The sequence below is a fragment of the Hamadaea flava genome, from assembly GCF_024172085.1.
Classification (GTDB): domain Bacteria; phylum Actinomycetota; class Actinomycetes; order Mycobacteriales; family Micromonosporaceae; genus Hamadaea; species Hamadaea flava.
Map to the genome: position 1 here is coordinate 3,370,228 of NZ_JAMZDZ010000001.1, position 113,669 is coordinate 3,483,896.

At 70.1% G+C, this 113,669-nt stretch carries 107 protein-coding genes (1 of these 107 running past the window's edge); 46 read left to right on the forward strand and 61 right to left on the reverse strand.

Annotated elements, in window-relative coordinates; translation table 11 throughout:
• The 3 genes in view from HDA40_RS15720 to HDA40_RS15730 are tightly spaced (at most 17 nt apart) and all read left to right on the forward strand, a layout consistent with a single transcriptional unit that may run on beyond the window.
• Positions 1-1,522, forward strand: the 3' portion of a protein-coding gene (locus HDA40_RS15720) for an AAA family ATPase (protein ID WP_253756417.1). It extends 977 nt beyond the left edge of the window; only the last 1,522 of its 2,499 coding nucleotides appear in the window; its start codon lies off the left edge, out of view; its stop codon occupies positions 1,520-1,522.
• 10 nt (positions 1,523-1,532) lie between these two features.
• Positions 1,533-2,477, forward strand: a complete 945-nt coding sequence (locus tag HDA40_RS15725) for a hypothetical protein (protein WP_253756419.1) — start codon at positions 1,533-1,535, stop codon at positions 2,475-2,477.
• A 17-nt stretch (positions 2,478-2,494) separates the two neighbouring features.
• Entirely contained in the window at positions 2,495-3,379 is an 885-nt protein-coding gene (locus tag HDA40_RS15730) for a DNA-3-methyladenine glycosylase family protein (RefSeq protein WP_253756421.1), read from the forward strand.
• Positions 3,380-3,640: 261 nt separating this feature from the next.
• On the opposite strand, the gene HDA40_RS15735 is transcribed toward HDA40_RS15730, so the two are convergent.
• Together HDA40_RS15735 and HDA40_RS15740 are read right to left on the reverse strand one after the other, a co-directional pair.
• Positions 3,641-4,840, reverse strand: a complete 1,200-nt coding sequence (locus HDA40_RS15735) for an MFS transporter (RefSeq protein WP_253756423.1) — start codon at positions 4,838-4,840, stop codon at positions 3,641-3,643.
• Positions 4,840-6,096, reverse strand: coding sequence for an ATP-grasp domain-containing protein (locus HDA40_RS15740; RefSeq protein ID WP_253756425.1), 1,257 nt, complete (start codon positions 6,094-6,096; stop codon positions 4,840-4,842). Before HDA40_RS15740 ends, HDA40_RS15735 begins: the two co-directional genes overlap by 1 nt.
• 136 nt (positions 6,097-6,232) lie before the next feature.
• Between HDA40_RS15740 and HDA40_RS15745 the strand changes: the two genes are divergently transcribed.
• Entirely contained in the window at positions 6,233-6,670 is a 438-nt protein-coding gene (locus tag HDA40_RS15745) for a hypothetical protein (RefSeq protein WP_253756427.1), read from the forward strand.
• A gap of 25 nt (positions 6,671-6,695) precedes the next feature.
• Here HDA40_RS15745 and HDA40_RS15750 read toward each other — a convergent pair whose 3' ends face one another.
• Entirely contained in the window at positions 6,696-7,226 is a 531-nt protein-coding gene (locus tag HDA40_RS15750; protein ID WP_253756429.1) for a hypothetical protein, read from the reverse strand.
• A 136-nt stretch (positions 7,227-7,362) separates the two neighbouring features.
• Between HDA40_RS15750 and HDA40_RS15755 the strand changes: the two genes are divergently transcribed.
• Positions 7,363-8,430 (forward strand): ATP-dependent DNA ligase, encoded by a 1,068-nt coding sequence (locus HDA40_RS15755; RefSeq protein ID WP_253756431.1) that lies wholly within the window; start codon positions 7,363-7,365, stop codon positions 8,428-8,430.
• Between the two features lie 39 nt (positions 8,431-8,469).
• A complete protein-coding gene (locus HDA40_RS15760; protein ID WP_253756433.1) occupies positions 8,470-9,972 on the forward strand; it encodes an alpha/beta hydrolase in 1,503 nt (500 codons plus the stop codon).
• A gap of 101 nt (positions 9,973-10,073) precedes the next feature.
• Here the strand turns inward: HDA40_RS15760 and HDA40_RS15765 are convergent, their stop codons facing one another.
• Positions 10,074-11,042 (reverse strand): sulfotransferase family protein, encoded by a 969-nt coding sequence (locus tag HDA40_RS15765; protein ID WP_253756435.1) that lies wholly within the window; start codon positions 11,040-11,042, stop codon positions 10,074-10,076.
• Between the two features lie 77 nt (positions 11,043-11,119).
• The gene (ligD, locus tag HDA40_RS15770; RefSeq protein WP_253756437.1) at positions 11,120-12,127 is read right to left on the reverse strand and encodes a non-homologous end-joining DNA ligase; all 1,008 of its coding nucleotides are present in this window, start codon (positions 12,125-12,127) and stop codon (positions 11,120-11,122) included.
• Positions 12,128-12,156: 29 nt separating this feature from the next.
• Between ligD and msrB the strand changes: the two genes are divergently transcribed.
• Entirely contained in the window at positions 12,157-12,555 is a 399-nt protein-coding gene (gene msrB, locus HDA40_RS15775) for a peptide-methionine (R)-S-oxide reductase MsrB (RefSeq protein WP_253756439.1), read from the forward strand.
• A gap of 21 nt (positions 12,556-12,576) precedes the next feature.
• Here msrB and HDA40_RS15780 read toward each other — a convergent pair whose 3' ends face one another.
• The 5 genes from HDA40_RS15780 to HDA40_RS15800 are packed head-to-tail and all read right to left on the reverse strand — an operon-like array spanning position 12,577 to position 16,848.
• Positions 12,577-13,122: a hypothetical protein gene (locus HDA40_RS15780; protein WP_253756441.1), complete on the reverse strand. Its 546-nt coding sequence runs from the start codon at positions 13,120-13,122 to the stop codon at positions 12,577-12,579.
• A gap of 58 nt (positions 13,123-13,180) precedes the next feature.
• The gene (locus HDA40_RS15785) at positions 13,181-14,185 is read right to left on the reverse strand and encodes an ABC transporter permease (protein ID WP_253756443.1); all 1,005 of its coding nucleotides are present in this window, start codon (positions 14,183-14,185) and stop codon (positions 13,181-13,183) included.
• Between the two features lie 8 nt (positions 14,186-14,193).
• The gene (locus HDA40_RS15790) at positions 14,194-15,105 is read right to left on the reverse strand and encodes an aminoglycoside phosphotransferase family protein (protein WP_253756445.1); all 912 of its coding nucleotides are present in this window, start codon (positions 15,103-15,105) and stop codon (positions 14,194-14,196) included.
• A gap of 52 nt (positions 15,106-15,157) precedes the next feature.
• A complete protein-coding gene (locus HDA40_RS15795) occupies positions 15,158-15,610 on the reverse strand; it encodes an Hsp20/alpha crystallin family protein (RefSeq protein WP_253756447.1) in 453 nt (150 codons plus the stop codon).
• 53 nt (positions 15,611-15,663) lie between these two features.
• A complete protein-coding gene (locus HDA40_RS15800; RefSeq protein WP_253756449.1) occupies positions 15,664-16,848 on the reverse strand; it encodes an FAD-dependent monooxygenase in 1,185 nt (394 codons plus the stop codon).
• A gap of 88 nt (positions 16,849-16,936) precedes the next feature.
• On the opposite strand from HDA40_RS15800, the gene HDA40_RS15805 reads away from it, so the two are divergent.
• Positions 16,937-17,623 carry a TetR/AcrR family transcriptional regulator gene (locus HDA40_RS15805; RefSeq protein WP_253756451.1) on the forward strand — a complete coding sequence of 229 codons (687 nt, stop codon included), beginning with the start codon at positions 16,937-16,939 and terminating at the stop codon, positions 17,621-17,623.
• 81 nt (positions 17,624-17,704) lie between these two features.
• Here the strand turns inward: HDA40_RS15805 and HDA40_RS15810 are convergent, their stop codons facing one another.
• A complete protein-coding gene (locus tag HDA40_RS15810) occupies positions 17,705-18,163 on the reverse strand; it encodes a YiiD C-terminal domain-containing protein (protein WP_253756454.1) in 459 nt (152 codons plus the stop codon).
• Positions 18,164-18,217: 54 nt separating this feature from the next.
• A complete protein-coding gene (locus HDA40_RS15815) occupies positions 18,218-19,318 on the reverse strand; it encodes a winged helix DNA-binding domain-containing protein (protein ID WP_253756456.1) in 1,101 nt (366 codons plus the stop codon).
• 52 nt (positions 19,319-19,370) lie between these two features.
• On the opposite strand from HDA40_RS15815, the gene HDA40_RS15820 reads away from it, so the two are divergent.
• The 3 genes from HDA40_RS15820 (at position 19,371) to HDA40_RS15830 (ending at position 21,561) form a co-directional block, all read left to right on the forward strand.
• Complete coding sequence (locus HDA40_RS15820) at positions 19,371-19,805, forward strand: hypothetical protein (protein ID WP_253756457.1); 435 nt, start codon at positions 19,371-19,373, stop codon at positions 19,803-19,805.
• Positions 19,806-19,827: 22 nt separating this feature from the next.
• A complete protein-coding gene (gene mscL, locus HDA40_RS15825) occupies positions 19,828-20,301 on the forward strand; it encodes a large conductance mechanosensitive channel protein MscL (protein WP_253756460.1) in 474 nt (157 codons plus the stop codon).
• A 201-nt stretch (positions 20,302-20,502) separates the two neighbouring features.
• Complete coding sequence (locus HDA40_RS15830; protein ID WP_253756462.1) at positions 20,503-21,561, forward strand: 3-deoxy-7-phosphoheptulonate synthase; 1,059 nt, start codon at positions 20,503-20,505, stop codon at positions 21,559-21,561.
• A gap of 3 nt (positions 21,562-21,564) precedes the next feature.
• Here HDA40_RS15830 and HDA40_RS15835 read toward each other — a convergent pair whose 3' ends face one another.
• Positions 21,565-21,753 carry a hypothetical protein gene (locus tag HDA40_RS15835; RefSeq protein WP_253756464.1) on the reverse strand — a complete coding sequence of 63 codons (189 nt, stop codon included), beginning with the start codon at positions 21,751-21,753 and terminating at the stop codon, positions 21,565-21,567.
• Positions 21,754-21,985: 232 nt separating this feature from the next.
• Here HDA40_RS15835 and HDA40_RS15840 point away from each other — a divergent pair, with 232 nt between their 5' ends.
• From HDA40_RS15840 to HDA40_RS15850, 3 genes are all read left to right on the forward strand, one after another.
• Positions 21,986-23,458 carry an outer membrane protein assembly factor BamB family protein gene (locus HDA40_RS15840; protein ID WP_253756466.1) on the forward strand — a complete coding sequence of 491 codons (1,473 nt, stop codon included), beginning with the start codon at positions 21,986-21,988 and terminating at the stop codon, positions 23,456-23,458.
• Positions 23,459-23,662: 204 nt separating this feature from the next.
• On the forward strand, positions 23,663-24,208 hold the full coding sequence (locus HDA40_RS15845; protein WP_253756468.1) for an EF-hand domain-containing protein: 546 nt from the start codon (positions 23,663-23,665) through the stop codon (positions 24,206-24,208).
• An 8-nt stretch (positions 24,209-24,216) separates the two neighbouring features.
• Positions 24,217-25,215 (forward strand): terpene synthase family protein, encoded by a 999-nt coding sequence (locus HDA40_RS15850; protein WP_253756470.1) that lies wholly within the window; start codon positions 24,217-24,219, stop codon positions 25,213-25,215.
• 15 nt (positions 25,216-25,230) lie between these two features.
• On the opposite strand, the gene HDA40_RS15855 is transcribed toward HDA40_RS15850, so the two are convergent.
• Positions 25,231-26,346 carry an RNA polymerase sigma factor gene (locus HDA40_RS15855; protein ID WP_253756472.1) on the reverse strand — a complete coding sequence of 372 codons (1,116 nt, stop codon included), beginning with the start codon at positions 26,344-26,346 and terminating at the stop codon, positions 25,231-25,233.
• A 77-nt stretch (positions 26,347-26,423) separates the two neighbouring features.
• Between HDA40_RS15855 and HDA40_RS15860 the strand changes: the two genes are divergently transcribed.
• The 4 genes from HDA40_RS15860 to HDA40_RS15875 all read left to right on the forward strand — a co-directional run bounded on the left by HDA40_RS15860 (position 26,424) and on the right by HDA40_RS15875 (position 30,071).
• A complete protein-coding gene (locus HDA40_RS15860; protein ID WP_253756474.1) occupies positions 26,424-27,632 on the forward strand; it encodes a YncE family protein in 1,209 nt (402 codons plus the stop codon).
• A gap of 45 nt (positions 27,633-27,677) precedes the next feature.
• On the forward strand, positions 27,678-28,106 hold the full coding sequence (locus HDA40_RS15865; RefSeq protein WP_253756477.1) for an OsmC family protein: 429 nt from the start codon (positions 27,678-27,680) through the stop codon (positions 28,104-28,106).
• A gap of 223 nt (positions 28,107-28,329) precedes the next feature.
• Positions 28,330-28,995: a TetR/AcrR family transcriptional regulator gene (locus HDA40_RS15870; protein ID WP_253756479.1), complete on the forward strand. Its 666-nt coding sequence runs from the start codon at positions 28,330-28,332 to the stop codon at positions 28,993-28,995.
• A gap of 86 nt (positions 28,996-29,081) precedes the next feature.
• On the forward strand, positions 29,082-30,071 hold the full coding sequence (locus tag HDA40_RS15875; protein ID WP_253756481.1) for an NAD(P)-dependent alcohol dehydrogenase: 990 nt from the start codon (positions 29,082-29,084) through the stop codon (positions 30,069-30,071).
• 25 nt (positions 30,072-30,096) lie between these two features.
• Here HDA40_RS15875 and HDA40_RS15880 read toward each other — a convergent pair whose 3' ends face one another.
• Complete coding sequence (locus HDA40_RS15880) at positions 30,097-30,555, reverse strand: MarR family winged helix-turn-helix transcriptional regulator (RefSeq protein WP_253756483.1); 459 nt, start codon at positions 30,553-30,555, stop codon at positions 30,097-30,099.
• Between the two features lie 106 nt (positions 30,556-30,661).
• Here HDA40_RS15880 and HDA40_RS15885 point away from each other — a divergent pair, with 106 nt between their 5' ends.
• Complete coding sequence (locus HDA40_RS15885) at positions 30,662-32,113, forward strand: MFS transporter (protein WP_253756485.1); 1,452 nt, start codon at positions 30,662-30,664, stop codon at positions 32,111-32,113.
• On the forward strand, positions 32,110-33,738 hold the full coding sequence (locus HDA40_RS15890; RefSeq protein WP_253756487.1) for an FAD-dependent oxidoreductase: 1,629 nt from the start codon (positions 32,110-32,112) through the stop codon (positions 33,736-33,738). Before HDA40_RS15885 ends, HDA40_RS15890 begins: the two co-directional genes overlap by 4 nt.
• A gap of 136 nt (positions 33,739-33,874) precedes the next feature.
• On the opposite strand, the gene HDA40_RS15895 is transcribed toward HDA40_RS15890, so the two are convergent.
• Entirely contained in the window at positions 33,875-34,084 is a 210-nt protein-coding gene (locus HDA40_RS15895) for a hypothetical protein (RefSeq protein ID WP_253756489.1), read from the reverse strand.
• A 52-nt stretch (positions 34,085-34,136) separates the two neighbouring features.
• Here HDA40_RS15895 and HDA40_RS15900 point away from each other — a divergent pair, with 52 nt between their 5' ends.
• On the forward strand, positions 34,137-34,592 hold the full coding sequence (locus HDA40_RS15900) for a GNAT family N-acetyltransferase (protein ID WP_253756491.1): 456 nt from the start codon (positions 34,137-34,139) through the stop codon (positions 34,590-34,592).
• Positions 34,593-34,685: 93 nt separating this feature from the next.
• Here the strand turns inward: HDA40_RS15900 and HDA40_RS15905 are convergent, their stop codons facing one another.
• On the reverse strand, positions 34,686-36,737 hold the full coding sequence (locus tag HDA40_RS15905) for an alpha/beta fold hydrolase (protein ID WP_253756493.1): 2,052 nt from the start codon (positions 36,735-36,737) through the stop codon (positions 34,686-34,688).
• 139 nt (positions 36,738-36,876) lie between these two features.
• Between HDA40_RS15905 and HDA40_RS15910 the strand changes: the two genes are divergently transcribed.
• Both HDA40_RS15910 and HDA40_RS15915 read left to right on the forward strand, forming a co-directional pair.
• A complete protein-coding gene (locus HDA40_RS15910; protein WP_253756495.1) occupies positions 36,877-37,215 on the forward strand; it encodes a MerR family transcriptional regulator in 339 nt (112 codons plus the stop codon).
• A 35-nt stretch (positions 37,216-37,250) separates the two neighbouring features.
• Positions 37,251-38,180 carry an alcohol dehydrogenase catalytic domain-containing protein gene (locus HDA40_RS15915; RefSeq protein WP_253756497.1) on the forward strand — a complete coding sequence of 310 codons (930 nt, stop codon included), beginning with the start codon at positions 37,251-37,253 and terminating at the stop codon, positions 38,178-38,180.
• On the opposite strand, the gene HDA40_RS15920 is transcribed toward HDA40_RS15915, so the two are convergent.
• The 6 genes from HDA40_RS15920 to HDA40_RS15945 form a co-directional block, all read right to left on the reverse strand.
• The gene (locus HDA40_RS15920; RefSeq protein ID WP_253756500.1) at positions 38,177-38,986 is read right to left on the reverse strand and encodes an RNA ligase family protein; all 810 of its coding nucleotides are present in this window, start codon (positions 38,984-38,986) and stop codon (positions 38,177-38,179) included. The two genes, HDA40_RS15915 and HDA40_RS15920, sit on opposite strands and share 4 nt — an antisense overlap.
• A 149-nt stretch (positions 38,987-39,135) precedes the next feature.
• The gene (locus HDA40_RS15925) at positions 39,136-41,637 is read right to left on the reverse strand and encodes a polynucleotide kinase-phosphatase (protein ID WP_253756502.1); all 2,502 of its coding nucleotides are present in this window, start codon (positions 41,635-41,637) and stop codon (positions 39,136-39,138) included.
• Positions 41,638-43,029 (reverse strand): 3' terminal RNA ribose 2'-O-methyltransferase Hen1, encoded by a 1,392-nt coding sequence (locus HDA40_RS15930; RefSeq protein ID WP_253763640.1) that lies wholly within the window; start codon positions 43,027-43,029, stop codon positions 41,638-41,640.
• Positions 43,030-43,248: 219 nt separating this feature from the next.
• The gene (locus HDA40_RS15935; protein ID WP_253756504.1) at positions 43,249-43,866 is read right to left on the reverse strand and encodes a TetR/AcrR family transcriptional regulator; all 618 of its coding nucleotides are present in this window, start codon (positions 43,864-43,866) and stop codon (positions 43,249-43,251) included.
• A 99-nt stretch (positions 43,867-43,965) separates the two neighbouring features.
• Positions 43,966-46,143 carry a YhgE/Pip family protein gene (locus HDA40_RS15940; protein WP_253756506.1) on the reverse strand — a complete coding sequence of 726 codons (2,178 nt, stop codon included), beginning with the start codon at positions 46,141-46,143 and terminating at the stop codon, positions 43,966-43,968.
• Positions 46,140-46,859 (reverse strand): ATP-binding cassette domain-containing protein, encoded by a 720-nt coding sequence (locus HDA40_RS15945; protein WP_253756508.1) that lies wholly within the window; start codon positions 46,857-46,859, stop codon positions 46,140-46,142. The genes HDA40_RS15940 and HDA40_RS15945 overlap by 4 nt, the downstream gene beginning before the upstream one ends.
• Positions 46,860-47,021: 162 nt before the next feature.
• Here HDA40_RS15945 and HDA40_RS15950 point away from each other — a divergent pair, with 162 nt between their 5' ends.
• From HDA40_RS15950 to HDA40_RS15965, 4 genes are all read left to right on the forward strand, one after another.
• Positions 47,022-48,773 (forward strand): VWA domain-containing protein, encoded by a 1,752-nt coding sequence (locus tag HDA40_RS15950; RefSeq protein ID WP_372502871.1) that lies wholly within the window; start codon positions 47,022-47,024, stop codon positions 48,771-48,773.
• A gap of 77 nt (positions 48,774-48,850) precedes the next feature.
• Positions 48,851-49,486: a nucleotidyl transferase AbiEii/AbiGii toxin family protein gene (locus tag HDA40_RS15955; RefSeq protein ID WP_253756512.1), complete on the forward strand. Its 636-nt coding sequence runs from the start codon at positions 48,851-48,853 to the stop codon at positions 49,484-49,486.
• Between the two features lie 9 nt (positions 49,487-49,495).
• Positions 49,496-49,945 carry a GNAT family N-acetyltransferase gene (locus tag HDA40_RS15960; protein WP_253756514.1) on the forward strand — a complete coding sequence of 150 codons (450 nt, stop codon included), beginning with the start codon at positions 49,496-49,498 and terminating at the stop codon, positions 49,943-49,945.
• Positions 49,946-50,053: 108 nt separating this feature from the next.
• Positions 50,054-52,867: a putative bifunctional diguanylate cyclase/phosphodiesterase gene (locus HDA40_RS15965; RefSeq protein WP_253756516.1), complete on the forward strand. Its 2,814-nt coding sequence runs from the start codon at positions 50,054-50,056 to the stop codon at positions 52,865-52,867.
• Here the strand turns inward: HDA40_RS15965 and hemQ are convergent.
• The 3 genes from hemQ to hemE all read right to left on the reverse strand — a co-directional run bounded on the left by hemQ (position 52,851) and on the right by hemE (position 55,983).
• On the reverse strand, positions 52,851-53,525 hold the full coding sequence (hemQ, locus tag HDA40_RS15970) for a hydrogen peroxide-dependent heme synthase (protein ID WP_253763641.1): 675 nt from the start codon (positions 53,523-53,525) through the stop codon (positions 52,851-52,853). The genes HDA40_RS15965 and hemQ overlap by 17 nt on opposite strands.
• Before the next feature lie 62 nt (positions 53,526-53,587).
• Complete coding sequence (gene hemG, locus HDA40_RS15975) at positions 53,588-54,895, reverse strand: protoporphyrinogen oxidase (protein ID WP_253756518.1); 1,308 nt, start codon at positions 54,893-54,895, stop codon at positions 53,588-53,590.
• Positions 54,892-55,983: a uroporphyrinogen decarboxylase gene (gene hemE / locus HDA40_RS15980; protein ID WP_253756519.1), complete on the reverse strand. Its 1,092-nt coding sequence runs from the start codon at positions 55,981-55,983 to the stop codon at positions 54,892-54,894. Before hemE ends, hemG begins: the two co-directional genes overlap by 4 nt.
• Positions 55,984-56,121: 138 nt before the next feature.
• On the opposite strand from hemE, the gene HDA40_RS15985 reads away from it, so the two are divergent.
• Positions 56,122-56,733 carry a DUF3000 domain-containing protein gene (locus HDA40_RS15985; RefSeq protein WP_253756521.1) on the forward strand — a complete coding sequence of 204 codons (612 nt, stop codon included), beginning with the start codon at positions 56,122-56,124 and terminating at the stop codon, positions 56,731-56,733.
• A 53-nt stretch (positions 56,734-56,786) separates the two neighbouring features.
• On the opposite strand, the gene HDA40_RS15990 is transcribed toward HDA40_RS15985, so the two are convergent.
• Together HDA40_RS15990 and HDA40_RS15995 are read right to left on the reverse strand one after the other, a co-directional pair.
• Positions 56,787-57,629, reverse strand: coding sequence for a hypothetical protein (locus tag HDA40_RS15990; RefSeq protein WP_253756523.1), 843 nt, complete (start codon positions 57,627-57,629; stop codon positions 56,787-56,789).
• Between the two features lie 71 nt (positions 57,630-57,700).
• On the reverse strand, positions 57,701-58,597 hold the full coding sequence (locus HDA40_RS15995; RefSeq protein WP_253756525.1) for a S1C family serine protease: 897 nt from the start codon (positions 58,595-58,597) through the stop codon (positions 57,701-57,703).
• Between the two features lie 520 nt (positions 58,598-59,117).
• Here HDA40_RS15995 and HDA40_RS16000 point away from each other — a divergent pair.
• The 4 genes from HDA40_RS16000 (at position 59,118) to HDA40_RS16015 (ending at position 64,632) form a co-directional block, all read left to right on the forward strand.
• Positions 59,118-60,377, forward strand: coding sequence for an HRDC domain-containing protein (locus tag HDA40_RS16000; protein WP_253763642.1), 1,260 nt, complete (start codon positions 59,118-59,120; stop codon positions 60,375-60,377).
• A gap of 68 nt (positions 60,378-60,445) precedes the next feature.
• Entirely contained in the window at positions 60,446-61,642 is a 1,197-nt protein-coding gene (locus HDA40_RS16005; RefSeq protein ID WP_253756528.1) for a thiolase family protein, read from the forward strand.
• Positions 61,639-63,702, forward strand: coding sequence for a 3-hydroxyacyl-CoA dehydrogenase NAD-binding domain-containing protein (locus HDA40_RS16010; RefSeq protein ID WP_253756530.1), 2,064 nt, complete (start codon positions 61,639-61,641; stop codon positions 63,700-63,702). The genes HDA40_RS16005 and HDA40_RS16010 overlap by 4 nt, the downstream gene beginning before the upstream one ends.
• Before the next feature lie 156 nt (positions 63,703-63,858).
• On the forward strand, positions 63,859-64,632 hold the full coding sequence (locus HDA40_RS16015; RefSeq protein WP_253756532.1) for a PhzF family phenazine biosynthesis protein: 774 nt from the start codon (positions 63,859-63,861) through the stop codon (positions 64,630-64,632).
• Here the strand turns inward: HDA40_RS16015 and HDA40_RS16020 are convergent.
• From HDA40_RS16020 to HDA40_RS16040, 5 genes are all read right to left on the reverse strand, one after another.
• Positions 64,625-65,062, reverse strand: coding sequence for a MarR family winged helix-turn-helix transcriptional regulator (locus HDA40_RS16020; protein ID WP_253756533.1), 438 nt, complete (start codon positions 65,060-65,062; stop codon positions 64,625-64,627). The genes HDA40_RS16015 and HDA40_RS16020 overlap by 8 nt on opposite strands.
• Positions 65,059-65,547, reverse strand: a complete 489-nt coding sequence (locus HDA40_RS16025) for an anthrone oxygenase family protein (protein ID WP_253756535.1) — start codon at positions 65,545-65,547, stop codon at positions 65,059-65,061. Before HDA40_RS16025 ends, HDA40_RS16020 begins: the two co-directional genes overlap by 4 nt.
• 2 nt (positions 65,548-65,549) lie before the next feature.
• A complete protein-coding gene (locus HDA40_RS16030; protein ID WP_253756537.1) occupies positions 65,550-65,906 on the reverse strand; it encodes a hypothetical protein in 357 nt (118 codons plus the stop codon).
• 206 nt (positions 65,907-66,112) lie between these two features.
• Positions 66,113-66,490 (reverse strand): hypothetical protein, encoded by a 378-nt coding sequence (locus tag HDA40_RS16035; protein ID WP_253756539.1) that lies wholly within the window; start codon positions 66,488-66,490, stop codon positions 66,113-66,115.
• Between the two features lie 225 nt (positions 66,491-66,715).
• On the reverse strand, positions 66,716-68,653 hold the full coding sequence (locus HDA40_RS16040) for a glycosyltransferase (RefSeq protein WP_253756541.1): 1,938 nt from the start codon (positions 68,651-68,653) through the stop codon (positions 66,716-66,718).
• A 306-nt stretch (positions 68,654-68,959) separates the two neighbouring features.
• Between HDA40_RS16040 and HDA40_RS16045 the strand changes: the two genes are divergently transcribed.
• From HDA40_RS16045 to HDA40_RS16055, 3 genes are read left to right on the forward strand one after another with little or no spacing between them, the layout of a single operon-like run.
• On the forward strand, positions 68,960-71,293 hold the full coding sequence (locus tag HDA40_RS16045; RefSeq protein WP_253756543.1) for an arylsulfatase: 2,334 nt from the start codon (positions 68,960-68,962) through the stop codon (positions 71,291-71,293).
• Between the two features lie 10 nt (positions 71,294-71,303).
• Complete coding sequence (locus HDA40_RS16050; protein ID WP_253756545.1) at positions 71,304-72,275, forward strand: formylglycine-generating enzyme family protein; 972 nt, start codon at positions 71,304-71,306, stop codon at positions 72,273-72,275.
• Positions 72,272-73,852, forward strand: coding sequence for a SulP family inorganic anion transporter (locus tag HDA40_RS16055; RefSeq protein ID WP_253756547.1), 1,581 nt, complete (start codon positions 72,272-72,274; stop codon positions 73,850-73,852). Before HDA40_RS16050 ends, HDA40_RS16055 begins: the two co-directional genes overlap by 4 nt.
• Here HDA40_RS16055 and HDA40_RS16060 read toward each other — a convergent pair.
• The 7 genes from HDA40_RS16060 to HDA40_RS16090 all read right to left on the reverse strand — a co-directional run bounded on the left by HDA40_RS16060 (position 73,833) and on the right by HDA40_RS16090 (position 80,087).
• Positions 73,833-75,605, reverse strand: coding sequence for an FtsX-like permease family protein (locus HDA40_RS16060; protein WP_253756550.1), 1,773 nt, complete (start codon positions 75,603-75,605; stop codon positions 73,833-73,835). The two genes, HDA40_RS16055 and HDA40_RS16060, sit on opposite strands and share 20 nt — an antisense overlap.
• Positions 75,606-75,609: 4 nt before the next feature.
• Positions 75,610-76,368, reverse strand: a complete 759-nt coding sequence (locus HDA40_RS16065) for an ABC transporter ATP-binding protein (RefSeq protein WP_253756552.1) — start codon at positions 76,366-76,368, stop codon at positions 75,610-75,612.
• A complete protein-coding gene (locus HDA40_RS16070; protein WP_253756554.1) occupies positions 76,368-76,895 on the reverse strand; it encodes a PadR family transcriptional regulator in 528 nt (175 codons plus the stop codon). Before HDA40_RS16070 ends, HDA40_RS16065 begins: the two co-directional genes overlap by 1 nt.
• Positions 76,896-77,058: 163 nt before the next feature.
• Entirely contained in the window at positions 77,059-77,811 is a 753-nt protein-coding gene (locus tag HDA40_RS16075; protein WP_253756556.1) for an ABC transporter permease, read from the reverse strand.
• The gene (locus HDA40_RS16080) at positions 77,811-78,572 is read right to left on the reverse strand and encodes an ABC transporter ATP-binding protein (protein WP_253756558.1); all 762 of its coding nucleotides are present in this window, start codon (positions 78,570-78,572) and stop codon (positions 77,811-77,813) included. Before HDA40_RS16080 ends, HDA40_RS16075 begins: the two co-directional genes overlap by 1 nt.
• Before the next feature lie 41 nt (positions 78,573-78,613).
• On the reverse strand, positions 78,614-79,456 hold the full coding sequence (locus HDA40_RS16085; RefSeq protein ID WP_253756560.1) for a DUF4097 family beta strand repeat-containing protein: 843 nt from the start codon (positions 79,454-79,456) through the stop codon (positions 78,614-78,616).
• Positions 79,457-79,553: 97 nt separating this feature from the next.
• Positions 79,554-80,087 (reverse strand): YlcI/YnfO family protein, encoded by a 534-nt coding sequence (locus HDA40_RS16090; protein WP_253756562.1) that lies wholly within the window; start codon positions 80,085-80,087, stop codon positions 79,554-79,556.
• A 120-nt stretch (positions 80,088-80,207) separates the two neighbouring features.
• Between HDA40_RS16090 and HDA40_RS16095 the strand changes: the two genes are divergently transcribed.
• Positions 80,208-80,783: a hypothetical protein gene (locus tag HDA40_RS16095; RefSeq protein ID WP_253756564.1), complete on the forward strand. Its 576-nt coding sequence runs from the start codon at positions 80,208-80,210 to the stop codon at positions 80,781-80,783.
• 10 nt (positions 80,784-80,793) lie between these two features.
• Here HDA40_RS16095 and HDA40_RS16100 read toward each other — a convergent pair whose 3' ends face one another.
• Positions 80,794-81,576, reverse strand: coding sequence for an alpha/beta fold hydrolase (locus HDA40_RS16100; RefSeq protein ID WP_253756566.1), 783 nt, complete (start codon positions 81,574-81,576; stop codon positions 80,794-80,796).
• 57 nt (positions 81,577-81,633) lie between these two features.
• Here HDA40_RS16100 and HDA40_RS16105 point away from each other — a divergent pair, with 57 nt between their 5' ends.
• Both HDA40_RS16105 and HDA40_RS16110 read left to right on the forward strand, forming a co-directional pair.
• Entirely contained in the window at positions 81,634-82,278 is a 645-nt protein-coding gene (locus HDA40_RS16105; protein WP_253756568.1) for a TetR/AcrR family transcriptional regulator C-terminal domain-containing protein, read from the forward strand.
• Positions 82,279-82,463: 185 nt separating this feature from the next.
• Positions 82,464-84,956 carry a right-handed parallel beta-helix repeat-containing protein gene (locus HDA40_RS16110; RefSeq protein WP_253756570.1) on the forward strand — a complete coding sequence of 831 codons (2,493 nt, stop codon included), beginning with the start codon at positions 82,464-82,466 and terminating at the stop codon, positions 84,954-84,956.
• 60 nt (positions 84,957-85,016) lie between these two features.
• On the opposite strand, the gene HDA40_RS16115 is transcribed toward HDA40_RS16110, so the two are convergent.
• From HDA40_RS16115 to HDA40_RS16125, 3 genes are read right to left on the reverse strand one after another with little or no spacing between them, the layout of a single operon-like run.
• Positions 85,017-85,409: a VOC family protein gene (locus HDA40_RS16115; RefSeq protein ID WP_253756572.1), complete on the reverse strand. Its 393-nt coding sequence runs from the start codon at positions 85,407-85,409 to the stop codon at positions 85,017-85,019.
• Entirely contained in the window at positions 85,406-86,575 is a 1,170-nt protein-coding gene (locus HDA40_RS16120) for a sensor histidine kinase (RefSeq protein ID WP_253756574.1), read from the reverse strand. The genes HDA40_RS16115 and HDA40_RS16120 overlap by 4 nt, the downstream gene beginning before the upstream one ends.
• Positions 86,572-87,249 carry a response regulator transcription factor gene (locus tag HDA40_RS16125; protein ID WP_253756576.1) on the reverse strand — a complete coding sequence of 226 codons (678 nt, stop codon included), beginning with the start codon at positions 87,247-87,249 and terminating at the stop codon, positions 86,572-86,574. Before HDA40_RS16125 ends, HDA40_RS16120 begins: the two co-directional genes overlap by 4 nt.
• Positions 87,250-87,426: 177 nt before the next feature.
• Between HDA40_RS16125 and HDA40_RS16130 the strand changes: the two genes are divergently transcribed.
• The gene (locus tag HDA40_RS16130; protein WP_253756578.1) at positions 87,427-88,716 is read left to right on the forward strand and encodes a C39 family peptidase; all 1,290 of its coding nucleotides are present in this window, start codon (positions 87,427-87,429) and stop codon (positions 88,714-88,716) included.
• A 104-nt stretch (positions 88,717-88,820) separates the two neighbouring features.
• Here the strand turns inward: HDA40_RS16130 and HDA40_RS16135 are convergent, their stop codons facing one another.
• From HDA40_RS16135 to HDA40_RS16160, 6 genes are all read right to left on the reverse strand, one after another.
• The gene (locus HDA40_RS16135; RefSeq protein WP_253756580.1) at positions 88,821-89,909 is read right to left on the reverse strand and encodes a hypothetical protein; all 1,089 of its coding nucleotides are present in this window, start codon (positions 89,907-89,909) and stop codon (positions 88,821-88,823) included.
• Complete coding sequence (locus tag HDA40_RS16140; RefSeq protein WP_253756582.1) at positions 89,906-91,168, reverse strand: outer membrane protein assembly factor BamB family protein; 1,263 nt, start codon at positions 91,166-91,168, stop codon at positions 89,906-89,908. Before HDA40_RS16140 ends, HDA40_RS16135 begins: the two co-directional genes overlap by 4 nt.
• Before the next feature lie 125 nt (positions 91,169-91,293).
• The gene (dxs, locus tag HDA40_RS16145) at positions 91,294-93,177 is read right to left on the reverse strand and encodes a 1-deoxy-D-xylulose-5-phosphate synthase (RefSeq protein ID WP_253756584.1); all 1,884 of its coding nucleotides are present in this window, start codon (positions 93,175-93,177) and stop codon (positions 91,294-91,296) included.
• 81 nt (positions 93,178-93,258) lie between these two features.
• Positions 93,259-94,140: a carbohydrate ABC transporter permease gene (locus HDA40_RS16150; protein WP_253756586.1), complete on the reverse strand. Its 882-nt coding sequence runs from the start codon at positions 94,138-94,140 to the stop codon at positions 93,259-93,261.
• Entirely contained in the window at positions 94,137-95,039 is a 903-nt protein-coding gene (locus HDA40_RS16155) for a carbohydrate ABC transporter permease (RefSeq protein ID WP_253756589.1), read from the reverse strand. The genes HDA40_RS16150 and HDA40_RS16155 overlap by 4 nt, the downstream gene beginning before the upstream one ends.
• A 62-nt stretch (positions 95,040-95,101) precedes the next feature.
• On the reverse strand, positions 95,102-96,376 hold the full coding sequence (locus tag HDA40_RS16160) for an ABC transporter substrate-binding protein (RefSeq protein WP_253756591.1): 1,275 nt from the start codon (positions 96,374-96,376) through the stop codon (positions 95,102-95,104).
• Positions 96,377-96,630: 254 nt separating this feature from the next.
• On the opposite strand from HDA40_RS16160, the gene HDA40_RS16165 reads away from it, so the two are divergent.
• The gene (locus tag HDA40_RS16165; RefSeq protein WP_253756593.1) at positions 96,631-97,791 is read left to right on the forward strand and encodes an ROK family transcriptional regulator; all 1,161 of its coding nucleotides are present in this window, start codon (positions 96,631-96,633) and stop codon (positions 97,789-97,791) included.
• A gap of 90 nt (positions 97,792-97,881) precedes the next feature.
• Here HDA40_RS16165 and HDA40_RS16170 read toward each other — a convergent pair whose 3' ends face one another.
• The 4 genes from HDA40_RS16170 to HDA40_RS16185 all read right to left on the reverse strand — a co-directional run bounded on the left by HDA40_RS16170 (position 97,882) and on the right by HDA40_RS16185 (position 103,223).
• Complete coding sequence (locus HDA40_RS16170; RefSeq protein ID WP_253756595.1) at positions 97,882-98,922, reverse strand: IS110 family RNA-guided transposase; 1,041 nt, start codon at positions 98,920-98,922, stop codon at positions 97,882-97,884.
• A 297-nt stretch (positions 98,923-99,219) separates the two neighbouring features.
• Positions 99,220-99,762: a septal ring lytic transglycosylase RlpA family protein gene (locus HDA40_RS16175; RefSeq protein ID WP_253756597.1), complete on the reverse strand. Its 543-nt coding sequence runs from the start codon at positions 99,760-99,762 to the stop codon at positions 99,220-99,222.
• A gap of 213 nt (positions 99,763-99,975) precedes the next feature.
• A complete protein-coding gene (locus HDA40_RS16180; RefSeq protein ID WP_253756599.1) occupies positions 99,976-101,187 on the reverse strand; it encodes a class I SAM-dependent RNA methyltransferase in 1,212 nt (403 codons plus the stop codon).
• Positions 101,184-103,223: an APC family permease gene (locus tag HDA40_RS16185; RefSeq protein ID WP_253756601.1), complete on the reverse strand. Its 2,040-nt coding sequence runs from the start codon at positions 103,221-103,223 to the stop codon at positions 101,184-101,186. Before HDA40_RS16185 ends, HDA40_RS16180 begins: the two co-directional genes overlap by 4 nt.
• A 126-nt stretch (positions 103,224-103,349) precedes the next feature.
• Here HDA40_RS16185 and HDA40_RS16190 point away from each other — a divergent pair, with 126 nt between their 5' ends.
• Complete coding sequence (locus HDA40_RS16190; protein ID WP_253756603.1) at positions 103,350-104,012, forward strand: potassium channel family protein; 663 nt, start codon at positions 103,350-103,352, stop codon at positions 104,010-104,012.
• A 9-nt stretch (positions 104,013-104,021) separates the two neighbouring features.
• A complete protein-coding gene (locus HDA40_RS16195) occupies positions 104,022-104,681 on the forward strand; it encodes a potassium channel family protein (RefSeq protein ID WP_253756605.1) in 660 nt (219 codons plus the stop codon).
• A 150-nt stretch (positions 104,682-104,831) separates the two neighbouring features.
• On the opposite strand, the gene HDA40_RS16200 is transcribed toward HDA40_RS16195, so the two are convergent.
• From HDA40_RS16200 to dut, 4 genes are read right to left on the reverse strand one after another with little or no spacing between them, the layout of a single operon-like run.
• On the reverse strand, positions 104,832-105,539 hold the full coding sequence (locus HDA40_RS16200) for a DUF3159 domain-containing protein (protein ID WP_253756608.1): 708 nt from the start codon (positions 105,537-105,539) through the stop codon (positions 104,832-104,834).
• A gap of 7 nt (positions 105,540-105,546) precedes the next feature.
• The gene (locus HDA40_RS16205) at positions 105,547-105,945 is read right to left on the reverse strand and encodes an OB-fold nucleic acid binding domain-containing protein (RefSeq protein WP_253756611.1); all 399 of its coding nucleotides are present in this window, start codon (positions 105,943-105,945) and stop codon (positions 105,547-105,549) included.
• A 56-nt stretch (positions 105,946-106,001) separates the two neighbouring features.
• Positions 106,002-106,745, reverse strand: a complete 744-nt coding sequence (locus HDA40_RS16210) for a DUF3710 domain-containing protein (protein WP_253756614.1) — start codon at positions 106,743-106,745, stop codon at positions 106,002-106,004.
• On the reverse strand, positions 106,745-107,245 hold the full coding sequence (dut, locus tag HDA40_RS16215) for a dUTP diphosphatase (RefSeq protein WP_253756618.1): 501 nt from the start codon (positions 107,243-107,245) through the stop codon (positions 106,745-106,747). Before dut ends, HDA40_RS16210 begins: the two co-directional genes overlap by 1 nt.
• Positions 107,246-107,368: 123 nt before the next feature.
• On the opposite strand from dut, the gene HDA40_RS16220 reads away from it, so the two are divergent.
• A complete protein-coding gene (locus HDA40_RS16220) occupies positions 107,369-107,884 on the forward strand; it encodes a DUF3093 domain-containing protein (protein ID WP_253756621.1) in 516 nt (171 codons plus the stop codon).
• Positions 107,885-107,897: 13 nt separating this feature from the next.
• Here HDA40_RS16220 and HDA40_RS16225 read toward each other — a convergent pair whose 3' ends face one another.
• Positions 107,898-108,773, reverse strand: coding sequence for a hypothetical protein (locus tag HDA40_RS16225; protein ID WP_253756623.1), 876 nt, complete (start codon positions 108,771-108,773; stop codon positions 107,898-107,900).
• 78 nt (positions 108,774-108,851) lie between these two features.
• Complete coding sequence (locus HDA40_RS16230) at positions 108,852-109,148, reverse strand: DUF4193 domain-containing protein (RefSeq protein WP_253756626.1); 297 nt, start codon at positions 109,146-109,148, stop codon at positions 108,852-108,854.
• A 397-nt stretch (positions 109,149-109,545) separates the two neighbouring features.
• On the opposite strand from HDA40_RS16230, the gene HDA40_RS16235 reads away from it, so the two are divergent.
• Positions 109,546-110,091, forward strand: a complete 546-nt coding sequence (locus tag HDA40_RS16235) for a LytR C-terminal domain-containing protein (protein ID WP_253756629.1) — start codon at positions 109,546-109,548, stop codon at positions 110,089-110,091.
• Positions 110,092-110,125: 34 nt separating this feature from the next.
• On the opposite strand, the gene HDA40_RS16240 is transcribed toward HDA40_RS16235, so the two are convergent.
• Positions 110,126-110,935 (reverse strand): inositol monophosphatase family protein, encoded by an 810-nt coding sequence (locus HDA40_RS16240; RefSeq protein WP_372502874.1) that lies wholly within the window; start codon positions 110,933-110,935, stop codon positions 110,126-110,128.
• A gap of 221 nt (positions 110,936-111,156) precedes the next feature.
• On the opposite strand from HDA40_RS16240, the gene HDA40_RS16245 reads away from it, so the two are divergent.
• Together HDA40_RS16245 and HDA40_RS16250 are read left to right on the forward strand one after the other, a co-directional pair.
• A complete protein-coding gene (locus HDA40_RS16245; RefSeq protein WP_253756632.1) occupies positions 111,157-112,845 on the forward strand; it encodes an RNA polymerase sigma factor in 1,689 nt (562 codons plus the stop codon).
• A 504-nt stretch (positions 112,846-113,349) separates the two neighbouring features.
• Positions 113,350-113,586 (forward strand): DUF7455 domain-containing protein, encoded by a 237-nt coding sequence (locus tag HDA40_RS16250; RefSeq protein ID WP_253756636.1) that lies wholly within the window; start codon positions 113,350-113,352, stop codon positions 113,584-113,586.
• Positions 113,587-113,669: the final 83 nt, after the last annotated feature.

Here is a 113,669-nt window from a genome sequence, read left to right on the forward strand (position 1 = left end):
AAAGCGCACGCTGGACGGGCTCGCCCGGCTCGCCGCGCTGCGCGCCCGGCAGGGCGACGGGGCGACCGCCTTGACGCAGGCCGACAAGGCGCACACGGCCTCGATGCGTACGGTGGAGCAGGCGACGAAGCTGGCGAAGGGCAAGGCCGACGAGGTCGTCCACGCCCAGCACGCACTGGAGGAGGCGCGCAACACCGACCGGGTGGCGGTGCTGCGGCCGTTGCTCCAGGTCGGGCACGCCTGCCCGGTCTGCGAGCAGTCGGTAGCCACGTTGCCCGCACAGCGCGAGGTCGGGGCGACCGTCGCCGCCCAGGATCGGCTGAAGCGCGTACGCGCCGAGGCGGAGAAGGCCGACCGTGATCGGCAGACCGCGGACGACGCCGCGCGGGAGACCGATCGCCGGCTGGCCTCCATCCGCGCCCGCAAGGAACAGCTCGACCAGGAGATCGCTCAGCTGGCCGAGGTGCTCGCCGGGGCTCCCGAGGAGGCGGAGCTGCACGCCCAACTCGCCGCGCACGCGCAGGCGAAGCAGGCGCTGGACCGGGCCGGGGCGGCGCGGCGCCGTGCGATGGAACAGCAGCGCGCCGCCTTGGCCGAGGTGCAGCGGGTCGACGACCGGCTGCGGGCCGCCTGGCGGATCTTCGACACCGCCCGCGACTCGGTCGCCTCCGTGGTGCCGGGCGGACCGGTCGTCGCCCCGCCGCCGGTCGACCGTGAGGACCTGCAGGCGGCCTGGGCCGGGCTCGCCGAGTGGGCGAAACAGGCCGGTCAACAGCTCACCGCGCTGCGGACGGAGGCCGATCAGGCCGCCCGGGAGGCCACCGCCAGCGAGGAGACGGTGCTCGACCGGATCCGGGACTGGTTCGACGAGGCCGAGGTCGCGATGCCGCGCGAGATCGCCGGGCTCGACCGCGCGGTCACCGTCGCCGTCGAGCGCGCCGCCGCCGCCCGCGACAAGATCCTGGACGCTCGCAAGCGGGCCGACGATCTGCGGAAGCAGCGCAAGCAGATCGAGACCGAGCGAGCCGTCGCGGCGACGCTGGCCCAGCACCTGAAGGCCAACAACTTCGAGGCGTGGCTGCTCGAAGAGGCACTGGACGCCCTGGTCGCGGGCGCCTCGGAGATCCTCCGGGAGCTGTCGGCCGGGCAGTACGACCTGATGCACCGCAATCGTGAGTTCTTCGTGGTCGATCATCACGACGCCGGGCTCACCCGCCCGGTGCGTACGCTGTCCGGCGGGGAGACCTTCCAGGCTTCGCTGGCCCTGGCGCTCAGTCTGGCCGATCAACTGGCCGGGATGGCGCACGCGGCCAGCCTGGATTCCATCCTGCTGGACGAGGGGTTCGGCACGCTCGACTCGTCCACACTGGACGTAGTCGCGGCGACGCTGGAGAATCTCGCCGCCCGGGGCGATCGGATGGTGGGTGTGGTGACGCATGTGGCCGCGCTCGCCGAACGCATTCCGGTCCGTTTCGAGGTACGCAAAGACGCCCGCACCGCCCGAGTGGACAGGATAGGGTAGAAATCTGGCTATGAGCTTCCACGTCGATGCATGGGACCCGTCCTACGGCGCCAGCCTCGACGCGTCCGCCCCTGGTCCGGCCGACGGACTCGACGTCGAGGTCGAGCTGCCCGCTGAGCAGTGGCGACCGCTCGACGCCCCGGCCGGGCTGAAGCCGCCGGCGACCGTGCTGATGGTCGACGGCGTACGCCGGATCGACGCCCGGATCTGGACGGCCGGGATCGGCGGCACCCCGCCGTCCCCCGGGCTGGCCTGTTCGTACGCCGCCGGGGTCGTCCGCTGCGCCACCGGGACCGCGACCGTCGCCGCCGCCACCGTCGAACGCTCGATCTTCACCTCCGCCGCCGATCAATCCGATGTAGACGCCGGGACCACGGTGCGCTACAAGACCGTCCGCATCGAGGGCGCGCAGGACGCCGACCTGATGGCGGCGATGCAGACCGCCTTGATGCAGCTGGAGCAGCGGACGACCACGGACGTGCTCGCCACCCTCAGCGGGGGCGACGAACTGGTCGTGGTCGACGGCCCACTACGTGGACCGGGCGCGCCGCCTCGCGTCATCGGGTACGCCAAGACCCAGCAGAAGCAGTACCTGCCCGACCATCTGCTCCCGGTAGTCGGAGCGCTGTCTCCCGGGCAGCGCACGCCGGTCTTCCGCATCGGCGGGCGCTGGAGCCGATACACCTGGTACCTGCGTCAGCCGGGCGGCATCCCGATCCCGTGGTCGGGCGTCGTCCGCCTGGAATGCTCGGCCGAACTGGCCCCGGCGCAGGCGATCGAGCTGGCCGAGTTGTCCTGCGTCACCCTCCCCCGGTACGCCTCCAGTGCCGTCAAGGATCCGCGCGCACCCCAGCAGCTCGTCCCGATCGGAGGGCTCGAACAGCGGCTGCGCCGGATGCTCGGCGACACCAAGCTCCTCCAGCGGGCCCTGGCGGCTGCGTCCGCGCGGACGTGACCAGGCACAATACAAAGGTGCTAGAGAGACGGCTGGACCTGCCCGCGAGGTACGACTTCGCGGGCACCCTGGGTCAGCTGTCCATGGGCACCCATGATCCGTGCCGCCGGTTCATCGACGGCGTGTTCTGGCACGCCGCGCGTACGCCGGACGGCCCGGGTTCACTGGGGCTGCATCGGGACGGCCGGGCCGAGGCGTACGGGCCGGGCGCGGAGTGGCTGCTCGACCGGGCTGACGCCGTCTTCGGCCTACGGGACGATCTGGGCGAGTTCCGGGCACTGGCTCAAACCCATCCGGTCGTCGCCGACTTGGCGCACCGGCATGGGGGTCTCCGGCTGCCGGCGACCGGGCAGGTCTTCCCCCACCTCCTCCGCGCGGTATGCGAACAGAAGGTCACCGGCAAGGAGGCGTACCAGGCGTACTCCGCGATCGTGCGGCGCTTCCGGGAGCCCGCGCCAGGCCCGCATCCGACCTTGCTGCTGCCGCCGTCGGCGGAGCAGGTCGGCTCACTGCGCTACTACGACCTCCACCCGCTCGGGCTGGAGCAACGGCGGGCGGACACGTTGCTGCGCGCCGCGCGTACGCCGTGGCCCGACCGCGAGCCGGAGGCGACCGCTCGCCGGATGCTGGCCCTGGTGGGGATCGGGCCGTGGACGGTCGCGGAGGTCATGCGCAACGCGCACGGAGATCCGGACGCCGTCAGCGTCGGCGACTACCACATCAAGAACCAGGTGGCCTGGGCGCTGGCCGGGGAACCCCGCGCGACCGACGAACGGATGCTGGAGCTGCTCGAACCGTTCCGCGGCCATCGCGGGCGCGTCTGCCAGCTGCTGACCCGGGCCGGGATCGGCGCGCCGAGGTACGGTCCCCGCGCGCCGATCCGCTCCTTCCGCAGCTACTGACCGCCTCGCTCGCTGTTCGCCAGCTCGCTCTCCAGACGGTGATCGTCGGCAGCCGACGATCACCGCCCTAATGCCGCGATGAACGGCGGCAGCCGACGATCAACGCGGCGCGCACCTTCAACAACGGCGGCAGCCGACGATCAACGCGCCATTGGCCCCACGATCGTCGGCCGCCGACGATCACGAGCGCACGGATCCCCAAGATCGTCGGCAGCCGACGATCACCGCCCTAGAACCGCGAAGAACGGCGGCAGCCGACGATCATGACCGAATAGCCGCCCGTACGGGAACCGCCGCCAGGTCGGTCCGGCGACGCAGCAGCCACCCCCGCAACCCCAGGCAGGCGACGCCCGCGATCACCCCGAAGACGGCGCCGCCGAGCCAGATGAGCAGCGACCCGGCGAGGAGCGAAGCGACGAGCGGGGCCGCGACGGCGGCCAAGCCCTGCGTACCGCCCCACACTCCGAAGTAGACACCGCGGAGGTGTTCCGGCGCGATCATCGCGACCACCCCGGGGGCGGCGGTGAGGAAGGCGACCTCGCCGGCGACCCACAGCGGGATCGTGAGCGCGGCCTCGCCGAGCGAGCCGGACAGGCCGGTCAGGGCCAGCCCGATGCCGACCATCCCCGCGCCGAGCGCACACACCACCAACGCCGGCGTACGCAGCAGCCACTGCTGGAACAGCAGCTGGACGACGACCACCACGAGCGGGTCGAGCGCCAGGAGCAGGCCGTAGTCCAGGGGTGTCGCGCCGACCGAGCTGAACACGATCGGCAGGCTCACCATGCTCTGCATGTGGACCGAGTAGAACACCGCCGTGATCGCCGTGAAGCCGATCAGCGCGGGGTCTCGCAGCGCCGCCCCGAAGCCGACGTTGCGTGCGGACGTGCTGGACGACGCGGGCAGCCGGAGGGCCAGAAGTCCGAAGAGGACGTTGACGGCCGCGTTCACCAGGAACAGCACGAAGAAAGCACGTGAGGCGAGCAGCCCGCCCAGGACGCAGGCGACCATGCGACTGACGTTCATCACGAGGTAGAGCAGGCCGAGCGCCCGTTTCCGGTGGTCGCCCGGGACCACGTCGGTCAGGAACGCCTGTACCGCCGGGCGGTAGAGGTCGAAGGTGAGCCCGGTCGCGAAGGCCAGCCCGGCTGTCCACAGCAGACCCTGTGCCCCACCGATCGCCACGTACGCCGCCGCCGCCCCGAAAGCGCTGGAGACGATCACGAGGCGGCGGCCGAGCCGGTCGGCGAGCCAGCCGCCGAGCGGCATCGACAGCGTCCAGCCCAACCCGAACGCGGTCATCACGACGGCCGCCTGAGCCGCGGTGAAGTGCCGGTCGGCGACCAGCCAGAAGGTCAGGAACGGCACGGCGAAGAAGCCGAGCCGGGCCAGCCCGACGCCGCTCATCAAGCCCCAGAACGCGCGCGGAAGGCCGCCGAACCGGCGCTGCCACCATCCCATCAGACCTCGACCTCGATCTCGTACCGCTCGGTGACGAGGTCCATCAGCGCCAGCACTTCCTGCGGCGTGTCGCCGTGCAGCCAGGCGTACCCGGCCAGGCCGCCCCACTGTCCCGAGCCGGTCAGCCCGCCCTCGCCGCCGACCTGCGTCACGACGCTCGCGTCGACCACGCCCGGCTGCCGCAGCACCTCGTCCCGGCTCGCGATGTGCACGACCCGGCCCGGCGGGACATACGGCCCGGCCCAGCCCCAGACTCCGGGTTCCGGGCGAGGCTCGACCCGCACCGGCTCACCGGCCCCGAACTGTCCGAGCATCTCCGGCACGTTCACGTGGTACGCGTGGAGCAGCGCGTGTTGAATGCCGCCCCCGCCCGGCCGCGCGGCGATCTCCCCGAGCAGCCAGCGGCCTTCGGTGTCGAGGTAGATCTCGGCGTGTGTGAAGCCGTCGTGGATGCCGAGCGCGCGAGCGGCCTGTTCGGCCAGTTCGGCGACCGCCATGCCCTCCGGCGACGTCGGGTCGAGCAGGACCGAGCCGAGCGTGCCGCCCATGCCGCGAAGGGGCGGGACGTTGTAGCGGCCCGGGATCTGGTAGACGGAGTCGCCACCGGCCCAGAACGCGTCGCAGTGGTACTCGTTGCGGATTCGCACGAACTGTTCCACGACGAAGCCACCCTGGTCGTCGAGCGGCCGGAAGGCCGGCTCGGCCCGGAAGAACGCCGAGGCGTCCAGCCGCCGGGTGAAGATCTCCGCCCGCATCCGCTCCAGATCGCGACGGTCGCGGATGACGTGGGTGTTGGTCGAGCCGAAACCGGTGAGCGGCTTGACGACGACCGGAAAGCCGCCGAGTTCAGCGGCTGCCGCCGGGATCTCCGCGGCCTCGTGGACGACGCGGTGCGCCGCGACGGGTACGCCTGCCGCGTGCAGGACGGACTTCATGACGGCCTTGTCGGTGAACCGGACCGCCTCGGCGGTCGGCTGACCGGGCAGGCTCATCAGGTCGCGAAGGAAGCCGGCGGCGACCATCGCCCCCTCCCACAGCGTGGCGACGGCGTCGACCCGGCCGCGCAGGTCCCGGGCCAGCCCTGCCAGCTCGGTGAAGTCGGTCCAGTGGGTCACCGACCGGATCGGATAAGGCGGGTTCTGCGCGGCGCGCAGCGCGACGTTCGGCTTGGACAGGCAGACGATCACCTCGTGACCGGCGGCCAGCAGAGCCTGCTCCATCACCGCGGTGTGGTTGGACAGGACGAGCACCCTCATCGGTTCTCCCTCGCAGTTGGCACGTTCAGGGCAACCGCTAAAACATAATATGTTTTTGAGGATGAATGCCTCCCCCGTTCGTACACATGTTCGGGTAAGCTGAACGCTTCCGTTGCGGGACTTGGGGGGATACGCCTTGCTCTATGTGACGAGCGCCGTCCGGACACATGTCGTGCCGAAGGGAGCGATGCGGCGGCTGGCGTTGCGGTTCCCCGGAACGCTCACCGCGACCTGGTGGCCGGAGTCGGAGCGGCCGCTGCTGGTCGCCGAGGTCGAGGACCCGATCCTGGCCCGGCTGCGCCCGTGGTTCGCCCGGCAGCTCGACGACCACCTGGAGATCCCCCGCCACCCCGACGCCCACGTACGCTCGGGGCTGCGGCAGGCGTACCTCCATATCGGACACACGAGGGTCGGCCGGGCGGTGCTGGCCGAACGCCGCTGGCTGGCCGAGCCGTCGTGCACGGTGGGACTGCTGTCCAGCGGACTGACCAGCGACCGCTGGACGGTCGGGGCGCAGTTCGCGGTGCTGCTCGACCTCGGGCACGCGCTCGCCGCCGACGTGCCGATCTGCTGACCGGGCTGCCGGCTACGCAGCCGGCTCAGTCGGCGGCTTGGCGGTTCTTGAGGTCGTCCATCATCTCGACGTACTCCCGGCGTACCTCGTCGGGGTCGAGCGGGGCCTCGCGGTCCAGCCGCCACAACATCATCTCGATGAGAGCGTTGAGGTTGCGTCCCTCAAGCTCGGCCCGGGCCACCAACCGGGCCATGAGCCGGGGCGGCAGGCTGATCGAGGTGACTTCCTTCGCCTTGTCGCGGGCGGGCAGTTCGCCGGGCAGGTGGCGGGCCAACGCCTCGTCCAATGTGGGCGGCAGGCCGCGCTGTTCCAGCGCCTGCGGCGCGGATTCCGCGTACATGCGGGCCAGCTGTGCGCCCTTGCGACGGCGGAGGACGCCGAGCGCCTCGTCGTCGGTCACCGGGCCCCGCCCCGACTCGTACGCCAGCGCGCCGGTCTCGCCGGGCAGCGCCGACCCGTCCGGCACGGCCACGATGTACCGGGGATCGAGCGAGGTCGGATCGCCCGGCTTCAGCTGAACCTTGCGATACCCCTTGGCACGTTCCCCGTCCGCCATGCGGTCCATCCTATTCCCGTGATCATTGCGCCAGCCATGCTGCTTCACTCAGCGAGATGTCCGCCGAAACAGCATGGCTGGCGCAATGATCAGGCATTCCCGCGCTCTGTCGGACCTGGGTGGTTGACTGGGGCCTATGAGACTGCCGCTCACGCCGCCGCTGGAGCCCATGCTCGCCACCGCCGTCCCGGACATCCCGCTGGCCGAGGGGATGAGCTACGAACCCAAGTGGGACGGCTTCCGTTGCATCGTGTTCCGCGACGGCGACGAAGTCGCCCTGGCGAGCCGGGGCGGCAAGGATTTCACGCGCTACTTCCCCGAGGTCATCGAGCAGGTCAAGGCTCAGCTGCCGGAACGCGTAGTGATCGACTGCGAGCTGGTCGTCATCCGGCGCGAGGAGGGCAGGCTCCCCCGGCTGGACTTCGAGCTGCTCGCCCAGCGCATCCACCCCGCCGCCAGCCGCGTCCGCAAGCTCGCCGAACAGACGCCGGCCGAGATGGTCGCCTTCGACCTGCTCGCCATCGACGACGAAGACCTCACCCAGACGCCCTTCCCGCAGCGCCGGGCCCGGCTGGCAGCCGCGCTTTCGGGCGTACGCCCACCGGTGCACGTCACGCCGCTGACGACCGACGCCGAGACGGCCCGCCGCTGGTTCGTCGACTTCGAGGGAGCCGGGCTCGACGGCCTGATCGCCAAGTCGGCCGATCTGCTCTACGTGCCGAACAAGCGGCTCATGCGCAAGATCAAGCACGCCCGGACGCTGGACGCGGTCGTCGCCGGGTTCCGCTGGCACAAGTCCGGCCCGATCGTGGGATCGCTGCTGCTCGGGCTCTACGACGACGACGGCCTGCTGCATTCGATCGGGGTGACCTCGGCGTTCTCCGCCGCACGCCGCAAGGAGTTGCTCGACGAGATCGCCGAGCTGCGCGACCCGGCCGAGCACCCGTGGCTCGACCCGAAGGAGGGTCAGCGTCTGCCGTCCGCGCCGAACCGGTGGAACTCGACCAAGGACACCTCGTGGGAACCGCTCGCCCCCACCTGGGTGGTCGAGGTCGGCTTCGACGCGATGGAGGGCGACCGGTTGCGGCACACCGGGCAGTTCGTGCGCTGGCGGCCCGAGCGTGACCCGCGTTCCTGCACCTACGAGCAGCTCGACCGGCCGATCAGGCTGGACGTCGAAGAGGTGCTCGCGGGCGGCAAGTAGGCTCACGGGGTCGACGTCGATCACGCGGGAGGACTTCACGTGCGCCGGATCGTGCTGTTGGTGGTGGCCGCGCTGTTCTCAGCCGCCTGCTTCCTGCCTGGCGGGCTGGGCGGCTCTGACGAGGGCGCCGCGCCGTCGCCGACGAAGGACGGCATCTGGACGCCGTGCACCGACGAGGCGCGCAAGATCTATCCGCAGGCCTCGCGGAGCTTCCAATACCACTGCGCCAAGGTCGACGTCCCGAAGGACTGGGCGAAGCCGGACGGCCCGAAGATCCAGATCTCGCTGATCCGGGCCCGCATCGGCAGCCAGTCCGACCGCATCGGGTCGCTGCTGGTCAACCCGGGCGGCCCGGGTGGGTCCGGAGTGGACACTGCGGTCTACCTGACCAACGCGCTGCCGGTGTCGGTGCTGCGACGGTTCGACCTGGTCGGCTTCGACCCGCGCGGGGTCGGCCGTTCCGCCCCGGTCAAGTGCATGTCCGACGAGGACCTCGACGCGTCGTTCGGCTCCGAGCCCGACCCCGTCGAGCAGGCGCAGTTCGACCAGATCGTGACGCTGACCAAACAGATGGACGCCGGCTGCAAGGCGAAGTACGGCGACGATCTGAAGCTCTACGGCACGGTGCAGGCGGCCAAGGACATCGACGCCATTCGGCAGGCCGTCGGCGACGACAAGCTGACCTACCTGGGCTACTCCTACGGCACCCTGCTCGGCGCGACGTACGCCCAGCTCTTCCCGAAGAACATCCGGGCGATGGTGCTCGACGGCGCGGTCGATCCGACGATGAGTTCGGTCGAGGCGAGCGAGTCCCAGGCCAAGGGGTTCGAGCGCGCTTTCAGCAACTTCGACGCGTGGTGCAAGGACCACACCTCCCGCTGCCCGATCGCACCGGACGCACGGGGCGCCATCACCAAGGCGCTGGACCAGGCGCGGGCCAACCCCGTGACCTACGAGGGCCGCAAGGCGACCTCGGGCTGGGTGTTCTACGCCGTCATCTCGGCCCTCTACACCCAGGACCGCTGGACCGATCTGGCCGACGCCATCGACTCGCTGCACGACGGGGACGCCGAAGCGGTGTTCGAGCTGGCCGACGCGTACGCCGAGCGCACACCCGGCGGCAGCTACAGCAACCTCTTCGACGCCAACGCGGCGGTGAACTGCACCGACGACGACTCGCCGCCGAGCGTGAGCCAGATCCGGACCCTCCAGTCGCAGTGGCGCGAGAAGTACCCGCTGTTCGGGGCGCCGCTGGCGATCGGCTCGCTGACCTGCTCGGTGTGGTCGGGCGGGCGTGACCCGGTCCCGACCGGCAAGGCGAACGGCGCGCCGCCCATCGTCGTGGTGGGCACGAAGGGCGACCCGGCCACCCCCTACGAGCAGACTCCGGCGCTGGCGAACATGCTGGGTGTCGGGCACGTGCTGACCTGGGAGGGCGAGGGGCACACGGCGTACCCGGAGACCTCGTGCATCTCGTCGGCGGTCAACGCGTACCTGATCGACCTGACCGTCCCCGCCGAAGGCAAAACCTGCCCCGCCTGACCCGCCCCTCCCCTGTCCGTTCTGGTTGATCATGAACTTACGGTCGTGCTCGACGGCGTGTCGGCGAACCTAGGCCCGTGATCAACTCCCCAAGTCAATGATCAACGAGGCGTGAGCCGGCTCGTCAGGTCCCGTACGCGTTGACGGGCCAGTCGCGCCCGTCGTTCGGAGTCGACGACGGCGTAGCGCAGACGCTGGCCCACGCGCGGCGAAGGGCACTCGGACGGTTCGTAGCCCAGGGCGGTCAACCGGCTCCGGAGGACCGCCTCGCACAGGGCGATCTCGTCGGCCGTGAGCCGGGTCCGCCAGGACCCGGCGCGGGCCTGGCCCACCGGCTGGTGCGTACGCGAATGCCACGGTTTCTCCGCAGGCACGGCGTCGGCGGCGATCTCCGACGGCCGGGTCATCGCGGGGTCGAACTCCTCCCCGAGGAAGGCGCACAGGTCTCGCAGCGCTCGGTCGGGGTCGGCGACGAGGTCTTCGTACCGCAGCTCGTAATACGCGTCAGCTGGCAGGGTTCGGGCCGCCCGCTGGGCACAGTCGACGGCGTACGCCCACTGGGCGGCCAGCGAGGCGATGTCCTTGCGGGTCTGCCACGGCATCTCCTTGAGCGAGGCGCAGCAGTCCCGGCCGTCGCGGACGATCGTGATCAGCTGCGCCGTCGGGAAGAGCCGCCGGATCATGTCCACGTTGTTCAGGTACGCCGGCCGCTTGTCGCCCCAACGCGGCTTGCCGAACCGTTCCGCGTACGCCCGCAGCACGATCGCGAAGAGGCCGCCGAGGTCGCCGGGACCGTCGGCGAGCCGAGCGCGGATGTCGTCGGCGTCGAGTCCCAGGTCCCCGAACTTGGACTGCGGCCGGTCGACGATCCAGCCGGCGAGCTTCTCCCGGGACGAGCGCAGGCGAAGGTCGCCGAACGTACGCCGGGCCAGGTAGCCGGGCAGCACGAAGCGGTTCTCCGGCGGGATCGCGATCCGGGGATGCCGGTGCAGCATGAGCTGCACCATCGTGGTGCCCGAACGAGGACAGCCCATGACGAAAATCGGACGTTCCGCATCTTTGTCGGCCATTGCCCACGAATTGTGGGCGATGGCCGTCAGCAGTCACTGGAAGCGCGCCCGATCCTCGTTCACAAAATGTTCAAGACTCACTCGGACGGGGTGCGCGCACGACTAGGTTGCACGCGCATCGGCTCCCCCGGCATCTTCGGGTAATCCGGCGGATACGGCTGTTCGACCGGGTCGGCCGCCCACCACTCCATGAGGGTCTCCAGCCCGAAAACCTCACCCTCGCGGTCGGCCCACGGATCGCCCGTCGCCGCCAGCCGCTTCGGCACGGTACGCAGATCGAAGTCGTTCGGGTCGACGTCGCGCAGCTCGTCCCAGCCGACCGGGGCGCTCGCGGTCGCCCTTTCGTTGGCCCGCAACGAGTACGCAGCCGCGATGGTCCGGTCGCGGGACATCTGGTTGAAGTCGATGAAGATGCGTTCGCCGCGCTCTTCCTTCCACCACGCCATCGTCACGCGCTCGGGATGCCGCCGCTCCAGCTCCCGGCCGAAGGCGATGGCGGCGTGCCGGGCCTCGATGAAGTCCCACTCCGGGCGTACGCGGACGAACAGGTGGATGCCCCGCCCGCCGGAAGTCTTCGGGTACGCCGTCAACCCCGCCTCGGCGAACAGCTCGCGAGCCAGGAAGGCCACCTCGACGGCGTCGGAGAAGTCCGTCCCCGGCTGGGGATCGAGGTCGATCCGCAGCTCGTCCGGATGGTCCGGGCGCTGTCCGCGTACCGGCCAGGGGTGGAACACGATCGTGCCCATCTGCGCCGCCCACGCCAGGTGCGCCGGCTCGGTCGGGCACAGCTCGATGGCCTTGCGCCCGCTCGGGAAGGTGATCTGGGCGGTCGTCAGCCAGTCGGGCACACCCCGCTCGGGTACGCGCTTCTGATAGAACGCCTCACCGGTGATCCCGTCGGGGAACCGCTGCAACGTCGTCGGCCGGTCGCCGACCGCGCGCAGCATCGCCTCCCCGACGGCCAGGTAATACTCGAAGACGTCCCGCTTGGTGTAGCCCCGCGAGGGAAAGATGATCTTGTCGGGACTGCTGAGTCTTACGGATCGCTTACCGACCTCATACGTCTGCGCCTCGGCCTTGGGCATACGGCGACGCTACCCCGTACCGTGAAGGCATGGAGAAGATCTCGGAGGACGAGTGGCGTGTCCGGCTGAGCCCGGCGGAGTATCGCGTGCTCCGTGAGGCCGGCACCGAACCCGCCTTCACCGGCGAATACGTCGACACCAAGACCAAGGGCGTCTACCGCTGCCGCGCCTGCGGAGCGGAACTGTTCAGCAGCGACACGAAGTTCGACAGCCACTGTGGCTGGCCGTCCTTCTACGACCCGAAGGACGCCGCGGTCACCCTGCTGGAGGACCGCTCGCTCGGCATGGTGCGGATCGAGGTGCGCTGCGCGAACTGCGACTCCCACCTCGGGCACGTCTTCGAGGGCGAGGGCTACCCGACGCCGACCGACCAGCGGTACTGCATCAACTCGATCAGCCTGACGCTGGAACCGGAACAGCGGGCCTAGCGCGTCTCGTCGCCGATCCGCTCATCCGGCGACCGCCCACGCCCGGTCGCGGGCCGAGGTGATCAGCGCCAGGATCTCGTCGACCGGCCCGACATAGCGCAGCACGATCATCGAAGTCACGGGGCGGCGGCCGACCGCGGCGGCGACGGTGTCCCACGGTCGCGGAAACTCGCCGAACGCGACCGAGCCGACGTCGTCACCGTGGCGCCGGACCACCGGCGGCAGCAGCAGGTCGAAGGTCATCGCACACACCTGGGGGCGACGCCCGCCGATCGCGACGATCACCTGGCGCTCCGTGATCGTGTACCTGGTGCTGAGTAGGGACACACCACGGACAAGCGGGTGGCCCAGTGTCACCCCGATGCCGATGACCAGGGACACGACCCGCCACTCGAAGCGCACCGCGGAGAGGAAGGTCCGCTCGTTGAGGTAGTCCACGATGAACCAGACGTTCACCGCGATCCACACCACCCCGATCAGCGCGATCAGCCAGTCGGACCGTTCGATGAAGAAGTACCGGTCGGGCTCTCCCCGCCACAGCACGCGATCCCCGTTCTGTTCCGTCACAGGCGAAGTATGGTGCACCTCCGCCGATCGCGCTGTACGCGCCGACGCCGCGGCGTGATCACGCCATCCAAGGGGACAGCGGCGGCGGTGGAGCCGGCGGAGCGACGGGAGCGGGCGGAGCCGAAGGCCGTCCGACGCGGTCCAGGACAGCGCCGACGACGACGCCGATCAGGATCGCGATCGAAGCGACCAGGTAGTACGACACCCACGACTTGACGCCTTCGAGGGCCAGCGCGGTGTTGCCGAACACGACGACCAAGGTCGCGAGCACGGTGCCGAGGACGCCGCCGCGCCCAGTGGCAGCGCTGATCCCGGCGAGCAGGACGACCGCGGCCGCGCTGAGGAGGCGGCCACCGTCACCGGCGGGCGAGGCGAACCCGACGTAGCTGATGAACATCACGCCGGCGAGGCCGGCGACCAGGCTCGACAGGGCGAAGCTGCCGATCGCCCGCAGGACCCGCGAGCCGAACGTGGCGGAGTCGCGGGGCAGCCCGGTGGCGAGGAAGACGACGGCGCCGATCACCGAGCCGAGGACGAAGACGGCGGCCCAGATCGCGACCACCCACACCTCGGCCCGCCCCGTGCCGGGAACGACCAACCCTTGGGCGTCGGACAGCCCAAAGGACACCGCTTCGGCGATCCCGAGCCCGCCGATCGAGACGGCCCACCCGGGTGCGCCGGTGACACCGGTGATCGCGCCGAGGATCAGGCCCAGGATCAGCACCGCGACGACGGCAGCCGCCCCCGCGGCCAGGTCCGGCCAGTCCTCCTGGACGAGCTTGGCGTAGATGATCCCGGCCAGCATCGCCTGGGCGGCGACCGCCAGGTTCACCGAACGAAGGCGTACCGAGACGGCCAGGGCGCTCGCCAGCAGGCCGGTCGCGGCGAAGTTCAGCCACACGTTCCGGCCGATGACGTCGATGCCCTCTTGCACCACGAGATAGGCGAAGCCCACGATGGCGAGCAGGACCAGAATCCCTTCCCAGCCAAGGTGTGCGACCAGGCTCGCACCACGGCGGGGACGAAGCGGTTCCGGGGTGATCGGAGGGGCGAGGACCGTCATGCGGTCCACTATAGAGGTCGATGCACAATCGCCTCGGCCACGAGAATCTGCGTCGCTTCCAGGGCGTTCTCGCCGTCCTCGATCGTCCATAGTGAATTCTGAAGCGTCCGGCCCAGGGTCCAGAGCACGGCGCGCTGCCGATCCAGTCCCATGACCTCCACCATCGCGTCGAACCGACGGCGTACCGCCCGGTGCGGATCGTAGGCGGCGAGCACCTCGTGCCAGCGGTTGTGCAACGCCGGCAACAGCTCGAAGGCAGGATCGCCGGACAACGGCTTGGGGTCGATCGCGAGCCATTCCTCGCGCTCCGCGGCCAGCACGTTCTCGAAATGCAGATCCCAGTGCAACAGCTGATCGCCGCACTCACCCGCCACCTCGCGAACGGCCGCCGCCCACTCCAGGACCAGCTTGCGGTCATCGGGATTGGCCAGCCGCTGGGCAGCCGCAGGCGCGGACTCCAGCATGCCCGCGGCTATCTCACGCAAGCTGCGGACACCTTCCGGCGACTTGTACGCGTTGAGGCGTACAAGTAGTTGAGCGACGATCTGCGCGGCCTGGACGTCGTCGCGGACGCTGAGCAGATCGCGCCGGGAGTCGAGGCGCTCCAGCAGCATCGTGCCCGCGACCGGATCCTCGCGGAGCAGGCGCACCGCCCCGTTGCCGTCCCAGGTACGCAGAGCCGCCGCCTCGCCGGGGTGTTCCGGGTCGTCGATCTGCAGCTTGAGCACGGCCGGCCCGTCGGCGGTCCGCACCGGGACGACCAGGGCGACCACCCCGTTCATCACCGGGCCGTCCACGGTGAGCCCCCACTTGTCCAGGTGCTCGGCGGCCAGGCGGGGCGCGTCGGCGACCCAGGCCCGGCCGCGATCCCCGTAGTACTTGGGCAGATTGGCGACGAGCTGCTCCGGAACGGTGATCATGCAGCAAATGTAAATGGGCTCCCGCCGAAGCGGGAGCCCATTGGGAGCCGGATCAGGCTTCGAGCGCCGGGGTGTCGGGGGTCGAAGCGATCTCGATGCGCTTCGCGGCGGCGCCCGCGTACGCGCCCGCTACCTTGATGGTCAGAATGCCGGCGTCGTACTCGGCGGTGATCGCCTCCGACGTGACGTGCGCGGGAAGTGCGAACGACCGGCGGAAGCCGCCGTAGCGGACCTCGCGCAGGGTACGGCCGTCCTTCGCCTCGGCCCGCTCGTCGCGACGCTCGCCGCGGACGATCAGGTGAGCGCGCTCGATCTCGACGACGACGTCCTTGGCGACGTCGAGACCGGGCAGCTCCAGGCGGACGACCGCGTCGTCACCGTCGCGGTCGATCTCGGCGGCGGGGGTGAACCCACTGGTCCGCACGGTCGGGCCGAAGGCACGGCGGACGATCTGGTCGAACTCGGCGAACGGGTCCCGGCGGGTCCACGGCGAAAGCGTGCTCATCGTTGTCTCCTCAAGTCTCTGTGGCTATCCGGCACAACTTGAGTCGCCTCGACTCAATTCCGCGCTGTGACCGGGGCCACATAGGTCGGCAGCTCGATCTTGCTGCTGACCTCCTGGCCCATCTTCAGCATCGCGTTGAGCAGGAACTTCCGGCTGAGCAGGCCGTCCCGAGCCATCCGCCCGAAGGTGGTCGCCGGGGCGAGGAACTTGCCGGTGCGGTCGCCGCCCACCTGGGTGCCTTGAGCGTACGGGCGGACCAGTTTCTCGTAGCGCTCGAAGGCGGCCCGGTAATCGCCGCCGGCCCGGGCCAACTCCCCCGCCAGCACGTACGCCGCCACTGTCCCGGTGCCGGTGCCCATCCCGCCGATCGTGGCGCCGCAGGCGGCGTCCCCGACCAACGCGACGCGTCCGGTCGACCAGGGTTCGATGTCGACTCGGCTGATCGAGTCGAAGTACAGCTCCTTGGCCTCGGCCAGGGAGGCCAACAGCCGGGGCGTCTCCCAGCCGAGATCGCCGAACGCCCGGCGGACGATGTCCTTCTGCTGCTCGACGTCGTGCCGGTCGTACGCGATCGGGTCCGACTTGAACATCACGAACGCGCCCGCCCGCGTCTCGTCCCGGTACGCCCGCCCGATCGAGACGAGGCGCCCCGGCACGTTGTAGTTGAGCGAACCCGGCGGCAGCTCGAGGTAGTTCTGCAGTTCCCACGTCGCGACGTAGTAGCCGAGATGGGTCTCGTACTTGCCGGCCGGGAACGCCAGCCGCCGCACGTTGGAGTGAACGCCGTCGGCCCCGACGACCAGGTCGTACTCCTCCGTCCGGCCGGAGGCGAAGGTGACCTCCACCTTGTCGCTCCGCTGGCTCAGCCTGGTGATCGAGTCGCCGAAGACATACCGGGCGCCCGCCCGGACGCCGTGCTCGTAGTAGACCTGGGCGATGTCCTCACGTAGGACTTCCAGCTCTCCGGCGGCGAAGTCGCTCGGCAGGTACAGCCGTTGCCGGCCGCGCTCGTCGACGAAGGTCATCGGGCTGCCGTGCGTACGCCGATCGCGGAGATCGTCGAGCACGCCCATCCGCTCCAGCACGGTGAAGTGCGCCTCCCCCCGGAAGTCGACCGCCTGACCCCCGCCGCGCAGGCTCGGGGCGATCTCGACGACGGTCGGCTCGAACCCGTACTTCGCCAGCCACAACGCGAGCGCCGGACCGGCGATGCTCGCACCCGAGATCAAGATCCTCATGATTCCTCCAAAACAGTGTCTGCTGGAAACAGTTATTAGTGTGTACGCTAGACACAGTTTTCGCAAGCCTGATCTTCGAGAGGTGTCCGTGGACGGTCTTGAACTGCTCTGGAGCGCTCGGCCCCAGCCGAAGCGAGGTCCCAAGCCGGCGCTGTCGACAGAGCAGATCGCGCGCAAGGGCATCGAGATCGCCGACGCGGAGGGCCTGGCCGCGGTGTCGATGCAGCGCGTGGCGGCCGACCTCGGCTACACGAAGATGTCGCTCTACCGGTACGTGCCAGGCAAGGCCGAACTCGTCGCCCTCATGGCCGACCTGGCGATCGGCAGCCCGCCACCGTTGACCGGCGACGGCTGGCGCGACCGGCTCAACGCGTGGGCACAGGCTTTACTGCCAGGCTTCGCGGAGCATCCGTGGACGATCGAGGCGACGACCGGCCCGAGGATTCTCGGCCCGAACGAGGTGGCCTGGATGGAGGCCGCACTGTCCGCATTGGACGAAACCGGCCTGAAGGGCTGGGAGCGCATGGACGCCGTCGTGGTCCTCGCCGGCCACGTACGCACCATCGCCACCCAGCTGTCCGCCACCCCCACCGGCGACCCCGAACGCCAGCTCGGCACGGTGCTGTTCGAGATCATGCGCGACCACGGCGACCGCTTCCCGGCTGTCAACGCGGCGTTGACGTCGACGCTGACCGAAGGTGGTCAGGATCATGCGCTGGACTTCGGGCTCGCCCGCATCCTCGACGGGATCGGCGTCCTCATCGCCTCCCGCTGACCCCGCACGCATGCAGATCACGGTTGTGCATGCCTCTGCGGCCTGCGGAGGCATGCACAACCGTGATCTGCACCTTTAAGGTCAGCGGTTGGGGCGCAGGGTCCAGGTCACCGTCATCTCGGCCGCCACCGCGCCGTCGCCGCGCGTGATCTCGATGGCCACGTCGAACTCCGGGCGGGTGCCGGCGGCCAGTTCGGCTACGACGTCGGCGACCGGGCGGGCCAGCCGGGCCGTCGCGCGTACGTCGCCGACGGCGAGCTTGCGGTAGGCGATCCGGGCGTTGACCGCCAGCGGTACCGCGTCGGCGAGCTGTGCGCCGAAGGCGGCCAGGACGACGCCTCCCGAGGCGGTCTCCCCCAACGAGAACATCGCTCCGGCGTGCGGGCCGCCGACGTGGTTGTGCAGGTCCGGCCGGTCCGGCAGGTCGGCGACGACCTCGGTGCCGTCCGGCGACACGGAGGCGAACGTGATGCCGAGCGTCTTCACGAGCGGCACCGACTGGGTCATGCCGTCGGCGAGGGCGGCCACGTCAAGGGTCATGCCGCCAAGTTACTCGCCGGTAACAGGTGTGCGCTACCCGGTCGGCGGCCGAGATCAGTCGGCTGTCGTGAACCGGACGTCGTGCTCGGCCCCTGGCACGAGGAACTCCAGCAACCGCAAGCCTTCCGCCTCGATCGCCGACCGCTGCCGGGCCGGGAAGGGCTGGAACGAGGTGACGGTCACGTGCGCCTTTCCCTTGCTCTTCTCAGGCCGCCAGCTCGCCCGCACGAACCCGTCGAGCAGGACGCTGCCCAGCGCCATGTTGCTCAACGGCCACAACAACTTCCGGTACGCCGGATCGAGCACGCGGGTGCGGTCGGCGTACGACAGCAGGATGTTGTCGAAGTCGTAGAGGAACCGGACGGGCACGGCCACCTCCGCCTCCGGCCGGGGCGCCTCCGGCACGTCGAACAGCTCCCGGCCCTGCTCATCCGCGTACGCGTGGAGCCGCGGCCGGAGCCGCTCGAACACCTCGCCGAGCCGCGTGAGCCCGGACCACGTCTGGGCGTCCTGGACGGAGGCCGGGCCGAACGCGGTCAGATAGCGCACGATGAGCTCGTCGATCGACGGGTCGGTGGCCAGCGGCCGCCCGAGGTAATGCTGCGCGGGGACGTGCACGGCCAGGCCGCTACGCCCCCACAGCCCGCGCGGCGGCGGCTGGACGAGCGCCGCGTAGGTGCGGACCGCCTGCGCCATCGACTGTCCGTCGCGGTCGGGCCACTTCTCCGCCAGGCGTTTGCCGAGATCGTTGAAGGTCAGCGGCTTCTCCTCCAGCAGGCTCACCCCCGCCGCGACGACCTCGGCCAGGTCGACGCCCGGCAGCTGCTTGCCCCAGTTGGAGGCGAAACTGCGCTCGCCGACCGTCTGCACCAGCGGCCGCAGCGCCAGGGCGTCATCGGCGGTCACGAGATGGATAGTGGAGCGCTGCAAGGCGATCCGGACCAGCGAACGATCCTCCATCATGGTGACGACCTGCTGCGGATCGAAGTCCGCCAAGCGGCCCCAGAGCCCGGCGTACCAGCTGTGCGTGGTCTGGGCCTGCAGGCCGCACAGATGCCGGACGGCCTCGGCCACCGGCAGAGGCGAGCGTCGCAGCAGGAGTTGGCGGTCAAGGGTCGCGCGGTTGAGATCGCGCAGGGAAAGCACAGCAGGCACAGACCAGATCTACCAGCACCCTCCGACATTCGGCGAGCTATCGTTGCGTGCCATGACGGCGCGGGAGGACGACGACTGGCGGCGCCGGCGCGATGACGCCGTGGCCAAGCACGCCGCCGCGGTGGCGCGCGCCCGGGAGATCGAGACGACGCAGGCGCGCAAGCTCGTCACCGAGTTCGTCGAGGAGGCCCGCCGCAAGATGATCCCGCCGGAGCGGCTCGTGGCCTTCGCCTTCAACGGGCGGTCGCACTATCGGACCGGGCTGCACGGCTGGTACATCCATCCGAATCACTCCCTCGCCGTCGGCGTCGACGGCGAGTTCTATGTCCTCGGCGTGCCGGCCTCGCTGCGCTCGCGGCTGTTCGGCGCGCGACCGGCACCGAGCGATCCCATGCTGGTCATCGGCCGCGGCGCTAAGGACGGCGAATCGATCTCCTTGCGTGAGCTGCTGCACAGAAGGCTCGCGCCGAAGACGGGCGACGCCTAGTCCGACCCGTTAGGGTGGCGGAATGCTCAAGGGCTTCCGAGACTTCATCATGCGCGGCAACGTCGTCGACCTCGCGGTCGGCGTGGTCATCGGGGCGGCGTTCGCCACGCTCGTCACCTCGTTCACCGACACGTTCCTCACCCCATTGATCAACATGGTCGGCGCGGGTGACGACTCCAAGCTGAGCGGCATGATCCCGCTGCCGGGCAACGACCCGAAGACGGGCCTGGACAACGGCATCCCGGTCGGGAGCTTCGTGAGCGCGATCGTCGCCTTCCTGCTGACCGCGGCGGTCGTCTACTTCCTCGTCGTCCTGCCGATGAACAAGTTCGCGGACCGCTTCAAGAAGAACGGCAAGGAAGCCGCCCCGGCGCTGCCGTCCGAGGAGATCCAGCTGCTGCGCGACATCCGGGACGCCCTGGTCGCCGCGAACCGTACGCCGTCGCCCCGTCGCCCCGACACGGTGACGGAGACCACCGCGGCAACTGATCGATAGGTCGGGTATGCTTCCGGACGTGGCACGTCGGTATTGGCGCTTTACGCTGGCTCTGGGTGGAGCCGGCGGTCTTATGCGCTGACCGACGACCACCCAGAGCCAGTAAGGCGGAGACCTCCCGGTCTTCGCCTTTCGTCATTCCAGGACGGGCTCTGGCACCGGTAGACCGGGTCCCGTCCCCATCAGACGGGAGTCTTCGAGATGACCATCACCAACGACCTGCACGTCGCCGCGTTCGAGCCGCTGGAGCCGCCGTCGGCGCTGCTCGCCGAGTTCCCGCTGGGGGGCGTACGCGCGAACGTCGTCGAACGCACTAGACAAGCCGTCCGCGACGTCCTGACCGGCGAGGACGATCGGCTCGTGGTCGTCGTCGGCCCGTGTTCCGTGCACGACACCAAGGCCGCGCTGGACTACGCCCGCCGGTTGGCCGCCGCCGCCGAGAAGCACGCGCGCGACCTGGTCATCGTGATGCGGGTCTACTTCGAGAAGCCGCGGACGACGCTCGGCTGGAAGGGCCTCATCAACGACCCCGGCCTGGACGGCACCTACGACGTACGCCGTGGTCTGCGGATGGCCCGGGAGCTGCTGCTGGACATCCTCGATCTCGGGGTGCCCGTCGGCTGCGAGTTCCTCGACCCGATCAGTCCGCAGTACATCGCCGACGCGGTCACCTGGGGCGCCATCGGCGCGCGTACGACCGAGAGCCAGGTTCATCGGCAGCTCGCCTCGGGCCTGTCGATGCCGGTCGGTTTCAAGAACGCCACCGACGGCAGCGTCTCGGTCTCGATCGACGCCTGCCATGTCGGGCGGAGCAGCCACGTGTTCTTCGGTGTGGACGCCGACGGCCGGGCCAGCGTGGTGACCACGACCGGCAACGAGGACTGCCACGTCATCCTGCGCGGGGGCAAGGGCGGCCCGAACCACCTGCCGGGCCCGGTGGCGGCGACGCTGATCGCGCTGGAGAAGGCGGGCCTGAAGCACCGTCTGGTGATCGACGCCAGCCACGGCAACAGCGGCAAGGACCACGTACGCCAGTCGGGCGTGGCAGCCGAGATCGCCGACCAGATCGCCGCCGGGCAGAACGGCATCGGCGGCGTGATGCTGGAGAGCTTCCTGGTCGGCGGCCGTCAGGATCTGGAGTCCGGGCGGCCGCTGACCTACGGCCAGAGCGTCACCGACGCCTGCATGAGCTGGGCCGCGACCGAGGAGGCGCTGGCCTCGCTGGCCCGCGCCGTGGTGGCGCGACGGGCAGCCGCCTGATCGTCAGGCGTTGCCGTGGTAGTAGGGGGATCCGGGATCGGTGTACGGGACCGGGTCCTCCTGCGGCGCGGAGGTCTCCACGGACTCCACCATTCGGCTCGGCGGGACGCGGTCGGGCAGCTGCCCGTAGCGGATGAACCGGAACAGCTCGGCCTCGTCGTCCGTCATGGGGGTGATCGACTCGGGCTCCATGTGTCCATCGTCACCCTTGCGGGCTACGAGAGCCATCCGGCACACGGTCTGATCTCGATCAAAGCCTGCTGACACCGATATCGGCGGGAGTCGACCGGACCGGCCGCCGGTCGGCCGCCGCGGCCGGGGTCGGGCGTATCCGACATGTTATGCACCGTCGGCCGGTCGGAGGATGTCCGGAGGGTGACAGGCTCCGCACACTGTGCCCGTGACTGGGGGGCTCTCAAGAACCATGACCGCGCTGGTGGCCGCACTGTGCCTGATCTCCGCGGCGGCCTGCAACAAGCCGGAAGACGTACGCGTACTGCCGGGGACGAGCGCGTCACCCGAGGCGAGCGGGTCACCGTCGCCCGCGGCGTACGCCGGATTCTCCGATCCCGCCGGGGTGGGCAAGCCCTACGGCACCAAGGTCAACGGGCTGCTGACCTTCCGCGGCAACCCGACCCGGTCGTACTTCGGCACCGGGCCGGCACTGCGTACCAAGCCGTCGCAGTTGTGGCGCTTCCCCAAGTCGGGCAGCCTCTGCCATCCGTCGACGGACGAGAAGGGCACCCGGATCTGGTGCGGTTCCGGGTGGACCGGCCAGCCCGCGGTCTTCGAACGTGACGGCCGGACCTGGGTCGTCTTCGGGGCGTACGACGCGAAGGTCCACTTCCTCGACGCGGACACCGGTGAGCGGATCATCCCGGACTTCCCCACCGGCGACATCATCAAGGGTTCGGTGACCATCGACCCGGACGGGTATCCGCTGGTCTACTCCGGTTCGCGCGACAACTACTACCACATCATCGCGATCGACCGCGGCAAGCCGGTCGAGCTGTGGAAGCTCTCGGCGCACGCGGTGTCGCCGACCAAGTGGAACGACGACTGGGACGGCGCCGGCCTGATCATCGACGACTACCTCTTCGAGGGTGGCGAGAACAGCCAGTTCCACATCGTGAAGCTCAACCGGGGATACGACAAGAACGGCAAGGTGACGGTCAAGCCGAAGCTGGTGTTCAACGCCCCCGGCTGGGACTCCGAGCTGCTCAAGGCGATCGGCGACGGCATGGTGTCGATCGAGAACTCCGTCGCGATCTACCAGGACACGGTGTACTTCGCCAACTCCGGCGGCCTCGTCCAGGGCTGGGACATCAGTGGCCTGAAGACCGGCAAGAAGCCGACCCGGGTCTTCCGGTTCTGGACCGGCGACGACACCGACGCGTCGATCACCGTGGACGCGGACGGCTTCCTCTACGTCGGCTCGGAGTTCGAGCGGAACAACGCCCGCGCCCGGCAGGTCGGCCAGATGATGAAGCTCGACCCGCGGAAGAAGGACAATCCGCTGGTCTGGAGCCAGAAGGACCAGCGCCCGCCGAAGTCCGGCATCTGGGGTTCGCCCGCGCTCTACAAAGACATCGTCATCTTCGACACCCATCCCGGCGACGTGCTCGGCATCGACCGGGCCACCGGCGCGGTCCGCTGGAAGTTCCGCGTACCGGGCGGGGAGACGTGGCAGTCGCCGGTGGTCGTCGACGACGTGCTCTACCTCGGGGACTGCACCGGCGTGATGCGTGCGTACGACGTGGCGGACACGCACGCCCAGCCGAAGCCGCTCTGGTCGATGAAGATCGGCGGCTGCATCGAGTCCACCCCCGCCGCCTGGAACGGCCGCATCTACTTCGGCACCCGAGCCGGCGGCATCGTCGCCCTCGGCACGAAGTAGTCGATCACCTACTTACGGAGTCGATCAGTCCGTTCGGGACACGACACGCCGGTCGATCACGACCGTTAGTTCATGATCGTGCGGAAAGGGCGGGGGGAAGATGGCGGGGAGAGAACTGGCTCGATTTACGAGGAAACGTCGGTTTTGACGGGGTAGAAAGACCTCGGCGGCCCATTCCGGGACGCGGAGGGAGCAACAGCTTTCATGGCCAACGACCTGCAGATCGAAAAGCTCGACCGGGCTTTCGACCACATCGACGCCAACCACTCCGGCGAGATCGAGCGCGACGACCTGCTCGGCCTCGGTTCCCGGGTGCTGCTCGGCTTCGGCGAGTCGCCGACGTCGACCAAGGGCAAGCAACTCATCGACCGGTTCGACGAGCTGTGGTCGGAGATCGTCGAGCACGCCGACACCGACGAGTCGGGGTCGATCTCCCCGGCCGAGTTCCGCACCGCGATGATCACGGCGTACATCGACGGGCAGAAGTTCGACAAGACGTTCCGCCCGGCCGCGGTGGCGATCGCCGCGCTCTGCGACCAGAACTCCGACGGCGCGATCACGCTGGAGGAGTTCCAGGTTCTCCAGACCGCCTTCGGCACCGGCGACGGTGACGCGATCGCGTCCTTCGAGCGGCTCGACTCCGACGCCAACGGCAGCCTGTCCATCGACGAACTGGTGCAGGCGGCGTACGAGTACTACACCGGCGGCGATCCCAAGCTGCCGGGCAACCACCTGTTCGGTCCGCTGTGACCGCCGGTGTGACTACCGTCCCGGCCGCGCCCGCGCGCGCGGCCGGGATGCCGAGCGCGGCCGATCTACTGCCGCTCGTCGAGCGCGTGCCGGCCTTGGCCGCGCCGTGCCGGCACCATCGCGAGGAGGCCGCGATCGAGCTGGCCGTCGAGGAATGGGCGCTGCGCAGCTTTCCGGAGCTGTACCCGGCTCGGCTCCAGGCGGCCCGCTTCGGGGAGATGGCCTCCCGCGCCTTCCCCGAGACCAAGGCGCCCGAGGTGATCCTCTTCGGACAGTGGCTGGTCTGGCTGTTCGTCTTCGACGACCTGCGCGACGACGGCCCGCTCGGCTGGGACGAGGCCGCCGTCGACCGGCTCTACGACGCCGTCCTCAGCTCGTGCGACACCGTGCCGCCGCTCGACGCCCATCCGGTCGTCCGCGCCTTCCGGGACCTGTGGTCACGCACCGCGCCCCGGGCCGGCGCGAGCTGGCGGGCCATGTTCCGGGTCCATCTCGCCGAGCATCGCGCGGCGTGCCGCTACGAGGCGCGCTTCCGGTCCACGCGGCGGCTACCCTCACCCAACGAGTACGCGCACCTGCGCCGCCAGGCCAACGGGTCGTTCCTCTTCGACCTCCCGGAACCCGTGCTGGGTTCGGAGCTGCCGGGCGAACTGCGTACGTCGGGCCCGTGGCGCGACCTCTTGTCGGCGTGCAACGACGTCACGGCGTGGTGCAACGACGTCGCCTCGGCGGCCAAGGAGAGCGCTCGCGGCGACGTGCACAACTACGTGCTCGTCCTGGCGCACGACCAGGGCGTCTCGTTGGCGGCGGCCGCCGCCGAGGTGCTGGACCGGATCGCCGCCCGGATCGACGACCTGACCGCCGCCGCCCGTGCGCTGCCCGCCGAGTTCGCCCGGCTCGACCTGAGCAAGGCCGCCGCGCGGGACGCCAGCAAGGTCGCGATGGTGCTGCTGGGCGCGCCGCGCGGCCACCTGGAATGGCTGCTCGAATCCAGCCGGTACGCCTGAGCCGGCCAGCTCGGCTCAGCGGACCGAGCGGGCGATCCGCTGCGCCTCCTCCTTCGAGGTGACGCCTTCGAGCCGGTAGGTGACCGATCCGGCCTGCCACACCAGACACGGGCCGGACAGCCGGGCGGTCTCCTCGCGCCGGGTGCCCCAGCGGTCCACGTAGACCAGTGGATGCGGCTTGGCCAGCCAGATCATGTCGCCGCCGACCCATTCGACGCCGTCGGCCATCTTCGTGAAGGCCAAGTCGAGTTCGCCGTCCACTTCGTCGAGGCGTACGCCGGGATATAGGAGCGTCACGACGCGGGGATGCCCGTCGGGGCCGGGATCGGCCAGTTCCACTCGCTGCGGATCGCCGAGCACCGCCGGGACGCCGATCGGGAACGCCGCCCGGGCCCGCGCCTGCGCCAGATCCCCGCTGGTCAGCGTCGGCAGCGGGCTCGGCGTCGGGGCGATGGACGGCGCCGGTTCGCCTTGGCGTATTTCGACGCCGCCGAGCCGCAGGATCGTGGTCACCACGTCGGCGACGGCGGTCCGGACGGGCGGGACGAAGACGACCGTCAACACGGTGGCGATCACGAGCACCGCGACGATCAACTGCGTACGCAGTTTGGCGAGGGCACGACTGGCCCGGGACTTCACCGTGCCCTTGGGCCGGTCGAGCAGCTCGGCCGTCTCCGCCTCGGACATGTCGAGCAGATACCGGTACACCAGCACATCCCGGTCGGCCGGGCTGAGCTGCTGGAGCGCCGCGACCAGCTCCTCCCGCCGCTCGGTCGACAGCGCGCCGTCGACGGCGTGATCGAGTTCCGGCGGCGGGCCTTCGGCGACCGCCGCCCGTTCGAGCAGGCCGGCCCGGCGCTGGCGGGTGCGGTGCAGATTCCGGGTCTCGTTCGCGACGATCGTCAGCAGCCACGACCGGAACGACGAGTCGCCGCGGAACGTCTCCAGCCGCCGGTACGCCTTGACGTAGGCCTCCTGCACGACGTCCTCGGCGTCGTCGCCCGCGCCCAACAAGGTGGCCGTCCGGCGCGCGAGCGCGCTCGTCCGGGCGACCAGCTCCGCGTACGCGTGCTGATCGCCGGCCGCGGCCCGCTCGACGAGCGCGGCCTCGGTGACGGCTTCGGATTCCATGCTCTCCAGGATGACGCCTCTCGACACATCACATGACACCGTGGGAACCCGGATGGTTCCATCGGTGTCGGCAGGGCATGACGACACGACGGAACCTGCTCATGCTCGCCGGGGCGGCGGTGGCGGCGTCGGCCACGGCCGCCTGCCAGGCTGCTGACGACGCCGAACCAGCTGCGGTACGCGTACCAGATGTGCTTGTGGTGAAGACCCGCGACGGACTGGCAGTGGCCCGCGACGGCGGACTGACCCCGGGCCGGACCGGGGCCCTGTCGGCGACCGGGTCGACGCTGTGCCTGGCCACGGCGGCCGACAAGACGACGCAGCTGGACTTCACGACCACTTTGGCCGGTACGCGGCTGGGCGGCTACCCGATCGACGGCCGCTGGACGCCGCGCGTGGTGCACGCGGACGGGTCGCTGGTCGCGCTGGCCGCGCCCGAGGGTGATCCGCTGAAGCCGCAGGCGCGCGCGAAGACGACGATCGTGATCGCGGACTCGAAGCAGATCCGCCAGCGGATCACCGTGCCGGGGGTGATCGAGCCGGACGCCTTCACCGCCGACCGGCAGGGGCTGTTCGTCCTGGAGTGGCTGCCCGCCACCGCGCCGGACCACTACCGAGTACGCCGTCTCGACCTGGCCACGCGGAAGCTCGAGCCGCTGTGGACCAGGGACAAGGTGCCGGTGCCGGCGGGCGCGGAAGAGGAGATGCGCGGCGAGGGCCGGACCGCCGTCGCGTCGCCGACCGGACGCGTCCTCTACACCCTCTACACCCACCAACCCGGACACCAGCACACGCGCGACCTGTTGTCCGGGCGGCCCGGCAACGTGCACGCGTTCGTCCACACCCTGGAGACCGAACAGAACTGGGCGTACTGCGTCGACCTGCCCGATCCGTTCGGGCACTCGGCGAGCACCGCGTACTCGATCGCGTTGAGCGCCGACGGCTCGCTGCTGTTCGTCGTCGACCTCGCCGCCGGCGCGCTCGCCCGGATCTCCACCGAGACCTTGAAAGTGCTCGACGTCGTCAAAGTCGGCTCCGACACCGGATCGGCGTACGCCGCCGCCTCCGACAAGCTCCTCTACCTGGGCGGCGACCACGGAGTCCAGGTGCTCGACCAAGCCGGCCAGCCCGTCGAGAAGTGGACCACACCAGCCGTACGCGGCCTGGCCGTATCCCGCGACCACCAGCGCGTGTACCTCGCCCGCGACGGCGCCGTGACCTGGCGAGGCTCCACTTCGGGAGAAGCCGCCCTCCCCGGGCTCACCGGGCTGATCCGTGTGGCGTGACGGTTCCCGCTTACTTCCCCGGCGACCCGCAGTAGGGTCGTGACTATGCCTATCCGCTCATCATCGGCCCGCTGGCAGGGCACGCTCACCGAAGGTTCCGGCACGATCCGCACCGGCAAGGGCGGCTTCGAGGGGAACTACTCGTTCAAGTCGCGCTTCGAGGAGGGCGAGGGGACCAACCCCGAAGAACTCATCGCCGCCGCGCACGCCGGCTGCTTCTCGATGGCGTTCAGCAAGGCGCTGTCGGACGCGGGCTTCCCGCCCAGCTCCGTCGAGACCACAGCCAACGTGCACCTCGACAAGACCGACGCGGGGATGACCGTGACCCGGATCGACCTCGACACCGTCGGAGTCGTCCCCGGCATCGACGACGCCCAGTTCCAGTCGCTGGCCATCGGCGCCAAGGAGAACTGCCCGATCTCGCGGCTGCTGTCGCCGGGCGCGGCGATCTCCCTCAACGCCAAGCTCAGCTAGCTCTTTCTCGCTCGGGGGCGGCCCTTTCGGCCGCCCCCTCGCTTCTCGCTCGCTCGCCCCCTCGCTTCTCGCTCGCTACGCGCTCGCTCGCCCCGCTCGCCCCCGCGGGCTTTCCGCGTGATCATGAACTTATGGTCGTTGTCGGCCGGTGTGTCGTGTCCGTAGCACCCTGATCAACTCCCTAAGCGCATGATCCATCCGCCTTACCTTGTAAGATGGCCGCGTGTCGAGACCTGCCCTGAGCCGGGACCGGGTCCTGCGGGCCGCGGTCGAGCTCGCCGACTCCGGCGGAATCTCCGCCGTGACCATGCGCCGCCTCGCCGAGGAATTGGGCGCCGAGGCGATGTCGCTCTACCACCATGTGGCCAACAAGGAGCAGGTCCTCGACGGGATCGTCGACGTGATCGGCGCGGAGATCAACGAAGCCGCTGCCCGCGTGACGCTCCCCAGCCACGGCGACGGCTGGAGGAAGGCGGCGCGCGTACGCATTCTCGCGGCGCGTGAGGTGCTGTTGCGCCACCCGTGGGCGCCGGCGCTGATCGAGTCGCGGACGAACGCCAGCCCGGAGATCCTGCTGCACATGGACGCGTTGGTCGGGATCATGCGGGACGGCGGGTTCTCGCACGACCAGACCCATCACGCCTTGCACGCCTTGGGCAGCCGGGCGGTGGGCTTCACCCAGGAGTTGTTCACGCCGGGGAACGGGCCGGCTACGGGCGAGCCCGATCCGGTCATGGCCGCCATGGCGAAACGACTGCCCAATCTGGTGGGCATGCTGTCCGAGATCGCCCACGACGACCCCGACTCCACCCTCGGCTGGTGCGACGACCAGGCCGAATTCGAGTTCGGGCTCGACATCGTCCTCGACGGCCTCGACCGGCTTCGCTGATTTCCGCTCGCTGACCCCTTGACCGCCCTTACGGCGTAAGGCTACCTTACAACGTAAGACTTACAACGTAAGGTCAGGAGTTCTCGATGAAGGCGTATCTGCTCCACGCGTACGGACCGCCGGAGAATCTGCTGCTCAGCGAGGTTCCCAAGCCCGAGCCCGGGCCGGGTGAGGTCCTCGTCCAGATCCGCGCGACGTCCGTCAACCCGTACGACTGGCACCACATGCGGGGCGAGCCCCGCGCGGCCCGTCTCGTCCCCGGCGGGTTCGGCAAGCGCCGGCCCCAGCACTCGATCCTCGGCTGCGATCTCGCCGGGGTCGTCGAGGGCGTCGGCTCCGGTGTCACCGCCTTCCAGCCCGGCGACAACGTGTACGCACTGGTCACCCACGGGTCATACGCGGAGTACGCGTGCGTACCGGAGGAGTTGCTGGCGCCGAAGCCGAGCAGCCTTTCCTTCGAGGAGGCCGCCGCGGTGCCCATGGCCGGCGCGACCGCCATCCAAGCCGTACGCGACGACGCGCAGGTCCGCAGCGGCCAGCGGGTGCTGGTGAACGGCGCCTCCAGCGGCGTGGGCACGTTTGCCGTCCAACTGGCCCGGACGGCGGGCGCGGAGGTGACCGCCGTCTGCGGTGGACGCAACGCCGACCTGGTCAAGGGGCTCGGCGCGGTCGCCGTGATCGACTACGCCGCCGAGGATTTCACCAAGGTGGCCCGGGACTTCGACGTGCTGGTGGACATCGCGGGCAGCCCTCGGATCACGGCAGCCAAACGGATCCTCCGCCCGCAGGGGTCCTATGTGATCATCGGCGGAAAGGCCGGCCGCTGGTTCCGGCCGATGGACCACCGGATCGCCGGCGAGCTGATCGGCAAGTTCAGTTCGCAGCGCATCCTGGGAACCGACGTCGTGATCGGCCCGGTCAGCGCCCGGAACCTCGAAGAGTTGGGCCGTCACGCGGACAACGGCGACGTCAAGCCGGTGATCGACCGGCAGTTCACGTTCGCCGAGCTGCCGGCGGCGATGCGCTACGTCGAGGCCGGGCACGCCTCCGGCAAGGTCGTCGTCAGCCTCCCCTGAGCCGACAGCTGACAGCCGCCGGCGGTCAGCTGTCGGTGGCGGGGCGCGGCCAGGGGCGCCCGTCGAGCCGCTCGATGTCGGTGTTGAACCGCTTGAGCATCTCGACGAAGTCCGCGACCTCCTCCGCCGTCCAGTTCTCCAGCACCCGATTCAGGCCGGCCACGCCGAACGCGCGGTCGGCCTCCATCTTGCGTACGCCTTCCGCCGTGACCTGGAATTTGCGCGCGATGCCGCCGTCGGGGTCGGGGATGCGCTCGATCAGACCTTCCCGCATCATCGCCGCGGTCTGCCGGTTGAGGGTGGACGCGTCGAGGCTGAACGCCTCGCTCAGCTGCCCGATCGACATCGGCCCTTCCAGGTGGATGCGGCTGAGCAACACGTAGGCGCTCCGGTCCAGCTGAGTCCCACTGCTCCGGCTCCGCAGATGCATGTGCCGGGCCATCAGCATGGTCTCCATCTCGACGAGGTCTGTCGGCTTCCGCATGCGCCCCCACTCTCCTCCGCCGGCTCAGCCGTGGCTGGCCTCAGCTTAAGTGATGTGCCTCATACACTCCTTATGCATAGTACACATCGTGTGTAGCGTACACGTAATGAAATCCCGTTCCGGACCTGTAGTCGCCGTCCTCGCGGCCGCCGGCATCGTCGCCGCCCTGATGCAGACGCTGGTGGTGCCGCTGATCGGCGAGCTGCCGACCCTGCTGCACACCAGTTCGTCCAACGCGTCGTGGGTGATCACGGCCACCCTGCTCTCGGCGGCGGTCGCCACCCCGGTCGCGGGCAAGCTCGGCGACATGTACGGCAAGCGCCGCATGCTCCTGATCTCGGTGCTGCCCCTGGTCCTCGGATCGGTCATCGCCGCACTGTCCTCGTCGGTCGTCCCGATGATCGTCGGCCGAGGTCTGCAGGGCCTCGGCATGGGCATCGTTCCGCTCGGCATCAGCCTGCTCCGCGACGTCGTCGCGCCGGAGAAGCTCGGCGGCTCGATCGCCCTGATGAGCGCCTCGATGGGCGTCGGCGGCGCGCTCGGCCTGCCACTGGCCGCGGCGATCGCCGAAAACAGCAGCTGGCGCGTCCTGTTCTGGACCGCGGCGACGCTGAGTTTGGTAGTCGGTGTCCTCATCACCCTGTTCGTCCCGGGCGGATCGAGGGAGAAGAACCCGGCTCGGTTCGACCTCCCCGGCGCGATCGGCCTCGGCGTAGCGCTCGTCAGCCTGCTGCTCGCCGTCTCCAAGGGCTCCGACTGGGGCTGGACGAGCGGCACCACGCTCGGGCTCTTCGCAGCCGCCGTCGTGGTTCTCCTGGCCTGGGGCTGGTGGGAGCTGCGTACGCGTGAGCCGCTGGTCGACCTCCGCGTCACCGCCCGGCCGCAGGTCCTGGTCACCAACGCCGCGTCGATCCTGGTGGGCTTCGCCATGTACGCCCAGTCGCTGATCATGCCGCAGCTGCTCCAGCTGCCGAAGGAGACCGGGTACGGCCTCGGCCAGTCGATGCTGGCGATGGGTCTGTGGATGGCTCCGGCCGGACTCATGATGATGCTGCTGTCTCCGCTGGGCGCGAAGCTGACCGCCGCGCGCGGCCCGAAGGTGACCCTCGCCGTGGGCAGCCTGGTCATCGCGATCGGCTACGCCTCCTCCATGGTGCTGCTCGGTTCGACCTGGGGTCTGCTGGTCGTCACGATCATCACCAGCACCGGCGTCGGGCTGGCGTACGGCGCGATGCCGGCGCTGATCATGGGCGCCGTGCCGCACAGCGAGACGGCCGCCGCGACCAGCTTCAACACGCTGATGCGCTCGATCGGCTCGTCGGTCTCCGCCGCGATCATCGGCGTCGTGCTGGCCAACATGACCACCGCGTTCGGCCCCTACGTGCTGCCGTCCGAATCCGGCTTCCGGACCGGGCTGCTCATCGGTGCGGGTGTCGCGCTGGCCGCGGCCGCAGTCGCTGCCCTCATCCCCGTCCGGTCCAACCGGCTGGCGGTCGAGCCGGTGCTGGAGACCGAGGTTTCCGAAGGACCGGCGGTAGCTGAGGCAACCGCGCGATGACCACTTGGGACGACACCGTGGACCTGCTGGTCGCCGGATCGGGCGCGGCCGGGCTGACCGCCGCGATCGCCGCGGCCAACCGCGGGCTCGACGTCCTGGTCGTGGAGAGCACCGCGAAGTGGGGCGGCACGGCCGCCGTCTCCGGCGGCGGGCTCTGGGTCCCGGCCAACCCGCTCATGCTGCGGGCCGGGGTCCAGGACTCGCCCACGGAGGCGCTGACCTACCTCGCTGAGGTCATCGAGTACGCCGGACCGGCGTCGTCGCCCGAACGCCGTCGCGCGTTCGTCGAGACCGGCCCGGAGATGGTGGCCTTCCTCGGGCGGCTCGGGGTGAAGTGGAAGCGGGCCAAGGACTACCCGGACTACTACCCCGACCGCCCCGGCGGCAGGATCGGCCGATCCATCGAGGTCAAGGCGTTCAACACCAAGCTGCTCGGGGAGGCGTACGCCGATTCGCGGGTCAAGGACGGGGTTCCCGCCCCGCTCGCGACGGACGACGTCTGGCTCCTGGCCCGGGCCTGGTCCACCGTCAGCGGCTTCGTTCGCGGCGCCCGGTTCGTCTTCCGGACGCTCGGCCAATACCTGGCGGGCAAGCGCCCGGTCGGCATCGGCGGCGCCCTCTCGGGCTCCCTCATGCACATCGTGCGTACGCAGGGCACACCGGTCTGGACGTCGACACCGTTGGTGGATCTCGTCGTCGAAGACGGCACCGTCACCGGCGCGATCGTCGAGAAGGACGGCAAGCCGCTGCGTATCCGAGCGCAGAAGGGTGTCGTCCTGGCCGCCGGCGGGTTCGCGAACAACCAGGCCTGGCGCGTGAAGTACCACGGGGTCGAGGGCCACTCCTCGGCCCCCGAGGGCGACCAGGGCACGGCGATCGAGATCGGCGCCCGCGCCGGCGGTGCGCTCGAACTGATGGACGATGCCTGGTGGGGCGGCTCGTTCGTCGGCCCGGACGGCAAGGCGGCGTTCCTCGTCGCCGAGCGGTCGCTGCCGTTCAGCATCGTGGTCGACGCCCACGGCGAGCGCTTCACGAACGAGTCCGCCTCGTACATCGACTTCGGGCACGACATGCTGAACCATCCGGTTCCCGGACCGATGTGGATGATCAGCGACGCGCGGCACGCCCGGCGGTACCTGAACTCGGCGTACCTGGGCAAGAAGAAGGAGTGGGCGGCGGCGGGCATCCTCGTCGAGGCGGACACCCCGGCCGAGTTGGCCGTCCGGATCGGCCTGGATCCGACCCGGCTCGCCCAGGCCATCGGCCGGTTCAACGGCTTCGCGCGTACCGGGGTGGACGCCGACTTCGGTCGCGGCCGGACGGCGTACGACAACTATTATGGCGACCCGCGGGTCGCACCGAACCCGAATCTCGGCCCGCTCGAGAAGGGGCCGTTCCGCGCGGTCCGCATCTACCCGGGCGATCTCGGCACCAAGGGCGGCTTGCTCACCGACGCCGACGCGCGCGTGCTCCGCGCGGACGGTTCGGTCATCTCCGGCTTGTACGCCGCGGGCAACACCACCGCGTCCGTCATGGGCCGGACCTACCCGGGACCGGGGTCCACGATCGCCCCCGCCATGGTCTTCGGCTACCGGGCCGCCCAGCACGCGGCGGCCGCCCGTTGAACCGGCGGCCGAGCCGCACAGCGCCCGGCGGCCACTCGTTGAACCGGTGGCGGTGGGCCACTCAGCACCCAGCCGCCATCCACTGAGCCGGTGGCGCCGGCCCGCCTGCCGGCGCCACCCTCTTCTTCGCCGAGACCTACTTGCGGCGGTTGCGGGTGATCAGGAAGATCGCGGCGACGATGCCGCCGACCACGACGATGCAGCAGACAGCGCTGCAGCCCCAGAAGCCCATGCCCCGGCCGCGACGCAGGTACTCGTCCTCGGCGGCATAGGCGACCCCGGGGAGGGCCAGCACGGTGAACAGGCCGACGACCAGCGCGGCCCACAGGCGGGTGATGCGATTCATGTGCCCAGCGTAGAAAACTCGATCAAGTCGGCAGACCGATATCGTCGAAGCTGTGACTGATCTTGCGGTACGCCGTGCCACCGCCGCCGACCTGCCCGCCATCGTCGCCATGCTGGCCGACGACCACTTGGGAGCGACCCGGGAGGGCGCGCCCGACGACCCGGCGTATGCCGCCGCCTTCGCCGAGATCGACGCCGACCCGCGTCAGCGCCTCGTCGTCGGGGAGGTGGCCGGCGAAGTGATCGCCACCATGCAGCTCACCATCATTCCGGGCATCGGCCGCAAAGGAGCCCGCCGCGCGCTGATCGAAGCGGTACGCGTCCGCTCCGACCTGCGCGGCGGCGGGCTCGGCAAGCAGCTCATCCGATGGGCGATCGAGACCGCCCGGGCGGAGGGCTGCGTGATGGTGCAGTTGACCAGCGACAAGTCGCGTACCGAGGCGCACCGGTTCTACGACCGGCTCGGCTTCACCCAAAGCCACCTCGGCTACAAACTGGCCCTTAGTTGATCAGTCCCTCGCGGGGTTGATCATGAACCTTGGCACACCGACACGCCGTCGAGCACGACCATTAGTTCATGATCAACCTCTCCAAAAGGCTGGTTAGGGGGAGAGGGAGGCGAAGAGGTCGCCGGACGGGGACGAGGCGTAGGTGAGGCCGCTGACGAGCAGCCGATCGCCGGCGGCGGCCGCGAAGAGGTTGGGCTCCGCGAAGGCGTCGACGACCTCGTCCCGGGGTGAGCCGAACTGGCTCTTGGCCAGCACCGCCCCCTTGGCCGAGAGGCGTACGCGCAGCACGTCGGCGCCACCGGCCGCGACGGTCACCCGGCCCCGGGTGTATCCGACGACGTCGACGCCGCCGTCCGAGCGGGCGACGACGGCCACGCCACCGTCGGCCGCCCCACTGTCCACAGTAGTTGTCCAACGTTCGGAACCGTTGCTGCTGAACGATACTGCGATCAGGTCGCCGTTGGCGGTGCCGGTCGCTACGGCGTACCCGCCGCTGACCGTGATCCCGTCGAGCCGGTCGTCGGCGCTGCCGCCGACGGCCTTCACCCAGCTGAGCGTGCCCGAGTCGGTGTACCGCGCGACGAAGCCGTCGTAGCCGCCCAGCCCGGTGGTTCCGGGGAGCGGCGAACCGGCGGTTCCCGCGACGTAGACGTCCGAGGTACCAGCGGTCACTGCGAACGCCTTGTCCTCACCGGTCCCGCCCAATTGGCGTACCCATTGAAGTCGACCGGTAGGACCGACGCGGGCCAGGAACGTGTCCTTGTCGCCCGCGTTCGTGCTGTCGAGCGCGCCCTTGGTGTAGCCCGTGACGTAGGCGCCGCCGTCGGCGCTCGCGGCCAGACCGTAAGCGCGGTCGGCGACCCCTGCGGCCCCGAACTGGGTGATCCAGCGGATCGTTCCCGAAGCGTCGAGGCTGGCCACGAACGCATCGTCCGCGGCGTTGCCGGCATGCTGCCCGTCCAGGTCGCCCTTGGTGTACCCGGCGACCAGGACGCCGCCGTCGGCCTGCGCGACCACGCCGTAGAGGCGCTCGTCCCCGGCCGTGCCGAACTGAGTGGTCCACGAGCCGGGCCGCGTCACGACCGCGTCGAGCTTCCCGTGGTACGCCTGACCGTCCACACTGGCGCTCGCCGCGAAGCCGACGGTGTACGCGTCGCCACCCGCGCTCGCGATGCCACCGGCCCAGTCGATGCCGGCCGTGCCGAGCAGCGAACCGGACAGCGGTTGCGGCGGAACCGTGCTCAGTGTCGGGCCGAGATACTGGATGGCCTGCGCGAACGCGGGCGCCCACACGGACCAGTCGTGACCGCCGTCGAGGATGCGCATCTGCGCGCTGACGCCCGGAGCGCGGCGAGCCGCGTTGTAGAGCGCCTCCGACTCGAAGTCGAGGTCGTGCCGCGCGTCGGCCGGGTCGGGGTTGGCCCACTCGTCGTCGCCGACCGCGATGAACAGCTGGACGGGCAGGTCCGGGTCCGACTCGGCGAGCAGCGCCGGGTAGTTCAGGTCCTGGTAGCGCTGGTCGTCGAAGAGCTTGTCCCCGACCCCGTACGCACCGTAGTCCCTCGCCGACGAGTCGGCCGGCGGCAAGGGGGTGTAGACCGCCGGGCTGAGCACGATCGCGGCGCTGAACAGGTCGGGATGCGCGAGAGCGAAGCGGAGCGCACCCGCTCCCCCCATCGAGTACCCCCCGACCAGTCGGGCCTGCCGGATCGGGGCGGTCCGGTAGGTCGCGTCGACGGCTTTCACGAGGTCGCCGGTGAGGGCGGTCTCGACGCGCTTGCCGCTCTGGTACTGCGAGTCGACGTACCAGCTGCCCCGGTCGCTCCACGGCGCGTCGGGCAGGATCGCGATCAGCGGCGGGATCTTCTTCGCCTGAATCAGATCGTCCAAGGTGGACTTGATGGTGGTCCATGCCGTCATCGAGTCGCCGCGCCCGTGCAGCAGGTAGAGCACCGGATAGCGGTCGGCTCCGGACTCGTAGCCGTCCGGGAGATAGGCGGTGTACTGGAGGTCCTCGCCCAACGCCGCGCTCGCGGCGCTGCCGGTCACCAACGTGCCGGGACGCGTACGCCCCGCCTCGGCGGTGCCGACGCCACCTATCAGCAGCACGAGGACGGACAGTACGGGGATGAGGAAACGCTTCACTCTGGCTCCTCAGGGATTGGAAACGTTTACAACGCATGGGGATGGGTTGCGTAATCGTTTCCGGCGAGTGTCGTCTTCGCGATCATCGCTGTCAAGGTCGTCTCAACGGACACTCCCGGGTGAGCGCTACGGTTGGTTCGTGAAGATCGGCGAGGTCGCCCAGCAGACCGGAGTCAGCGTTCGTTCCCTGCGCCACTACGAAGCCGAAGGGCTGATCGAACCCGGCCGCTGCCAGAACGGCTACCGCGACTACTGCACGCCCACCGTCGACCGCGTACGCCAGGTGCACGAACTGATCGAAGCGGGGCTGCCGACGCGCATCATCCGCGACGTCCTCCCTCACCTCGGCCCCGGAACGTCGCTGCCGGCCGCCGTCGTCGACCAGCTCGCCCGGCAGAAGGCCCAGCTCGACCACCGCATCGCCGTGCTCTCCCAGAACCGGGACGCGCTGGCGGCGTACTTGGCGGCCGTCGCTTGACCCTGCCGTAAGTGTCAGGGTTTTACGGTCGGCCCATGCGAGCCCTTCAGCAGACTTCCCTGGCCGGTCCGACCGGCCTCCGCCTCATCGACACGCCGCGACCAGTGGCCGGCCCCGGTGAGATCCTCGTGCGCGTCACCGCCGCCGGGGTCAACTTCGCCGACCTCATGCAGACCTACGGCACCTATGTGGACGGTCCGACCGCGCCCTACGTCGCGGGTTTCGAGGCCACCGGCGAGGTCGTCGCGCTCGGCCCCGGCGTCTCGACCTTCGCCGTCGGCGACCAGATCCTCGGCATGGGTCCTGGCGCGTTCGCGGAGTACCTCGTCCTGCCCGCGGCGGCCGCCATGCCGCTCCCCCGCGGCTGGTCGGGAGAACAGTCACTCGGGCTGATGCTCAACTGGGCCACCGCGCTCGCCGCGCTCCGCCTCGGCCGCGTCGCGCCCGGTGAGACCGTCCTCGTCCAGGCCGCGGCGGGCGGGGTGGGCCAGGCCGCGGTCCGGCTCGCCCGCCACCTCGGCGCCACCGTGCTCGCGACCGCCTCGCCCGCCAAACATCAACTTGTACGCACAGCGGGCGCGCACGAAGTCTTCGCCACGGTTCCGGACCGGCCGATCGACGTGATCCTCGAATCCGTCGGCGGACCCGACTTCGCCCGCAGCCTCGCCGCCGCCCGCCCGATCACCGGCCGAATCGTCGTCTACGGCGTGGCGGGCGGCGACGCGACAGTCACCAACCGGCAGCTGAACTTCCATCCCGTTCAGCTCATCGGGCTGCACTTGGGCGTACTGATGGCGCAGGCGCCCGAACTGTTCGCCGAAGTGCTGGACGAGCTGACCGCACTCATCGCCGCGGGCGTCATCCCACCCGGCACCCCGACCACGTACGCCCTCGCCGACGGCGCAGCGGCGCTCGCCGCCCTGGAATCCCGGTCCACTGTGGGCAAACTGGCCCTCCGCCCCTAGCGAACCGGAAAGTCCTTACGCTTGATCTTGGCCCGCCGCCCGTCGGGGTGATGGAAGACGATGCCCTCCGCGAGGTGACCCGGTGCGTACCGGCTCTCCAGGCGGGCCAGGAAATCCTGCAGCTCGGCGTAGCTGCGGGGGGCCGCGACATAATCCGGCGCCGCCAAGTCGAACGGTACGCACACGTGCTCGTCGAGGCCGAGCGGATTGCCCTGGATGCTGGGGCCGAGCGCCTCACACGAGTGCTCGCCGTCCGGCCAGGCCGAGACGTCGGTCGACCGGGCGGCCGCCCAGATCCACTTGTCCTCCGCCCCGAACTCGTCGGCGTCGGCGTACCACCCGTCGACGATGCCCTGCTGCTTGTGGACCTTGCTCGGATTACGCCGCTTCTCCAGCCGGACGAGCTGCCCCGAGCGGACGGTCAGCCGGACATTGGTGCCGTCGAGCTTCTCGGTGCCGACACCCTCGCCGTCGAACACCCAGGCGCACTCCGTCCTCGGCCGGTTCACCACCTTGAAGCTGTCGTCGCGCTCGAACAGCGTCGGGATCTTCTCCATGACCTGCTTGCCCCTCCTCACCTGCCCGATCAGTTCCGCATGGGTGATGACGCCGCCCGCCAGCCCGCCCGCCAACGACCGCACCAGGTCGGCGACCGATACCTCCGCCTCGACCGCGATCCGCTTGAGCGCCTTCTTCTCCTCCGGGGAGACCCAGGCGACCAGGCGGGACCAGCCTTCGGGCGGAGTCCACCGGGCCAACTTCTCGGGATCCTTGCGCGGGCGGCCGCGACCTCGGCTCTCCTCCATGACTCGAAACGGTAGAGCCGACTTTCCACTGTGTCAATTGGCATAACAGAAATTCGCCAGACGTCTCCCTGCAGATCGCGGTTATCCATGCTTCCGCTGCCGCGTGAAGCATGGATAACCGCGATCTGCACCAAAAAAAAGGGGTGGGGTCAGAGGCGGGGGTCGACGGGTTCGGACTCGCTCGCCAGGATGGCGAAGACGAGTTCGTGCACCCGCCACAGCGGCCCGTCGGACCCGACGGCGGCGAGCGCGGCGAGCCCGAGGGCGTGCTCCCGCAGGGCGAGGCCGCGCTTGCGGCCGAGGCTGCGGTGGCGGAGCCGGTCCAGCTGCGCCGGCGCGGTGTATCCGGGACCGTAGATGATCCGCAGGTACTCCCGCCCCCGGCACTTGAGGCCGGGTTGCAGCAGACCCCGTTCGCCCGTCACCGTGAGTCCGGCGTACGGCTTGACGACCATGCCTTCGCCACCCGATTCGGTCAGCGACAGCCACCACTCCGTCACGGCGGCGACGTCGGCCGGGGACGACGGGTCGGCCACGATGCGTCGGGTCGGCGTGAACGTCGCCGGGTCCGCTTCGACGAGGCGATCGGCGATCGACAGGTGCCAGCCGTGGTCGCGGTCGTAGTAGCCCGGTCCCAGGACGGCGAACGGCGCCAGGGTCACTCCGTCGAGGCCGGACGTCGGGCGTACGTATGCCCGGTAGGCCGAGGTAAATGCCTCCACATCGGACAATCCCGCCGCCAGACGCGTCTGCAACGGAAACACGTCGAGGCCACGATCGGCCGCGGCGGACAAGACCGACAGCGCGGCGGGCAGCGCGGAACGCCCGGCCGCGCCGACTGCGGCGTACTGCTGGATCAGCGTGTCGGCCTTGGCCGACCAGGGCAGCAGCTCGCAGTCGAGCAGCAGCCAGTCCGTGCCCAGCTCGTCCCACAACCCGGCCTTCGTCACCGCGGTGCGTACCGAGGCGAGCAACTGCTCGGTCAGCTCCTGACCGAAGAACGACCGCCCGGTACGCGTGTAGATCGCACCGGAAGCACCGTCATCGGCGAAGCTCGACTCGAGCGATCGGCAGACGAGGACGACCGCGCGGGAGCCCATGTGCTTCTCCTCGCAGACGACCTGGCCGACCCCGGCTGCGGCGTAGTCGGCCAGGGCCGCGCCCGGGTGCTCCAGGTATCCGTCGACTGTGGATGTCGAAGCGGGCGCCATCGTCGGCGGCAGCCAGACCAGCCAGCGGGGATCGAGGGCGAACCGGCTCATCACCTCCAGCGCGGCGGCCGAGTGCTCGGCGCGTACGGTCACCGTGCCGTGCCCGGTCTCGACGTGCCGCCGGCCCGTCACGGACTTCAGATCCAGCGCACGGTTGACCACCGGCGCGGCGGGTGCGAGCGGCCGTGCCGGCGTGTAATGCTCGCGTACCGCCGGCACGGTGACGAGCTGCCGCTCCGGGTAACGCAGCGCGGTCAGCTTGCCGCCGAACACACAGCCGGTGTCGAGGCAGATGGTGTTGTTGACCCACTCCGGTTCGACGGTCGGAGTGTGTCCATACACGACCATCGCCCTGCCCCGGTACTCCTCCGCCCACGGGTACCGCACGGGCAGGCCGTACTCGTCGGTCTCACCGGTCGTGTCGCCGAACATCGCGAAGCTGCGCACGCGGCCCGACGCCCGGCCGTGGTACTCCTCCTTCAACCCGGCGTGCGCGATCACGAGCCGTCCCTCGTCCAGGACGTAGTGGCTGATCAGCCCGTTCAGGAAGGGCTCCAGACCGTCGACCGGGTCCCGCTCCAGCTGCTCCAGCGTCTCCGCCAGGCCGTGACGTACCTGCACGTTGCGGCCCTGCAGCTTCTTCAGGAGCTTCGCCTCGTGGTTGCCCGCGACACACAGGGCGGTCCCGGCCGCGACCATGCCCATCACCAGGCGCAGGACCGCGGGCGAGTCCGGACCGCGGTCCACCAGGTCACCCACGAACAGGGCGATACGCCCAGCGGGGTGGACGGCGTTCACCACCCGCCCGCGCTCGTCCCGTTCAGCGGTGTAGCCGAGTTCGGTCAGCAGCGAGAGCAGCTCGTCGAAACAGCCGTGCACGTCACCGATGACATCGAAGGGGCCGGTCATCTCCCGGCGATCGTTGAACAGCTTCTCGTAGCGCAGTTCGATGCTGTCGACCTGCTCTGGGCGTACCACATGGATCTTGCGGAACCCCTCGCGGCCGAGCGAGCCCAGCGAACGCCGCAGGTCGCGATGCTGGCGGCGGACCACCTCGCGGCCGAAGGCACGGTCGGACCGGACCTGCGTGCGTTCCCAGCAGGTGGGTTCGGGGGTGTCGAGGACGATCGCGACGGGGAGCACGTCGTGCTCGCGGGCGAGTCTGACCAGCCCGGCGCGAGCGTGGCTCTGGACGTTCGTCGCGTCGACCACGGTGAGACGGCCGCCAGCCAGCCGCTTGCCCGCGATGTAGTGCAGCGCCTCGAAGGCCTCGGCGGTGACGGTCTGGTCGTTCTCGTCGTCGGCGAGCAGGCCGCGGAACGCGTCGCTGGAGAGCACCTGCGTCGAGCGGAAGTGGCGACGGGCGAAGGTGGACTTGCCGGAGCCGGTCACGCCGACCAGGACCACGAGCGCCAGCTCGGGAATATCCAATGTAGTCATTTATGCTGCCTCCTTCCGGAACAGGGCCAGTTGCGTGGGGGTGCCGACCTCGGGGTCCTCGTCGCCGACACCACGGAACTCGACTTGGTAGCCATGGCGCTCGGAGACGCCCCCGGCCCAGGCCGTGAACTGCTCCCGCGTCCACTCGAACCGATGGTCGCCGTGCCGGTGCCGGCCTTCCGGCAGCGACTCGTAGCGCACGTTGTACTCGACGTTGGGCGTGGTCACGACGACCGCGCCGGGCTGGGCGTGGGCGAACACCGCGTCCTCCAGCGCGGGCAGCCGCGCCTCGTCCACGTGCTCGATGACCTCCATGAGCACGGCCGCGTCATAGCCGCGCAGCCGGTCGTCGCGGTAGGTCAGCGCCGACTGGATCAGCTTGATCCGGGCCTTCTGCCGGTCGGGCAGCCGGTCGAGCCGGATCCGCCGGGCGGCGACGTCGAGCACCGCCGGGGATACGTCGGCCCCGACGATCTGCGTGTATCGCCGGTCCCGTAGGAGGTCGCCGATGAGCGCGCCCGGCCCGCAGCCGAGGTCGAGCACCGTCGTCGCACCGGTGTCCGCCAACGCCGCCAGCACCGCGGCCCGGCGCAGCGCGTTGAGCGGCTTACGCTTCGGCTCCAGCTCCTCCCGCTCCGGCTCCACCGAGTCGGGCTCGTCCGTCGCGAGCTGGTTGAGGGCGCGTTCGGTCAACGCCCGGCTGTGGGCGAGATAGCGGCGCGTGATCAGGCCGCGCTCGGGGTGACCGGCCAGCCAGCCGTCGCCGGCCCGCAGCAGCTTCTCGATCTCGTCGGGCGCGACCCAGTAGTGCTTGGCGTCGTCCAGCACCGGCAGCAGCACGTACAGATGGTTGAGCGCGTCGGCAAGGCGTACGCGGCCGGTCAGGCGCAGGTCGGCGTAACGGCTCGCGCCCCACTCGGGCAGCTGCTCGTCCAGCGGGATGGCCGTTGCCTCGACGGTCCAGCCCAGCGGCGCGAACAGGCGCTCGGCGACGGCCGCGCCGCCCCTACAGCGCAGCACCGGCACGCGGATCTCCAGATCGATCGGAGTCGCGGCCAGCTCAGGTCGATCCTTGGTGCTCCCCCTCATCGCCGACCGGAAAGCGCGGTTCATCGCTGCGACGAGCAGGCTCGACGCCGCGTACGCCCGGTCGTTGACGTATTGATTGAGCTGCCGGGCCGCGTCCTTGTGCGCTTTGGAGTCGGCCAGCGTCTGCGGGTCGACCTCCAAGAGCAGGGCCGCCGTGCAGCGCTCCGGAGTCGCCTCCGGAAACAGCACGGTCGCCTCGCCCCACGGCACGTCGAAGCGGTGCACCCGATCCGGGTGCTTGACCAGGAGGTAGCCGAGATCGGTCCCGGGAGTCTCCGGGGTCCCCGTCATCGTGATCATCAGCAGCACCCGGCCATGGTGCGGGTTATTTCCGCAGCGTGCAAGCGGTTTCATTGCCGCACACCCACCGGCTCTTGACCCGGGTGCGGAGCCCCCTTTGGGCGCAGATCACGGTTACGCAGGCCATTCCAGTGCCGGGATGCATGGATAACCGTGATCTGCATCCGGTCGGCGCGGTGGCGGTCGGGTGTCAGGGTTGTCGGGCGAGACAGCAGCCCGGCGTTACAGGGATGGGCGGCTGCGCAGGACCGCGACCAGGCCGGCCTGCACTTCCTCGACCGGCCGCTCCGGTGAGAAGATCAGCCAGTCGAGCGCGACGACGAGACCTGCCCCGAACAGCGCGGACGCCGAGATCCGGGGGTCCAGTTCCGGCGGGAAGTCGCCCGACTCCACCCCGGCTTCGAGCACCTCGGCGATGACGCTGATGGCTTGTTCGCGTACGAGGAGGATGGTCTGCTGCCATTCCCGGTTGGTCCGCCACATCTCGGCCAGCAGCAGTTGCGCGAACGCCTGATAGCGCTGGATGTAGGACAGCTGCGCCCCGATCAGCGCAGTGATCGCCTCTCGCGGCGGCAGTCCCTCGATCGCCGTACGCGACTCCTCCGCGAGCAGGCCGACGCCGTACCGCAGCAGTTCCTCGTAGAGGGCGGTCTTCGACGCGAAGTTGTAGAACACCGTGCCCTTGGCGACGCCCGCACGCTCGGCGATCTCGTCGACCGTCGTCGCGGTGAAACCCTGCTCGGCGATCAGCCCGACGGCGGCCTCGAAGATCTTCAGCCGCGTCGCGTCGCGCCGCCGGGTCCGCCCGTCGGCGGCGTTGCTGAGGGTACGCCGTTCCACGCCCCCAGTCTCACATGCCTGGTTTCCGGCGAAGTCGATCACCCGCTTACGGAGTCGATCAGGGTGCTATGGACACGACACGCCGGTTGATCACGACCGTTAGTTCATGATCGCGCGGAAAGCCACCGGGCTAGAGGGTGAGGACGGGTGGAGGGTGGTGACGGTGAGGCGGCGGGAGCGGCGGGCGGCGAGCGCGGTCAGCGCGAAGCAGCCCGCGGCGAACCCGGTCAGCACCAGCACGGCGGTCCAGACGGTGTCGAGCGGGCCGCCGACGGTCAGCCGCCGGAGTGCCCCGATGACGTAGGTCATGGGCAGCCAGGGGTGCATCGCCTGGAAGAACCCGGGTGAGGTCTGCACCGGATAGGTGCCGCCGGACGAGGTCAGTTGCAGCATGAGCAGGGCGAGTGCGACGAGGCGACCGGGTGCGCCCAGGATCGCGCCCAGCATCTGCAGGATCGCGGTGAACGTCAGCGAGGTCAGGATCAGCAGCCCAAGCGTGCCCGCCGGGTGGACCGGGATCAGGCCGAGGGCGTACCGGAGGACCAGGTAGAGCACGATCGCCTGGGCGGTGCCGACGACGGCGGCCGGCAGGTATCCGGCGTACGCCACGCGCCAGGCGGGGGCGCCGGAGACGGCGTGCCGCCGGGTCAGCGGCCGGAGCAGCATGTAGGTCAGCATCGCGCCGACCCACAGCGCCAACGCCAGGAAGTAGGGCGCGAATCCGACGCCGTAGGTGGCCGCCGCGTGCCGCGTGTCGCGCTGGAGCGCCACCGGGTCGCCGAGGACGCCCGCCCGGGCCGCCCGATCGTCGGCGTCGTAGCCGGGGATCTGCGACGCGCCGTCGGCGAGTCCGTTCGCCAGCCGCAGCGCGCCGGAGTCCAGCGTCGCGAGGCCCGTGGCCAGGCTGCGCGTACCGGCGGAGAGGTCGGCCAGCCCGCCGTCCAGTTGCCGGGCGCCGGACGAGAGCCGGTAAAGCCCACCCGACAACTGGTGCGCGCTGGTCGCTGCGGTGTGCGTACCCTCCTGCAATTGAGAAGCGCCACTGGCGAGCGCGGTGAGGCCGGCGGAAAGCTGGTCCACCTGGGATCGGGCGGCGGCGACGCGGTCCGCGAGGGTGGGCGCGGCCTGGGCCACGGCGCGGGCCTGCGCCGCGACGGTGCGCAACTGGTCCGCGAGCCGGTCCAGGTCCGCGGTCGCGAGCCGATCGCGCAGGTCGCGCGCGGTCTGGGTGGCCTCGGCGGCGGCTTGGCGGGCGGCGACGTAGGCCGCGTCGTCGGCCAGTCCGGGGGTCGCCGCGGCCAGCGAGTCGAGTTTCTGTTCGACCTCAGTGGTACGCCCAACGGCGCGGTCGGCGACCGCCGGCAATTCGTCGAGGTGAGCGGCGATGGCGTCGGCTCCGGTCGCGATGGCCGTGGCCGCGGCCGCGATGTCGTCGGCGTGTTCGCGGAGCGCCGGTTCGGCGGTGTCGGCCGCCTCGTCCACGAGCGCCGCGAGCTGGCGACCGCCCGCCGCCGCCTGGGCTGTGCCGTCCGCGAGCTGGTCGGACCCGGCGGCGAGAGTGTCCAAACCGGACGCCAACTGGGCCGACCCCGAGGCGGCCGCGGCGGTGCCGTCGGCGATCTTCCCGGCGCCGCCCTGCGCTTGACCGGCCCCGGTCGCCAGCTTGCCCGCGCCGGCGCTCGCGTCGTCCGCGCCGTCGGCGAGCTGGGCCGCGCCGTCGGCCGCTTCGGCGGTCTGCGTCTTGAGGTCGGTGAAGCCGAGCAGCATCCGGTCGAAGTATTTCGCGGCGGCACTGCTCGCCGCGGCCGCCCGGATCTCGGTGAACGCGCTGCGGGCCAGCAGCCCGGACAGGTAGTTGGTGCTGTCGTCGCTGGTGACCTGCAGGCGACCGGCCGACGCCGGACGCCCGGCGTCGGGAGCGTCCGCCAGGTGCTGGGAGAAGTCGGCCGGGATCACCAGGATCAGGTGGTACTCGCCGCTTTCCAGACCGCGTTCGGCGTCGGCGCGGTTGGTCGGGATCCAGCCGAAGACTTGGCGGTCGACGAGTTCGTCGGCGAGATCCCGCCCGGCGTGCACGACGTCGCCGGCGCTGCTCGTAGCGGCCTGGTCGGCCTGGACGAGCGCGACCGGGATGTGCTTGAGGTTGCCGTAGGGGTCCCAGAACGCGGCCAGGTAGAGCGCGCCGTAGAGCAGGGGGACGACGGTCAGGACCGCGAGCGCGGCGCGGGTCAGCCGATGCCGGCCGAATCGGCGCAGCTCGGAACGAGCAGGGCTCATCGGGTGATCTCCACGATCTGATCGGGGGCGTACGCGGTCGCCTCGCGCGCGGTGAGGACCACGGCCCGGCCGGTGGCCCGCAGCGCGGCGGCGAGGTCGCGTTGTTCGTCGAAGGTGAGCCCGAGGTCGGCGTCGTCGACGGCGATCACCGCCGGATCGGCGAGCAGGGCCAGCTCGATCATGAGGCGGTGCCGATCGATCGGCGTCAGCTCGCCGGCCTTCGTCATGAGGTCGAACGGCAGACGCTGTCCGGCCTGGTCGAGAGCCTGCTTGTGGCGTACGCGGCGGGCCCGGGTCGGCAGCCCGATCGGGCGCAGCAGCCGGAGGCGTTCGTCGAGGTGTTCCTGGGCGGTCAGCATCGGCTCCGGCTCGTGTACGCCGGGGACCAGCCCGAGCGCGGTCTTGGCGCGGACCACGACGCCGTGGCGGTGCCGGAAGTTCCCCGTCAGGGAGAGCAGGGCGGCCGTCCGGCCGCTGCCGGGCGTCCCGGTGAGCACGACCAGCTCGCCTGGGTAGACCTCCAGGTCGAACCGTCCGAACACCGCTCGACTGGTGTGATGACCGAGCCCGCGGGCCGCCAGGACCGGGGCGGGCACCGCGGGCTCTTCAGTCGTGTCCCCTGCATTGAGCGGCAGCGGTCCGGCCGTCGCGTCGTCCGCGCTTCCCTCATCGCACGTCGCCGGGTCGGTCAGGACCTCCGCAGTGTTCACTGCCACTCCAGACAATGCTGCTCCAGAGAATTAAGACTGACTGGTCGGTACAGAAACTTACAGCACGGTCGCCCGATTCGCCACTCTGAACCGGTAGTCAGGCCGTTGCTGCAGGTGAACATGCCCGCGGACCGATGTTTCTGAACGGTAACTTTCGACCGAACGGCTATGGCAGCAGGCCATTTCGCCATCAACACTGGGTCGGTGCCAGGCCGACACCGTCCACCTCGACGCCCCGTCCGCGCCGTCGCTCTCGTGACGGCTGTCCTTGCCGTGGTCGCCGCCAGCGCGTACGCGGCCGTGCGGTTGACCGACGACAACGCGAGCGGCTGCGCCCCCTCCGGTACGCCGATCCGCGTCGCCGCCGCGCCCGAGATCGCCGACGCCGTCCGGCAGACGATCAGCGGACTCTGCTTGTCCGCCGAAGTGACCGCGACCGACCCGGCCGACGTCTCGGCGATCATCGCGGGCCAGCGCAACGTCACGCTGGCCGGCGTCGGGCAGCCCGACGGCGACGCCAAGGCGCCCGACATCTGGATCCCGGACTCCTCGACCTGGCTCGCCCGGCTCTCGAACGCCTCCCCCACGCTCGCCGCGACCGACACCGTGTCGATCGCGCGCAGCCCCGTCGTGGTGGCGATGCCGGAGCCGGTCGCCAAGACGCTCGGCTGGCCGACGGCCAAGCTGACCTGGCAGGCCCTGCTCCAGAAGATGACGACGGACACGAAGCTGCACGTCGGCACGTCCGAACCTGCCCGCGACGCGGCCGCCCTGTCTGGGCTGCTCGCCCTGGGCCAAGCCGCGTCGACGTCGGCGGGCGGGCAGACCGCCACGACGGCCGCCCTCCGGGCGCTGTCGGCCGGCCGGTCGGCGCTGCGTACGGATGTGCTCGCCCGCTTCCCGCGGTCGGCCGAGCCAGCCGCCCTCGCCTCCGGCCTTTCCGCCGCGCCGATGTCCGAGCAGGCCGTGCTGGCCTACAACGCGGCCAAGCCGCCGGTGAAGCTCGCCGCGCTCTACCTCGACCCCGCGCCGGTGGCGCTGGACTATCCGCTCACCGTCCTGCCCGGGGCCGACGCCGGTCGCAAGCAGGCTGCCACCCAGATCCGCGAGGCCCTCCAGTCCGACGCCTTCCGGTCGAAGCTCGCCGGAGCCGGCCTGCGCCTGCCGGACGGTACGCCGAGCACCGGGCTCACCCTGCCGCAAGGCGCCCCGACGCCGCAGGTCACGCCGCCGCCGAGCGCCACTCAGCGCGCCGCTGTGGCCGCCGGGGTCGACAAGGCGCTGTCCACCTGGATCGCCGTCACCCTCCCGGCCCGGATGCTGGCCGTCATCGACGTCTCCGGCTCGATGCTGGAGCGCGTACCCACGGCGGGCAACGCCACCCGGGAACAGGTCACCCTGGAAGCCGCCCGGCGCGGCCTCGGGCTGTTCGACGACTCGTGGGCCGTCGGCCTGTGGACGTTCTCCACCGAACTCGAAGGCTCCAAGGACTACCGGCAGCTCATCCCGATCGGGCCATTGTCGACACAGCGCACGTCGCTGCTGGCCAAGCTGGAGGCGATCCAGCCCAAGCAGACCGGCGACACCGGGCTCTACGACACGCTGCTCGCGGCGTACCAGACGGTGCAGCACGACTGGGACCCCGGCCGGGTCAACTCGATCGTGATGATGACCGACGGCGACAACGACGACGACAACGGCATCTCGCACGCCGATCTGCTCGCCAAGCTCAAGCAGCTGGCCGACCCGAAGCGGCCGATCCAGGTGATCATCATCGGCATCGGGCCATCGGTGAACGCCGCACCGCTGAAGCAGGTCACCGATCTGACCGGGGGCGGCGTGTTCACCGCCAAGGACCCCGCGAAGATCGGGGAGATCTTCCTGCAGGCCATCTCCCTGCGAGCCGCCGGCCTCCACTGACAGGTTCGTTCGACCCACTGGGGGTTGAGGCGGGGTCGCACCAAGCACATAATGGAACACGTGTTCGGAAGACGTGCATGACCCCCGCCGAGCAGGAGGCGATCGAGCGGATCGCCCTCACCACCGCCGCGCCCTGGGAGTTCGCGCTCGGCGGCGGCCGGGCGCTGCTGGCTCACGGAGTCACCGAGCGCCCGAGCGAAGGCGTGGACCTGTTCACCGTGGACGACACGGCGGTCCGCCCGGCCGCCGAGGCGGTGATGGACGCGCTGGCTGACGCCGGGTTCTCGGTGTGGGAGGTCGGCGACGAGTCCGACCTGTTCGACGACTTGGCCGACATCCTCATCGAACTGGCGGTCATCGGCGACGACGGCGCTTCGACGCCGGTGTCGCTGGGCGTACAGCCGCGCTCGCTGCCTCCGGTCGACCTGGGCGCCGGTCCGGTGACCTCCGTGGAGGATCTGGCCGCCATCAAGGTCGCGGCCATGGTCAACCGGGCCGAGATCCGCGACTTCATCGACGTCGCGGCGTTCCTCCAGCGGTTCGACCGGGATCGGCTGCTCGATCTGGTGAACACCGTCGATCCAGCGCTCACCGCCGAGGACTACGCGGCGTGCGTACGCCAGCTCGACGGCTGCCGGGACGAGCGGATTCGCTGCTATGGAGCCGATCCCGTAGGCGTACGCGCGGCGTTCGCGGACTGGCCGCGTGACTAACATGACGATGTGGAGACGACATTCCGGTCCGCCCGGTTCGCCGAGCTGACCGCGGCCACCCTCTATGACCTGCTGAAACTGCGGGTCGACGTGTTCGTGGTCGAGCAGGAGTGTCCCTATCCGGAATTGGACGGGCGCGATCCCGAGCCGGGCACGGTGCACGTCTGGGCCGCCGACGAGACCGGCGAGATCCTGGGTTACCTGCGAATCCTCGACGACGGTGCGGAGCTGCGGATCGGCCGGGTGGTCACGTCGCCGAAGGCACGCGGCAGCGGCCTGGGCGGCCAGCTGATGGAGCAGGCCCTGGCGGTCGTCGGCGATCGACCCAGCGTCCTCGACGCACAGTCGCATCTCACGCGGTTCTACGAGCGCTTCGGGTACGCCGTAGCCGGGCCTGAGTTCGTCGAAGACGGGATTCCACATACCCCGATGCGGCGCGAAACACCGACGCGGCACTAAACATCGATGCGATGCGTGGCACGTTCGCGGGAATCCCCGCCGCGCGCGCGGGCGTCAGGTTAGCGTCTGAAGATCGAACGCTGGACGAAGTTTCTCTATCCGACCGCGATGATCGGACTGATCCTCGCGTACTGGCTCATACCTCCGATGCGGACCATCGCCTTGGTCGCTGTGGGTGTCGGTGGAGCGACCGCGATCCTCGTCGGCGTACGCCGTCATCGCACCGATCGCTGGCCGGCCTGGGTCCTGCTGGCGGTCGGCATCCTCATGATCACCTTCGGCGAGGCGATCTACTCGATCCAGGGACCGGCACGGAGCTTCCCAGGCATACCTGAGCTGCTGTTCGTGGCCGCGTACGGGCCGCTCTGCCTCGGCCTCGTCTTGATGGGCCGCCCGCGTACGCTGTCGACCGACCTGATGCTGATCCTGGACACCATCGCCGTCGGGCTGGCCGCGACGCTGGTCGTCTGGATCACATTGGTCCGCCCAGCGGTGTTGAGCCTGCATCTGACTGGGTATGCCAAGTTAATCGTGATCGCTGGAAACGTCGGGTACGCCGCCGTCCTTGCCAGCGCCGCCCTCGTGGCCGTCGCCTGGCGTGCCAACGCGGCGCTCCGCGTCCTCGGCCTGGGCCTGATCGCGTTCCTGATCGCCGACTACCTCTACGGCACCGAGATCATCGCGGGCACGTGGACTCCGGGCGGGCTGGCCGATCTCGGTTTCCCCATCTTCTTCGCGCTCAGCGGGGCGGCCGCGCTACAACCGTCGATGACCGCGGTCGCCTCCCGCGCACACGCCCGCAACCAGCTCGGCGCACGGCTGGTGATGGTGGCGATCGGGCTGCTCGTCGCGCCGACGACGCTGCTCGTGGCGGCCACCTCCGGCCCGGTCACGACCGGGTTCGCCATCGCGATAACGGCGGTCGCGATCGGCCTCGTCATGATCACGCGCATCTTCCTGTCGGCGCGTGCGTACCAGCAGAAAGCCGCCCGGGAGGCCAGCCTGCGCGTGGCGTCGCGCGCGCTGATGCTCGCCACCGACCGACCGCAGATCGACGCGGGGGTGACCGCCGCGCTGCGGCAGCTGGTCCCGACGGCGACCGCGCACATTCGCGAGCCCGGCGATCCGCCCGTCGAGGGCCTGCCGTTGGCGCTGGACGGCGGCGAGCCGCGCTTCGCACTGGGGATCATGGTCTTCCGCGGCCCACCCGACCGGCTCGACGAGTTGACCCCCACCCTCCAGGCGCTCGCGGACCAGGCCGCGTCCGCCTACAGTCGCGTCCGGACCGTCGAGAAGCTGGCCGCAGAGCAACGCGAGCAATACTTCCGCACGCTCGTCCAGACCAGCACCGATGTCACGCTGATCAGCCGCGACGGCGCCATCGAGTACGCCACCCCGTCGGCCCGGGATCTGTTCGGTGTCGACGTGGTGGGCGCGAACCTCGACGATCTCGTCGAACGGTCTGGCGGCGGAAGCTGGCCGGATGTCGTCGAAGCCGACGAGGGCGAGGTTCACCTGCCCGATTGCAGTCTGGCGGTGCTCGTGCACCGGCGGGATCTCGCCGACGACCCGACCGTCTGCGGCGTCGTGACCACTTTGCGGGACGTCACCGCCGAACGGGATCTGCGCCGCGATCTGGCGCATCAGGCGAGCCACGACGTGATCACCGGGTTGGCCAATCCACGGCTGTTCCGGCACGCCCTCGCGGAGGCGGTACGCACTCCGGGCGTGGCCGTCATCCTGCTCGACATCGACGACTTCAAGCTGGTCAACGACATGTACGGGCATCCGGTCGGCGACTACCTGCTGGTGACCTGCGCCCGGCGGATCGAGTCCGCCATCGGACCGGCCGACCTGGCCGCTCGCATCGGCGGCGACGAGTTCGGCGTGGTGCTCGGCGACTGCCCCGACGTCGACGTCGCCCGCGACGTCGCTCAGCGCCTGTCCGACCTGCTGGCTGAGCCGGTCGAGGTCGACGGCATGATGATCGAATCCCGGGCGAGCGTCGGGATCGCGCACGTGGCCGGCGGCGGCGACGACAGCCAGCTGATGCAGAAGGCCGACATGGCCCTGTACGCCGCGAAGTCGGGCGGCAAGGGCCGCTGGCGGCAGTACGACGGGGAGATGAGCATCCCGGCCCGCAACCACGTCGAGGTCGGCCGCCGGTTGCGCGCGACCATGGAGTCCGGTGAGCTGATGCTGTACTACCAGCCGATCGTCGACCTGGTCACCGGGGAGACGGTGGGCGTGGAGGCGCTGCTGCGTCTACAGGACGACGGCGATCCCATGCCGCCGCCCCAGATCGTCGCCGCCGCCGAGAGCACCGGGCTGATCGGGCGGCTGGGCGAGTGGATCCTCGACCGGGCGCTGGCCGACCTGCCGCAGTTCCAGCTGCCGGGCCGTGACCCCTGCTACGTCAGCGTCAACGTGTCCGCCCGCCAGCTGCGGCGGACCGACTTCTCGGCGACCGTACGCCGGGCGCTGAAGAGCAGCCGGGTCGACCCCCGACTGCTCGTCCTCGAAGTCACCGAGAACATCCTCATCGAGAACGACGACGAGCGGCCGTGGGCGTATCTGGACGAGTTGCACGCGCTGGGCGTACGCATCGCGATCGACGACTACGGCACCGGGTACGCCTCCCTCGGCTACCTGCGCCAGCCCAGCGTCGACATCGTGAAGATCGACCGGAATCTGCTCACCGATCTGACGCCCCGGGCGACGCGCCTCATCGAGGGAGTGTCGTCGACCCTCCGCTATCTCGGGGTCGACCAGATCGCCGAGGGCGTCGAGACCGAACACGCGCGGGCGATCCTGGTCGACGCCGGCTGCCCCTACGGACAGGGCTTCCTGTTCTCGCCGCCGCTGCCGGTGGACAAGGTCGTCCGCTGGCTGCGGCTGCCCGACGTCACGGCAGGTTCGTGATGATGTCGGCGATCTCGCGACGACGGCCCGTGTAGAACGGGACCTCCTCGCGGACGTGCCGCCGAGCCCGCGACGCCCGCAGGTCGCGCATCAGATCGACGATGCGGTACAGCTCGTCCCCCTCGAACGCCAGCATCCACTCGTAGTCGCCGAGGGCGAACGAGGCGACTGTGTTGGCCCGTACATCCGGGTAGCCGCGCGCCATCCGGCCGTGCTCGGCCAGCATCTCGCGCCGCTCCTCGTCGGGCAGCAGGTACCACTCGTAGGAGCGGACGAACGGGTAGACGCAGATGTAGTCGCGCGGCTCCTCGCCCGCGAGGAACGCCGGGATGTGGCTGCGGTTGAACTCGGCCGGGCGGTGCAACGCCGCCTGCGACCAGACCCCGGTCAGGTTCCGGCCCAGCGCCGTCCGCCGGAACAACGAGTACGCCTCCTGCAGCGCGTCAGCCGAGGACGAGTGCCACCAGATCATCAGGTCGGCGTCGGCCCGCAGACCCGACACGTCGTAGGTGCCCCGGATCGTGACATCCTTCTCGGCCAGCCGATCGAACAGGCCGGTGACCTCGGAGATCACATCGTCGCGCAGGGTCGGCAGCGGGCTGGTGGCCTGGAATACCGACCACATCGTGTAGCGGATGGTCGAGTTCAGCTCGCGCATCCGGGCGGCGTTGGACTGCGCCGGCTCTTCGGTTACTACGACCTCTTCGGTGGTCTGATCGGTCACGATACGAATTCTCCCAGATCAGCGGCGGCTTTCTCGCCGGAGGCTATGCAGACGGGGATGCCGACGCCGTCGAAGGCGGCCCCGGCCAGGACGACGGGCTTGCGCCCGGCGCCGAGCAGCGCCCGAGCCTCGGCGACTCGGTCGAGGTGCCCTGGGGCGTACTGGGGCAGCGCACCGCCCCAACGCGTCACGCGTACCGCCGAGGCGGCCGGCAGCGGGCCGACCACCTTGGCCAGGTCGGCCTGGACGGCCGCGCCGAGGGCCTCGTCGGTCATCGCGAGCGCGCCGACGTCGCCGTACCGGCCGACGGAGACCCGGACGGCGGCCTCGGGCTCACCCGCGAGGTGCTCCCATTTCCGGGAGAAGAACGTGGCGGCCTTGATCGAGAGCCCTTGGTCGGCCGGGACCAGGAAGCCGGTGAGCGCCGGCAGATCCGCCCCGGGCAACCGCATCGACACGAGGCCGATGCTCGCGTAGTCGAGCTCGCCGACGAGGTCGGCGACCGCCGGTGGCAGCAGCGCGGCCGCGGGCTTGGCCGGGCAGGCCAGCACGTACGCGTCGGCGTCCAGCTCGTCGAGCGCCCGCAGCGGAATTCCATAGTGGATGGCGACGCCGAGGTCGAGCAGCCGTTGGGACAGCGCCTCGACCAGCCGGGACAGTCCACCTCGGAGGGTGCCGAAGACCGGGCCGCCCGCCGACCGCTTGACCAGCGAGGCGGCGACGCCGTCACGCAGGGTGTGCGCCGTCTGCAGGGCCGCGTACAGGTTGGGGATGGTGGCCTGGAGCGACAGGAGGTCGGCGCGTCCGGCGTACACCCCGCCGAGGAGCGGGTCGACCAGATGCTCCACCACTTCACCGCCGAGCCGCGACCGGACCAGGTCGCCGACCGCCACGTCCTGCCCGCTCAGCACCGGTACGCCGAGATCACGATCCGCGTCGGCGAGCGTCGCGACGCCGTCCAGCGCGGCCGAGAACCCCGGTACGCCCATCAGCGTGCCCGTCGGCATGGGATGCAACCGGCCGTCGACCCACAGTCCCGCCGCGCCCAGCGCCGGATGCACCAGCCGATCGCCCAGCTCCAGGTCGGCGACCAACCGGGCGGCGCCGCTGGGACCGCCGTCGGGCGTACGCATCAGGAACTGCTCGGCGCCGGTCTCGATCCCGTCGCCGCCCGTCTGGATCTTGCCGCCCAGCCGCGCGGTCGCCTCGACCAGCGTCACGCGTACGCCGGACTCGGCGAGCCGCAGCGCGGCGGTCAGCCCGGCGACGCCACCGCCGACGACAACGACGTGCCGGGTGCTCATCGCACGCTGATCTTGTGGACGAGTTCCACGATCCGGGTCAGCACCGCCGGATCCGCTTCGGGCGGCACACCGTGCCCCAGGTTGAAGACGTGACCGGGGGCGGCTTCGCCTTCGGCCAGCACCCGGCGTACCTCGTGGTCGACGACCTCCCACGGCGCGCTCAGCAACGCCGGATCGAGGTTGCCCTGCACCGCTCGCGGTCGCGCCGGACCCGGTTCACTGCCGTCCAGCCGCAGGTCCGCGACGTTCACCAGGGCGGCGGCCTGGTCGAGCGGCGTACGCCAGTCGACCCCGACGACGTCGGCACCCGCTTCCGCCATCGCCGTGAGCAGGTGCGCCGTGCCGACGCCGAAGTGGATCCGCGGCACCACGGGGCCGATCTCCTGGAGGACCGCCGCAGAGTGCGGCAGCACGAAACGCCGGTAGTCGGCCTCGCTCAGGGCGCCGGCCCACGAGTCGAACAGCTGGACCGCGCTCGCCCCCGCGTCGATCTGCACCCGCAGGAACGTCGAAGTGATCTCCGCGAGCCGTTCGGCCAGTCCGTGCCACAACTGCGGGTCGCCGTGCATCAGCGCCTTGGTCTTGGCGTGCGAACGCGACGGGCCGCCCTCGATGAGGTAGCTGGCCAGGGTGAACGGCGCCCCTGCGAAGCCGATCAGCGGAGTGCCCTCCAGCTTCGGGATGAGCAGCCGGATCGCTTCCTCCACAAAGGAGAGATCGGCGTCTTCAGCGCGGCCGACCCGGGCGAGGTCGGCGCTGGACCGGATGGGCTCGGCGACCACGGGACCGGTCCCGGCGACGATCTCCACGCCGACCCCCGCCGCCGCGACGGGCACCACGATGTCGCTGTAGAACACCGCCGCGTCCACGCCGTGCCGGCGTACCGGTTGGAGGGTGATCTCGGTGACCAGATCCGGACGGCGGCACGTCTCCAGCATCGACAGGCCGGCCTCGGCCCGCAGTTCGCGATATTCGGGCAACGACCGCCCCGCTTGCCGCATGAACCAGACCGGAGTGTGTTCGACCGGCTCGCCGCGGCACGCGCGGACGAAGACGGAGTCGGTCGGGTCAGCTGCAATGCTGGTCATTCCACAGATCGTGCCACGTTTCTCCCTTGCCGCGACCGGCGGGGGCGCGCGCTGAGGAGTACGCCACTGCCAGAGCGTGTGACAGCGCACGGCGTGCCGCACCACGCACCGGAAGCAGATGCGCCCTAGGGTTGCGCTATGCCGACCACGCTTCGCACGCCCCCGGACGTCTTCACCCGGGCGGTCGAAGCACTGCAAGCCGCTCCGACCCGCCGGGAGATCTCGCTGGAGGAGGTCGGTGCGCCGACCCGGCTCGCGCCGTACGCGCACGCCGTGGGCGCCACCGTGCTCCGCGACGGCGAGGAGGTGGCCACGGGCCGGTTGGTCCTGCTGCACGACCCGGCCGGTCACGAGGCCTGGCAGGGGACGATGCGGCTGGTCACCTACGTGACGGCGGAACTGGAACCCGAGTACGCCGCCGACCCGCTGTTGCCGCAGGTGGGCTGGTCGTGGCTGGTGGACGCGCTGGACGCGCACACCGGTCCGGGCCGGGGGGACGGCTACACCGCCATCGCCGGGACCGTCACGCAGACGCTGTCGACCCGGTTCGGCGACCTCGCCCGGCTCGCCGAGGACGAGGAGCCGCCAGGCTCGCCGACCGCTGCCGACCTGGAGATCCGCGCGTCGTGGACGCCGCTCGGGCCGAACCTCGACGATCACATGCTGGCCTGGTGCACACTGCTGGCCTCCACCGCCGGGCTGCCGCCCGAGGGTGTGACCGCGCTGCCCACCCGCCGCAAAGAAGGCTGAAACGGCGAGACGGCCAGGACCCGTGGGTCCCGGCCGTCTCGCCGTCGGACAGATCAGCTCGTGGCGATCTGCGCGGCCTCGCAAGCGGCGCGCATCGCGGGGAAGGCCTTGTTGAACGCGGCCTGCGTCGTCGAGGTCATCATCTTGTCCACCGCGTCGACACACGCGGTGAGCAGCTTGAGCTTCTCGGCGTTCGCGTTCTTCGCGCCCTCGAGATCCTGCTTCAGCTTCTCCGCCTCACCCTTGGTGGTGGTCAGCTGAGCCTTGAGATCCGCGAGATCCTTGGCGTCCGTCGCGGCCTGCGTGGCAGCCGCCTTCTCCTGCTTCGACGCGTCACTCGCCTTGACGAGGTAGAGCGTCGTCACCGTGCCGAGCGCCAGCACCAGCACACCGACCAGGATGGACAGGATCAGGACCGCCGGGCCCTTCTTCGGCCCGGGCGGGCCGGCCGGAACCGCCGAGTACGGCGCGCCGGTCGCGGGGTACGCCGAGGTCGGGTAGGCCGCGCCGGACACCGGCTGCGCCGGAACGGCGCTCGTCGGGTAGCCGGTGGGCGGGTTCCCCGCAACCGTCGGCTGCGCGGGCGGCACGGTCGCGCCACCCGGCTGGTACGCGGGCTGGGCGGTGGTCTGCGCGTACGCCGGCTGCGCGGGGGCCGCGGGGGGCTGCTGCACCGGCGGGTACGCCGCGGTCGGCTGCTGCGCCGGAGCCGGAGCCGGGTACGCGGGCTGCGCGGGCTGGCTCGGCGGGGTCCACGGGGACAGCGGCATGGTGTTCTCAGCGGCCGGGGCGACCGGCTGCGGCGGTACTACCGGCGCGACAGGCTGAGCAGGCTGAACCGGCTGCGGCGGCTGAGCGACCGGAGGCTGCGAAGACTCCGGCTCGGGATTGGTCATTGAGTTCCCTCCGTGTGGTGGCACCGACTGGTGGCCGGTGGCCATGACTTGCGTCGCCGCCCTCGTCGGGGCTAGCAGATCGTGAACTTGTCGCAGGCGATCTTGATCGGGATCGCCAGCCCGAGGCCCTCGGCATCGGTGAACTTCGCCGAGGCGATTCCGATGACCTCGTAATTCGCGTTGATGACCGGGCCACCCGAGTTGCCGGGGTTGATCGGCGCGTCGAACTGGATGTACGGCCCGTGCTGCGTGGTCTCCTCCCGGAAGGCGCTGACCACACCGCTGGTGACGGTGTCCTTCAAACCCAGCGGCGAGCCGACGACCAGGATCTCCTGACCCGACTTGGACTCGGTGGCGGCGACCTTCAGTCCCTCGATCTTCGCCGTCGTGTGCAACTGCGCGATGTCGGCCTTCTTGTCCCCGGCCACGACGGTCGCGTCGTACAGCTGATCGGCGTGCTCGATCTTGACCTTCTTGGTGCCGTCGTTCCAGACGTCCTCGATCACGTGGAAGTTGGTCAGCAGGTTGGTGCCGCCGTCGGAGGCGGTGCCGACCGCGAAGGCCGAGCCGATGCTCTCCGGCGTACGCACACGGAACACGCTGGGCAGCGTCTTCGCGGCGATCTTCTCGGCGTTGAACTGCGTCGCCAGCTGCTTCTCCACCGCCTCGACCCGCTTGTCGGCGGCCGACACGTCGGCGGCGGCCCGCGCCCGGGTCTCGTCCAGCTCGTTGCCGAGGCGGTTCACTTGGTACGCCTGGAAAGCGGTCACGCCGAGCAGCAGCACGACGAGGATCAGCGCGACGACACCGGGCCAGCTGACGCGGCGTCCCCCAGGCGCGTTCACCGGCGGCACCGGACCGCCCGGGAAACCGGACATCGGCGCGGTCGCCGGGACGGACGACAGCGGAACGGGCGGCACGTACGCCGGACGCTGCGTGGGCTGCGTCGTCATGGTGGGCTGCGTCACGTTCGGCTGCACCGGTTGCGGCGCCTGGATCGGGGCCGTCGGCTGGGCCGGCGGCGGCGATTGCCCAGCCGAAGGCGGCGGTGCCTGGTAACCGTTACCGGTCACCGGCGGCGGCGCATACGCCGGACGCTGGTTCGGAACAGGCGATTGTCCTACCGAAGGCGGCTGCGAAACTGGCTCCACCCTAGGCGGAAAGGGCCCATATGGCGGCTGTGGCTGCGTCGGATCCGAGCCCGTCGTCATGTCAAGAGCCTCCCCCACTCGTGATCACCGACCCGCAGAAGGTACCGGTTACCGGTCATTCTGTCTTCCCCTTTCAAGTCCCGCATCGGGCCCGTTCCGAGTGAGCTTCGCAACTCGTCGGCTCGACGCGCCGCACCGGCTGACCCACCACCGCATGGCGTACCCGTAGGTTGTTCATGTGACCGACGACGAAACCGTGCTGCGGCGTCGGGTCCGCACGCGCGACGGCGGCGGCAACTCCAACGACGCAGCGGCCCCGGACGGGGTTCCGCCCAAGCTGTTGACCGAGCCCGCCGAGGGGACTCCGCAGCCCGTGACCAGCCCCGCCGAGCTGGAACAGGTGATCGCGAGGTTCGCGGCCGGGACCGGACCGGTGGCGATCGACGCCGAGCGGGCCTCCGGCTACCGCTACAGCCAGCGCGCCTACCTGGTCCAGTTGCGCCGTCAGGGCGCCGGGACCACGCTGATCGACCCCATCCCGTTGGGCGATCTGTCCGGTTTGGACGCTGCCCTGGCCGACACCGAGTGGGTGCTGCACGCCGCCAGCCAGGACCTCCCCTGCCTGGCCGAGCTGGGATTGCGGCCGCGGAAGCTGTTCGACACCGAGCTGGCCGCCCGGCTGGCCGGATTCGAGCGGGTCGGGCTGGCCGCGCTGACCGAGAACCTTCTGGGCTACACGCTGGAGAAGCATCACTCGGCGGCGGACTGGTCCAGCCGTCCGCTGCCCGAGTCGTGGCTGACCTATGCCGCGCTGGACGTCGAGTTGCTGGTCGAGCTGCGGGACGCGCTCGTCACCGTGCTCGCCGAGCAGGGCAAGACGGCGTACGCCGCACAGGAGTTCGCCGCCCTCGTGGTGAGCGGCGCACAGCCGCCGAAGCCGCGGACCGACCCTTGGCGGCGTACCTCGGGGATGCATCGGGTGCGGGGCGCCCGGGCGCAGGCTCGCGTCCGCTCCCTCTGGTACGCCCGCGACCAGATCGCCCAGCGCCGGGACACCGCGCCGGGCCGGGTGCTGCCCGACTCCTCGATCGTGGCGGCGGCCGAGATGGATCCGAAGTCCGAACGGGATCTGTTGCTGCTGCCCGGTTTCGGCGGCCGATCGACCCGACGGCTGGCCGGGACCTGGTTGGACGCGCTGTCGGAGGCCAGAGCGCTGCCGGACACGGCGCTGCCGACGACCCCGCCGTACGAGGGCCCGCCTCCGCCGCACCGGTGGGCCGAACGCGACCCCGCCGCGGCTGCCCGGCTCGTCCGCGCGCGGGAGGTCGTGGCCCGCGTCGCCGGCGGGCTGTCCATGCCCCCGGAGAACCTGATCACCCCGGAGTACGTCCGCCGGCTCGCCTGGGAGCCGCCCACCGACCTGAGCACGGTGGGCGACCTGCTGGCCCAGTTCGGCGCCCGGCCTTGGCAGCGCGAGCTGCTGGCGGAGGACCTGGCCAAGGCGCTGGCGCCGGACGAGAGCCCGGACAGTCCGTCAGACGAGGCTTCAGACGGGGCTTCGGGCGAGGCAGCGGAAGGCACTGAAACCTCACAGTGACCCGACCTACCGGCCGGTAACTACTCGCGGGTAACATCGGGGGTGTCCAACCACTCCTAGGAGGCGCTGTGCCCCGCAACGTCCGCGATGTCGTCTTCGTCGACGGCGTACGCACTCCGTTCGGCAAGGCCGGGGGTGTCTACGCGCAGACTCGCGCCGACGACCTCGTCATCCGATGCATCCGTGAACTGCTCGCCCGCAACCCGCAGCTGCCGCCCGAGCGCGTCGAGGAGGTGGCCGTCGCCGCGACCACTCAGATCGGCGACCAGGGCCTGACCCTCGGCCGGACCGCCTCCCTGCTGGCCGGCCTGCCCAAGACCACGCCCGGCTATTCGATCGACCGGATGTGCGCGGGCGCGATGACCGCGGTCACCACCGTCGCGGGCAGCATCGCGATGGGCGCCATCGACGTCGCGATCGCCGGCGGCGTCGAGCACATGGGCCGCCACCCGATGGGCGAGGGCGTCGACCCGAACCCGCGTTTCCTGGCCGAGAAGGTCGTCGACCAGTCCGCCCTCGTCATGGGTGCGACGGCGGAGAACCTGCACGACCGCCTCCCCGAGGTCACCAAGGAGCGCGCCGACCGGTTCGGTCTTCGCTCGCAGGAGAAGACGGCCGCCGCGTACGCCGCGGGCAAGCTCCAGCCTGATCTGGTGCCGATCGCCGTCCGCGACGAGAACGGCGCCTGGGGTCTGTCGACTGTGGATGAAGCGCCCCGGCAGACCAGCCTGGAGAAGCTCGCCACCCTGAAGACCCCGTTCCGGCCGCACGGCCGGGTGACCGCGGGCAACGCCGCCGGCCTGAACGACGGCGCGACCGCGTGCCTGCTCGCCTCCGGCGAGGCGGCCGAGGAACTCGGCCTGCCGGTGGCGATGAAGCTGGTCAGCTACGGCTTCGTCGGCGTGGAGCCGGAGGTCATGGGTTACGGCCCGATCCCCTCTACCGAGAAGGCGCTCAAGGTCGCCGGGCTCACCATCGACGACATCGGCCTGTTCGAGCTGAACGAGGCGTTCGCCGTACAGGTCCTGGCCTTCCTGGACCACTTCGGGATCAAGGACGACGACCCCCGGGTCAACCCGTGGGGCGGCTCGATCGCGGTCGGGCACCCGCTCGCGTCCAGCGGCGTACGCCTCATGACGCAGCTGGCCCGGCAGTTCGCCGAGCACCCCGAGGTCCGCTACGGCATCACCGCCATGTGCATCGGCATCGGCATGGGCGGCACGGTCATCTGGGAGAACCCCCACTTCACTGGAGAGTCGGCATGAGCTTCCCTTCTGAGGTAGTGACCCACGCGAAGCTTCGGCTGACCGCCGTACCGGGGCTGGACAAGCCCGCCGCGATCATCACGCTCGACAACGGCTTCGACCACACCAAACCCAACACGATGGGTCCGGGCGGTCTGGCCAGCCTGAACGCCGCGATCGACGAGGCGCTCGCCGCTCAGCCCGCGTTCGTCGCGGTCACCGGCAAGCCGTACATCTTCTGCGTCGGCGCCGACATCACCGGCATCCCGGCCGTCACCGAACGGTCCCAGGCCGCCGAGATCGAGGCCCTGGGCCACCAGGTGTACGCGAAACTGCGTACCGCGCCGGTGCCGACCTTCGCGTTCGTCAACGGCGCGGCGATGGGCGGCGGTCTGGAGCTGGCCCTGCACTGCCAGTACCGCACGCTGTCGGCCGGCGCGGCGGCGCTGTCGCTGCCCGAGGTCAGCCTGGGTCTGATCCCCGGCTGGGGCGGCTCGCAGCTGCTGCCGAACCTGATCGGCGTCGTCGGCGCGGCCCAGGTGATCGTGCAGAACCCGCTTATGATGAACAAGCAGCTCCGCCCGAAGCAGGCGGTCGAACTGGGCATCGCGGACGCCCTCTTCGAACCGGCCGACTTCCTGGAGCGGTCGCTGCTCTGGGCGGCGTCCGTCGTCACTGGACAGACGACGGTCGAGCGGCCGGAGATCGACCGGGACATGTGGGACGCGGTCGTCTACTTCGCGCGTACCGAATTGGACTCCAAGATCCACGGCGCGTCGCCGGCGGCGACCAAGGCGCTGGATCTGTTGGCGCTGGCCAAGGACGGCGTGACCGAGGCGGGCTTCGCCGCGGAGCGCGAGGCGGCCACGGACCTGATCATGTCCGACGAGCTGCGGGCCGGCATCTACTCGTTCGACCTCGTGCAGCGGCGGGCCAAGCGCCCGGCCGGTGCCCCGGACCGCTCGCTGGCCCGGGACGTCGGCAAGGTCGGCGTGGTCGGCGCGGGCCTGATGGCCTCGCAGCTGGCGCTGCTGTTCGCCCGCCGGCTCGAGGTGCCCGTCGTGATCACCGACCTCGACCAGGAGCGGGTCGACAAGGGCCTGGCCTACGTCCAGGCCGAGATCGCCAAGTCGGTGGCCAAGGGGCGGCTCACCGAGCTGAAGGCGGCCAAGCTGCGGACCCTCGTCACGGGCACCGTGGACAAGGCGGCCGGATTCGCCGACGCCGACTTCGTCATCGAGGCCGTCTTCGAGGAACTCGGCGTCAAGAAGAAGGTCTGGGCCGAGATCGAGGAGATCGTCTCGCCGGAGACGATCCTCGCGACCAACACCTCCTCGCTGTCGGTCAGCGCGATGGGCGCCGACCTGAAGCACCCGGAGCGCCTGGTCGGCTTCCACTTCTTCAACCCGGTCGCAGTGATGCCGCTGCTGGAGATCATCCGCGCCGAGCACACGAACGACGTCACCCTGGCGACCGCGTTCGCCCTGGGCAAGCAGCTCAAGAAGTCGTGCGTACTGGTGAAGGACGCGCCCGCGTTCGTCTTCAACCGCATCCTGACCCGGTTCTTCGGCGAGATCTACAACGCCATCGACCTGGGTACTCCGCTGGAGGTGGCCAACACCGCGCTCGACCCGCTCGGCCTGCCGATGCGGCCGCTGGAGCTGCTCCAGCTGGTCGGCCCGGCGGTCGCCGCCCACGTCGGCAAGACGATGCACGTGGCGTACCCGGAGCGGTTCAAGGTCTCCCCCAGCATGGAGAAGATCGTGGCCGCCGGGCAGCCGCTGCTGGTCGACGACGAGATCAACCCGGCCGTGGTCGAGTTGCTGGCGGGCGGGCAGACCCCGCTCACCTCCGACGAGGTACGCGAGCGCGCGCTCGCGGCCCTGGCCGAGGAGATCCGGATCATGCTGGACGAGGGCGTGGTGGCCGACTCGGCCGACATCGACCTGTGCCTCATCCTCGGTGGCGGCTGGCCGTTCTGGCTCGGCGGCATCACGCCGTACCTGGACCGGACCGGCGTCTCCGAGAAGGTCACCGGTCGCCGGTTCGCCCCGGCGGGCGTCGCGACGCTGCCCGCATGAGCTGACTGCACTCCTGGCGGCTCGCGCAAGCGTTCCCCAGCCCATCCCCTTCCCGCCGCGCGGCTCCCCGTGAGCCGCGCGGCACTTTTCTGCGCCCGTTGGGCGGCGGGCTTCCTCGTCGCGTCCGGCGGAGAAACCCGCCGTAGAGTCGATCTCGTGACGATCGTGGACGCCTGCCTCCGGGACGGCCGCGGCGGTTCGCCGACCACGGTGCTGGCCGAGGCGGGCCTGGCCGATGCCGAGCGCCGGGCGATAGCCATCCACAATGGAACGTCGCACGCCGTCTTCGTCGACGTACGCCAGACCGACGTAGCCCTTCGATTCTTCACCAGCGCCGGCGAACTTCCGGCGTGCGGGCACGGAACGGTCGCGGCGTTGGCGTACCTGGCCGACCGATTCGGCGAGCGGGACTTCCAGCTGCGTACGCGCGACCGGTCGTTCGTCGGCCGAGCGACCGACCACGGGTACTGGTTCGACGCCGGTCCGGTCGACCTTCGGGAACCGGCTCCGGCGGAGTGCGACGGCGTACTCGCGGCGCTGGGCGCGACCCCAGCAGGCGGACTGTGCGTCGCCTCCGTCGGGCGGCCGCGCCTGCTCGTCCCGGTCGCCACACCGACGGTCCTCGCCGGACTGACGCCTGACCTCGACCGGCTCCGGACCGTGTGCGACCACTTAGGACTACTCGGCTGCTACGTCTACAGCGTTCCATCGGGCGGCCGGGCGGCGGCCCGGATGTTCGCCCCGTCGATCGGCGTACCGGAGGACATCGCCAACGCCAACAGCACCAGCTGCCTGGCGGCGTACCTGGCTCGGGACGGGGAGGCCGCCATCACGGTGGACATGGGCGACGCTTTGGGCGTACCAGCTGCTATTGAAGCTGAAGCGCGGCGGACCGGAGTCTGGGTCGGCGGCGCGGCGGCCCTCAGGTAGGCAGGCCGTTCTCCCCGGCCAGGACGCCGAGCGCGGTGGCCAGCTGGACCCGCTGGTCGGCCGAGAGCGAAGCGGTCAGCTCGGCGTCGAGATCCTGCGCGAGCTTGGCGCACTGCGTGAGCAGCTTGCGCCCCCGCGCGGTCAGCGTGAGCACCATGCGCCGCCGGTCACCGGCATCCCTCGTCCGCGCGATCGCCCCGATCGCCTCCAGATGATCCGCGAGCGTGACCATCAGGCTGGGCGCGACCCCCGTCAGGCCCGCCAGCTCCTGCTGGCTGGCGGGCGGCCCGGCGGCGAGCGCGGTCAGCACGCCGACGTGCTTAGGCTTGAGATCCAGGTCGGCGATCTTCGCCGTGAACCGGTCCGTGACCAGCGCGCCCAGCGTGCCGAGCCGGAAGGTCACGGTCGCCGGCATTCCGATGTCGCTCACGCGGGTAATGCTAGGCCCGCCCGTTCGCGTGCTCCGGCGGACGCCGCCGCGACCAGCCCGAACGCGCTGATCGCCAGGGCCGTCCGGAGAAGGTGGAAGGTCACCCACGGACTTTCGAACGCCTCGCGGAGCGCGGCCGGATCGCCGGCCTCGGTCAGCTGACCGTTCAGGGGAACGTTGCCCAGCAAGGTCACCGCGACAGTCGCCACCGAGCAGGCGAGCGCGGCGGCGAGCAGGATCGCGGTACGCCGCTGCGCACGGTGCATGACCAGGGCGGCGATGCCGAGCACCACCGGACCGGCGAAGATCAGCGCGAACGGGACGCTCGGCGTGGCCTCGTTCACCGAGCGCATGGCCTCGACGAAGGTCTTGTCATCCGTCCCGGCGAGACCGGGCATCACCGTGAGCGCGTACGCGACACAGAACCCCGCGTACAGGCCGGACAGGATCGTGGCGAGCCCCAGAACCCAGGTACGCGTCCGCATGATCACGCCACCGCCAGGTAGACCGCGGACGCCAGGTGCACGGTCGCGCCGACCGTCGACGCGACCGTCATGCCCCAGATGCGCCGCCGGAACCCGATGACGCCGTCACCCGCCTGTACCAGCCCCAGCAGCACCAACAACGCGGTCAACGCCACGCCCTCCGGTCGCGTCGCGAAGAGGACCAGCGCCATCGCACTCAACGGAACCGCGCGGACGGCGTACATCTGGGCGAAGTACGTCACGCCGGGCGTCACCGCCGCCGCCGGACCGATCGCGAGAGTCGGCCGGGCCACCCCCAGTACGCCCGCCGCCCCAGCCCCAAGCGCGAGCAGGGCGTTCAGGATCAGAATCGCAGTCATCACGCATCTCCAGAATCATTCTGTAACTGAATGATTCAAAGTATGAATGATTTTGCTCGCACCGTCAACCCCCGCTGATCGACGGCACGAGTGCACTGGTGTCGGCGGTCGGTTGCGCTAAACTGAGTCTGTCGCCGCCCGCCGCTGGCGGGTTGGAAGTGAAGCCGAGGACGCCTGATGCACTTCAGGACCTCGGCTTCGCGCTTTCACCCCAGCTCGAGCGGAATCTCGAGAACGAGGTGCCCCATCGGATCGAGGAAACTACGGTCTCCGTCGCCGTGAGCGGCCGCAGCGGCGCCGGCGACAATGTCGGGGATCCACAGCAGGATCTCTCCGTCGATGCCGTTGTACGAGTGCGCGAAGTCGATCACCAGCGTCGGCCGCAGCACCCCGCTGCCTCTGAGGGCATCGACAAGTGCGCGATCTCGTCGATTGAGGCTGTCCGTGCGCCGGTCGAGCAGGACCAGCCCCACCGATAGTTGGTCAAGCTCCCACAGGAGGCGCTGCAGCGCGCCGCGGCGAGCCCGTTCCTGCCGGACGCTGTCCATCGGCTGAGCGATGACCACGACATGGAAGGCGTCCAAGCCAGACAGCCTGCGGACGGCCCTGAGTTGATCTCGCCGCTCCTCCAGACGCCAATGGAACCGACGCTTGCCGTGACCGAGATCGCCGAGGACCTCGCGGAGACCCTCGGCGTCGCCGAATCGGACGACCGCTGCCGCCAGAACGTAGATCCCGGATCCGTCCCGACGCTGCCGCATCGACTCGTCGACGTACGCGCACCATTGCACTCCGGAAACCCTATGCCACTACCGGGGAGTATCCGATCGTCCATTGTCAGCTGAGAGGTGGGTGGTGAAGGCGGTCATGTGGCGGCGTGCAAGCTCCTGGCGGATCGCCTCGTCGCTGTGCGGGTCGGTCTCGGTGGGGGCGATGGGTTCGCCCCGCACCACGACCATCGTGGGCTTGCGACGGAACAACCGGTCCAGCCCGGTCGGCTCGGTGAACCGGATCGACAACGGCACGATCGGTACGCGCGCCTGGGCGGCGAGGTGGAACGCGCCGCGTTTGAAGGGGCGCAGGGCCGTGTTGTAGGGCTCGAGTTCGCCTTCGGGGAAGAAGTGCACGAGGCGGCCCATGGCGAGGAAGAGTTCCAGCTCGCCGAAGAAGAGCGGCAACTTCGACAGTTCGGTGGGCACGGCGATGCCGCCGAGCAGCCGCACGAGCCAGCCGTACCAGCGGTTCTCGAGATTGATCGGGGCCGAGGTGACGACGATGCGGCGCGGGAACACGGCGATCGCGACCAGTGCGCTGTCCAGGAAGTGCACGTGGTTGCAGACCGTCAGCGCCCCGCCGGTCGGCCGGGTGCCGGTCCGGCGTTCCGCGCGTACGCCGAGGAGCAGGCGCGTCCACACGAACAGGGCGGGGATGGCGATCGCGTAGTAGAAGGCGATCGCCGCCAGCCGGTAGGGCCAGTGGGCGTACCCGGCCGGGTTCTCCGGTGGGTCGCCGGCTTTGGCGTACACCCGCTCGATCGCCTTGATGCTGCGATCCACTTCATAGAGGTCGCCGAGCTGGGCGTACGCCGCAGACGCCGCGGCTCGGGCGGCCGGATGCTCGATCCAGTAGTCGATCCGGTCGGCGAGCGAGGCGGGGTCGCCGGCGCTGAAGAGGTTCTCCGGGCTGAGCGCGAACTGGCCGGTCGCACTCCGCGGGCTGTCGGAGATGACTGGCACGAGCCCGCAGGAGAACGCCTCCATGCAGGACAGCCCCTCGATCTCCACGTCGGAGGCGTGCACGTAGAGGTCGCAGGTGCGGATGAGGTCGATCAACTCGTCCTGGGCGTAGTAGCCGAATCGGGCCGGGATCGGGAGCTTGGCGGCCAGCCGGCGCAGGCGCTTCTCGGTCGGCCCGTGTCCGGCGAAGCAGACCTGGACACGGTCGGCGTGACGGGCCCGGCGAACGGCCCGGATCAGCACGTCCTGGCGCTTCTCCGGCGAGAACCGGCCCACCATGAGTATCCGGAACGGCTCGGAACCGCCGGACCCCGAGGAGCCGAGAGACCCCGAGGAGCCGACGGACGCCGGAGGGCCGGGGCCGCCGGCCGACGACACGCGGTCGGGCGGGAAAGACCGGAAGGGACGGAACGCCGGGTCCACCCCGTTGGAGATCACGTGGAGCCGGGCCCGATACCCGTGACGGCGGAGCTGGGCGGCGATGAACGTCGACGGGCAGTGGATGTCGGCGAAGCGGCCGTAGAAGGTGAGCCGCAGCAGGAGGTACACGAGGTGCGCGGCCGGGCGGAACCAGCCCAGCCCGATGTTGTAGGTGACGTTCTCGGGCTGGATGTGGAACGCGGCGATGGCCGGTACGCCCAGCTCGCGCGCGATCCGTTCGGCGGCCCGGCCCAACGCCCATGGCTGGTAGATGTGGACGACGTCGGCGCCTTTGACGGCTGTGGTCAGCACTTCCCGGTCCGGCTTGGCGAACAGGGTGTTCTGCCGGTGGGCGAGCCGGGACGCGATCGGCACCACGAGTTCCGGGAGGTAGAAGACCTCCAGCCCGTCGAGCGCCGGATCACCCGGTTCAGCTGGGTCGCCAGGGTCGCCGGGTTCGCCGGGTTCGCCGCAGGTCACCACGCGTACCGTGTGGCCGCGCGCGAGCAGCGCGGCGGCGAACCGGGTCGCCGACATGGTGGTCCCGTTGTTGTTGATGTTGAACGTGTCGATGACCAGTGTGATGATCATTGGCGCGCCGCTGCCCCCCGGGTCTCCCCGCCGGCCAGGCCGCCGGCCGACCTGGTCTCCTCACTCTCGACTACCGGAGGCGGCCGCAGGCGGCGAACGGCTCAACTGGCGACGGCGGCCGCAGACGTCCACAAGCATCCACAGGCGGCGGACCGCCCCGCCCGGCCGAGTTTTGCGGCGGACGATCTCCCTGCACGCTTCGCCGGAAATCCGCATTGAATGAGGGGGATCTGACGATATAAGGCGAGCCTTGCCCTGCGAGTCACTACATTGCGAAGAAAGTGTGGATTTGACCCGGGGGGACGTATGACCAGAGAGTTCAACGGCCGGATCGCGCTGGACATCCGGGACTCGGTCCCCGACTGGGCGGCCTTCCTGCCCGACAAGGCACCGCAGGGCGCCCCGAACGTGCTGGTCGTGCTCTACGACGACACCGGCTGCGCCGCCTGGTCGCCGTACGGCGGCCGGATCCAGATGCCCACCATGCAGCGGCTGGCCGACAACGGGCTGACCTACTCCCAGTGGCACACCACGGCACTGTGCTCCCCCACCCGGTCCACCTTCCTGACCGGGCGCAACCACCACATGAACGGCTTCGCCTCGATCTCGGAGTCGTCGACCGGCTTCCCGGGGTACAGCTCCCACATCCCGCCGTCGTGCGCGCCGATGGCGGGCGTACTGCGGGACGCGGGGTGGTCCACCTTCTGGGTGGGCAAGAACCACAACGTGCCGGTCGACGCCTGGACGATGGGGGCGTCGAAGAAGGAGTGGCCGCTCGGCATGGGCTACGACCGGTTCTACGGCTTCATCGGCGGCGAGACCAACCAGTGGTTCCCCGACCTGGCCGAGGACAACCACTACATCGACCAGCCCTACAAGCCCGAGGACGGCTACCACCTGTCTAAGGACCTGGCGGACAAGGCGCTGCAGTTCATCCGGGACGCCAAGCAGTCCGAGCCGGACAAGCCCTGGTACCTGTGGTTCTGCCCGGGGGCCAACCACGCCCCGCACCACGCCCCGCAGGACTACATCGACAAGTACAAGGGCGTCTTCGACGACGGCTACGAGGCGTACCGGGAATGGGTCCTGGCGCGCATGATCGAGAAGGGCATCCTGCCCGCCGACACCGAGCTGACCGAGATCAACCCGATGACCGAGGGCACCTTCGCCCCCGCCGACGCGGTACGCCCCTGGGACTCGCTCTCCGCCGAGGAGAAGCAGCTGTTCTGCCGGATGGCCGAGGTGTACGCGGCGTTCTCGGAGTACACCGACGCGCAGGTCGGCCGGATCGTGGACTACCTCGAATCGTCCGGGCAGCTCGACAACACGATCATCTTCTACTGCGCCGACAACGGGGCGTCCGGCGAGGGCAGCCCGAACGGCTCGGTGAACGAGGGCAAGTTCTTCAACAACTGGCCGGACACCATGGCGGAGAATCTCAAGCACCTGAACGACCTCGGTACGCCCAACACCTACAACCACTACCCGACGGGCTGGGCGGCGGCGTTCTCCACGCCCTACCGGATGTTCAAGCGCTACGTCTACCAGGGCGGGGTGTGCGACCCGCTGGTGATCCACTGGCCGGCCGGGATGAAGGCCCGCGGCGAGGTACGCCACCAGTACCACCACAGCACCGACATCGTCCCGACGATCCTCGACGTGTGCGGGGTGACCATGCCCGAGGTCGTGAACGGGGTCGAGCAGACGCCGCTCGCCGGGGTGTCGATGCGGTACAGCTTCGACGGCGCCGACGCGCCCACCCGCAAGGAGACGCAGTACTACGAGATGTTCGGCAACCGGGGCATCTGGCGCAAGGGCTGGAAGGCCGTCACCGAGCACGGGCCGATCCTCGGCAAGGGGGCCTTCGACAAGGACCGGTGGCAGCTGTTCCACACCGACGTGGACCGATCCGAGGCGCACGACCTGGCGGCCGAGCATCCCGAGAAGGTCAAGGAGCTGGCCGACCTGTGGATGGCCGAGGCCAAGGCCAACAACGTGCTGCCGCTCAACGACCTCGCGGCCGCCGGCAAGGACCTGCAGGAGTTCCTGGCGCTGGAGTTCCACGTCCCGGTGCCGCCGTCGGGTCAGTACGTCTACTACCCGGGCACCAGTGAGGTTCCCGAACGGTCGGCGGCCAACGTCCACGCCGTGTCCTACAAGGTGCTCGCCGAGATCGACGTCGCGGACCGCGCCGAGGGCGTCATCTTCGCCGCCGGTTCACGGTTCGGCGGGCATTCCCTGTTCATCAAGGACGGGACGCTGACGTACGCGTACAACTTCCTCGGGATCCCGCCGGAGACCAGGATCTCCGCCCCGGCGCCCGGCCCCGGCAAGCACATCGTCGGCGTCGAGTTCACCAAGGAACGCACCGGTGAGCGCATGGAGTCCTACGGCCCGTGCAAGCTCTACATCGACGATCAGGTGGTCGCCGAGCAGGAGCTGCGGACGATGACGGGCCACTTCGCACTGTGCGGCGAGGGACTGTGCATCGGCTACGACGGCGGCGACGCGGTCAGCTCCGAGTACACGCCCCGGTTCGAGTTCACCGGGGGCGAGATCGTCAAGGTCGTCTTCGACGTCGCCGACGACGCGTACGTAGACGTCGAGCAGCATCTCGCGGCGGCGATGGCCCGAGACTGACGACAGCCCGATGACGCAGCTGCACGACGTACGCCGGTCGCCGGGTCGCGCCGAAATGGCGACGATCCCCGGCGGCCGGTTCACCATGGGGTCCGACCGGCACTATCCGGAGGAGGCCCCGGCGCATCCGGTCGAGGTCGGCCCGTTCCTGCTCGACACGCATCCGGTCACCAACGCCCGGTACGCCGAGTTCGTCGCGGCGACCGGGCACGTGACGCTCGCCGAGCGCGCGCCCGATCCGGCCGACTATCCGGGCGCGGATCCGGCGTTGCTCGTCCCCGCGTCGGCGGTGTTCACCCCGCCGGGGCATCCGGTCGATCTGCGGGACGCGTACCAGTGGTGGTCGCATGTGCCGGGCGCGGATTGGCGGCATCCTCGCGGCCCGCGGTCCAATCTGTCCGAACTGGATGATCATCCGGTGGTGCATCTCGCCTACGCCGACGCGGAGGCTTACGCCCAGTGGGCCGGCAAGCGGCTGCCGACCGAGGCGGAGTGGGAGTTCGCCGCGCGCGGCGGCCACGACGGCCGCGAATACGCCTGGGGTGACGAGCTGACGCCGGGCGGAGTGCATCTCGCGAATGTCTGGCAGGGCGCGTTTCCGCACGTCAACGACGAGGCGGACGGCTGGTACTGGACCTCGCCGGTCGGGTCGTATCCCGCGAACGACTATGGGCTGGCCGATCTGATCGGCAACGTCTGGGAGTGGACGGCCGACTGGTGGTCGGCGCATCGACCGGCGACGACGCCGTCGTGCTGCGGCACGCCCGCGCCCCGCCACAACCCGACCGGCGGCAAGGCGGCGCTCAGCGTCGACCCTGGCGCGCCGCTCGGCGAACGCCTCCCACGCAAGGTCATGAAGGGCGGCTCCTACCTCTGCGCGCCCAGCTACTGCCGTCGCTACCGCCCGGCCGCGCGGCTGCCCCAGACCGTCGACACCAGCACCTGCCATCTCGGCTTCCGCTGCGCCGCCGACCTCGGATGACGCCGCTCTTCCCCACGCTTCGCGGCTACCAGCGAGGGTGGCTGCGCGCCGACGTCCTCGCCGGGCTCGCCGCCGGCGCCGTCGTGGTCCCGCAGGCGATGGCCTACGCCACCATCGCCGGTCTGCCGGTCCAGGTCGGTCTCTACACGTGCATGATTCCCATGCTCTTGTACGCCGTACTGGGCGGATCGAGAGTGTTGAGCACGTCCACCACCTCCACGATCGCCACGCTGACCGCGTCGACGATGGCCGCCGCCGGGGTGGCCGCGGGCTCGACGAGCGCGCTCGCGACCTTGACCGTCGAGGTCGGCCTGCTGTTGCTCGGCGGCTGGCTGCTCCGGCTGGGGGCGTTGGTGGAGAACATCTCCACCCCGGTGCTCGTCGGCGTGAAGACCGGCGTCGGGCTGGTCGTCGCCGTCGGGCAACTCCCGAAACTGCTGGGCATCGACGTGTCCTTGGCGGGTGGCTTCTTCGCCCAGCTCAACACGGTCGTGTCCCACCTCGGCGACGCGAACTCGACGACGATCGCCCTCTCGGCGGTCCTGCTCATCGTGCTCGTGGGGGCCGGATGGCTGCTGCCTCGCGTACCCGCGCCGTTGGTCGCGGTCGTGCTCGCGCTGCTCGCCAGCGTCCTGCTGGATCTGCCGTCGCGGGGCGTCGCCTTGATCGCCCCTGTGCCCAGCGGTCTGCCGGTGCCGGACCTACCCGGGTTCGCCCACTCCGCGGCGATGTTGCCGGGCGCGATCGCCATCGCCTTCATGGTGTTCATGGAAAGCCTGTCGGTCGGCCGGGCGATGCGGAAACCGAGCGAACCGGCGCTCGACAACGACCGGGAACTGCTGGCCGCCGGGGCTGCCGGCACGGCGGGTGCGTTCTTCGGCGCGATGCCGTCGGCCGGCGGCTTCTCGCAGACGGCGGTCAACGACCGGGCCGGCGCGCGTACGCAGGCCGCCCAGCTCGTGACCATCGCGCTCGCGGTGGCGGTCGCCTTGTGGCTGGCCCCGGTCCTGGACGAGCTACCGCAGGCGGCCTTGGCCGCGATGGTCCTCGTCGCCGTGCTCGGGCTGATCAAGCCGGCCGACTTCGCTCGCCTGGCCCGCATCGACCGCATCGAGTTCTGGATCGCCGCTGCGACCGCGTTCGTCGGCCTCACCGCCGGCCTGCTCGCCGCCGTCGCGGTCGGCATCGGGGCGACCCTCATCCTCGTCCTGCGAGAGTTGAATCGGGTGGCGATCGACGAGGAGAGCGCCGATCCGTTGGTGCTGCGGGTCGGTTCCGGCCTCTACACCGCCAACGTCCGGGTGGCCCAGTCGCAGATCCTCGACGCCGTCGGGCGGCATCCGGGGCAGCGGTCGGTGACGCTCGACATGCCCCGCCAGCGCACCTTCACCGTCACCGTGCTCGACGCGCTGCACGAACTGTCGGACCAGCTCGGGCGCGACGGAGTCGAGTTGCGGATCGCCGGCCTACCGGCGGCCGCAGTGGACGTCGCACGGCGTACCCGTTGGTGGAAAGGCTGGGAGGACGCGGGCCGGGTGGCGGCGACGGTGGCCGAGGCTACGCGGCGTCGGCCCTGAGGAAGCTGCCCGCAGAGCCGCGGGTGTGCAGCCAGGCGGGCAGGACCGCGGTGGCCGCGACCGCGAGCAGGATGACGAGCGACGCGGCGGCCACCCAACCCATCGGCGGCAGATTCATCTCGATGCTGACCGACCAGTAGAGGACGAGTCCGGCCGGGATGCCGAGCAGGAGCCCGGGCAGCGCGGCGAGCGACTGTGCGACGCACAGTGCGGTGACGACCTGGCCGGGCGTCGCGCCGAGGGAACGCACGACCGTCAGCGTCCGCCGCGCTTGGGCCGCCGCGCTCCAGCCGAGCACCAGTGTGTTCAAAATGGACAGTACGCCGAGCGCGACCGTGATGGCGAGGAGCGCGCGGCTGAGTTGAGCGGCGCGGATGTCGGCGAGCGTCGACGTGCCGAAGTCGAGCTCCTTCACCGGTACGGACCGGAAGGTGAGGAGGCCGGTGATCATGGCGGCGATGGCGGCCGTGCCGAACGCGGCCGACACGGCCCGGCCGGGGCGACGGGCGAACAGCCGTACGCCGAGCAGCAACGACGTGGGCAGGTACGCCGTCGCCGAGGTGATCCCCGACGGATGCGCCGGCGCGGACGCGGCGTCGGTCAGCGCCTGCACGGTGCTCCGCCGCGCGGCACGGACGACCGGGCCGACGGTGCTGGACAGTGCCACGACGAGGGCGAGGATCGCCGCGGCGACGACCGTGCCTGACGCGGGCATGCTGACGCCCGTGATCAGCCCGGCGCTGGGATCGGTCAGCTCGGGTGCGGTCACGGCGCCGAGGGTCAGCCCGAGCAGAGTGGCGACGGCCGTCAGCGGCAGGTATTGGGCGAGCAGCACGGCGGCGACCGTGTCGGGAGTCGCGCCCACCGCCTTCAACAGTCCGGCGCGGCGGTTGTAGCGGGTGGCCCGGAGCGCGACCAGCGCGGCGAGCCCGACGGCCGCGGCGACGGCGAGCAGCCATCCGCCGAGGACCAGCGTCGGCCCGAGGAACCGCAGCATCCGGGCGTCGTCCTCGACGGTCTGCGGCCAGGGCCGGTATTGGACCCAGGTCTCGCCGGTGAAGTCTTGAGTGGATACGAAACGGACGAACTGCCTCGTGGCGGCCGGATCGGCGAGCTTGAGATACAGCAGGCGTACGCCGACGGCCCCGGCCGAAGCCGCCTTCGCGTCGGCGGCCGTGAGCCAGACCTTGCCGCCGTAGTCCGAAGGTCCCCGTCCTTGGGCGTTGTCGCTCCCCGGATACACCGCGTTCGCGGCGCTGATGGCGATCCCCACGACCGGCAGGCTCCTCTGGTTGATCGTGAGCACGTCGCCGACGCGTACGCCCAACGCCTGGGCGAAGCCGCGTTCGATCACCGCACCGCCGTCCCGCACCCAGGTCCCCTCGGTGACCAGGGGCTGATCGACCGGAGCGGTCGCCGTGTCGCGTCCCTCGACCGCCGAGCGCACGTCGAAGCCGCGTACGCGGATCGCTGTGGAGAAGGCGAAGTAGGGTCCGGCGTACGCGACGACGCCGGGAGCCTGCGTGAGCTTCCCGGCGAGCGGCGACTCCCCGGCCAACGTGGCGGTGACATCCGGCCCGGCGGTCGCCGCCCTCGTCTTCGCGTACGCGGTCTCCGTCGCCGTGGTCAACGCCAGGCCCAGGGTGAGCGTGGCGACCGCCACCGTGACGGCGATCAACGGGACCAGCGCCTCCCCGGGGTGACGGCAGAGATCGCGTACGGCGAGCCGCCAGATCACCAGCAGGTGTCCCATGACGTCAGCCTTCCCAGCTCAGCAGGCTGCCGTAGAGCCCGTTTCCCCGGGCGGCTCCGCCGCTTCGGGTGAACCCGGTGTCGCCGGTGACCATGCCGTCGCGCATCGACACGACGCGGTCGGCGGTCGCGGCCACCCGCTCGTCGTGCGTGACCAGGACAAGGGTCTGCCCTCTTGTGCGCAGGTCGGCGAAGAGCCGGAGGATCTCGTGCGTCGCGGCGCTGTCGAGGTTGCCGGTCGGCTCGTCGGCGAAGACCACCAGCGGCTCGTTCACCAGCGCGCGGGCAAGGGCGACGCGTTGCCGTTGCCCGCCCGACAACTCGGCCGGCAGCCGCCCGGCGCGGTCGGCGAGACCGACCCGATCGAGCAGGGCGACCGCCCGGCGCCTGGCCGTCCGCGGCGAGACCCCGGCCAGCAGCGCCGGCAGTTGGACGTTCTCCGCCGCGGTCAGCTCCTCGATCAAGTGGTACGCCTGGAAGACGAAACCGATCGCCTTGCGGCGCAGCCGCGCCAGCGCCCGCTCGCCGAAGTGGTCGATCCGCCGCCCGCCGAGCCACACCTCGCCGTCGCTCGGCCGGTCCAGCCCACCGAGCAGGTGCAGCAGGGTGGACTTGCCGCAGCCACTCGCCCCGACGACGGCCAGCGTCTGCCCGGCCGGCACCTCCAAGTCGACCTCGTCGACCGCGCGGACCAGGCTCTCGTCCTCGCCGTACACCTTGGACAGACCGATCGCGCGCACTATGGGCGCCGCGGACTCCGCCATCACTCCACCCTCCCGACCCGGGCCGACCACACCCGTTCGCATACGTCCAGCCAGCGCAGATCGGCCTGCATCCGCAGCGCGACGCCCTCCAGCAGCAGCCAGGGCTCGGAATCCGACTCGTAGTCGAGCGCGGCCCGTTGCACCTGCCCGAGGCCGTGCATCAGCTCCCGCCGCTGTCCCGCGACGAGCACCCGGGGATCGGCCAGTCCCGACACCGCCGCCGCCACCAGCTTCAAGTGGAACTCCGCGACATCCGGCTTGGCCCCGGCCGACTCGGCCAGCCACTCGCCGACCCGGTCGCGGCCGGGCGGTGTCAACGCGTACACCTTGCGTCGCGGTCCCCGGGTCGGCTCGTCCTCGCGTTCCTGCCGCACGAGCCCGGCCCGTTCCAGCCGGGTGAGCGTCACGTAGATCTGCCCGGCGTTGAGCGTCTCGCCCACCGGCCCGAGCGCCGCCGACAGCCGCCGGCGCAGGTCGTAGCCGTGCGACGGTTCCTTGACCAGCAGCGCCAGCACCACGTCCTGCACGGATCGCCTCCTCCCGGCAGCCGCCTTCCGGCCGCGTTTCCCGCGACCGCCAATGTATAGCGGTTATCTAAAGAGTCGGCAACCCCTCTGCCTCGCACGACAGCAGTGGCCGCCCACCGGACGGTGGGCGGCCACTGGTCGGCCACTGTGGACCTGCCTTCGCTCAGCCGACGCGCTTGTACGCCCGCATCGCGAAGAAGTATGCGATCGCCGCGATGCCGACGCACCAGGCCAGGGCCACCCAGATGTCGTTGCCGACGGGCTGGTCGTGCAGCAGCGACTGCAGCGACTCGACGATCGACGTGACGGGCTGATTCTCGGCGAAGACGCGTACCGGGGTGGGCATCGTGTCGGTCGGGACGAACGCGGAGCTGATGAACGGCAGGAAGATCAGCGGGTACGCGAACGCGCTCGCGCCGTCGATCGACTTCGCGGTCAGCCCGGGGATGGCCGCGAGCCAGGTCAGCGCCAGGGTGAACAGGGCGAGGATGCCCGTCACCGCGAGCCAGCCCAGCAGGTCCGCACTCGCCCGGAAGCCCATGAGCAGGCCGATGCCGATGATCACGACGACCGAGATGGCGTTGGACACCATCGAGGTCAGCACGTGCCCCCACAGCAGCGACGAGCGGCCGATGGGCATCGAGTTGAACCGGGAGAACAGGCCGGTCTGAACGTCGGAGAACAGCCGCACCGCGGTGTACGAGATGCCGCTGGCGATCGCGATCAGCAGGATGCCCGGCAGCAGGTAGTCGATGTACTTCTCGGTGCCGGTCTGGATCGCGCCGCCGAACACGTAGACGAACAGCAGCATGAGCATGACCGGCGTGATCAGCACCGTGATGATGGTGTCCGGACTGCGCACGATGTGGCGCATGGACCGTCCGAACAGGACACCGGTGTCGCGGAGCGTCTTCATCACTGGCCCTTCCTCTCGCCGACGATGGCGAGGAAAACTTCTTCGAGGGATGGCTGCTTCTCGATGTACTCAACCTTCGCGGGCGGGAACAGCTGCTTGAGGTCGTCGAGGGTTCCGTTGGCGATGATCCGCCCGCCGTGCAGGATCGCGATCCGGTCGGCGAGCTGCTCGGCCTCGTCCAGGTACTGGGTGGTCAGCAGGATCGTGGTGCCGCTCTTGGCGAGTTCCTTGACCGTCTTCCAGACCTCGATCCGGCCCTCCGGGTCCAGCCCGGTGGTCGGCTCGTCGAGGAAGATCACGGCCGGCTCGCCGACCAGGCTCATCGCGATGTCGAGCCGGCGGGTCATGCCACCCGAGTAGGTGCTCGCCCGGCGGTCGGCCGCCTCGGTGAGCCCGAACCGGGCGAGCAGGTCCGCCGCCACCTTCCTCGGGTCGGCGACCGCCCGGAGCTTGGCGATCAGCACCAGGTTCTCCCGACCGGTCAGGATTCCGTCCACGGCGGCGAACTGGCCCGTCAGGCTGATCACCGCACGCACCTTGTCGGGCTCGCGGACGGGGTCGAAGCCACCGACCCGCAGCGTGCCGCCGTCCGGCTTGAGCAGCGTCGCGCAGGCCTTGATAGTGGTCGTCTTGCCGGCGCCGTTCGAGCCGAGCAGCGCGAAGATCTCGCCGCGCCGCACGTCGAAGTCGACGCCCTTCAGCACCTCGACTCCCGTGAAGGACTTCTGCAAGCCCTCCACCTGAATCGCCTTGTCAGTCACGGGGTGGTCCCTTCTCAGTAGGGGTTCGCTTCTCAATGGGTTCAGGCGCGATGGATGGTGATGTCGCCGTAGGAGGTGCGGCCGCGTACCTCGACGATCTGCGCGGCGCCGTCGGGCTTGGTGGCGTCGGTCATGAGGTTGCGGACGTGCCCGAACGAGGTGTTGACGTCCAGCCAGGCCGCGGTGCCGTCGGCGATGCCGATCTCGAGGCTGCCCATGGCGGTCCCCAGGGTCACCGAGCCGCGGACGACCTCGCCGAGCCGGATGTTGCCGTTGGACGTCTTCACGTCGACTCCGGCGCCGGCCTTCTCGACCGAGATGCTGCCGTTCGCCGCGCGTACGCGCAGCTCGCCGGTGACCGAGTCGATCGTGGTGTCGCCGTTGGAGTTCTTGATCGCCGCGGTGCCGTCGATCATGCCCAGCTGGACCTTGCCGCTACCCGTGCCGATCTCCGCCGTGCCGGCGACGCCGTCGACGGTGACCTCACCGGCTCCGGTGTTCACGTTGAGCGGGCCGGTCAACTGGAGCCAGGCGTTCCCGGCCCCCGTCTTGACCCGGCACTCGCCGAGTCGGCCGACGCCCCGCAGGTCGCCCGCCTGCAGATCGGCGAAGACGTGCGAACCGGTGGGCAGGTCGACGGTGACGTCCACGGACCGGGTCTTGCGGGAGAAGTCGAGCTTGCGCTTCGGGCCGACGAGCCGGAGCTGGCCGTTGCTGTAGTCGACGCGGACCTGCTGGGCGGCCTTCACGTCGGACTCGTCGGACTCGTCGCTCGGGCGCACCTCGACGACGGTGTCGGCTCGGTCGCTCGCGGCGATCCGCACGTGACCGAAGCCGAGCTCGATGGTGACGGCGATCGATTCGGGCGTCTGGAAAGTAGGCATGGTGGTCCCCTCATCACGGGTCGGTGAACCGTCCCCGCAGGTGGGGACGTGGTGGCGAAAAGTCGGTGTGGCGAAAAGTCGGTGTCGGCCGGTGCGGCTAGCGCACCCAGCCGGTGAAGCTCTGCTTGGTACGCCCGCCGACGCCGAGCGGGTCGAAGCGCTGCTCCCGTTCGGTTCGCTGGAGAGCGGCGGCGGCCGACCGGACGAGCCAGGCGTTGACCGAGCGCCCCTCCTTCGCGGCGGCCTCCTCGATCGCGGCCTTGAGCTGCTCGGGCAGGCGTACGTTGATCCGTGCGGACGGCCCGTCCTCGGCGAACAGCGCCTCGTTGTCGGCCGCTCGATCGGCGGTCGCCGGGGCGTCCACGGTCACCGCGGCGGTCGGCTCGGCGGGCGGCGGGGTCACGACGAAGTTCGGGTCGCGGCCCCGCAGGCGCAGCTCGACCGAGCCGGGTGCCAGATCTTGAGTGATCTCGTCGGCCGCGGCCGACAACGCCTCCAGGAGGGTCATGCGGATCGCCGACTCCAGCGATCCGGTCAGGCGCTCGACCAGCGCACGCGCCTCCTCGCCGCCGCCTTCGGCCAGCGTGGCGAACTCGCGGCCGAGGTTGTTCACATACGTGGTCAAGTCCATGGCACCACTATGGCACACGCATGGCACCAACGCAAGCCATCTTGGCTCAGACTGATGCCAGACTGGCTCAGAACGGCGTCATCATGGTGCCATCCGAGTGCCGTAGTGCATGATCGACTGATGCGTACGCGCCGTGGCCCCATCATCCTTGGCAGCTCCGTCGTCGCCGTGCTGCTCCTGTGCGGCGGCTTCGGCGCAGCCCTCTGGCACTGGCGCTCGACGGAGAAGGACCGGATCGACCTGTCCGACCTGACCCGGCGCTCGCCCTGGCCGCGTACGCAGTTGCTGCTGCCGGACCAACTGCCGCTCGACCGGGCGATGGGCGACGTCGGCCCGAACGGTCTGGACGTCTCCTACCCCGCCGTCAACGGTCTGCCGCTCGGGTACGCGATCGAATTGCTCGACGAGCGTGGCGAACCGGTGTGGAGCGTGAGCTGTGGCGCGCGGGCGGTCACGGTCTGCACCGATCTCGGCGACGGCTACACCTACGTCAAGGTGCTCGACACCGACAACAGCGACCCCGCGACCATCGTGCGACGACGGGCCGGCGATCGGATCTACAGCGCCACCGTGAGCGGCGATCACCCCGAGCGCGTGACGGAGCTGCGCGAGGTCGTGACCGCCGTCCACCAGCCCAGTGACGAGGAACTGCTCGACATCCTGCGCTACGACGGATACCAGACCGACTGGAGCTGACCGCGCTCGCTCACCGGGTCCAGACCTTGTCCGCCTGACCCTCGACGACACCGGCGACCGTCTCCGGGGCCCGCGTATTGGCGTCGTGCCCCTGGCCGGGCATCGTCACCAGCTCGGCGGCGGGGATGACGCTCTGGAGAGCCTTCAGGCGCTGGATCAGATGCGCCGGACTGCGATCACCGCCGAGCAGCACGATCGGCACGGCGATCCCCGCGTACGCGTCCAGGCGTACGCCGAGGTTCTCGATGGCGGCGGCGTCGTCCACCTGATGCGGGGCCAGCGCCCGGAATCGCGGCGAGAACGCGACGAACATCGCGATGAGGCCGGCGATCCAGCCCGGCAAGGCCACGATGTCCCGGGTGAAGATCTTCATGGCGGTCCCCGGCCGACCGGCGGCGATCTCCGCCTGCGCATGCGCCACGGCCGCGGTCCACTCGCCGACACGCAGATGGACCGGTGGTTCGTAGAGCACCGCTCCGCTGAAGGACGCCGTCGACCGGACCAGGGCTTCCAGCGCCACGACGGCACCGGACGAATGCCCGACCAGCAGCACCGGTTCGTCGAAGCTCTGCGCCAACGCCGCCACCTCCGCGGCCTCGTCGGCGATCGAGCAGGGCAGCCGATCCGCGAGATCCAGGCGGTACTGGCGGCGGTGGATCCGGACGACTCGGAACCGTGCGGTCAACCGGGCCGCCACCTTGCCCCACGACGCGCCGTCGTCGAGCCCGGGATGCACGACCAGGATCACCTGACCTTGGCCTTCGTCGACGACCTGCACCTTGTCATCCGGCATGGCGACCCCTCCCTTAGCAGCGCTAAGGAGAGATTAGCACTGCTAAGTTGGAGCGCAATGGCTGCTTCGAACCGCCCGGGCCTGACCCGGCAGACCCTGATCGACACCGCGCTGCGCCTGCTGAACGAGGTGGGCCTGGACGGGCTGACTGTGCGCCGGCTCGCCACCGAACTCGGCGTCCAGTCCCCCGCGCTCTACTGGCACATCCGCACCAAACAGGAACTTCTCGACGAGATCGCCGACGCGATCGTCCAGGCGCCCGGCATGGGCCCACCCGACCCCGGCGAGTCGTGGCAGGACTGGCTCACCCGCCGAGCGCGCGCCTACCGCCAGTCGCTGCTGGCACACCGAGACGGCGCCCGCATCGTGGCCAACGCGCAGGGCCTCAGCACCCGGACCATCCAGGCGCTGAACGCCGAATTGGGTGGGCTCGTGGCGTACGGGTTCACGCCGGTGCTGGCCCTCCGGACGATCACGGCCGTGACGAACTACGCCACCGGCTTCGTCCTGCGAGAGCAGACCGACCGCCCCCCGCGTACGCCGGACGCCTGGCTGGAAGGGCTGCCCGGACTGCTCTCCGGCGACGCCTCAGCCCCTCTGCTCGTCGCCCTCCGTGACGGCGGAAGTCCGGTCGGCGACGAGGCGTTCGAGTACGGGCTGCGCCTGTTGATCGCGGGCACCTCAGCCACTCTCGCGCCCTGACCTGCGTGTTTCCCTCGTGTTTTCTCAGTAGACATTGGTCAGACGCCGATCTTCGCCATCGACACAAGCAAGATCCGATGGGTATAGTCTGCCCGCCATAGCTCCGTCCGTCCCTTTCAGCGCTCTGAAGCCTCGGGCGGGGCGAATGTCTGATATGGAGGGCACAAAGCTTGAACGGAAAGAGGGTGAAAGCCCGCCTGTTCTCGGCGCTGACGGCGCTGTCGGTCGTGGGTACGGTCGTCGTTCTGACGGACCATCCCGCTGCCGCGGACCCGCCCTGGCCGACCACACCGCCCGCGGCGATCTGCGGTGACACCAGCGTCCTGAACGGGCCGTCCACTCCGCCCACCGGCGCGGTCACCGTCCCGGCCGGGGACAACAGCGCTTTCAACTTCAACCAGCCGGGTGCGACGTTCTGGTTCGCACCCGGTACGCACACCTTCGCCGACGACCTCTACGGCCAGATCAACGCGAAGGCCGGCACGACGTACCTCGGCGGGCCCGGCGCGATCATCGACGGCCGCAACCTCAACCTGTACGCCTTCACGGGCGACGTCGCGAACGTCACCATCAAGTATCTGACCATCAAGAACTTCGGTCGTGGCAACGACAACATGAACGAGGGCGTCGTCAACCACGACTCCGGTACCAACTGGACGATCCAGTACAACACCGTGTCCAACAACGACGGTGCCGCCGTCTTCCTGGGGACCGGCAACGTCGTGTCCTACAACTGCCTGAAGGACAACGGGCAGTACGGCTTCAGCATGTTCAAGATGCCGATCGACGGCGACTCGGCGATCAAGAACATCGTCCTGGACCACAACGAGATCGCCGGCAACAACACCGACGACTGGGAGAGCCAGTTCGAAGGGTGCGGCTGCACGGGCGGCGGCAAGTTCTGGGACGTCAACGGGGCCACCATCACCGACAACTACGTGCACGACAACAAGGGCACGGGGCTGTGGGCGGACACGAACAACATCGACTTCCTGTTCGAGGGCAACCTGATCGACCACAACGACGGCGAAGGCATCTGGTACGAGATCAGCTACAACGCCACGATGCGCAACAACACCCTGACGCGTAACGCTTGGGTGAGCGGTAACAACAACCTGGGCTCGCCCGGACCGGCGATCTACCTGTCCGAGTCGGGCGGCGACGCCCGCCTGGCCAGCACCGTGAGTGGCGCCGCCGCGATTCGCATCTACGACAACCTGATCCAGGACAACTTCTCCGGCGTCTCGATCTACGAGAACGCCAACCGCTTCTGCGACTCGAACGGCAACACGAGCAAGGGGTACTGCACGCCGTTCGTCTCCCCGACGCTCATCCCCGAGCCGCACGACTACGAGTACCCCAACCCGATCAGCGCCACGCACCCCTGCTACACCAGCATCGCGAGCGCGCCGTACCTGACCGACTGCCGCTGGCACTCCGCCAACATCGAGGTACGCAACAACGAGTTCCGCTTCGACAGCACGGTCGTCCCCTGCGCCGGCACCTACTGCGGCGTACAGGCGCTCTATGCCACGGGCGCCGACAACATGTCGTGGTCGCCGTACACCGTGGCCGGTGTGCAGAACGCCGTGATGTTCACCAACAACAACCACTTCCACGACAACCAGTACTTCGGGAACTGGCGGTTCGCGAAGGGCTACGGCGAGACCATCGGCTACTCCGCGTGGCGGGCCGCGCCGTACAACCAGGAGGCCAACAGCACGTTCGACGGCGACGAAGGCGGTACGCCGTCCACCCCGTCGACGAGCGACCTGGACGCGGACACCGCGACCCTGGAAGGCTCCATCGGCCAGTGGCAGGACTGGTACTCGGCGGCGACCTCGCGGTCCACCGACGCGGCGCACAGCGGGACCTCCGGTCTGCGCGTCGGCGTGACCGGCGGCAGCGGTTGGGGCGTGCAGACCGGCAACTGGCCGGGCTTCACCACGACGGCGGGCACGAAGAAGATCAGCCTGTGGGGCAAGCTCGGCTCGGGCACGAACCTGCAGCCGAAGCTGACGGTCAAGTGGCTGGACGGCAGCTCGGCCGTGCTGCAGACCGATCAGGTGACGCTGCCCGTGCTCACCGCCACCTGGCAGGCGGCCACCGCGCTGGTCGAGGCTCCGGCAGGATCCGCCACCGCGTTGGTGTCGTTGACCGGCAACGGAAGCACCGGGGATTACATGTACCTGGACGACTTCGTGGTCGGCGACGCGCCCAACCTCCTCGACGCCGACACCGCCGGAGCGGGGTCGACGGTCGGCAAGTGGCAGTCCTGGTACTCCGCCACGGTGGCTGCCTCGACGCAGCAGGCCCACGCGGGCACGAGCAGCCTGTGCGTCACGGTCACCGATCCGTGGGGCTGGGCGCTTCAGCTGTCCAACTGGCCCGGCTTCACCGCCGGCGCGGGCGCCAAGCGGGTCAGCTACTGGGGCAAGCAGGGCACCGGCGCGATCTCGAGCGTCACCCTCCGGGTCAAGTGGCTCGACGCGAGTCAGACGCTCCTGGGGACCGACCTCGTGCCGCTGAACGCCTTGAGCACCAGCTGGCAGAAGGCTACCGCCGACGTCACCGCGCCCGCCGGCACCGCGAACGTCGCAGTCGAGGTCTACAGCAGTTCAGGCGTCGCGAACGACAGCCTGTACCTCGACCAGGTGCTGATCACCGACGCCGGGTGAGCAGGCGACCGGTTCTCGGCCCGCTCTCTGAGCAGCCGAGGACCGGTCTCTCAGGAACGCCTAGACCCGTTCGGTAGCGCTGCGCTCGACGCAGAAGAGGTTGCCCTCCGGGTCGGCCAGGGTCACCCAGCCCGTGCCGTCGGGCTTGCGGTGATCCTCGAACTCCGTCGCGCCGATCTTCTTCAGCCGCTCGACCTCGTCGTCCCGAGTCCCGACGGTGGGCATGACGTCGAGATGAATGCGGCGACCGGCTCTCGCTTCGCCGACCTTCTCCACCGGAACACGCGAGAACAACACCCCCGGGCCCTCACCGTCGGGCGCGACGAGCAGCGCCTGGTCGGCACCGGGCTCGTCGGAGGGATGCCGTGGGTAGCCGGTGACCTCGCTCCAGAACCCGGCCAGCGTGTAGGGGTCCGCGCAGTCCACGGTGATATGCCGAATCAAGGCAGTCACGGGCCAGATGATATTCCCTCAGCGGCACCGAGAACAGCGCTGGGAACCGCGACGGTGACCTCCAGGCCGCCACCCGGCAGCGCGACAGCGTGGACACTGCCGCCGTGGGCATGGCAGACGGCCCGGACGATGGACAGGCCGAGGCCGGATCCCCGGGCGCCCGTACGCTCCCGCCCACCCCGGCGGAACGGCTCGAACAGGCCCTCGACGTCGGCCTGGTCGACCTCGAAGCCGGTGTTGCCGACGATGAGCTGGCTGGTCCCCCCGCCGCTGCCGGTACGCACCCAGATCCGCCCGTCGCGGTGGTTGTAGCGGCAGGCGTTCTCGATGAGGTTGCCCGCCAGGCGTTCCAGCAGGCTCGGGTCGCCGACGACGGGCGCGGGCGCCAGATCGAGGGCGACGTCGAGGTCAAGCCGCCGGATCTCCCGGGACATCGCGTCCAGCGCCCCCGGTACGCCGTCCGCCAGATCGGCCGCCTGTTTGCGGGCCAGGGCGGTCTGCGCCTCCGACCGGGCCAGCACGAGAAGCGCGTCGACCAAGGCGTTCGCCCGTTCGGAGGCGTCCTTGACGACCGTGCCCATCCGGCGCAGCTCGGCCAGATCTGCCTTCGGGTCCGACAGCGTCACGTCGATCTCAGTCTTCATCACGGCGAGCGGCGTACGCAGTTCGTGGGAGGCGTTGGCGACGAAACGCCGCTGCGAGTCGAAGGCGACCTTCAACCGGTCGAGCATGGCGTCGAAGGTTCCGGCGAGTTCGGCCACCTCGTCGTCGGCGCCCTCGTACCGGATGCGCTGGTCGAGGTTCTGCCCGCCGAGGCGGCGTGCGGTCGCGGTGACCTGCTGGAGGGGACGCAGCGCGCGGCCGACGACGGCGTACCCGCCGACGACGCCCACGACGCTGATCGCGACGAGGGCCAGCAGGCCCTTCTCCAGCAGTTCCGCGCCGACGTCGCGGCGCAGCTGCCGTTCCCACTCCTCGACCGGCAGCTGGCGGCCGTCGGCCAGCACGACCTGGGATGACGGATCGAGGTGCTCGGCCGGTTGGAGCGCCTCGCTGGCCAGCAGGAAGGCGAGCGCGATGAGCAGCGCGCCCGCGCCGACCAGGAGCAGCCCGTTGAGCAGGGTCAGCCGCAGGCGCAGGGTCGGCCGCGGAAGGCGGCGTCTCACGACTGGTCCGCGGGTTCGGCCGTGATCCGATAGCCCGCGCCGACGAGCGTCTCGATCAGCGGCGGGTCCCCGAGCTTGCGTCGCAGCGTACGCATGGTGACCCGGACGATCGTGGTGAACGGGTCGGCGTTGGCGTCCCAGACACGTTCGAGGAGTTCCTCGGTGCTGACGACCGCGCCGTCCGCCCGCAGCAGCGCCTCCAGCAGCCCGAACTCCTTGTTCGTCAGGTCGAGCTGCTGACCGGCCCGGGTCGCGATGCGCTTGGCCGGATCGAGGGTGACATCGGCCACATGCAAGATCGGCGGCGTGACCGGGGTGGCCCGCCGGCCGAGCGCCTGCACCCGGGCGACGAGTTCGCTGAAGTCGAACGGCTTCGGCAGGTAGTCGTCCGCACCCAGGCTGAGGCCCTCGACGCGGTCGGCCACCGTGCCGCTCGCGGTCAGCATCAGCACACGGGTCAGTGCCCCCGACGCCACCAGGTCCGCGCAGATCTGGTCGCCGTGCACGCCCGGCAGGTCCCGGTCCAGCACGACCACGTCGTACCGCGTGACGAAGGCGGCCTCGTGGCCCGCGTCGCCGTCGTAGGCCACGTCCACCGCCATGCCGTGCCGGCGCAGGCCCCGCGCGATGGCGTCGGCCAGGTGCTGCTCGTCCTCAATCACGAGTACGCGCATAGCCCGAATCCTCCCCGGTTCGTGCCACTCCAGCCGTGACACCGACTGGTACGTCTTCACCGAGGATGATCCGGTCGAGAAAATTCTTAACCGGCGAGCTATTGCGGCTAGACCGGTCGTCCGCCACGCTGTCGGACGACGAGCCTTCGCATCCCCCCTGCTCGAAGGAGTTCCTCAATGAAGAGACGCAGTGTACTTCGTGCGGCAGCCGTAACCGCTGCCGCGAGCGTCCCGGCTATGCTGGCCGCCCCCGCGCAGGCCGGAGACAAGGTGAAAGACCAGCCCTATCCCAACCAGGACATCGTGTTCCGTCGCTGGGCGTCCGACGCCGACTACGCCACAGGCACGTTCAACGGCACCGCCGCCAGTGGCGGCCGACTGACGTTCGCCACGGCGGCCGGGCAGACGGCGTACACAGATGCCGTGACTGGGGCGACGCGGAACTATGACTTCGCGACGTGGACCTCGGCGTTCGTGGCCCCGGGTTTCACCGCCCAGGAGCTGATCGCGTCGTGGACCGCGACCACCCCGGGCGGCAGCTGGGTCCAGATCGAGGTACGCGGCGTGACCACGCTGGGCAACACCACCAAGTGGTACGTCCTGGGCCGCTGGGCCGCCGACAACGTGGACTTCCACCGGACCTCGGTGACCGGCCAGGGCGACACCGACGGGACGGTCTACACGGACACCTTCTCGGCCGCCGCCGGGCATGAGCTGTCGAGCTGGCAGCTGCGGGTGACCCTGCTCCGCCTGGCCGGCAGCACCGACGCCCCCACGCTGACCAGCTTCGGCGCCATGGCGTCGCACCTGCCCGCAGTGCCGAAGAAGTGGACCGTGTCGACGCCGAAGGCCGCGCAGGGCGTGCTGCTGACGGTTCCGGGCTTCTCCCAGAGCATCCACTCCGGGCAATACCCCGAGTACGACAACGGCGGCCAGGCGTGGTGCAGCCCGACGTCGGTATCGATGATCATGGGGTTCTGGAACAGCCTGCCCCCGGCCGCCGACTACGCCTGGGTGGATCCGTCCTATCAGGACCCCTGGGTGGACCACGCCGCCCGGGGCACCTACGACTACGCCTACTCCGGCTGCGGCAACTGGCCCTTCAACCCCGCGTACGCCGGCCGCTACGGGCTCACCGGGTTCATCACCCGGCTGCGCTCGCTCAACGAGGCCGAGTTGTTCATCGCGGCGGGCCTGCCGCTGGTCACCTCCCTGTCGTTCAAGAAAGGCCAGATCCCCGGCCTGACCTACGGCACCGACGGCCACCTCATGGTGCTGTCCGGCTTCACCGCCTCGGGCGACCCCATCGTCAACGACCCGGCGTCACCGAGCGACGACGTCGTGGTCAAGTCGGTGGGCCGGGCCGAGTGGGAGGCCGCCTGGCAGACCTCCTCGCGCGGCGTCGTCTACGTGATCACCCCGCCCGGTCGGGCGCTGCCGACGCCCCCCGCCCAACCCAACTGGTAACCCCTCCCCACCCTCACCCCCGCCGTTCGCGGAGTTGATCAGGGCGCAACGGAGTTGATCAGGGCGCTACGGACGCGACACGCCGCGCGATCATGAACCTTCGGTCATGATCGCGCGGCCAGCACGCTCAGGGCGAACGGGGGTTGACCGGCGACTCCGCTGAAGCAGACGAGGCGCGTACCGCCGGCGACACAGCGGTCGACCGGCGCGGTCAGGTTCGTTCGGGCGCGTACGGCGGGTTGGGCGGCGGCCAGGTCGACCGTCCCCAGCCACGCCCGTCCGGCCGATCCGGGCAGGTAGGCGGCGGTGCGGCCGAGGACCGTTCCGGCGATGTGCCAGCGGCCGAGCCGGGCCACGACGATTCCCGTACGGGGGTCGAGGGCCACGTTCTGTTCTCGGCCCAGCGAGTCGCTGAGCCGCCCGATCAGCAGGTCGTCGGTCTCGTCGGTGACGGTGAACCGCACGGCCGCCCACACCAGCCGGCCGGTCCGCAGGTCGAGGCCGCTGACCCCGCCCCGGTCGGCCGCGCACACCAGACCGCCGCAGGGAAAGAAGGCGCGCACGGGGCTGCCCACCATCTCCTGCGTCCACAAGGGAACCATCCGCTCGCCGTCCGGGCGCCAGAACGTGACGCTGTAGTCTCCCTGCTCTCCGCGTACCGTCTGAAGAAGGCCGTCGATCACGCTGACCGCACGCTCGCCTGCGGCCTGGGGCAGCGCGGAGCGCGCGACCACCCGCCGGCCATGGGAGTAGACGGGCAGCGCGTCGGGCCACGCCTCGACCAGCTGCCCGGTCCGCGCTTCCACGACCTCGATCTGACTTGTACGCCCACCGGCGCGGCCGACCAGCGCGACGCGGCCGGCGGCCGGATCGGTCGCGTAGACCGCCACCCCGGGGCGGCGCCAGAGCAGCGCGCCGGTGTCGAGCGAGACCGCCGCGACCTCCACCGTCTCGGACAGTACGCCGAGCGCGACGTCCCCGACGATGTGCACGTCGTCGACCACGCCCGCCAGCGGCTGGAGGACGATCGGCAAGGCGGCCGCCGTGGCCGGTACGGACGCCTGGGGCAGCAGCAACACCGCGATCGCGATCAACCCCGCGAGGATCTCCCGGCGCCGCTGCCGCCAACCGGGCCGGCGCGGTTCCCACTCGGGCTCGTCGCGTCCGGTCTCGCCCAGATCGATCAGCGTCACGCCAGACCTCCCACCTCCGCCAGCAGTCCGTCTAGATCGGACAGCCGCACTGAGACGGCGTCGACCACGGCCGACCCGTCGCAGTAGAGCCAGTTCCCGATCAAGATACAGGCGTTGGCGCGCCCGCCGAGGGGCATGAGCGGGCGAACCTGGTTCGCGGTCCGCACGACGCCCAGCCACATCTGCGAATCCCCGGACAGGCTGGGGTCAAGCCGGACGAGCTGGCGGCCGCGGTACTCCCCGATCGGCTCCCAGCGGCCGACCGTCACCTCGTCCGGTGGCACCACCGTTGCCGGCGCGGCAGCCCCGGTGGCGGGGTCGAGCCGGCCGCCCGGCTCGCACAGCCAATCCCCGCACGGGTGCAGGAAGAACTCAGTGCGGCCGAAATCCTTGTGCCACAACGGTTCCGCTGCGCCACGGCGGTAAACGCGCACCTGTGCGCCGGTCGCGGAGGTCTCCTGGAGGACGACGACATCCCGCCAGGCGAAGACGAGGCCGTCCGCCGCCCGGCGTACGCGCCACACCATGGTGACCACGCCGGTCCGGGTGGTGATCACCTCGACCGTGCCGTCCGGCCAGAGGACGACCATTTCCTTCCCACCCGCGTCGTCGACCACGACCACTTGGGCGGCGGACGGCAGCTCGACCCGCCACACCAGGCGCCCGGTGGCGATGTCGACCCCCGTCAGCGCGCCGGTCTGTGCGCGCAGCACCACCAGGTCGGCCGCGCCGTAGACCGGCTCCTCCTCCCGATCCCACAACGCTTCGCCGGTACGCACATCGACCGCGACGACGGACTCGCGATACATGCTCGTCTCCTCGTCGAGCACCGTCCGCATCCCGCCCGCGAGCACGGCGACGTTCCCCGCGCTCGCGGCCACCCGGATCGGCCCGACGTTGCCGATGCTCAGCCGCCACTTCTCGCCCGACCCGTCCAACCCCGAAGCGATCATGGTCTGGCCGTCCGGGGTGGCGTTGAGGACGAAGTCCTCTGTCGCGAAACGCCACGGAGACTCGACGAACCGGCCTACCCGATGCACCTCCGGCAGCGGCTCCACCACGGGCGCGGTCCCCGCCACCGCCGCTGCGAGCGCCACCAGCAACGCTGCCAGCGCGGCCCGCCTGGCCCTCGCCATAGTGCCCGCAGCCAGCAGCTTTCGCAGCAGCTGCTGGAGCGGAGGCGGCCGGCCGGGGTCGTAGCGGCTCGGCTCACCGAGGTCGATCAGCGTCACGCCATAGGAACGCGTCCGCCCCGCCACCCGGTTGCTCCGTCAGCATCGGGCATTCGGCTTTCTACGCCCCGCGTGTGCGATCTTGAAGAGTTGCCGTCGCTCTGGCGACATGAACCGTTCAAGATCACATCGGCGCGAGCGCCTCCGAGCGGTCAGGCTTTGGCGGTGACTCCGGCGTACCAGGCGGCGACCTTGGTCGCGATCTCCGGCGCGGTGAGGCCCAGCTCGGCGAGGATCTCGTTCCGGGTGCCGTGCGGAATCCAGCGCGCTTCGACGCCCAGGTCGCGGACCGGGACGTCGACCTCGTGGTCGCGCAGCAGCTTGCTGACCGCGTCGCCGACGCCGCCGTCGCGTACGCCGTCTTCGACGGTCACGACGAGGCGGTGCCCCCGGCCGAGGTCGACGAGCTCGGCCGGGGCCGGGCGGACCCAGCGCGGGTCGACGACGGTGACGCCGATGCCCTGCTCGCTGAGCAGGGAGGCGATGGCGACCCCGGTATGCGCGAACGAGCCGACCCCGATGAGCAGGACGTCCTTGCGGTCGGCCTCGGAGAGGACGTCGACCGTGCCGACTCGGCGCAGCGCGGGCAGAGCGGCCGGGACGGAGCCGGTCGGGAAGCGGACGATCGTCGGGCCGTCGTCGATCGCGACCGCCTCGCGCAGTTCCTCGCGGAGCGTGGCCGCGTCGCGGGGGGCGGCGATGCGCAGGCCCGGGACGACGCCGAAGACCGACATGTCCCAGATGCCGTAGTGGCTCGGCCCATCCGGACCGGTGATCCCGGCCCGGTCGAGGACGAAGGTCACCGGCAGCTTGTGCAGCGCGACGTCGAGCAGGACCTGGTCGAACGCGCGGTTGAGGAAGGTGGCGTACACCGCCACGATGGGGTGCAGGCCGGCCAGGGCGAGGCCCGCCGCCGACGTGGTCGCGTGCTGCTCGGCGATGCCGACGTCGTACGCCCGCTCGGGGTACTTCGCGGCGAGCCGGTCGATGCCGGTGGACTCGGGCATCGCGGCGGTGATGCCGACGATGTCGGAGCGCTCGGACGCGATCTCGACGAGTTCCTCGCCGAAGACGTGGGTCCATTTCAGGCTGGGCGCCGCCAGCGACTTGCCCGTCAGCGGGTCGAACGCGCCCGGGGCGTGGAAGTTGTCGGCCTCGTCGTCGAGGGCGGGCTGGTAGCCGTTGCCCTTGCGGGTGACCGCGTGGACGATGATCGGGCCGTTGAACTTCTTCGCCCGCTCCAGGGCGCTCTCGACGGCGGCCTGGTCGTGGCCGTCGACCGGCCCGATGTACTTGATGCCGAGGTCCTCGAACATCGCCTGCGGGGCGACGGCGTCCTTGATGCCCTTCTTGATCGCGTGCAGCGCCTCGTAGAGCGGGCGGCCGACCAGCGGCGTCCGCTCCAGCGAGTCCTTGACCAGGTCGAGCACCTTCTCGTAGCCCGGGTTGAGGCGCAGGGTGGCGAGGTGGTCGGCGAGCCCGCCGATGGTCGGCGCGTAGGAGCGGCCGTTGTCGTTGACGACGATGATCACGGGGTTCTTGGCGTGCGCGATATTGTTCAGCGCTTCCCAGCACATGCCACCGGTGAGAGCACCGTCACCGACGACCGCCACTACGTGACGGTCCTCACCGTGGAGGGTGAACGCCTTCGCGAGCCCGTCGGCGTAACTGAGAGCAGTGGAGGCGTGACAGTTCTCCACCAGGTCGTGCTCGCTCTCGGCCTGGCTCGGGTAGCCGGTCAGACCGCCACGCTGCTTGAGGCGGTCGAAGCCGTCCTGCCGCCCGGTGACCATCTTGTGCACGTATGACTGGTGGCCGGTGTCGAAGACGAACTTGTCCCGGGGGGAGTCGAAGACCCGGTGCAGGGCCAGCGTCAGCTCCACGACGCCCAGATTGGGGCCCAGGTGGCCGCCGGTCTTGGCGACCTTGGTGATCAGGAAGTCCCGAATCTCCTCGCTGAGCAGGGACAGCTCCTCGTAGCTCATCCCCTTCAGGTCCGCAGGCGAGGTGATGGTGCTGAGGATGTCACTGCTCATGGAGCAGAAGTCTATCGGAGCATCCCAGAGAGCAGGACGTTAGACGTGGTTGCGGTTCGACACATGATCGCTACGTGAGCGCTACTTGAGCGCCCCCGCCATCAACCCCCGCATGAAGAAACGACCCAGAAGGGCGTACACCAGAAGTGTCGGAATGCTGGCGAGCAGCGCGCTGGCCATCGCCTGGTTGAACGGCACCGTCTGGCCGCCCGCGATGTTGTTCAGGGCGACCGTGATCGGCCAGTACTCCGTCCGGGTGAGGATCAAGCCGAACAGGAAGTCGTTCCAGGCCGAGGTGAACTGCCAGATCATCGAGACCGCGAAGGCGGGCGGGGCGATCGGCAGCGCGATGAAGAAGAAGGTACGCAGCATGCCCGCGCCGTCCACCTGGGCGGCGTCGATCAACTCGTCGGGGAGGCCGGAGAAGTAGCTCCGGAAGATCAGCGTGGTGATCGGCAGGCCGTAGATGATGTGCACCAGGATCAGCCCGTCCAGCCCGCCCCACAGGCCGACGTCCTTGAGCACCTGGAACATCGGGATGATGATCGCCTGGTACGGGATGAACATGCCGAACAGAATGATCGGGAAGACGATGTCGGCGCCCGGGAATCGCCACTTGGCCAGCACGAACCCGTTCATCGCGCCGAGCAGCGAGGAGATCAGGCTGGCCGGGACGGTCAGGATGAGGCTGTTGCGGAAGCCCGGCAGCAACTGCGGCCAGACCGTCTTGAACGAGTCGAGCGACAGTCCGTCCGGCAGACCCCACATCTTCACGACGTCGACGTGCGCGGGGTCCTTCAGCGCCGTCACCAGGAGGGCGTACACGGGCATCAGGAAGAGGCAGGCCAGCGCGAAGAGGATCAGCTGCCGCACGAAGCGGCCCCAGCGGAAGGTTTTGGCGGACCGCTCCGGCGGCGCTTCCTGGGTCTGAGTCCGCGGGGCGGTCGGGGCTTGGGCGGTCATCGGCGCTCCTGCCGCATCGAATACCAGATGTACGGGACGACCACGAGCGCGATGGCGACGAACAACATGGTCGCGATCGACGCCCCGCGGGCGAAGAAGCCGCCGCGGAACGAGGTGAGCCACATGTAGAGCGCCGGCGTCTCGGTACGCGGCCCGCCCGGGTCGATCGCGTAGATCAGGTCGAACGTCTTCAGTGAGATGTGGGCGAGGATGACGACCGCGCTCATCAGCACCGGCAGCAGCAGCGGGCGTACGACGTGCCAGTAGACGCGCAGCTCGCCGGCGCCGTCGACGCGGGCCGCCTCGCGCAGCTCCTCGGGGATGCCGCGCAGCCCGGCGAGGAACAGCGCCATGACGTACCCGGAGAGCGCCCAGCCGGCCGGCAGCGCGATCGAGGCCACGGCGAAGATCGAGTCGCTCTTGTGCCATTCGCTGTGGAGGAAGTCCAGCCCCACGACGTCGAAGAGCTTGTTGATCCCGGTGGTGCTCTCGCCCGAGTCGCTGTTGAGCAGCCAGCGCCAGATGATGCCGGTCGCGATGAACGAGATCGCCATCGGGAAGAGGAACACCGACCGCAGGAAGCCCTCGCCCCAGACGCCCTTGTCCAGCAGGAGGGCCATGAACAGGCCGAGCAGGAGCGAGCCGAGCATGAAGACCAGGGTGAAGATGATCAGGTTGCGGGAGTCGTTGCGGAACGTCTCGTCGGCGAACAGCTCGCGGTAGTTGTCGAGGCCCACGAAGGTGTCGCTGGGGGTCAGGCCCTTCCAGTCGGTGAACGAATAGCGGGCGTTCCAGCCGATGAACCCGTACACGAAGATGCCCAGGACGATCAGCGAGGGCGCGACCAGGATCAGGCCCGGCAGCCACTTGCCGATGCTGCGCCGTGTGCGGCTGCGCACGTCACTTCTCCCCTCGCCGGATCGAGGGCCCGGCCGATCGACCGGGCCCTCGCGAGCAGCGCTTACTTGTTGGCGGCGTACGCGGCCGCGACCGCGCCGGCGAACTTCTTCGAGTCCTTGTCCTGGAAGAAGACGCCGTAGGCCTTCTCGATCTCGGCCTTCCACGCGTTGTTGGCGACGACGCCGTGCACCAGCGACCCGACCACGACGGTGGCCGAGTTCTGCCACTCGCCCAGCGCCCAGCCGAGGTAGTCGGTGTACTTCGACTTGTCGGAGTCCAGCCGGGCCGGCACCGAGCCCTTCTTCGGGTTGAAGAGGTCCTGGCCCTCCTTGGACGCGCACTCCTTCAGCCACGCCTCGGCGTACGCCTTGTGCGGCGCACCCTTGGGCAGCGTGAACGAGTCGGCGAGGAAGTTGTAGACCCCGGCCGAGCCGGGCGAGGCGACCACGTCGTATTCGGTCTTGTACTTCAGCGCCTTGGCGCCCTGGAGGTATCCGGCGGCCCAGTCGCCCATCACGTTGAACGCGGCCGTCCCGGCGACCACCTTGTCGATGGTCGGCTGCCAGTCGTCGGTGCTGACCACGGACAGCGCGAGCAACTGCTTGAACGTGTCGAGCGCGGCGATCACGTCGGCGCCGTTCCAGTCGGTCGAGCCGGTCCAGAGCCCGTTGTACTTGTCCGTGCCCAGCTCGCCGAGCAGGACGTTCTCCATCAGGTGCATCTGCGTCCAGGTGGTGCCGACGCTGAGCAGCTTGACGTTCTTGCCCTTCAGCGTGTTGCCCTGGGCGACCAGCTCGGACCACGTCTTGCCGGGCGCGCTGATGCCCCACTCGGCCAGCTTCTTCGGGTTGAAGAAGAGCAGGTTCGACCGGTGGATGTTGACCGGGACGGCGTAGATCTTGCCGTCGATGGTCAGCTTCTCGGTCAGTCCCTTGGGGAACTTGTCCCGCCAGCTGTTGGCGTCGTAGAGGTAGTCGATCGGCTCCAGCTTGCCGGCCTTGATGTCGCTGGCCGCCTCCTGCCCGGCGTGCAGCTGGTAGCTGTCCGGCGGCTGGTTGGCGAGCAACCGCGAGGTGAGCACCTGACGAGCCTGGGTGCCCGAACCACCGGCCACGGCGGCGTTGATGAACTCGACGCCCGCGTTGTTCTTCTTGAAGTCCTCGATCAGCGCGGCCAGGCCCTCACCCTCGCCCGGTCCGGACCACCAGGAGAAGACCTCGACCTTCTTCTCACCGCCGCCGGAGCCGGAGTCTCCACTGCTGGAGCAGCCGGGGAGGGCGAGCAGTGCGGATGCGCCCAGACCGGCGCCGAGAAGCTGCCTACGGTTGACTTGCATGACACCCTCCATCGGATCACGTCCATGTGAGTCGTTAGGTCGGCCGGCGGGGGTACGCCGGCGAAGGTGTTGCGACGCAACGATGACTCCATTGAGATAGTTCCGTCAATCACTCGCATTACCTCTGTGATCTGATCGCAACAATCGCTCGGGAGAGCGCTCAAACCGGGCTCCAGGCTGGAGTATTGCCAGGTCCGACAACGAAGTTATGCGAATATTTGACAGAACTGGTGGATCCGGGGCACCCTGCTTCCGTGACCCTGCCGGCCCACCTCGGCTCGACCGCCCGCCGTGTCGCCAACGTGCTGCGGTCACGCGGACCGCGTACGCGGGCGGAGCTGATCGGGCTCACCGGGCTGTCCCGCCCGACGGTCTCGGCGGCGCTGGCCGACCTCACGAGCGCCGGGCTGCTGACCGAGGAAGCCGCCCAGACCGGACCGGCGGGAGGTCGCCCGGCCACGGTGTTCCGGCTGGCCCGGGGGGCGGGCCTGGCAGTCGGCGTCGACATCGGACGAAGACACGTCCGGGTCGCCGTGGCCGACCTGGGCCATCACGTCCTCGTCGACTACCCCGCCGTGCTGGACCTCGACGCCGACGACTACCCGGAGTCGGCATTGGACGCCGCGGCCCGCCAGGTCGACGCCGCGCTCGACGCCGTCGGCGCCGACCGGTCCGAAGTGGTCGGCGTCGGCCTCGGCATCTTCGCGCCGTTGACGCGTACCGGGCGGATCGGGTCGCCCGCACTGCTCCCGGCCTGGGCCGACCTGCTGCCCGAGGAGGAGCTGGCCGGCCGTCTCCACCTGCCCGTACGCGTCGACAACGACGCCAACCTCGGCGCGCTCGGCGAATACGTCTGGGGCGCGGGCCAGCAGAGCGCCGACCTCGTCTACGTCAAGGTCGCGACCGGCATAGGGGCCGGGATCGTCCTCGACGGACGGCTCTATCGTGGCTTCTCCGGAACCGCCGGCGAGCTCGGCCACATCACCCTGGACGCGCGCGGCCCCGTCTGCCGCTGCGGCAACCGCGGGTGCGTCGAATTGTCCGCGGGCGGGCGGGCGCTGCTCAGGCACGCCCGCATCACCCACCCGCACTTGGACAGCCTGGTGGAACTCGTCGACCTCGCGACCCTGGGCGACCCGGGCTGCCGCCGCCTGCTCGCCGACGCCGGCCGCCAGCTCGGCTTCGCCCTCGGCGGGCTGCTCAACTTGATCAACCCCGAGCGCATCGTCGTCGGCGGGGAACTCGGCGCCGCCACCGAACTGCTGCTCGATCCGATGCGCGGCGGGCTCGCCGACACCGCCATGGCCGCGGCGGCGGCCGCCGCCGAGGTCGTCCCGGCACAGCTCGGCGCGCGGGCCTCCGCGCTCGGCGGCGTCGCGCTCGCGCTCGGCGTCGACCGCGCCGCCCCGCTCTAGCAACCAGGATCGTTGCGCCAGCCATGCTGCTTCGGTAGACAAATCACGCTCAAACAGCGTGGCTGGCGCAATGATCTGTGAGGCTCTTTGTCAAGCGTTTGTGTGTTGTTGCAGGTGGCGGTAGAGCTGTCGGGCGAGGTAGCGCTTGATGCAGCGGGTGGTAGCGGCGGGGGTTTTGCCTTCGGTGGTGCGGCGTTGGGTGTAGTCGATGGTGGGTTGGTGGTAGCGGCGTCGGTTGCAGGCGATGGTGTGCAGGGCGGCGTTGAGGGTGCGGTCGCCGCCGTGATTGAGGCGCATGCGTTGGTTGCGGCCGCTGCTGGTGGGGATGGGGCTGGTGCCGGCGAGGGCGGCGAAGGCGGCTTCGGAGCGGATGCGGCCGGGGTGGGACCAGGCGAGCAGGATGGTGGCGGCGCTGACGGGTCCGATGCCGGGCTGGTCGAGCAGGGTGGGCATCCAGGCGTGGATCAGTTGGCGTAGTTGGCGCAGGTTGGCGGTGATCGCTTGGTCCAGGGCGCGGATCTGGTGGGCCAGGTCGATGAGCAAGCTGGTGCGGATCGGGTCGGTGTCGGGCAGGTTGTGGGTGAGTAGGTGGTTGATTTGGGTGGTGGTGGTGCGGCCGCGCAGGATGGTGCGCAGGGTTTCGTCGGCGGTCAGGATCAGTGATTTGAGTAGGTTGACGGTGGCGGTGCGGGTGTCGGTGTAGTGGCGGCGGGCTGCCAGCAGGGTGCGGAGGTTTTCGCGGATGCCGTCGGCGCGGGGCTGGGCGGGGGGTTTGTCGTCGGCTAGGACGTTTCGGGCGGCGGCGATGGCGTCGAGGGTGTCGGATTTGCCGCCGCGTCGGCGGCGGGTTGTGGGTGGGGTGGGTGCCTGGACGACTTCGGCGGTGACGGCGAGGAGTGCGCGGGTCAGGCCGACGCCGTGGGCGCGGGTGCCTTCCAGTGCCCAGACCAGCCGCGGGCCGGGGGCGTGCTCGGCGGCCCACCCGATCAGCTGCGTGTAGCCGGCCGGTGTGGCGGGCACGGTGTGCTCGGCTAGGACTGTTCCTACGGGTGAGACCAGGGCGGCGCTGTGGGTGTCGGTGTGGGTGTCGACCCCGATGACGGCGTCTACCCTTTCTGCCAGGATGGGCATGACGGATGCTCCCGAATTCTGTGACGGCGACATTCGTTGTCGGCGTCGGACCCGGGAACAGGCACCTGGCGGCATATCTGTGAGAAGTCACGCGCTAGCACGCGGACAGGCTTCTGATCAGGCCAGCAAGGTGAGGCCGGGACCGGCGCCGGCGATCAACACGGACAGGTCAAGCGACGGGCACGCCCACGGGCGGCCAGATCATTGCTGAGTCACGTGTCGATCACCGGCACCGAACCTAGCGGATCACGAACCCCGGGCCCGATCCCCACAGCTATAGAAGCGTCAGGCGAGGGGTTACTTGAGGATTTCGTATTTGACGCGTACGGCACCCTTGTCGAGGTCGTCGATCACGTCGAAGGCCGCCCGCGACAGGTCGAGGCAGCGGCCGTCGATGTAAGGGCCGCGATCGTTGATCCGCACGATCACCGACTTACCGGTGTCCATACTGGTCACTCGCACGCGCGTGTTGAAGGCGATCGTCTTGCTCGCGGCGGTGAGGGCGTTCGGGTCGAACGTCTCCCCGTTCGCGGTCCCCTGCGGCTCGTCGTAGAACGACGCCCCACAGGTCCCGCTCGACACGACCACTCGCGTCTTGGTCGGGCTGGGTGACGCCTTGCTGGTACGCGTACCGCCGCGCGACGCCGGGGTGGAGTCGGACCGGCTCGGGGTGGCCGACGGGCTGGCCGAGCTGGGCGCCGGAGCGGGGGTGGAGACGGAAGCCGTCGGCGACACCGGGGCCGTGGCCGGCAGTGAGGTCGAGGTCGTCTCGGTCGCTCCGACGTGGGCGATTCCGGCGGCCCCGCCGGCGATGACGGCGGTGGCGGCGACGGCGGTCACTATGGGAGCCAGGTACCGGCGGGTACCCGGCTTGCTGTGATTTGCCAAGGTCCTGACCTTTCGCGGGGGTTCCAGGGCAGGCCATCGAACCTAGTCAGGGGACGGGGTACCCGGTCAAAAGGATCATGCCTATTGGCCCGGGTATGCCCGTTATTCCCGACCGTTCGACCGAGGCGTACAGGGTCCGGACGTGCCGAAACAGCTCGCCGCCCGCTACGAACGAGCTGGGAGCAGCAGCGCGACGCACTCGACGTGGTGGGTGAACGGGAAGCAGTCGAACGCCCGCAGCTGGGCGAGGTGCCAGCCCAGCCCCTGGAAGGTGGCGACGTCCCGGGCCAGCGCGGCCGGATCGCAGGCGACGTACGACACGGCTCGGGCGCCCGAGGCCGCGATCGCGGTCACCACCTGCTTGCCCGCACCCGTCCGGGGCGGGTCGAGGACGACGAGGTCCACCGGGCCACGCAGCCGCGCCGACGACCGCCCGGCCCGCCCGCGTGGCGGGACCAGGGCCCGTTCGACGGTCGACTCGACGATGCGTACGGGCAGCTTGGCGAGGTTCTGCCGGGCGGCGGCCACGCCATCGGGGGCGGACTCGACCAAGGCCACCTGACCGGTGACCCCGACGTGGTCGGCTACCGCCGCGGCGAACAGCCCGGCACCGCCGTAGAGGTCCCAGACGGTCTCCCCCGCCTTCGGCGCGAGCTGCTCGATCACGGCGTCCGCCAGGGTCTGCGCGGCGTACGGGTGGACCTGCCAGAAGCCGCCGGCCGAGAGGGTGAACTCGTGCCCGGCGGCGTGCTCGACGATCGGCCGGGCCGGATCGGTCACGACGAAGGCCGGCTCGGTCGACGGCGCGACGGTCTCCACGGCGTCGGCGGACCAGGTGCGGTTCAGCACCGGCAGCGACCGGATCCCCGGGTACGCGATCATGCAGCGTTCGATCGGGACGACCTCGTGCGATCGGTGTTTACGCAGCCCCGGACGGCCTTCGGCATCCACTGTGTACCGCACGCGGGTGCGCCAGCCGGCGTCGGGCTGCCCGTCGGCACCGACGGTCGACGGCAACTGCTCTACGCGTACCGCTTGATCGACCTGAGCGAACCGCGCGAGCAGCTCGCGGACGACGGAAGCCTTCCACTCCAGTTGCGCGGAGGTCGAAGCGTGCTGGAGGTCGCAGCCGCCGCACGCGTTGGGACCGGACCACGGGCAGGGCGCCGGTACGCGGTCCGGCGACGCCTCGATGATCTCGACGGCGTCGGCGCGCACGTAGCCGCGGTGGACCTCGGTGACCTCGGCGATCACCCGCTCCCCGGGCAGGGCGTGCCGGACGAACAGGACCATGCCCTCGTGCCGGGCGACGCAGTGGCCGCCGTGGGCCGGCGCGCCGACGGTGACCTCGACCCGGTCGAGTTCGAGCAGCGTCATCGGACGGACACGTCGTCGGAGCGCTCGCCGCGGGTCGGGCCGAGCGAGGTACGCCGGTCGAAGCGGTCGAGGTTCTTCGAGGCAGTCGAGGACAGCTGCCACGGGACGCTGGTCACCATCACGCCCGGCTCGAAGAGCAGGCGGGCCTTGAGTCGCAGCGCGGACTGGTTGTGCAGCAGGTTCTCCCACCAGTGGCCGACGACGTACTCGGGGATGTAGACGGTGACGATGTCGCGGGGCGCGTCCTCCCGCCGGCGCTTGACGTATTCGATGATCGGCCGGGTGATCTCGCGATACGGCGAGTCGATCACGGTCAGCGGCAGGCTGATCCCGCGCCGGTCCCACTCGTCCTGGATGTGGCGCGTGTCGGCGGTGTCCACATTGACGGTCAGCGCGGTCAGCGTGTCCGGCCGGGAGGCCTTGGCGTACGCCAGCGCCCGCAGGGTCGGCATGTGCAGCTTGGACACCAGGACGATCGCGTGGTTGCGGGCCGGGAGGATCGGCTTCTCCTCGGTCGGCTCGAGTTCCCGCGCGACCCGGTCGTAATGCTTGCGGATGGCGACCATGAGCGCGTAGATCACGGCCATCGCCGCGATCGAGATCCAGGCGCCCTTGGTGAACTTGGTGACCAGCACCAGGATCAGCACGAAGCCGGTCAGGATCATGCCGAACGTGTTGATCGCCCGGGACCGCTTCATCTTGGCGCGTACGCCGGGGTCCCGTTCGGTACGCAGCAGCCGGTTCCAGTGCCGGATCATGCCGGTCTGCGACAGCGTGAAGGACACGAACACGCCGACGATGTAGAGCTGGATCAGCTTCGTGGTCTCCGCGCGGAACGCCACGACGAGGACCGCCGCCGCGGCGGCCAGGAAGACGATGCCGTTGGAGAAGGCCAGCCGGTCGCCCCGGGTGTGCAGCTGCCGCGGCAGGAACCGGTCCTGGGCCAGGATCGAGCCGAGCACCGGGAAGCCGTTGAACGCGGTGTTGGCGGCCAGCACGAGGATCAGGGCGGTCATCGTGAGCACGACGAAGTAGCCGAACCGGAAGTCGCCGAAGACCGTCTCGGCGAGCTGAGCGGTGACCGTCGGCTGCTTCGTGAACGGGGCCGCGCCCTCGATCTGGCTCTCGGTGCAGCCGATCGCGGGGTTCACCTGGAAACACTCGACGTACTGGAGTTTGGTCTCCCGGGCCAGCAGGATGATGCCGGCCATCATGGCGATCGAGATCGACCCCAGCAGGAGCAGCGTGGTCGCCGCGTTCCTGGACTTCGGCGGCTTGAACGCCGGTACGCCGTTCGAGATCGCCTCGACACCGGTCAACGCGGCACAACCCGACGAGAACGCCCGGACCAGGAGGAAGACGAAGGCGAACCCGGCACCCACATACAGCCCGTGCTCCGGCTTGATCGTCATGTCGGCGCTGGGCGCACGCAGCTCGTCACCGCTGATGAAGATCCGCCAGACCCCGACGACGATCATTCCGCCGACCGCCACCATGAACGCGTACGTGGGAATGGCGAAAGCGGTGCCGGCCTCCCGGATGCCGCGCAGGTTCATCGCCGTGACCAGTGCGATCAAGGCGACCGCCGCGCCCACCTTATGCTCGCCGACGTACCCGATCATGTCGCCGAGGGCGTCCACCCCGGACGAGATCGACACCGCGACCGTCAGGACGTAGTCCACGAGCAGGGCGCTCGCGACCGTCAGGCCGAACTTCGAGCCCAGGTTCACCGTGGCGACCTCGTAGTCGCCACCACCCGACGGATACGCGTGCACGTTCTGCCGGTAGGAGGCGACCACGGTCACCATCACCACCGCGACGGCCAGCGCGATCCACGGCGAGTACAGGAACGCCGCCGCGCCTGCCGCCGACAACGTCAACAGGATCTCCGCCGGGGCGTACGCGACCGAGGACAACGCGTCGGAGGCGAACACCGGCAGCGCGATCCGCTTCGGAAGCAGCGTGTGATGCAGCCGGTCGGAGCGGAACGGGCGACCCAGGAGCAGGCGTTTCAGCACGGAGGTCGGGTTCGGCACACCCGCAGCCTACGGCTCTTCGGCACCCTTGTGCGGTGCGGCCCGCCCCGACGATCTTCCGGGCCGGGTGGCCTGCCCACAGCCACCTGGGTATGGCACGCTCACAGGTGAGGACAGGAGGCGCGGTTGCATATCGTGATCATGGGCTGCGGACGGGTGGGATCGACCGTCGCACACAGCCTGGAGAGCCGCGGCCACTCGGTGGCCGTCATCGACCAGGACGGCGACGCGTTCCGCCGGCTCCCGGCCGACTTCTCCGGAATCACCGTCACCGGAGTGGGCTTCGACCGCGAAGTCCTGATCCAGGCGGGCATCGAACGAGCCGACTGCTTCGCCGCCGTCTCCAGCGGCGACAACTCCAACATCATCTCCGCCCGGCTCGCCCGGGAGACCTTCGGCGTACCGAACGTCGTAGCCCGCATCTACGACCAGAACCGCGCCGAGGTCTACGAACGGCTCGGCATACCGACCGTCGCCACCGTGCGCTGGACCGCCATGCGCATCGTCCGGCAGCTCCTCCCGGAGGAGACCGGCGAAGTCTGGCGCGACCCGACCAGCGTCGTGTCGATCGTCGAGGCTCCGCTGCACGCGGACTGGATCGGCCGCCCGCTCACCGCGCTCGAGGAGGCCGCCGGCACCCGGGCGGCGTACGTCATGCGCTTCGGGCTGGGCATCCTGCCCACCGTCTCGACCGTCCTCCAGGATGGCGACCAGCTGTTCATGCTGGTCACGGACGAGATCGCGGCAGCAGTCCGCAAGGTCACCGGCTCCGCCCCCACCGCACACTGAGGAGTCCGCATGCGCGTCGCCATCGCCGGAGCCGGCAACGTCGGCCGCTCGATCGCCCAGGAGCTGGTCGAGAACGGCCACCAGGTGCTGCTCATCGAGCGCCTGCCCAAGATGTTGCGGCCGGAGCGCGTACCGGCCGCGGAATGGGCCCTCGCGGACGCCTGCGAGCTGTCCAGCCTCCAGGAACTCGACATCGCCAGCTGTGACGTCGTGGTCGCCGCGACCGGCGACGACAAGGTCAACCTGGTGCTTTCCCTGCTGGCCAAGACCGAGTTCGCGGTCGCGCGCGTGGTCGCCCGGGTCAACCGGGCCGAGAACGAGTGGCTGTTCACCGAGCAGTGGGGCGTCGACGTCTCGGTCAGCAAGCCACGCCTGATGGCGGCGCTGGTCGAAGAGGCGGTCACGGTCGGCGACCTGGTCCGGCTGATGACCTTCCGGCAGGGCGAGGCCAACCTCGTGGAGATCACGCTTCCGTCGACCGCGCCCTACGTGGGACGCCCGGTCCGCGAGATTCCGCTGCCGCCGGACTCCGCCCTGGTCGCGATCGTGCGCGGTCGGCGGGTCATCGCACCGAGCCCGGACGACCCCATCGAACCGGGCGACGAACTGATCTTCGTGTGCACGACCGCGGTCGAGGAACAGGTACGCGCGACGCTGCTCGGCGTCTAGCCCGCTGGCTGCGCTTTGGGTGCAGATCACGGTTACGCACGCTTCACGGGCTGGTTTTCGCCTGCGTAACCGTGATCTGCATGAGTCCTACGCCGGGCGGCGGGAGCGGTGCGCCGGGTTGGCGAGCCGTGCGCCGGACAGGCGGGAGGCTCAGGCCGGGTCGGCGGCGCGGATGCGGCGGACGGCGTACACGGTGAGCGCCAGGAGCAGCAGGTACGGCGGGTAGCCGAGCACGATCCGGGCGATGCCGAGCGCGACGTCGGCGTGCGCGAGGTACAGCAGGTACTGCAGGCCGGCCTTCAGCAGGTAGGTGGCCGCCCACAACACGGTCAGCCAGGCGAACGCGCGGACCAGGCGGGGTTCGGCCCGCCAGCCCTTCTTCCCGCCGTCGGCGACGACCGAGTAGATCCAGCCGACCAGCGGCTGCCGGAACGCGACCGAGCCCAACAGCGCGATGCCGTAGCAAAGGCTGTAGATGATCCCGGGCAGGTAGAACGAGCGCTCCTCGCCCGACCGCCAGGCCAGGATCGCGCCCAGGGCGATGCCGACGAGCCCGTTGACCGCGAACCGCACCGGCTTGCCCTGTGCCAGCCGCCAGCCGGCCAGGCCGACCGCCACCGCGACGGACGCGATGATGGCCAGCTTGAGCGCGGGCTTGTCACCCAGCACTCCCCAACTGTCGTCCGGGACGACCGCGCCCAGGATCATGTTGGCGACGATGAAGACGAGCACCGGGATGCCCGACTCGACCAGACCGCGCCAGCCGCCGAGCTGCTCGGCCATCTGCTCGGACAGCGGTGGCAGCTTGTCCGGATCGCGCTCCTCGGTCGCCACGGATCCACGCGCGTCGTCGGTCATCGGTGCCTCACTTCGGGGCGTCGAGCGAATAGTGCGGGTTGTAGATGACCTTGTGACCGTCCCGGACGGCGACGCGCCCGGCGGCGGTCAGCGCCCGGCCCGGTTCGATGCCGGCGATGTGCCGCCGGCCCAGGAAAACGAGCGTCACCACGTCGGTGCCGTCGTAGAGTTCCGCCTCCAGCGTCGGCAGGTTCGTCCGCGGCGTGTAGACCACGGTGCGCAGCCGCCCGGACAGCTTCACCAGCTGCCCCCGGCGTACGCGGTCGGCGCAGACGCAGTCGGCCTTCGCGCTCTCGCGCCGAACCTCCTCCGACTCCAGCTCTTGATCACTCGCCGTAAATTTTCGCAGGAAGCGCCGCAGACCGGACACCTCCGGCTGGGACTGTTGATCCTCGACGGCCGCCATGATCCCGTCGTCACACCCTCTCAAGCATCAATGCGACTTCTCTAGCGTACGTCGATTTATGCCCGGCGTGGCCGGGGCGAGGGCTTGCGGCTCAGTTCATCGCTCGGGGTGGTGTCGGTCAGGCTCGGTGCGGCGCCGTCGGCGGCCTGAGCGGCGGCCGCGTCGGCCATCTCCCGGGGCAGACGCAGCAGCAGCGGCTCCCGGACCGGCTTGGCCTCCGGCCCTCGGGCCACGACCAGGCCCTGCAGGCACTCGACGAGCGGCTCGGCGGTGCCGGGATCGACCGCGGCCGGACCTTGGTAGACGCCGCGCACCATCCACCGCGGCCCGTCCACGCCGACGAAGCGCAGATCGGTCAAGCCGTCGGGGGTACGCACCCGGGCGCGCAGCTCGGTGCCGTAGACGCCAGGCTCCTCCTCGGCCGCCACCCCGTCGTCGAACAGGGACTTGCGGATCTCCGCGCGTACCTCGTCCCAGATGCCCTCGCCGCGCGGAGCGGCGAAGACGCCGAGCTGGAGGGCGCTGTCCCCGTGCACGAGGACCACCTGCTGGATGATCCCCTCGGCGTCGGCCTGCACACGCAGGTCGACCCCGTCGATCGCCGGGACGAGCAGGGCGCCCAGGTCGAGCCGGGCCACCCCGGCCGGGGCTTCGGCTTGGTCGTAGGGGCCGAGATCTTCCAGCGACTGCGCGTCGGCCTCCTGCGGGAGGTCGTCGGCGTCAGCCGGGAGTCGGCGTTCCGCGCCGCGCCGAGGAGCGTCGGCCTTCGCGTGTCGGCCGTTGCGCTGGCGGGAGAACATCACTGCATCGCCTTTCCGATCGGGGCGCCGGTGAGACTACCGGCCGCGAGCGTGGCGTGACCACCCGTCGATCCGTGGCCGCCGTCGCCGCGTACCGACTCCGGCAGCTCCTCGACGAGATGGAACGCGGCCCTCTCTACCCGTTGTACAACAAGCTGAGCGATCCGGTCACCCCGAGTCAGGTGGGCGGTGTTCCGGGGGTCGTGGTTGATGAGGTTGACGAGGATTTCGCCCCGATACCCCGCGTCGACCGTGCCGGGCGCGTTCAGCACCGTGAGCCCGACTTTCGCGGCCAGCCCGGAGCGCGGGTGGACCAGGCCCACGAAGCCCTCCGGGAGCGCTATGGCCACCCCGGTACGCACCAGGCGGCGCTCCCCTGGGGCGATCGTCACATCCTCGGCCGCCACGAGATCGGCGCCGGCGTCGCCGGGATGCGCGTACGCCGGCATGGGCAGCTCGGCGTCGAGCAGGCGCACGGCGATGTCAACCTGACTGGTCATCTTGAACCTCCGGGGGAAGGACCTTACCGAGTGCTCCGGCGGGACCGTCAGACACGTCGCGAGGCGCGCGGCGAACGCCGCCCGCCCAGCCCGGCGGGTACCCGCCGGGTACCCTCGGTCACCATGGCACCCGCACGGACAACGGCGACACCCCGCCTCACGGAACGGCTCACCGTCCCCTGGTGGTGGTGGCCGCTGGGGGTCGCTCTCGCGGCCTTCGCCGCCGCCGAGATCGGCCTCGGCGCGCCGGGTCCCCGGGGCTGGGCGCCGCTCGCCGTGCTGCTGCCGTTGACCGTCGGGCTGCTGCTGTGGTTCTCCCGGCTCCGCCTGCGGCTGACCGAGCCCGAGGACGGGCCGGAGTTCGAGATCACCTTCGGCAACGACCGGGCCCACCTGCCCTTGAGCGCCATCCGGGAGGTCGTGGCGCTCGACGCGTCGGGCCGCGCCGACCTGCTCGGCCGGTACGCCGACCCCAACGCGTTCGTCGTGTTGCGTCCCTGGATCGGGACCGCGGTGCAGATCGTCCTCGACGACCCGGCCGACCCCACGCCCTACTGGCTGGTCTCCACGCGCCGTCCGGTGCAGTTGGCCGAGGCGCTCCGGGACCGCCTTCCCGCTGAGGCCGCACAGGCCCGCTGAGACGGCCGCCAGCTCAGTTCGGGGGCGGCGCGGGCGGTAGTGCGGGCGGCAGGCCCGGACCCGGCAGAGCGGGCCGGTGACGCAGGCGCAGATCGCGGCGGACGGCCTCGCCCAGTGCCTTGGTGGACCGCCGGTTGAGGAAGCTGGCGACGGCCGCACCGGTCAACAGCGGCCCGAGGGTGGTCAGGTTGCGGCCCAGCCGCTTGACGATCATGTCGCGCAGTTCCTTGCGGGCGGCCGTCCCCAGGATCGAGGCGACCCCGCCGCCGGGCAGGAACGGATTCACGCCGCGCTTGTGCGCCCAGGACTGCAGCAGGGCGGCCGAGCGCTGCGTCGTGGTGCCCACGACCGGCTGCCCGTAGACCTGGTGCAGTTCGCCGATGAGCTTCAGTTCGAGGCCGATGACGGCCACCGTCTCGACGGCCAGCAGCACCGGAGTGGACAACAGCGTCGGCGGCACCGCCCACTGCACCGAGCCGACGCCGCCGCCGATGGCGCCGATCCCGGCGGTCGACCGGGCGGCGTTGCGGACCAGCCGCTCCGCCAGCGCGTCGCCGTCCAGCCCCGGATAGTGCCGGCGCAGGGTGTCGAGATCGCGTACCGGCACATGTGGAGCGAGGTCGGCCACCGCGTCGGTGACCCAGCGGACAGCCTTGCCCGGCTGGAAGAGCCGGCCGACGCCACGCCCGCGCAGCGCGGTGACCATGCGGGAGATCGCCTTGCGGCGGCTCGCGCTGTCCAGATCGGACTCCGCCAGCTCGGCCACCGCCCGGCTGAAGCCGTCGACGTCAGCGGCCTTCTCGTCGAACGTGTCCGGCGGACCGGCCGGGTCGCCGGTACGACCGGTGCCCGGCATGTCGTCGCCGGGCACCGCTTTCTCGCTCGCCATGAAAAGCCTCCTACCGCGTCGTGGGCTTGTGAACAGTTGACCCGACGGGGTCAACCATCGCTACCCCGTTGCGCCGGATCAGATGCACTCGCGGCAGATGGGCAGGCCGTTCTTCTCGCCGGCCAGCTGGCTGCGGTGATGCACCAGGAAGCACCGGGAGCAGGTGAACTCGTCCGCCTGCAGGGGCACCACCTTGACGCTGAGTTCCTCGTCGGCCAGGTCGGCTCCGGGTAGCTCGAAGCTTTCCGCCACCTCGGTCTCGTCGACGTCTACGCTGCCCGACTGCGAGTCGACGCGACGGGCCTTGAGCTCCTCAAGGCTGTCTTCGCCGAGTTCGGCCTCGTCACGGCGCGGGGCGTCGTAGTCGGTCGCCATCGGTTCTCTCACACTCCACTAACTCGTAATTCCTGCGGTGCGTCCTGAGCCGCGCCGCGCGTGGGCGTCGTCGGCCGGTCCCAAGGGACGCGGCACAATACCTCGCCTGTGTCGGTGATGTACGCCCAAGCGCGCCGGGATGTTCCCAATGTGACTGAGCCGACAGCCGAGCGAGACAAAAGTAGGGTCAGCCGCCCCCCGAACATCGTCGGCGCGCCGGTGGATATTCGGCCTTTCCGCCGGGTCCTGCCCTCGGGGGCGGCGTCCAACGGTTACCCTCACCGTGCTGGGCCGGTGCGCGTCACCCTTGTCCGGCGAGCGAAACGGCTCGTCGGCGGACGCGTCGCCCCCATTCCGCCACATCGTCAATCGCCTTACATCGACGGGGAGCTGGGACATGAGCTTCGCACGCATCCGAGCGCTGGCGCTGGTCGCCGTACTCGTGCTGGCCGCCGGAGTGCTGACCGTCATGGCGTTGACGAAGGGGACGGGCAGTTCGGCGACACCGGACGCGTGCCCGTCGGGCTACACCGTGGTGGACATGGAGCTGCCGAACGACAACCGGAACATCCACATCAACGTCTACAACGCGACAGACAAGGCCGGCCTGGCCGGGACCGTGAAGCTCGACTTCGAGTACCGGCGGTTCAAGGTCGAGAAGACGGGCAACAACCCGCTCGGCAAGCCGGTCAGCGGCGTGGCCATCCTGCGCTACGGCCCGAAGAAGGTCGGCGCGGCGTACGTGCTGGACGCGTACTTCCTGAACAACGCGGTCCACGAATATGACAAGAATCGGACTGACGAGACGGTCGACGTGATTCTCGGCCCGGGTTTCAAGCAGCTCGCCACCCAGACCGAGGTCAACCAGGCGTTCACCGCCCTGGCCGGCGCGGGCGGGCCCCAGCTGCCCAAGAACTCCTGCCCGGCCAAGCAGACCGACTGACGCGGCGCCCGCTGAGGCGCCGCGTCGCCACGACTCAGGGGCCGCTGTCGGCGTCCAGCTCGACGAGTTGGTCGTGCAACTGCTTGTGCAGCGCGGGCGGGGCGGCCAAGGCCAGGTCCGCGCCCGCCGGCTTGCCGCTCAGCCCGGTGACGAGCAGTCCGGCCTCCCGGGCGATCAATCCGCCCGCCGCCAGATCCCACGGGTTCAGACCCCGTTCGTAGTACGCGTCCAGCATGCCCTCGGCCGCCGCGCACAGGTCGAGCGCGGCCGAACCGAACCGGCGGATGTCGCGTACGCGGGTGATCAGACCGGCCACCACGGCGCCCTGCACCGCCCGCCGCTCCGCCGAGTACGCGAATCCGGTGCCGACCAGCGCCTGTGCCAACACCGTCTGGGTGGAGCCGGAGAGGCGTCGATCACCCCGCCACGCTCCCCCGCCCAGAGTGGCATGCCACTCCTCGCCGGAAGCGGCGTTCACCACCACCCCGGCGATCACCTCCCCGTCCGCCTCAGCGGCGATGGAGACGGCGTACTGGGGTAATCCGTAGAGGTAGTTCACGGTGCCGTCGATCGGGTCGATGACCCAGCGGACGCCGCTCGCCGCGCTGTCCTCCTGGACCCCGTACTCCTCGCCGAGGAAGCCGTCGCCGGGCCGCACTGCCCGCAATTCCTCGACGATCTGCCTTTCTACGGCCCGATCGGCGGCGGTGACGACGTCGGTCGCCGTACTCTTGGTATCGACCTGTCCGATAGCCTCGGTTCGCGTCCGGCGAGCCGTCTCGGCAGCCCGCCGGGCCACCCGCTGTGCCAACTCGAGCAGCTCTCGTGCATTCTGTTCCACCACGATCCCATCCTCGCAAAGGCACGATCGGCGCGCGCGATGGGATGATCACCAGAACCGGCGCTACAATTCACGCCTGCTGCCCTCCGCCGCCGGGCCGACACCCTCGCGGCGAGCCGGTGGCTCTCAATCCCGATACACCCGGCCGTTCCGACGGCGCGCCCGTGGGCCGGCCGGAGGGCGCCACATGCTGAAGCCCACTCGCTGATGACGGAAGGTCGTTCGTGACAGAAGCCCGCCAGATCGGCGCCGACGTACGCTCGCTCACCGACGCTCTCCTCGCCCAGGCCGCCGAGGCCGGTGGCCAGTTGACGCAGGCTGAGATCGCGCGTTCCGTCGAAGCCGCCGAGGTGACCCCGACTCAGGCCAAGAAGCTGTTGCGCGCCCTCTTCGAGGCGGGCGTGACAGTGGTGGCCGACGGGCGGACCGCCAAGGCTCCCGCGAAGAAGGTCGCGGCCGCGCGTTCGGCGACCCCGGCCTCCAAAGCGACCACGGCCAAGGCGACGCCCGCCAAACCCGCTGAGCGGGCCGCTCCGAAGCCGGCAGGCAAGACGCCGGCCCAAGGTGGCCCCATCGACGGCGACGCCGCTGAGGCGGCCGTCGAGCCGATAGAGAAGGCTGCCGCCAAGAAGGCCGCGGCCCCGGCGGCGAAGAAGGCCGCTCCCGCCAAGAAGGCCGTGCCTGCGAAGAAGGCCGCGCCGAAGGCGGAGGGCGACGCTGACGAGCCCGCCAAGAAGGCCGCCGCGGCGAAGAAGGCCGCACCGGCCAAGAAGGCCGCCGACGGCAAGGCCGAGAAGGCTCCGGGCGAGGAGCCCGACGCCGCGGACCTGGAGGTCGAGGACCTCACGGCCGAGATCGAGGACGTCGTGGTCGACGAGCCGGTCGAGATGGCCCAGGCCGCCGCGGCGGACGCGGCCGCCGCCGACGACTTCGACTGGGACGCCGAGGAGTCCGAGGCGCTCAAACAGGCCCGCAAGGACGCCGAGCTGACCGCTTCGGCCGACTCCGTCCGGGCGTACCTGAAGCAGATCGGCAAGGTCCCGCTGCTGAACGCCGAGCAGGAGGTGGAGCTGGCCAAGCGGATCGAGGCCGGGCTCTACGCCGCGGAGCGGCTGCGGGCTGCCGACGAGGGCGAGCTGACGCTCACCCGGGACATGCAGCGCGACCTGCTCTGGATCTCGCGTGACGGCGACCGGGCCAAGAACCACCTGCTGGAGGCCAACCTCCGGCTCGTGGTCAGCCTCGCCAAGCGCTATACGGGCCGGGGGATGGCGTTCCTGGATCTGATCCAGGAGGGCAACCTGGGTCTGATCCGGGCGGTGGAGAAGTTCGACTACACCAAGGGTTACAAGTTCTCGACGTACGCCACCTGGTGGATCCGGCAGGCGATCACGCGGGCGATGGCCGACCAGGCCCGCACGATCCGTATCCCGGTGCACATGGTCGAAGTGATCAACAAGCTCGGCCGCATACAGCGTGAGCTGTTGCAGGACCTGGGTCGCGAGCCCACTCCGGAGGAGCTCGCCAAGGAGATGGACATCACCCCGGAGAAGGTGCTGGAGATCCAGCAGTACGCCCGGGAGCCCATCTCGCTCGACCAGACGATCGGCGACGAGGGCGACAGCCAGCTCGGCGACTTCATCGAGGACTCCGAGGCGGTCGTAGCGGTCGACGCGGTCTCCTTCTCGCTGCTGCAGGACCAGCTCCAGCAGGTGCTGCAGACGCTCTCCGAGCGTGAGGCGGGTGTCGTACGGCTGCGCTTCGGCCTGACCGACGGCCAGCCTCGGACGCTGGACGAGATCGGCCAGGTCTACGGGGTGACCCGTGAGCGGATCCGGCAGATCGAGTCCAAGACCATGTCGAAGCTGCGGCACCCGTCGCGGTCGCAGGTCCTTCGCGACTATCTCGACTAGGTTCGCCGCCGAAAGCCCGGGCGACCCGGGCGGATGCCGGGACGGCGTCCCAGATCGCAGGAACAGGGCCCCCGAGTGGGGCCCTGTTCGCGTTGAGCGAACAGTCCCCCGTCGGGGGCCCGAAAACGGACATTGAGCGCGACGAGGGTCGTTTTCGTGGCATACAGTGGGGCGGAATTGCCGCGGATTTTCCTCCAACACTCCACCGAACGTATCGGTCTGATCACCGTGCGTACGAACTCAGGGGTGTGACCGGGCCGCTATCGCAAAGTCCGTGTTGACGTGGCACGCTGGGGGAACGGAAGGTTGGGGCACGTGGGGCCCTTCATTTGTCCCAACCGAACGGTGTGGTCCGCTCCCGATGTGAGGTGAATCCAAGCTCGGATCGGGAAGCCCGTCCGCGGCACCGACGTTGGAGGGTGAGTGGGCGCAAGAAACGAACCGTCGGCAAACTCGGCGGAGAACGAACGGACCAGCATCGGTGACGATCAGAGGAGGCCGGGCATGACAGCGACCCTCACGCCGCCGCCGGAGACGGCGACAGCTCACGACGCCGATGAGCGCTGCGACCGCTGCAACGCGGCGGGCAAGCTGCGCATCGTGCTCGCCGGCGGGGGCGAATTGGTGTTCTGCGGGCACCACGCCAACAAGTACGCCGACGACCTGGTGAAGATCACGGTCGACTACACGGTCGAGCCGGACTTCACTTGGCGTGGCAGCGAGCTCATTGCGAAGAACTGACCCCCAGACGGTGTACTGAACAAGGCATAACACCCCTTCGGTGTGCTAAGACCTCGAAACCCCGTCGTGCCGGGTGTGCGGCA

Coding starts and splice junctions, on each gene's coding strand:
- HDA40_RS15725 (WP_253756419.1), top strand. CDS start 1,533: ATGAGCTTCCACGTCGATGCATGGGACCCGTCCTACGGCGCCAGCCTC.
- HDA40_RS15735 (WP_253756423.1), bottom strand. CDS start 4,840: ATGGGATGGTGGCAGCGCCGGTTCGGCGGCCTTCCGCGCGCGTTCTGG.
- HDA40_RS15740 (WP_253756425.1), bottom strand. CDS start 6,096: ATGAGGGTGCTCGTCCTGTCCAACCACACCGCGGTGATGGAGCAGGCT.
- HDA40_RS15750 (WP_253756429.1), bottom strand. CDS start 7,226: ATGGCGGACGGGGAACGTGCCAAGGGGTATCGCAAGGTTCAGCTGAAG.
- HDA40_RS15755 (WP_253756431.1), top strand. CDS start 7,363: ATGAGACTGCCGCTCACGCCGCCGCTGGAGCCCATGCTCGCCACCGCC.
- HDA40_RS15765 (WP_253756435.1), bottom strand. CDS start 11,042: ATGGCCGACAAAGATGCGGAACGTCCGATTTTCGTCATGGGCTGTCCT.
- ligD (WP_253756437.1), bottom strand. CDS start 12,127: ATGCCCAAGGCCGAGGCGCAGACGTATGAGGTCGGTAAGCGATCCGTA.
- msrB (WP_253756439.1), top strand. CDS start 12,157: ATGGAGAAGATCTCGGAGGACGAGTGGCGTGTCCGGCTGAGCCCGGCG.
- HDA40_RS15785 (WP_253756443.1), bottom strand. CDS start 14,185: ATGACGGTCCTCGCCCCTCCGATCACCCCGGAACCGCTTCGTCCCCGC.
- HDA40_RS15790 (WP_253756445.1), bottom strand. CDS start 15,105: ATGATCACCGTTCCGGAGCAGCTCGTCGCCAATCTGCCCAAGTACTAC.
- HDA40_RS15795 (WP_253756447.1), bottom strand. CDS start 15,610: ATGAGCACGCTTTCGCCGTGGACCCGCCGGGACCCGTTCGCCGAGTTC.
- HDA40_RS15800 (WP_253756449.1), bottom strand. CDS start 16,848: ATGAGGATCTTGATCTCGGGTGCGAGCATCGCCGGTCCGGCGCTCGCG.
- HDA40_RS15810 (WP_253756454.1), bottom strand. CDS start 18,163: ATGACCCTTGACGTGGCCGCCCTCGCCGACGGCATGACCCAGTCGGTG.
- HDA40_RS15820 (WP_253756457.1), top strand. CDS start 19,371: ATGACGGCGCGGGAGGACGACGACTGGCGGCGCCGGCGCGATGACGCC.
- mscL (WP_253756460.1), top strand. CDS start 19,828: ATGCTCAAGGGCTTCCGAGACTTCATCATGCGCGGCAACGTCGTCGAC.
- HDA40_RS15830 (WP_253756462.1), top strand. CDS start 20,503: ATGACCATCACCAACGACCTGCACGTCGCCGCGTTCGAGCCGCTGGAG.
- HDA40_RS15835 (WP_253756464.1), bottom strand. CDS start 21,753: ATGGAGCCCGAGTCGATCACCCCCATGACGGACGACGAGGCCGAGCTG.
- HDA40_RS15840 (WP_253756466.1), top strand. CDS start 21,986: ATGACCGCGCTGGTGGCCGCACTGTGCCTGATCTCCGCGGCGGCCTGC.
- HDA40_RS15845 (WP_253756468.1), top strand. CDS start 23,663: ATGGCCAACGACCTGCAGATCGAAAAGCTCGACCGGGCTTTCGACCAC.
- HDA40_RS15855 (WP_253756472.1), bottom strand. CDS start 26,346: ATGGAATCCGAAGCCGTCACCGAGGCCGCGCTCGTCGAGCGGGCCGCG.
- HDA40_RS15860 (WP_253756474.1), top strand. CDS start 26,424: ATGACGACACGACGGAACCTGCTCATGCTCGCCGGGGCGGCGGTGGCG.
- HDA40_RS15865 (WP_253756477.1), top strand. CDS start 27,678: ATGCCTATCCGCTCATCATCGGCCCGCTGGCAGGGCACGCTCACCGAA.
- HDA40_RS15875 (WP_253756481.1), top strand. CDS start 29,082: ATGAAGGCGTATCTGCTCCACGCGTACGGACCGCCGGAGAATCTGCTG.
- HDA40_RS15880 (WP_253756483.1), bottom strand. CDS start 30,555: ATGCGGAAGCCGACAGACCTCGTCGAGATGGAGACCATGCTGATGGCC.
- HDA40_RS15885 (WP_253756485.1), top strand. CDS start 30,662: ATGAAATCCCGTTCCGGACCTGTAGTCGCCGTCCTCGCGGCCGCCGGC.
- HDA40_RS15890 (WP_253756487.1), top strand. CDS start 32,110: ATGACCACTTGGGACGACACCGTGGACCTGCTGGTCGCCGGATCGGGC.
- HDA40_RS15895 (WP_253756489.1), bottom strand. CDS start 34,084: ATGAATCGCATCACCCGCCTGTGGGCCGCGCTGGTCGTCGGCCTGTTC.
- HDA40_RS15915 (WP_253756497.1), top strand. CDS start 37,251: ATGCGAGCCCTTCAGCAGACTTCCCTGGCCGGTCCGACCGGCCTCCGC.
- HDA40_RS15920 (WP_253756500.1), bottom strand. CDS start 38,986: ATGGAGGAGAGCCGAGGTCGCGGCCGCCCGCGCAAGGATCCCGAGAAG.
- HDA40_RS15925 (WP_253756502.1), bottom strand. CDS start 41,637: ATGACTACATTGGATATTCCCGAGCTGGCGCTCGTGGTCCTGGTCGGC.
- HDA40_RS15940 (WP_253756506.1), bottom strand. CDS start 46,143: ATGAGCCCTGCTCGTTCCGAGCTGCGCCGATTCGGCCGGCATCGGCTG.
- HDA40_RS15950 (WP_372502871.1), top strand. CDS start 47,022: ATGGCAGCAGGCCATTTCGCCATCAACACTGGGTCGGTGCCAGGCCGA.
- HDA40_RS15955 (WP_253756512.1), top strand. CDS start 48,851: ATGACCCCCGCCGAGCAGGAGGCGATCGAGCGGATCGCCCTCACCACC.
- HDA40_RS15965 (WP_253756516.1), top strand. CDS start 50,054: ATGATCGGACTGATCCTCGCGTACTGGCTCATACCTCCGATGCGGACC.
- hemQ (WP_253763641.1), bottom strand. CDS start 53,525: ATGCGCGAGCTGAACTCGACCATCCGCTACACGATGTGGTCGGTATTC.
- hemG (WP_253756518.1), bottom strand. CDS start 54,895: ATGAGCACCCGGCACGTCGTTGTCGTCGGCGGTGGCGTCGCCGGGCTG.
- hemE (WP_253756519.1), bottom strand. CDS start 55,983: ATGACCAGCATTGCAGCTGACCCGACCGACTCCGTCTTCGTCCGCGCG.
- HDA40_RS15985 (WP_253756521.1), top strand. CDS start 56,122: ATGCCGACCACGCTTCGCACGCCCCCGGACGTCTTCACCCGGGCGGTC.
- HDA40_RS15990 (WP_253756523.1), bottom strand. CDS start 57,629: ATGACCAATCCCGAGCCGGAGTCTTCGCAGCCTCCGGTCGCTCAGCCG.
- HDA40_RS16010 (WP_253756530.1), top strand. CDS start 61,639: ATGAGCTTCCCTTCTGAGGTAGTGACCCACGCGAAGCTTCGGCTGACC.
- HDA40_RS16025 (WP_253756535.1), bottom strand. CDS start 65,547: ATGCGGACGCGTACCTGGGTTCTGGGGCTCGCCACGATCCTGTCCGGC.
- HDA40_RS16030 (WP_253756537.1), bottom strand. CDS start 65,906: ATGACTGCGATTCTGATCCTGAACGCCCTGCTCGCGCTTGGGGCTGGG.
- HDA40_RS16040 (WP_253756541.1), bottom strand. CDS start 68,653: ATGATCATCACACTGGTCATCGACACGTTCAACATCAACAACAACGGG.
- HDA40_RS16045 (WP_253756543.1), top strand. CDS start 68,960: ATGACCAGAGAGTTCAACGGCCGGATCGCGCTGGACATCCGGGACTCG.
- HDA40_RS16050 (WP_253756545.1), top strand. CDS start 71,304: ATGACGCAGCTGCACGACGTACGCCGGTCGCCGGGTCGCGCCGAAATG.
- HDA40_RS16055 (WP_253756547.1), top strand. CDS start 72,272: ATGACGCCGCTCTTCCCCACGCTTCGCGGCTACCAGCGAGGGTGGCTG.
- HDA40_RS16060 (WP_253756550.1), bottom strand. CDS start 75,605: ATGGGACACCTGCTGGTGATCTGGCGGCTCGCCGTACGCGATCTCTGC.
- HDA40_RS16065 (WP_253756552.1), bottom strand. CDS start 76,368: ATGGCGGAGTCCGCGGCGCCCATAGTGCGCGCGATCGGTCTGTCCAAG.
- HDA40_RS16075 (WP_253756556.1), bottom strand. CDS start 77,811: ATGAAGACGCTCCGCGACACCGGTGTCCTGTTCGGACGGTCCATGCGC.
- HDA40_RS16085 (WP_253756560.1), bottom strand. CDS start 79,456: ATGCCTACTTTCCAGACGCCCGAATCGATCGCCGTCACCATCGAGCTC.
- HDA40_RS16090 (WP_253756562.1), bottom strand. CDS start 80,087: ATGGACTTGACCACGTATGTGAACAACCTCGGCCGCGAGTTCGCCACG.
- HDA40_RS16095 (WP_253756564.1), top strand. CDS start 80,208: ATGCGTACGCGCCGTGGCCCCATCATCCTTGGCAGCTCCGTCGTCGCC.
- HDA40_RS16100 (WP_253756566.1), bottom strand. CDS start 81,576: ATGCCGGATGACAAGGTGCAGGTCGTCGACGAAGGCCAAGGTCAGGTG.
- HDA40_RS16105 (WP_253756568.1), top strand. CDS start 81,634: ATGGCTGCTTCGAACCGCCCGGGCCTGACCCGGCAGACCCTGATCGAC.
- HDA40_RS16125 (WP_253756576.1), bottom strand. CDS start 87,249: ATGCGCGTACTCGTGATTGAGGACGAGCAGCACCTGGCCGACGCCATC.
- HDA40_RS16130 (WP_253756578.1), top strand. CDS start 87,427: ATGAAGAGACGCAGTGTACTTCGTGCGGCAGCCGTAACCGCTGCCGCG.
- dxs (WP_253756584.1), bottom strand. CDS start 93,177: ATGAGCAGTGACATCCTCAGCACCATCACCTCGCCTGCGGACCTGAAG.
- HDA40_RS16150 (WP_253756586.1), bottom strand. CDS start 94,140: ATGACCGCCCAAGCCCCGACCGCCCCGCGGACTCAGACCCAGGAAGCG.
- HDA40_RS16160 (WP_253756591.1), bottom strand. CDS start 96,376: ATGCAAGTCAACCGTAGGCAGCTTCTCGGCGCCGGTCTGGGCGCATCC.
- HDA40_RS16170 (WP_253756595.1), bottom strand. CDS start 98,922: ATGCCCATCCTGGCAGAAAGGGTAGACGCCGTCATCGGGGTCGACACC.
- HDA40_RS16180 (WP_253756599.1), bottom strand. CDS start 101,187: ATGACGCTGCTCGAACTCGACCGGGTCGAGGTCACCGTCGGCGCGCCG.
- HDA40_RS16195 (WP_253756605.1), top strand. CDS start 104,022: ATGCGCGTCGCCATCGCCGGAGCCGGCAACGTCGGCCGCTCGATCGCC.
- HDA40_RS16200 (WP_253756608.1), bottom strand. CDS start 105,539: ATGACCGACGACGCGCGTGGATCCGTGGCGACCGAGGAGCGCGATCCG.
- HDA40_RS16205 (WP_253756611.1), bottom strand. CDS start 105,945: ATGGCGGCCGTCGAGGATCAACAGTCCCAGCCGGAGGTGTCCGGTCTG.
- HDA40_RS16210 (WP_253756614.1), bottom strand. CDS start 106,745: ATGTTCTCCCGCCAGCGCAACGGCCGACACGCGAAGGCCGACGCTCCT.
- dut (WP_253756618.1), bottom strand. CDS start 107,245: ATGACCAGTCAGGTTGACATCGCCGTGCGCCTGCTCGACGCCGAGCTG.
- HDA40_RS16220 (WP_253756621.1), top strand. CDS start 107,369: ATGGCACCCGCACGGACAACGGCGACACCCCGCCTCACGGAACGGCTC.
- HDA40_RS16225 (WP_253756623.1), bottom strand. CDS start 108,773: ATGGCGAGCGAGAAAGCGGTGCCCGGCGACGACATGCCGGGCACCGGT.
- HDA40_RS16230 (WP_253756626.1), bottom strand. CDS start 109,148: ATGGCGACCGACTACGACGCCCCGCGCCGTGACGAGGCCGAACTCGGC.
- HDA40_RS16235 (WP_253756629.1), top strand. CDS start 109,546: ATGAGCTTCGCACGCATCCGAGCGCTGGCGCTGGTCGCCGTACTCGTG.
- HDA40_RS16250 (WP_253756636.1), top strand. CDS start 113,350: ATGACAGCGACCCTCACGCCGCCGCCGGAGACGGCGACAGCTCACGAC.